Origin of the sequence: Streptomyces sp. MUM 203J, assembly GCF_022414595.1 — a bacterium.
GTDB lineage: Bacteria > Actinomycetota > Actinomycetes > Streptomycetales > Streptomycetaceae > Streptomyces.
Window position 1 is genome coordinate 57,672 of sequence record NZ_JADWYO010000007.1, and the last position, 107,397, is coordinate 165,068.

88 protein-coding genes, 3 pseudogenes and 1 riboswitch are annotated in these 107,397 nt (G+C 72.7%); of the genes and pseudogenes, 37 read left to right on the plus strand and 54 right to left on the minus strand.

Annotated elements, in window-relative coordinates:
- Positions 1-143: 143 nt before the first annotated feature.
- Positions 144-490, plus strand: a pseudogene (locus I3F58_RS06450) (DUF1326 domain-containing protein).
- Between the two features lie 70 nt (positions 491-560).
- Here I3F58_RS06450 and I3F58_RS06455 read toward each other — a convergent pair.
- Both I3F58_RS06455 and I3F58_RS06460 read right to left on the minus strand, forming a co-directional pair.
- Positions 561-1,352 carry an SGNH/GDSL hydrolase family protein gene (locus I3F58_RS06455; protein ID WP_240107258.1) on the minus strand — a complete coding sequence of 264 codons (792 nt, stop codon included), beginning with the start codon at positions 1,350-1,352 and terminating at the stop codon, positions 561-563.
- A complete protein-coding gene (locus I3F58_RS06460; protein WP_240107259.1) occupies positions 1,339-1,908 on the minus strand; it encodes a PadR family transcriptional regulator in 570 nt (189 codons plus the stop codon). Before I3F58_RS06460 ends, I3F58_RS06455 begins: the two co-directional genes overlap by 14 nt.
- 157 nt (positions 1,909-2,065) lie before the next feature.
- Here I3F58_RS06460 and I3F58_RS06465 point away from each other — a divergent pair, with 157 nt between their 5' ends.
- From I3F58_RS06465 to I3F58_RS06475, 3 genes are read left to right on the plus strand one after another with little or no spacing between them, the layout of a single operon-like run.
- Positions 2,066-2,488 (plus strand): nuclear transport factor 2 family protein, encoded by a 423-nt coding sequence (locus I3F58_RS06465; RefSeq protein ID WP_240107260.1) that lies wholly within the window; start codon positions 2,066-2,068, stop codon positions 2,486-2,488.
- 23 nt (positions 2,489-2,511) lie between these two features.
- On the plus strand, positions 2,512-2,982 hold the full coding sequence (locus tag I3F58_RS06470; RefSeq protein WP_308354953.1) for a low molecular weight protein-tyrosine-phosphatase: 471 nt from the start codon (positions 2,512-2,514) through the stop codon (positions 2,980-2,982).
- Positions 2,979-3,839 carry a fructosamine kinase family protein gene (locus tag I3F58_RS06475; RefSeq protein ID WP_240107262.1) on the plus strand — a complete coding sequence of 287 codons (861 nt, stop codon included), beginning with the start codon at positions 2,979-2,981 and terminating at the stop codon, positions 3,837-3,839. Before I3F58_RS06470 ends, I3F58_RS06475 begins: the two co-directional genes overlap by 4 nt.
- A gap of 55 nt (positions 3,840-3,894) precedes the next feature.
- Here the strand turns inward: I3F58_RS06475 and I3F58_RS29575 are convergent, their stop codons facing one another.
- Entirely contained in the window at positions 3,895-4,152 is a 258-nt protein-coding gene (locus tag I3F58_RS29575) for a hypothetical protein (RefSeq protein WP_308354954.1), read from the minus strand.
- Between the two features lie 16 nt (positions 4,153-4,168).
- Positions 4,169-4,987 carry a carbonic anhydrase gene (locus I3F58_RS06485; protein ID WP_240107263.1) on the minus strand — a complete coding sequence of 273 codons (819 nt, stop codon included), beginning with the start codon at positions 4,985-4,987 and terminating at the stop codon, positions 4,169-4,171.
- A 198-nt stretch (positions 4,988-5,185) separates the two neighbouring features.
- A riboswitch (cobalamin riboswitch) is annotated at positions 5,186-5,332 on the plus strand.
- Positions 5,333-5,374: 42 nt separating this feature from the next.
- On the opposite strand from I3F58_RS06485, the gene I3F58_RS06490 reads away from it, so the two are divergent.
- The 4 genes from I3F58_RS06490 to I3F58_RS06505 all read left to right on the plus strand — a co-directional run bounded on the left by I3F58_RS06490 (position 5,375) and on the right by I3F58_RS06505 (position 9,295).
- Complete coding sequence (locus I3F58_RS06490) at positions 5,375-6,388, plus strand: ABC transporter substrate-binding protein (protein WP_240107264.1); 1,014 nt, start codon at positions 5,375-5,377, stop codon at positions 6,386-6,388.
- 68 nt (positions 6,389-6,456) lie between these two features.
- The gene (locus I3F58_RS06495; RefSeq protein WP_240107265.1) at positions 6,457-7,455 is read left to right on the plus strand and encodes an iron ABC transporter permease; all 999 of its coding nucleotides are present in this window, start codon (positions 6,457-6,459) and stop codon (positions 7,453-7,455) included.
- 38 nt (positions 7,456-7,493) lie between these two features.
- Positions 7,494-8,354 (plus strand): ABC transporter ATP-binding protein, encoded by an 861-nt coding sequence (locus tag I3F58_RS06500; RefSeq protein ID WP_240107266.1) that lies wholly within the window; start codon positions 7,494-7,496, stop codon positions 8,352-8,354.
- 176 nt (positions 8,355-8,530) lie between these two features.
- Entirely contained in the window at positions 8,531-9,295 is a 765-nt protein-coding gene (locus I3F58_RS06505) for an SDR family oxidoreductase (RefSeq protein ID WP_240107267.1), read from the plus strand.
- A 122-nt stretch (positions 9,296-9,417) separates the two neighbouring features.
- Here I3F58_RS06505 and I3F58_RS06510 read toward each other — a convergent pair whose 3' ends face one another.
- Together I3F58_RS06510 and I3F58_RS06515 are read right to left on the minus strand one after the other, a co-directional pair.
- Positions 9,418-9,633 carry an acyl-CoA carboxylase subunit epsilon gene (locus I3F58_RS06510; protein ID WP_240107268.1) on the minus strand — a complete coding sequence of 72 codons (216 nt, stop codon included), beginning with the start codon at positions 9,631-9,633 and terminating at the stop codon, positions 9,418-9,420.
- 324 nt (positions 9,634-9,957) lie between these two features.
- Positions 9,958-10,401, minus strand: a complete 444-nt coding sequence (locus I3F58_RS06515; protein ID WP_240107269.1) for an SPW repeat protein — start codon at positions 10,399-10,401, stop codon at positions 9,958-9,960.
- Positions 10,402-10,623: 222 nt separating this feature from the next.
- Here I3F58_RS06515 and I3F58_RS06520 point away from each other — a divergent pair, with 222 nt between their 5' ends.
- Together I3F58_RS06520 and I3F58_RS06525 are read left to right on the plus strand one after the other, a co-directional pair.
- Entirely contained in the window at positions 10,624-10,812 is a 189-nt protein-coding gene (locus tag I3F58_RS06520; protein WP_240107270.1) for a hypothetical protein, read from the plus strand.
- 318 nt (positions 10,813-11,130) lie between these two features.
- Positions 11,131-11,562, plus strand: a complete 432-nt coding sequence (locus I3F58_RS06525) for a subtilase-type protease inhibitor (RefSeq protein WP_240107271.1) — start codon at positions 11,131-11,133, stop codon at positions 11,560-11,562.
- Between the two features lie 571 nt (positions 11,563-12,133).
- Here I3F58_RS06525 and I3F58_RS06530 read toward each other — a convergent pair.
- The 5 genes from I3F58_RS06530 to I3F58_RS06550 all read right to left on the minus strand — a co-directional run bounded on the left by I3F58_RS06530 (position 12,134) and on the right by I3F58_RS06550 (position 17,490).
- On the minus strand, positions 12,134-12,940 hold the full coding sequence (locus I3F58_RS06530) for a trans-aconitate 2-methyltransferase (protein WP_240107272.1): 807 nt from the start codon (positions 12,938-12,940) through the stop codon (positions 12,134-12,136).
- The gene (locus I3F58_RS06535; protein ID WP_240107273.1) at positions 12,937-14,139 is read right to left on the minus strand and encodes an alpha-hydroxy-acid oxidizing protein; all 1,203 of its coding nucleotides are present in this window, start codon (positions 14,137-14,139) and stop codon (positions 12,937-12,939) included. Before I3F58_RS06535 ends, I3F58_RS06530 begins: the two co-directional genes overlap by 4 nt.
- A gap of 934 nt (positions 14,140-15,073) precedes the next feature.
- Positions 15,074-16,042 carry an aldo/keto reductase gene (locus I3F58_RS06540; RefSeq protein ID WP_240107340.1) on the minus strand — a complete coding sequence of 323 codons (969 nt, stop codon included), beginning with the start codon at positions 16,040-16,042 and terminating at the stop codon, positions 15,074-15,076.
- A gap of 191 nt (positions 16,043-16,233) precedes the next feature.
- Positions 16,234-17,016, minus strand: coding sequence for a polysaccharide deacetylase family protein (locus tag I3F58_RS06545; RefSeq protein WP_240107274.1), 783 nt, complete (start codon positions 17,014-17,016; stop codon positions 16,234-16,236).
- 81 nt (positions 17,017-17,097) lie between these two features.
- Positions 17,098-17,490 (minus strand): hypothetical protein, encoded by a 393-nt coding sequence (locus I3F58_RS06550; protein ID WP_240107275.1) that lies wholly within the window; start codon positions 17,488-17,490, stop codon positions 17,098-17,100.
- Between the two features lie 326 nt (positions 17,491-17,816).
- Between I3F58_RS06550 and I3F58_RS06555 the strand changes: the two genes are divergently transcribed.
- Positions 17,817-18,287: a DUF6328 family protein gene (locus tag I3F58_RS06555; RefSeq protein WP_240107276.1), complete on the plus strand. Its 471-nt coding sequence runs from the start codon at positions 17,817-17,819 to the stop codon at positions 18,285-18,287.
- Here I3F58_RS06555 and I3F58_RS06560 read toward each other — a convergent pair whose 3' ends face one another.
- Positions 18,288-19,871, minus strand: a complete 1,584-nt coding sequence (locus tag I3F58_RS06560) for an ATP-dependent DNA ligase (RefSeq protein ID WP_240107277.1) — start codon at positions 19,869-19,871, stop codon at positions 18,288-18,290. It lies immediately after the preceding gene.
- Between the two features lie 205 nt (positions 19,872-20,076).
- Between I3F58_RS06560 and I3F58_RS06565 the strand changes: the two genes are divergently transcribed.
- The gene (locus I3F58_RS06565; RefSeq protein WP_240107278.1) at positions 20,077-21,111 is read left to right on the plus strand and encodes a phosphatidylinositol-specific phospholipase C domain-containing protein; all 1,035 of its coding nucleotides are present in this window, start codon (positions 20,077-20,079) and stop codon (positions 21,109-21,111) included.
- Between the two features lie 97 nt (positions 21,112-21,208).
- Here the strand turns inward: I3F58_RS06565 and I3F58_RS29745 are convergent.
- The 8 genes and pseudogenes from I3F58_RS29745 to I3F58_RS06600 all read right to left on the minus strand — a co-directional run.
- Positions 21,209-21,478 (minus strand): annotated as a pseudogene (locus I3F58_RS29745) (DUF6397 family protein); the annotation flags it as partial.
- Positions 21,479-21,503: 25 nt separating this feature from the next.
- A pseudogene (locus I3F58_RS29750) lies at positions 21,504-21,926 on the minus strand (DUF6397 family protein); the annotation flags it as partial.
- Positions 21,874-22,281: a roadblock/LC7 domain-containing protein gene (locus tag I3F58_RS06575; protein ID WP_240107279.1), complete on the minus strand. Its 408-nt coding sequence runs from the start codon at positions 22,279-22,281 to the stop codon at positions 21,874-21,876. The gene I3F58_RS06575 and the pseudogene I3F58_RS29750, both read right to left, overlap by 53 nt.
- 139 nt (positions 22,282-22,420) lie before the next feature.
- The gene (locus I3F58_RS06580; protein ID WP_240107280.1) at positions 22,421-23,011 is read right to left on the minus strand and encodes an ATP/GTP-binding protein; all 591 of its coding nucleotides are present in this window, start codon (positions 23,009-23,011) and stop codon (positions 22,421-22,423) included.
- On the minus strand, positions 22,992-23,414 hold the full coding sequence (locus tag I3F58_RS06585) for a DUF742 domain-containing protein (protein WP_240107281.1): 423 nt from the start codon (positions 23,412-23,414) through the stop codon (positions 22,992-22,994). Before I3F58_RS06585 ends, I3F58_RS06580 begins: the two co-directional genes overlap by 20 nt.
- Positions 23,411-23,890, minus strand: a complete 480-nt coding sequence (locus I3F58_RS06590; protein ID WP_240107282.1) for a roadblock/LC7 domain-containing protein — start codon at positions 23,888-23,890, stop codon at positions 23,411-23,413. Before I3F58_RS06590 ends, I3F58_RS06585 begins: the two co-directional genes overlap by 4 nt.
- Complete coding sequence (locus I3F58_RS06595) at positions 23,887-26,448, minus strand: nitrate- and nitrite sensing domain-containing protein (RefSeq protein WP_308354955.1); 2,562 nt, start codon at positions 26,446-26,448, stop codon at positions 23,887-23,889. Before I3F58_RS06595 ends, I3F58_RS06590 begins: the two co-directional genes overlap by 4 nt.
- A gap of 274 nt (positions 26,449-26,722) precedes the next feature.
- The gene (locus I3F58_RS06600; protein WP_240107284.1) at positions 26,723-27,661 is read right to left on the minus strand and encodes an MHYT domain-containing protein; all 939 of its coding nucleotides are present in this window, start codon (positions 27,659-27,661) and stop codon (positions 26,723-26,725) included.
- A 146-nt stretch (positions 27,662-27,807) separates the two neighbouring features.
- Between I3F58_RS06600 and I3F58_RS06605 the strand changes: the two genes are divergently transcribed.
- Together I3F58_RS06605 and I3F58_RS06610 are read left to right on the plus strand one after the other, a co-directional pair.
- Positions 27,808-28,443, plus strand: coding sequence for a class I SAM-dependent methyltransferase (locus tag I3F58_RS06605; RefSeq protein WP_240107285.1), 636 nt, complete (start codon positions 27,808-27,810; stop codon positions 28,441-28,443).
- Positions 28,444-28,673: 230 nt separating this feature from the next.
- Positions 28,674-29,519, plus strand: a complete 846-nt coding sequence (locus I3F58_RS06610) for a hypothetical protein (protein WP_240107341.1) — start codon at positions 28,674-28,676, stop codon at positions 29,517-29,519.
- A gap of 55 nt (positions 29,520-29,574) precedes the next feature.
- Here I3F58_RS06610 and I3F58_RS06615 read toward each other — a convergent pair whose 3' ends face one another.
- Positions 29,575-29,757: a hypothetical protein gene (locus I3F58_RS06615; RefSeq protein ID WP_240107286.1), complete on the minus strand. Its 183-nt coding sequence runs from the start codon at positions 29,755-29,757 to the stop codon at positions 29,575-29,577.
- A 210-nt stretch (positions 29,758-29,967) separates the two neighbouring features.
- Between I3F58_RS06615 and I3F58_RS06620 the strand changes: the two genes are divergently transcribed.
- The gene (locus tag I3F58_RS06620; protein ID WP_240107287.1) at positions 29,968-32,883 is read left to right on the plus strand and encodes a DEAD/DEAH box helicase; all 2,916 of its coding nucleotides are present in this window, start codon (positions 29,968-29,970) and stop codon (positions 32,881-32,883) included.
- A complete protein-coding gene (locus tag I3F58_RS06625; protein ID WP_240107288.1) occupies positions 32,880-34,247 on the plus strand; it encodes an SWF or SNF family helicase in 1,368 nt (455 codons plus the stop codon). Before I3F58_RS06620 ends, I3F58_RS06625 begins: the two co-directional genes overlap by 4 nt.
- On the opposite strand, the gene I3F58_RS06630 is transcribed toward I3F58_RS06625, so the two are convergent.
- From I3F58_RS06630 to I3F58_RS06640, 3 genes are all read right to left on the minus strand, one after another.
- Entirely contained in the window at positions 34,248-34,658 is a 411-nt protein-coding gene (locus tag I3F58_RS06630; RefSeq protein ID WP_240107289.1) for a VOC family protein, read from the minus strand.
- A 738-nt stretch (positions 34,659-35,396) separates the two neighbouring features.
- Positions 35,397-35,744 carry a VOC family protein gene (locus I3F58_RS06635; protein WP_240107290.1) on the minus strand — a complete coding sequence of 116 codons (348 nt, stop codon included), beginning with the start codon at positions 35,742-35,744 and terminating at the stop codon, positions 35,397-35,399.
- Positions 35,745-36,018: 274 nt separating this feature from the next.
- Positions 36,019-36,891, minus strand: a complete 873-nt coding sequence (locus tag I3F58_RS06640) for a bifunctional 5,10-methylenetetrahydrofolate dehydrogenase/5,10-methenyltetrahydrofolate cyclohydrolase (RefSeq protein WP_240107291.1) — start codon at positions 36,889-36,891, stop codon at positions 36,019-36,021.
- 361 nt (positions 36,892-37,252) lie between these two features.
- On the opposite strand from I3F58_RS06640, the gene I3F58_RS06645 reads away from it, so the two are divergent.
- The 4 genes from I3F58_RS06645 (at position 37,253) to I3F58_RS06660 (ending at position 41,301) form a co-directional block, all read left to right on the plus strand.
- Positions 37,253-38,536, plus strand: a complete 1,284-nt coding sequence (locus tag I3F58_RS06645; protein ID WP_240107292.1) for a GAF domain-containing protein — start codon at positions 37,253-37,255, stop codon at positions 38,534-38,536.
- A gap of 256 nt (positions 38,537-38,792) precedes the next feature.
- Positions 38,793-40,316 (plus strand): aldehyde dehydrogenase family protein, encoded by a 1,524-nt coding sequence (locus tag I3F58_RS06650; RefSeq protein WP_240107293.1) that lies wholly within the window; start codon positions 38,793-38,795, stop codon positions 40,314-40,316.
- A gap of 516 nt (positions 40,317-40,832) precedes the next feature.
- Complete coding sequence (locus I3F58_RS06655; protein ID WP_240107294.1) at positions 40,833-41,084, plus strand: DUF6400 family protein; 252 nt, start codon at positions 40,833-40,835, stop codon at positions 41,082-41,084.
- A complete protein-coding gene (locus I3F58_RS06660) occupies positions 41,068-41,301 on the plus strand; it encodes a hypothetical protein (protein ID WP_240107295.1) in 234 nt (77 codons plus the stop codon). The genes I3F58_RS06655 and I3F58_RS06660 overlap by 17 nt, the downstream gene beginning before the upstream one ends.
- Before the next feature lie 3 nt (positions 41,302-41,304).
- Here the strand turns inward: I3F58_RS06660 and hypE are convergent, their stop codons facing one another.
- The 15 genes from hypE to I3F58_RS06735 all read right to left on the minus strand — a co-directional run bounded on the left by hypE (position 41,305) and on the right by I3F58_RS06735 (position 56,139).
- The gene (gene hypE, locus I3F58_RS06665; protein ID WP_240107342.1) at positions 41,305-42,345 is read right to left on the minus strand and encodes a hydrogenase expression/formation protein HypE; all 1,041 of its coding nucleotides are present in this window, start codon (positions 42,343-42,345) and stop codon (positions 41,305-41,307) included.
- A gap of 37 nt (positions 42,346-42,382) precedes the next feature.
- Complete coding sequence (hypD, locus tag I3F58_RS06670; protein WP_240107296.1) at positions 42,383-43,537, minus strand: hydrogenase formation protein HypD; 1,155 nt, start codon at positions 43,535-43,537, stop codon at positions 42,383-42,385.
- Positions 43,534-43,854 carry a HypC/HybG/HupF family hydrogenase formation chaperone gene (locus tag I3F58_RS06675; protein WP_240107297.1) on the minus strand — a complete coding sequence of 107 codons (321 nt, stop codon included), beginning with the start codon at positions 43,852-43,854 and terminating at the stop codon, positions 43,534-43,536. The genes hypD and I3F58_RS06675 overlap by 4 nt, the downstream gene beginning before the upstream one ends.
- Positions 43,855-43,864: 10 nt before the next feature.
- Complete coding sequence (gene hypF / locus I3F58_RS06680; RefSeq protein WP_240107298.1) at positions 43,865-46,297, minus strand: carbamoyltransferase HypF; 2,433 nt, start codon at positions 46,295-46,297, stop codon at positions 43,865-43,867.
- On the minus strand, positions 46,294-46,989 hold the full coding sequence (hypB, locus tag I3F58_RS06685) for a hydrogenase nickel incorporation protein HypB (RefSeq protein WP_240107299.1): 696 nt from the start codon (positions 46,987-46,989) through the stop codon (positions 46,294-46,296). Before hypB ends, hypF begins: the two co-directional genes overlap by 4 nt.
- Before the next feature lie 2 nt (positions 46,990-46,991).
- Entirely contained in the window at positions 46,992-47,387 is a 396-nt protein-coding gene (locus tag I3F58_RS06690; RefSeq protein WP_240107300.1) for a hydrogenase maturation nickel metallochaperone HypA, read from the minus strand.
- Between the two features lie 159 nt (positions 47,388-47,546).
- Positions 47,547-47,684 (minus strand): hypothetical protein, encoded by a 138-nt coding sequence (locus I3F58_RS06695; protein ID WP_240107301.1) that lies wholly within the window; start codon positions 47,682-47,684, stop codon positions 47,547-47,549.
- Complete coding sequence (locus I3F58_RS06700) at positions 47,681-48,193, minus strand: hydrogenase maturation protease (protein ID WP_240107302.1); 513 nt, start codon at positions 48,191-48,193, stop codon at positions 47,681-47,683. The genes I3F58_RS06695 and I3F58_RS06700 overlap by 4 nt, the downstream gene beginning before the upstream one ends.
- On the minus strand, positions 48,190-49,587 hold the full coding sequence (locus tag I3F58_RS06705; RefSeq protein ID WP_240107303.1) for a hypothetical protein: 1,398 nt from the start codon (positions 49,585-49,587) through the stop codon (positions 48,190-48,192). Before I3F58_RS06705 ends, I3F58_RS06700 begins: the two co-directional genes overlap by 4 nt.
- Positions 49,584-50,222: a DUF6084 family protein gene (locus I3F58_RS06710; protein WP_240107304.1), complete on the minus strand. Its 639-nt coding sequence runs from the start codon at positions 50,220-50,222 to the stop codon at positions 49,584-49,586. The genes I3F58_RS06705 and I3F58_RS06710 overlap by 4 nt, the downstream gene beginning before the upstream one ends.
- Positions 50,219-50,854: a DUF5947 family protein gene (locus I3F58_RS06715; RefSeq protein ID WP_240107305.1), complete on the minus strand. Its 636-nt coding sequence runs from the start codon at positions 50,852-50,854 to the stop codon at positions 50,219-50,221. Before I3F58_RS06715 ends, I3F58_RS06710 begins: the two co-directional genes overlap by 4 nt.
- Positions 50,855-50,874: 20 nt before the next feature.
- The gene (locus I3F58_RS06720) at positions 50,875-51,432 is read right to left on the minus strand and encodes a hypothetical protein (protein WP_240107306.1); all 558 of its coding nucleotides are present in this window, start codon (positions 51,430-51,432) and stop codon (positions 50,875-50,877) included.
- Positions 51,429-53,213, minus strand: coding sequence for a nickel-dependent hydrogenase large subunit (locus I3F58_RS06725; RefSeq protein ID WP_240107307.1), 1,785 nt, complete (start codon positions 53,211-53,213; stop codon positions 51,429-51,431). The genes I3F58_RS06720 and I3F58_RS06725 overlap by 4 nt, the downstream gene beginning before the upstream one ends.
- 74 nt (positions 53,214-53,287) lie before the next feature.
- Positions 53,288-54,370 carry a hydrogenase expression protein HypE gene (locus tag I3F58_RS06730; RefSeq protein ID WP_240107308.1) on the minus strand — a complete coding sequence of 361 codons (1,083 nt, stop codon included), beginning with the start codon at positions 54,368-54,370 and terminating at the stop codon, positions 53,288-53,290.
- A 56-nt stretch (positions 54,371-54,426) separates the two neighbouring features.
- Complete coding sequence (locus tag I3F58_RS06735) at positions 54,427-56,139, minus strand: hydrogenase maturation protein (RefSeq protein ID WP_240107309.1); 1,713 nt, start codon at positions 56,137-56,139, stop codon at positions 54,427-54,429.
- Positions 56,140-57,590: 1,451 nt separating this feature from the next.
- Between I3F58_RS06735 and lanL (I3F58_RS06740) the strand changes: the two genes are divergently transcribed.
- The 5 genes from lanL (I3F58_RS06740) (at position 57,591) to I3F58_RS06760 (ending at position 63,870) form a co-directional block, all read left to right on the plus strand.
- A complete protein-coding gene (lanL, locus tag I3F58_RS06740) occupies positions 57,591-60,263 on the plus strand; it encodes a class IV lanthionine synthetase LanL (protein ID WP_240107310.1) in 2,673 nt (890 codons plus the stop codon).
- A 45-nt stretch (positions 60,264-60,308) separates the two neighbouring features.
- Complete coding sequence (locus tag I3F58_RS06745; RefSeq protein ID WP_240107311.1) at positions 60,309-60,464, plus strand: VenA family class IV lanthipeptide; 156 nt, start codon at positions 60,309-60,311, stop codon at positions 60,462-60,464.
- A 106-nt stretch (positions 60,465-60,570) separates the two neighbouring features.
- Positions 60,571-61,683, plus strand: a complete 1,113-nt coding sequence (locus I3F58_RS06750; protein WP_374207917.1) for an ATP-binding cassette domain-containing protein — start codon at positions 60,571-60,573, stop codon at positions 61,681-61,683.
- Positions 61,680-62,570, plus strand: coding sequence for an ABC transporter permease (locus I3F58_RS06755; RefSeq protein ID WP_240107313.1), 891 nt, complete (start codon positions 61,680-61,682; stop codon positions 62,568-62,570). Before I3F58_RS06750 ends, I3F58_RS06755 begins: the two co-directional genes overlap by 4 nt.
- Positions 62,571-63,246: 676 nt before the next feature.
- Positions 63,247-63,870 (plus strand): TetR/AcrR family transcriptional regulator, encoded by a 624-nt coding sequence (locus I3F58_RS06760; RefSeq protein ID WP_240107314.1) that lies wholly within the window; start codon positions 63,247-63,249, stop codon positions 63,868-63,870.
- 39 nt (positions 63,871-63,909) lie between these two features.
- Here I3F58_RS06760 and I3F58_RS06765 read toward each other — a convergent pair whose 3' ends face one another.
- The 3 genes from I3F58_RS06765 to I3F58_RS29580 form a co-directional block, all read right to left on the minus strand.
- On the minus strand, positions 63,910-67,119 hold the full coding sequence (locus tag I3F58_RS06765) for a bifunctional cytochrome P450/NADPH--P450 reductase (protein WP_240107315.1): 3,210 nt from the start codon (positions 67,117-67,119) through the stop codon (positions 63,910-63,912).
- An 800-nt stretch (positions 67,120-67,919) separates the two neighbouring features.
- The gene (locus I3F58_RS06770) at positions 67,920-68,597 is read right to left on the minus strand and encodes a response regulator transcription factor (protein WP_240107316.1); all 678 of its coding nucleotides are present in this window, start codon (positions 68,595-68,597) and stop codon (positions 67,920-67,922) included.
- Positions 68,594-69,844 (minus strand): sensor histidine kinase, encoded by a 1,251-nt coding sequence (locus I3F58_RS29580; protein ID WP_240107317.1) that lies wholly within the window; start codon positions 69,842-69,844, stop codon positions 68,594-68,596. Before I3F58_RS29580 ends, I3F58_RS06770 begins: the two co-directional genes overlap by 4 nt.
- A 303-nt stretch (positions 69,845-70,147) precedes the next feature.
- On the opposite strand from I3F58_RS29580, the gene I3F58_RS06780 reads away from it, so the two are divergent.
- On the plus strand, positions 70,148-72,280 hold the full coding sequence (locus I3F58_RS06780; RefSeq protein ID WP_240107318.1) for an MMPL family transporter: 2,133 nt from the start codon (positions 70,148-70,150) through the stop codon (positions 72,278-72,280).
- A 589-nt stretch (positions 72,281-72,869) separates the two neighbouring features.
- Here the strand turns inward: I3F58_RS06780 and I3F58_RS06785 are convergent.
- Together I3F58_RS06785 and ppk2 are read right to left on the minus strand one after the other, a co-directional pair.
- Positions 72,870-74,045: a PP2C family protein-serine/threonine phosphatase gene (locus tag I3F58_RS06785; protein ID WP_240107319.1), complete on the minus strand. Its 1,176-nt coding sequence runs from the start codon at positions 74,043-74,045 to the stop codon at positions 72,870-72,872.
- Positions 74,046-74,180: 135 nt separating this feature from the next.
- Positions 74,181-74,987, minus strand: a complete 807-nt coding sequence (gene ppk2, locus I3F58_RS06790) for a polyphosphate kinase 2 (protein ID WP_240107320.1) — start codon at positions 74,985-74,987, stop codon at positions 74,181-74,183.
- A gap of 1,038 nt (positions 74,988-76,025) precedes the next feature.
- Here ppk2 and I3F58_RS06795 point away from each other — a divergent pair.
- From I3F58_RS06795 to katG, 5 genes are all read left to right on the plus strand, one after another.
- Positions 76,026-76,202 (plus strand): hypothetical protein, encoded by a 177-nt coding sequence (locus I3F58_RS06795; RefSeq protein ID WP_240107321.1) that lies wholly within the window; start codon positions 76,026-76,028, stop codon positions 76,200-76,202.
- Between the two features lie 107 nt (positions 76,203-76,309).
- Positions 76,310-78,967 carry a class IV lanthionine synthetase LanL gene (gene lanL, locus I3F58_RS06800; RefSeq protein ID WP_240107322.1) on the plus strand — a complete coding sequence of 886 codons (2,658 nt, stop codon included), beginning with the start codon at positions 76,310-76,312 and terminating at the stop codon, positions 78,965-78,967.
- Between the two features lie 139 nt (positions 78,968-79,106).
- Positions 79,107-81,239: a DUF4139 domain-containing protein gene (locus I3F58_RS06805; protein WP_240107323.1), complete on the plus strand. Its 2,133-nt coding sequence runs from the start codon at positions 79,107-79,109 to the stop codon at positions 81,237-81,239.
- A gap of 8 nt (positions 81,240-81,247) precedes the next feature.
- The gene (locus I3F58_RS06810) at positions 81,248-82,846 is read left to right on the plus strand and encodes a mucoidy inhibitor MuiA family protein (protein ID WP_240107324.1); all 1,599 of its coding nucleotides are present in this window, start codon (positions 81,248-81,250) and stop codon (positions 82,844-82,846) included.
- 133 nt (positions 82,847-82,979) lie between these two features.
- Complete coding sequence (katG, locus tag I3F58_RS06815) at positions 82,980-85,169, plus strand: catalase/peroxidase HPI (protein WP_240107325.1); 2,190 nt, start codon at positions 82,980-82,982, stop codon at positions 85,167-85,169.
- Positions 85,170-85,219: 50 nt separating this feature from the next.
- Here katG and I3F58_RS06820 read toward each other — a convergent pair whose 3' ends face one another.
- On the minus strand, positions 85,220-85,819 hold the full coding sequence (locus tag I3F58_RS06820) for a DUF998 domain-containing protein (protein ID WP_240107326.1): 600 nt from the start codon (positions 85,817-85,819) through the stop codon (positions 85,220-85,222).
- 546 nt (positions 85,820-86,365) lie between these two features.
- Positions 86,366-88,282 carry an FHA domain-containing protein gene (locus I3F58_RS06825; RefSeq protein WP_240107327.1) on the minus strand — a complete coding sequence of 639 codons (1,917 nt, stop codon included), beginning with the start codon at positions 88,280-88,282 and terminating at the stop codon, positions 86,366-86,368.
- A 473-nt stretch (positions 88,283-88,755) separates the two neighbouring features.
- Between I3F58_RS06825 and I3F58_RS06830 the strand changes: the two genes are divergently transcribed.
- Positions 88,756-90,558, plus strand: coding sequence for a transglycosylase domain-containing protein (locus tag I3F58_RS06830; protein WP_240107328.1), 1,803 nt, complete (start codon positions 88,756-88,758; stop codon positions 90,556-90,558).
- A 32-nt stretch (positions 90,559-90,590) separates the two neighbouring features.
- Here I3F58_RS06830 and I3F58_RS06835 read toward each other — a convergent pair whose 3' ends face one another.
- The 7 genes from I3F58_RS06835 to I3F58_RS06865 form a co-directional block, all read right to left on the minus strand.
- Positions 90,591-92,678 (minus strand): discoidin domain-containing protein, encoded by a 2,088-nt coding sequence (locus I3F58_RS06835; RefSeq protein ID WP_240107329.1) that lies wholly within the window; start codon positions 92,676-92,678, stop codon positions 90,591-90,593.
- A 181-nt stretch (positions 92,679-92,859) separates the two neighbouring features.
- Complete coding sequence (locus tag I3F58_RS06840) at positions 92,860-94,605, minus strand: acyl-CoA dehydrogenase family protein (protein WP_240107343.1); 1,746 nt, start codon at positions 94,603-94,605, stop codon at positions 92,860-92,862.
- A 138-nt stretch (positions 94,606-94,743) separates the two neighbouring features.
- The gene (locus I3F58_RS06845) at positions 94,744-95,805 is read right to left on the minus strand and encodes a GNAT family N-acetyltransferase (RefSeq protein WP_240107330.1); all 1,062 of its coding nucleotides are present in this window, start codon (positions 95,803-95,805) and stop codon (positions 94,744-94,746) included.
- A gap of 41 nt (positions 95,806-95,846) precedes the next feature.
- A complete protein-coding gene (locus I3F58_RS06850; RefSeq protein ID WP_240107331.1) occupies positions 95,847-96,494 on the minus strand; it encodes an alpha-ketoglutarate-dependent dioxygenase AlkB in 648 nt (215 codons plus the stop codon).
- 368 nt (positions 96,495-96,862) lie between these two features.
- Complete coding sequence (locus I3F58_RS06855) at positions 96,863-97,324, minus strand: peptidoglycan-binding protein (RefSeq protein ID WP_240107332.1); 462 nt, start codon at positions 97,322-97,324, stop codon at positions 96,863-96,865.
- Between the two features lie 197 nt (positions 97,325-97,521).
- Entirely contained in the window at positions 97,522-97,872 is a 351-nt protein-coding gene (locus I3F58_RS06860; RefSeq protein WP_240107333.1) for a cupin domain-containing protein, read from the minus strand.
- A gap of 562 nt (positions 97,873-98,434) precedes the next feature.
- Complete coding sequence (locus I3F58_RS06865) at positions 98,435-100,219, minus strand: serine/threonine-protein kinase (RefSeq protein ID WP_240107334.1); 1,785 nt, start codon at positions 100,217-100,219, stop codon at positions 98,435-98,437.
- A 268-nt stretch (positions 100,220-100,487) separates the two neighbouring features.
- Between I3F58_RS06865 and I3F58_RS06870 the strand changes: the two genes are divergently transcribed.
- Positions 100,488-101,015: a potassium channel family protein gene (locus I3F58_RS06870; RefSeq protein ID WP_374207919.1), complete on the plus strand. Its 528-nt coding sequence runs from the start codon at positions 100,488-100,490 to the stop codon at positions 101,013-101,015.
- A gap of 23 nt (positions 101,016-101,038) precedes the next feature.
- Here I3F58_RS06870 and I3F58_RS06875 read toward each other — a convergent pair whose 3' ends face one another.
- Complete coding sequence (locus tag I3F58_RS06875; protein WP_240107335.1) at positions 101,039-102,862, minus strand: glycoside hydrolase family 71 protein; 1,824 nt, start codon at positions 102,860-102,862, stop codon at positions 101,039-101,041.
- A gap of 896 nt (positions 102,863-103,758) precedes the next feature.
- On the opposite strand from I3F58_RS06875, the gene I3F58_RS06880 reads away from it, so the two are divergent.
- The 4 genes from I3F58_RS06880 to I3F58_RS06895 all read left to right on the plus strand — a co-directional run bounded on the left by I3F58_RS06880 (position 103,759) and on the right by I3F58_RS06895 (position 106,548).
- Positions 103,759-104,403 (plus strand): DUF6230 family protein, encoded by a 645-nt coding sequence (locus I3F58_RS06880; protein WP_374207918.1) that lies wholly within the window; start codon positions 103,759-103,761, stop codon positions 104,401-104,403.
- Between the two features lies 1 nt (position 104,404).
- Positions 104,405-104,845: a DUF6114 domain-containing protein gene (locus I3F58_RS06885; RefSeq protein WP_240107336.1), complete on the plus strand. Its 441-nt coding sequence runs from the start codon at positions 104,405-104,407 to the stop codon at positions 104,843-104,845.
- A gap of 159 nt (positions 104,846-105,004) precedes the next feature.
- Positions 105,005-105,685, plus strand: coding sequence for a hypothetical protein (locus I3F58_RS06890; protein ID WP_240107337.1), 681 nt, complete (start codon positions 105,005-105,007; stop codon positions 105,683-105,685).
- A gap of 68 nt (positions 105,686-105,753) precedes the next feature.
- Positions 105,754-106,548, plus strand: a complete 795-nt coding sequence (locus I3F58_RS06895) for a LysR substrate-binding domain-containing protein (RefSeq protein ID WP_240107338.1) — start codon at positions 105,754-105,756, stop codon at positions 106,546-106,548.
- Positions 106,549-107,397: the final 849 nt, after the last annotated feature.

Sequence of the window (107,397 nt, forward strand, 5' to 3'; positions counted from 1 at the left end):
GTGGCCTGAGTACCGGTACTCAATTGCCGCTTCAGTCCGCTGTCCTGACTGTGGTGAAGGTTCTCCGGTGGTGGCCGTCGGCCGCGGGCGCGACGGGGAGGGGGGTGCCTGCGTCGGCAAGGGGATCCGGTGTGGAAGAAGGGGTGGTCAAGGTCGAGCAGGCCACGGCTCCTCGTTGGCGGGCTTCCGGTGACTGGTTCGACACCTGCAAGTGCGCGATCCCCTGCCCCTGCGCGTTCGCGCACCCCCCGTCCGAGGGGAATGCAACGGTGCGCTGGTGCGGCACATGCGGGAGGGGCCGTTTCGGGAACGTCCCCCGAGGGGTGCGCGGGTCCAGGTCCTGAACGCGCCCGGATCCGGGGTGGGGCCGGGACACGTCGCGACGTGGGGCCGTGCGGCCGCGGACCGTGCCGACGCGTTCGGCTTCTCGTGGGACCGCAGTGGCCGGTCCGGAAGGCGCTTCCCGTTCGAGTGGAGCGGGCCGGGCTGAGCGACCGGCCGGCTGAGCACGAGCGCCTCTCCCCCGCCGCCCACCGGGGGCGACCCGACGGGCTTGCGGTTCAGCGTGGCGGATGTGGGAACGGGAGCACGGGTCGGAGGCCGGGGCGCTTGGCGGAGCGGCCGTCGCCGGAGGAGCGGCCCCGGAGACGGCGGGTGAGCCAGGGGCCGAGGAAGGACGCGGCCCAGCGGAGTTCCGCGCGCAGGTTCGCCGGAGGCGGGGCCGTGGGCAGGGGCCGGGTCCAGGTGTCGTCGGCGCCGGGGAGGCCGAGGGCATGGGCCAGGGCGGCGGCGATGCGCTGGTGACCGAGGGGGCCGGCGTGGAGGCGGTCGGGGCTCCACAGGCGCGGGTCGGTGACCACCGCGTGGTGACCGGTCTCCGCGACGGTGACGCGATGGCGCCGGGCGGCTTCGCGGATGCGGTGGTTGAGGGCGGTGACGCGGGGCACGAGAGGGCGGGCCAGGGGAGTGATGCGGGAGAGGTCGGGGAAGGTCAGGGTGGCGACCCGGGCACCACGTGCGGTGAGCGCGGCGAACATGGCGTCGAGGTGGCTCGCGGTCTCGTCGGCGTCGAACCGGGGGCGGAGCATGTCGTTGACGCCTGCGACCACGGTTGCCAGGTCCGGGCCCAGGGCGAGGGCGGGCCCGAGTTGCTCGGCGTGGACCTGCGCGGCGAGCCGGCCCCGTACCGCCAGATTGGCGTACTGGACCTGCGGGGTGTGCCGGGCGAGTTGCTCCGCGAGACGGTCCGCGAAGCCGTGTGGGCCGGTGGAGTCGTCACCGTCCCCGAGGCCTTCGGTCTGGCTGTCGCCCAGGGCGACATAGCGGCGGTACGGGGTGTCAGGGGCGCGCATGGGACTGCTGCCTCGCCCGGAGGACCGCGATGGTGTGCTCGCACCAGTCGCGGTTGGCCTGTTCGAAGGCGAGGCCGCGGGTGCACGTCAGGTAGGGCCCGACCCGGTGGCCGTGACGGAGGAACTCCGCTTCCGTGCGGTCGCCTCGCATGGCGTGCAGCAGCTGCCTGAACAGGTCGGCCTTGGCCTGGGCGAACGCGGCACGTTCGGTGAGGCGGGCGATGAGAGCGCCGGTGTCGACATGGTCGGCGGCCTGGACCTGGACCAGCAGGTCGTCGCGGATGAAGGAGGGCTTGGCGGAGGTGGCCGTGAACCGCTCCAGTTCGGCCAGGCCGGCGTCGGTGACCTGGAAGAGGCGCTTGTTGGGCCGGGCCTCCTGGACGACCTCGCGGCCCGCGACCAGGCCGTCCTTCTCCAGTCTGCTCAGCTCGGCGTAGAGCTGCTGGGGCTGGGCGTGCCAGAAGTTCGCCACGCCGAGGTCGAAGGTCTTGGCCAGCTGGTAGCCGCTGAGTTCGCCGTCGAGCAGCGCGGCAAGCACGGCGTGCCGTAGTGCCATGGGGTGCGTCCTGTTCGTCTGTCGGGCCGTGCGGTCCGTCGGGCCTTCCGTCCGCCTGCGCCGGTGTCCGTCGCTCGCCCTCTGTCGTCGGCCGGCTGCTTCATGGTACTCATCAAGATGACTAATCCTGAAGATGAGTAACCCTGAGGGAGATGACATGACTGCCGCAGACCGGTTCCGTGCCGCCGTGGACAGCCGTGACCTGGCGGGTCTGGAGGACCTGTTCACCGAGGACGTGCGCTTCTACAGCCCGGTGAAGTTCACGCCCTTCGAGGGCAGGACGGCGGTGCTGGGGCTGTTCGGTGTGCTGCTCCGTACCTTCGAGGACTTCCGGTACGTCGGGGAGTACACCGGCAGTGCGCAGACCGGCACCGACGGGACGGTCGCACCGTCGGCCGTGCTGCTGTTCCGCGCGACGGCGGGCGGACGCCGGATCCACGGCATCGATCTGCTGCACTTCGACGAGGACGGGCAGATCAAGGAGTTCACCGTGATGGTGCGCCCGCAGTCCGCCGTTCACGCGCTCGGGGAGGCGGTGCTCGCCGGGCTGGTCGCGGACGGGCTCGTACCGGAGGCCTGAGCCGGTTCCGTACGCTGGTGGGCGTGCATATCTCTTTCGTCTGTACGGGGAACATCTGCCGGTCGCCGTCCGCCGCACTGGTGTTCGCGGAGCGGCTGCGCCGGGCTGGGCTGGCGGACGGGGTGCGGGTGACCAGCGCGGGAACCGGACCGTGGCATGCCGGGGAGCCCATCGACGAACGGGCCGCCGGGACGCTCGCACGGCACGGGTACCCGGTCGGGCACGTCGCGGCGCAGGTCGGTGACGTGCATCTGGGAGCCGACCTGCTGCTGGCGATGGACAGGGGGCACGAGAAGGCGTTGCGGCGACTGGCCGACGACCCGTCACGGGTGCGGCTGCTGCGGTCCTTCGATCCGGACGCGGCCGCCGCCGGCGACCTGGAGGTGCCCGATCCGTACTACGGGGGCCCGGAGGGCTTCGACACGATGCTGGTCATGATCGAGGCGGCGATGCCCGGGCTGCTGGCCTGGGTGCGTGAACGACTGCCCGCGTGACGACGGCCCGGAACGCGGCGGAGCGGTTCACCGGGCGGAGGGCGGCCGCTGAGCGGCCGTCGTCCGGCGGGGTCACCGAGGTCACCCTGGAGGGCGGACGGACGGTGGTGGTGAAACGCGGCGACGGACCCGGTTCCGTGCGTGCGGAGGCGGCGGGGCTGCGCTGGCTGGCCGAAGCGGCGGTGGTGCGGGTCCCGGTCGTGTTCGGGAACGACGAGGACTGGCTGGTGACCGAGCGGGTGCCTCAGGGGCCGCCGGGTCCCGGGGCGGCGGTACGGTTCGGGCGCGAGCTGGCGGCGCTGCACGCGGCCGGAGCGCCCGCTTTCGGCTCGGGTCCGCCCGGCGGGCCCCGGGAGGCGTACATCGGCCGTGCCCGGATGCGTAACGTACCGGACATCGGTGCCGGTTGGCCCGACTGGTACGCGGAGCACCGCGTGCTGCCCTATCTGCGGCGAGCGGTGGACGGCGGCGTGCTGACGGGTGCCGAAGGGCGGGCCGTGGAGCGGGCCTGTGAGCGGCTGCCGCAACTGGCCGGGCCCGCCGAGCCACCCGCCCGGCTGCACGGCGACCTGTGGAACGGCAATGTGCTGTGGGACGGCGACGGGAGGGTGTGGCTCATCGACCCGGCCGCGCACGGCGGGCACCGGGAGACGGATCTGGCGATGCTCCGGCTGTTCGGATGCCCGCATCTGGAGCGGGTGCTGGAGGGCTACCAGGAGGTGGCGCCGCTCGCGGAGGGGTGGGAGGAGCGGGTCGGAGCGCACCAGTTGTTCCCGCTGCTGGTCCATGTGGTGCTGTTCGGCCGCAGCTACGCCGAACGGGCCGTGGCGGCGGCGCGGGGGACGCCTGCGGGGTGATCCGCATCGGCTCGGGCCTCGTCCGGGGTGCCCACCGTTTACGTGTCCTTCACCCTCACCTCGGTGGCACCGCGTCCTCCGCGCAGACACGGCGCGAGTCGCCCGTCACGTGCAGTTCGCCGGTACCCGTGGCGCGGACGTCCAGCAGGCCCTCCCCGCTGGCGGTGGAGGTGCTCGCACCGAGTGTCCTGGCCATCTGCTGACGGGACGGGCCGAGGTCTTCGCGGAGCGCGCGGCGTTCCTCGGCGGGCGGGAGGGCGATCTCCCGGCGGGCACCGGCGAGGAAGGCGTCGATCGCTTCGAAGCCCGTCACCACACGGCGGAGGCCGTCAGGCGTGGCGTGAGGGGGGCCTGCGGTGCGCGGCGGGTGCGTGGAGGGTGTGGGGCGGCAGCCGGTGGACGCGCTGGGAGTGCAGGTCGTAGCGTGCGCCGACAACGGCGAGGCGGCCGGTGGTCACCCGCGCCGCGAGGTCGGGTTCGGCGGCCAGCCGGGCGCGGACGAGCCGTACGTTGGTGTCGATCGCCGCCGCGACCCGTCGCGGTCCTGTGAGGGTGCGGTCGATCGCCGGGCGGATCTGGTCCGCGATGTAGGTGATGTGCGCGGGCAGCGGCTCACGTGTCTCGTCCGCGTGGACCGCAGCGGTCACCGCGCCGCAGGTGGCATGACCGAGGACGAGCACCAGGGGGATGTCGAGTTCCAGCACTCCGTACGCGATGCTGCCGAGGACCGCCTCGTCGAGCACTCCGCCCGCGGAGCGGACCGTCATCAGGTCGCCCAGCCCCTGGTCGAAGATCAGCTCGGGTGGGACACGGGAGTCGACGCAGCCGAGGACCAGGGCGAAGGGGTGCTGGCCGGAGACTGCCAGGATCCGGTCCGCGGTGGCCTCGTGGGGGTGGCTCTGGTGGCGGGTCGACCAGCGGTGGTTGCCACGGGTGAGTTCCCGCAGGGCGAGGGTGGGAGTGGCGGGCCGCGCTCGGGTGTTCTCCGGGGCGTTCGTCCGGGGGGTCGCCGTGGTGGGGGTGGCGGCGAGGGTGAGGCCTGTGGCGAGGGCCGCTCCGCCGGCCAGGGCGGTGCGCAGGGCTGTGCGGCGGGGGCTGCGGGCGTCGGTCGGGCGGGGGGCGCGGGGGCGGGTCGGGTTCGGGGTCACGTCGGGGACGGTAGGGGGCGGTGGCGCGGGGGGCCTCGTGCTTGGGCGCTTGTTTGGGAGCTGATGGGGAGTCGACAGGCGCTCTTTGGGATGTCGTTGGAGTTCGTTTGGGGCTCGGTTGACGGTTGGTCGGGGCCTGGCCGGGCGGGACGGCCCTGGAGGGTGCGTGACGGCGGTCCCGGCTGGGGCGGGGCGGCGGGGGTCTGGCACACTGCTCGTGATCATGTAGGGCGGCGCGGCCCAGGAATCCGGTGCGAATCCGGTACGGTCCCGCCACTGTGACCGGCTTCCCCGCGGGTGCGGAGAGCCGGGAGTCAGACACTGACGCGCCGCCTTCTTCCATCCGTCAAGGGGACGAGGATCCCCCGGGAAGGTGCGGTTTCGGCCATGGCCCGTGCGCGCGTCGCTGTTCGTCTGTTGTTGTGTGGTGCCCTGCTGCTTCCGGTGGCGGGGTGCGGAGAGACCGGCGGTTCCGCCGGGGGGCCGGTGTCGGCCACGGCTGCCGCGGGGTTTCCCTACACCGTCTCCAACTGCGGTGTGAAGACGGCGTTCCCCGGCCCGCCCGAGCGGGCGGTCACCATGAACCAGCACGCCACGGAGCTGCTGCTGGCGCTCGGCCTGCAGGACAGGATGGCGGGGACGGCGTACCTGGACGACGCCGTACTGCCCGAGTACCGCAAGGCGTACGACGGTGTGAAGGTGCTGGCGCAGGAGTACCCGTCGAAGGAGGTGCTGCTCGGCGCCGCGCCGGACTTCGTGTACGGCGGGTACGGGACGGCCTTCGACCAGGGGGCCGGGCGGGACCGGGCCGGGCTGGAGAAGGCCGGGATCCGGACGCGGCTGAACGTCGAGTACTGCACGGACGGGCCGGTCGGTCTCGATCAGCTCCGGGCGGAGATCGGAGAGGTGGCGCGCACGTTCGGGGTTCGTGAACGGGGCGAGCGTCTGATCCGGGAGCAGGAGCGGCGGATCGGCGCCGTGAAGGAGCGGGTGGCCGGGCGCGACCGGCCGTCGGTGTTCGTGTACGACTCCGGCGACACCTCGGCGTTCACCGTCGGCGGTGCGGGGATCGGGCACGAGATCGTGTCGCTGGCCGGGGGCGCGAACGTCTTCGGTGACGTGCGGAAGCCGTTCGGGGACGTGTCGTGGGAGCAGGTGATCGCGCGGCGGCCCGAGGTGATCGTGATCGTCGACTACGGCGGCACGTCGGTGGAGGCGAAGAAGCGGCGGCTGCTGGAGGATCCGGCGCTGGCGGGGGTTCCGGCGGTGCGGGACAGGCGGTTCGCGGTGCTGCCGTTGTCGTCGGCGGTGCTGGGGGTGCGGGTGGCGGGTGCGGTGGAGGCGCTGGCCGGACAGCTGCACGGTGAGGGCGGCCGCGACGGCGGGGCGGGGGCGCGGTGAGGGCACGGGCGGGTGCCGTTCGTCCCGCGGCTGCGCCTGCGGAGGGTGGTGCGGGCCGGGCGGCGGTCGTGGTCGTGGGGCTCGCGGGGGCGCTCGTGGCGGTCTCGGTGGCGGGGCTCGCGCTGGGGGCGGTGTGGATTCCGCCCGGGCACGTGCTGGAGATCGTGCTGAACGGGGAGCGTACGGGGGCGTTCGCGTCGATCGTCTGGGACGTGCGGATGCCGAGGATCGTGCTGGGGGCTGCGGTGGGTGCCGGGCTGGCGGTGGCCGGTGTGGTGCTTCAGGCGCTGGTGCGGAACGCGTTGGCGGATCCGTTTCTGCTGGGGGCGTCCTCCGGGGCGTCGGCGGGTGCGGTCGTGGTGGTGGTGCTGGGCGTAGGTGCGGGGGTGGCGACGGCGGTGGCGCTGCCGGTCGCGGCGTTCCTGGGGTCGCTGGGGGCGCTGGTGGTGGTGTACGCGCTGGCGCGGCACGGTGGGGTGATGACGACGGGCCGGCTGGTGCTGGCCGGGGTCGCGGTGCAGTACGTGCTGTCGGCGTTCACGAGTCTGGTGCTGGTGGTGGCGGCGAAGGCGGAGCAGGTGCGGGCGGTGCTGTTCTGGACGCTGGGCGGTCTCGGGGCCGCGCGGTGGGAGGATCTGTGGGTTCCGGTGGGGGCACTGGTGGTGGGCGTCGGTGTCCTGCTGGGGCTCGCGCGACCGCTGGACCTGCTGCTGGCCGGTGAGGAGGGGGCGCGGACGCTCGGGCTGGACGCTGGGCGGTTCCGTGCGGGGGTGTTCGTACTGGTGTCGCTGGTGGTGGGGGTTCTGGTGGCGTTCAGCGGGGCGATCGGGTTCGTGGGGCTGATGGTTCCGCACGCGGCGCGGATGGTGGTGGGGGCGGGTCATCGCCGGGTGCTGCCGGTGGCGGCACTGGGTGGTGCGGTGTTTCTGACGGCGGCGGACCTGCTGGCCCGTACGGTGGCGGCGCCGGAGGAGATACCGGTGGGAGTGGTGACGGCGCTGGCGGGCGGTCCGTTCTTCCTGTGGCTGCTGCGGCGGTCGGGACGGGTGGAAGGAATGCGGTCCTGATGGCGGGAGGCAGGGTCGGGGAGGACGGGAGGAGCGGAATGAACGGCGTGCGCGGTGTGGCGGGTGCCGGGCGGGACGGGGCGGGTCTGGCTCCGCCCGGCGGGAGGGACGGCGCGGTGGCTCCGGCGGTGGGGCTGGAGGTGGCGGGCTTGCGGTACGCGGCGGGCGAGCGGGTGCTGCTGGACGGGGTGGACCTGCGGGTGTCGGCCGGTGAGACGGTGGGCCTCGTGGGACCGAACGGAAGCGGCAAGACGACGCTGCTGCGGTGTGTGTACGGGGCACTGCGGCCCGCGGGCGGGCGTGTGCTGCTGGGCGGGGAGGAGACTGCCGGGCTGTCGGTGCGGGAGCGGGCCCGGCGGGTGGCGGTGGTGCCGCAGGACGCCGGGGGTGAGGCCTTCGGGCTGACGGTGCGGGAGGTCGTGGCGATGGGGAGGTTCCCGCACCGGAGGTTCTGGGAGCAGGACCGTGCCGAGGACGTACGGCGGGTGGAGCGCGCCCTCCGTACGGTGGGCGCGGACGGGCTGGCGGGGCGCCGGTTCGGGGAGCTGTCGGGCGGGGAGCGACAGCGGGTGCTGGTGGCCCGGGCCTTGGTGCAGGAGCCGGGGCTGCTGGCTCTGGACGAGCCGACGAACCATCTGGATGTGCGGTTCCAGCTGGAGATCCTGGGCCTGGTGCGGGCGCTGGGGACGTCGAACCTGCTGGTGCTGCACGATCTGAACCTGGCCGCTGCGTTCTGTGACCGGCTGTATGTGCTGGATGCGGGGCGGGTGGTGGCGGACGGTGTGCCGGGGGCGGTGCTGACGGAGGAACTGCTCGCGGAGGTGTACCGGGTGCGGGCGCGGGTGGGGGTGCATCCGGTCACGGGGGTGCCGAACGTGATGTACGTGCCGTTCGGGTGATGCGGGGCGGGCACCGGGCCTGATCGGGTGGTTCGGTGGGCCGGGTGCCGGATGCCGGGAGGCGGCCGGGCCGGAATTCCGGAGGCTGGGTGTGGGGGATCCGGGACGGAGCGGGTGGGACGGACGGTCGTGGTCGGCTGCTGAGCCCGGCTTCGGCCGATGGGTGCGGAGGTGGCATGTCGGGATCGGAACGGCCGGTCGTCCTGATCACGGGGGCGTCGTCGGGAATCGGGGAGGCTGTGGCCGACCGGTTCGCCGCGGACGGGGTCGAGAGGTGGCGGCTGCTGTTGTCCGGGCGCAGCGAGGAGCGGCTGGACTCGGTGGCGCTGCGGACGGGTGGTGGGGCGATCGTGGCCGACCTGGGCGAGCCAGGGGGTGTGGAGCGGTTGGCGGCGGAGGCGCTGGGACGCACGGGCCGGGTGGATGTGCTGGTGGCGTCGGCCGGGGTGGGGTGGGCGGGGCCCCTGGTGGAGATGCCGGGGGCGACGGTGGACCGGCTGGTCGCGGTCAACCTGACCGGGGTGTTGCAGCTGGTCCGGCTGCTGCTGCCGGGCATGGTGGCGCGGGGTGCGGGGCGGGTGGTGCTGGTCGGTTCGGTGGCGGGGTGCGTGGGGGTGGCGGACGAGGCGGTGTACGCGGCGACGAAGGGCGGGCTGGTGGCGTTCGCGGACAGTCTGCGCTACGAGCTGGCCGGGACGCGGGTGCGGGTGTCGACGGTGCTGCCAGGGGCGGTGGACACGCGGTTCTTCTCGCGCCGGGGTGCCCCGTATCACCGCTCCTGGCCGCGGCCGGTTCCGGCGGACCGGGTGGCGGAGGCCGTGTGGCGGGGGGCGGTGAGGGGGCGCGAGGAGACGTTCGTGCCGGGCTGGCTGGCGGGTCCCGCACGGCTGCGGGGGGCGGCGCCCGGGCTCTTCCGGGCGATGGCGAAGCGGTTCGGCTGAGCGCCGCCCGACGGAGCCGCAGAGGCTTGCCGGCGCGGGCCTGTCGGAGCCGCGCGGCTGTCGGCATGGCGCCTCGGAGCCGTACAGGCGGGGGGCGCGGCCCGGGCGTGCGTGGAGTGTCGTCAGTGGCGGTGGAACGGTGCTGTGTTGCCGCCTTCGCACCAGGAGTGGGGCAGAGGGTGAGGGCGCCAGGAGCGGTCCCAGTGGGCGCGGGGCATCCCGGGGCGGCCGGCCGCGCACAGGGTGCCGCCGAGGGCGACAGCGCTCAGTACGGCGGTGACGGCGGCCAGTTCGGCAGCTGTGGGTGAACCCTGAACTATTCGCAGGTGGTGGCGCATTGCTCCATCGTGGGTCGCGGTGGACGGGTCCGCATCCGATGACGGCCCGGGTGTGCGGGGCGGTCGGCCGTAAGGGGCGGCGAGGGTGACCCGTGAGGGCGGCTGCGGCGGCAGCGCTCGTCGGGGTCACCCTCCGGGGGCTCGTCGGGGGATGCCCGAGGGGCCGTACGGGTGAGGCTCCGGTCATTGACGGTGCCGGTCGGGCGGCAGATGGTACGGGCGGGGCACGTCTCGGGCCCCGGGCGCGGTCGTGCTGCGTCCGGGGCCCGTTTCGGCCGGGTCTTTCAGGTCACGGCGTAGACGTTCAGCCCTTGGCCCTGGGCGTCATGCCCTGCGGCGGCGGGATGATCCGGCACGGCGTTCACCCGTGGCCGCCATGGCGGCACCGAACAGCAGGGCGACGGCGCCGACGACGACGTTGTTCCAGATGGTGCGGGTCGTGTCGACGTTACCGACGACAACCCACGGGGCGATGATCGTGAACGCACCGATGGCCACGGCGCACCAGGCCATGGCGTGGGTCCGCTCGTACGCGGTGCCGAAACCGCCCATGCACAGGGCGTAGGCGATGCCGAGGATCAGGTTCGTCACGGCGAGGGCCGTGAGTCCGCTGAATCCGACGATCCACGGCGATGCGGCCAGGAACACACCGGTGAGGAGGGCCAGGGCCTCGACGGCCTGACTCCGGGGTGTGGTGGTGGCTTCCTCGAACCGGGAGCGCAGCTCGGCCAGGTCGGGGTGTTGCTCGATGGTCGGGTGGGTGGTCATCGCGGGCCTGCCTCCTGTAGAAGCTTTTATCTGCCCTTTATGTCCTATATAACGCCCATTACTCCATTCGAGTCAACTCGATCTCCGGGACGGCAGGTCACCGACCGGCAGGGCGTCACCGGGACGCGGGCCCCTACGACACTTCCGCGGCGCGCCGTCGTTGTGCAGCCGCGTAAGGGGCCGCAGTCTCCGCGCGGGCCTCCACCCGACCGAGAGGGAGCCATGCATCTTCGTACGACCGCCCTGATCCGCACGACCACCCTGGCCGTCGGCGCGTGCGCACTGCTGGCGGGCGGGGCCGCCCCCGCCCAGGCCGACGACAGGAGTGTCGCGCTGGTGCAGAAGGACACGCTCACACCGTGGTCCGTCGTCGGCTTTCTCCTGGAGGACGAACAGGGCAGCGAGGATTGATACGTCCGTGTTGCCGCAACATTTCGGACGTGTTGCAGTTCACGCACCGGCCCGTTCCGGGCGTTCCGGATGATTGAATCCCGCACGGCAACCGAGCGTCCAGCAGCAGTGACGCGGTGTCACGCAGGGGGAACTGACCGGCGACGGCTGATTTCGCGTCACTGTTTGAATAACAGACCAAACTGAAAAGCGTCGCTGAATGTGCGTCAACACTCCGGGAGCGGCAGGCTGGCGCCGTACCCGTCCGGGTGGCTTCGGACGGAACACCGTGCAGTTCCATGCAACCGGACGCAGTTCGACGAAGGGAAGATGACGCACATGTGGAAGAAGCTGAGACGAGCCGCCGTATGCGGAGTGGCCGCCATCGCCGCTCTGGGCACGCTGACACCCGCGGCGCTCGCCTCCGCGGAGGCGGAGACGCGGCTGTACGCGCCGAGTGCGCTGGTCCTCACCGTGGCGAAGGGGGAGATCGCCACGGAGTCGACGCCACTGCGCGCGGTGACGCTGACCTGCATGCCGGCCCCTGGTGGCACGCACCCGGCGCCGGAGGAGGCCTGCGGTGCGCTGTACGACGTGCAGGGCGAGTTCAGCTCACTGCAGGGCGACAGCCAGCGCGCCTGCGTCAAGATCTACGACCCGGTCGTCGTCACCGCCCAGGGCGTCTGGGAGGGCCAGCGGGTGGACTTCGAGCGGACCTTCGGCAACGCGTGCGTGCTGGGTGCCGAAGGCACCAGCGTCTTCAACTTCTGAGCGTCGCCTGCCGAGGGCCCGTCCCGCCCTCCGCGACGCGGTCCCTGAGCGCCCGTACCGCGATGTGCGCCTTCGCAGCCTCCCCCTGCGTCGGCCCGCGGTGCGGGCGCTGTCATGCCGCCGGTCGCCCGCCACCTCGAAGTCGCGGGCCGGAGGAGCCTGCGACCGGCGACCGGGGCTCTGACGCCGGGCCCTGAGCGGGAGTCCGCCGGCACCGTGCGTCGGCGGCCCCCTCCGGAATTCGTCAGGACGAGCAGGCCGTACCGTGGCGCGCGACGGCACTGCCGTGGCCCCGGGCGGCGCAGAACGGCCGGGCGGCCGTTCGTCTCCGCGGGGGATGCGCAGGCGGCGGTGACGGTACCTGGCGGCGCGGCCCGTCGTGCGGCGGTCCGGTTCCTGTCCGGCCGCCGCACGGCGGTGTGGTCGGCCGTGTTCGCGGGCGGGCGGCCACGAGTGGGCGGGCCACGGTCGGGCCGTGGACGCGCCGGCTGAACCCGTTGCCGCCGTCCGTGGTGAGCCGGTGGCCCTGATGCCGCCGGTGGACTCACCGTGACCGATGCTGCACTTCCCGTCAGGAGACCCGGGCGGGTTTGGTCGCGGTGACGGTCACCGTCGCCATGCCCATCTCGACGAGACCGGGGCCCGAGAGCCGGTCGAGGACGGTCGGGACGTCGTCGGGGTGGATACCCGGAAGCCGGGCGATGCCCGGGCCGAGGTGGTCCACGGTCAGGCGCCAGAAGCGGCCCATCGGGGTGTCGTGTCCGACGGTCGGGACGGTGGTGCGGAGGGTGATGTCCGTCAGGCCGTGGGCGGCGGCGGTGCGCGGCAGGTCGAGACCCCAGTGCGTGCAGTCGGTGCCGAGGCGGTCGGCCAGGACCTGCAGGGCCCCCAGGGAGACCCGCCGGTAGGTCTCGTCCCGCGCGGCCTCCAGGGAGAACAGCGCCGGCTCCTCGATGACCAGCCGGCCGCCGGGGGCCAGCCACCGGACGATCCGGCCGAAGACCTCCTGGCGGGTGGGCAGGTGGTGAAGGAGGTAGCGGGCGTGGATCACGTCGAAGGCGCCGTCGGGAAAGTCGTCGGCCGTGACGTCGTGGCGGAGGACTTCCAGCCGGTCCTGGCGCATTCCGTCGAGGAAGCGGACGTCGAGTTCGGTAGCGGTGACCAGGGCGGACGGGAAGACGTCGAGCATCCGGCGGGCCACGCTGCCGGTTCCGGCTGCGAGCTCCAGGCAGCGGCGGACGGAACCGGATGCGAACGCGGCCAGGGCGTCGACGGACACCGCGTCGAGGACATCCCCCAGTGCGGTCAGGCGGCTTCTCTCGTCCGCCCCGGCGTGACTGAAGAGGTCGTCGCCGTAGCGTTCGGTGCGGGTGGTCATCGGGCTCTCCGGGGGCTGGGGGTGGCGACGGGAGTGAGGTCGGCGGGAGAGAGGGTGCCGGGGCTGTGGTGCCCGGTGAGGGCGAGCGCCCCGGTGAACTCGGCTTCCAGGCAGCGCAGGACGTGGGTGACACCGTCCTGCCCGCCGATGGCCAGGCCGTAGAGCCAGGGCCGTCCGATCATGACGGCGCTGGCCCCCAGAGCGAGGGCGATGAGGACGTCGGTCCCGGTGCGGATGCCCGAGTCGAACAGGACGGGGACACGGCCGCCGACGGCTTCTACCACGTGGGGCAGACAGTCGAGGGCCGCCACCCCGCTGTCCAGTTGACGGCCGCCGTGGTTGGAGACGATGAGCGCGTCGGCACCCGCGTCGGCCAGGAGCGCCGCCTCGTCCGGCCGGCAGACTCCCTTCACGATGACGGGCAGGCGGGTCCAGGAGCGCAGGAGTGCGAGATCCGCGGGTTGGAGGGCGGGGCGTGTGTAGAGGCGGTTCCAGGTGGCCGCGGCGGCCTGGACGTCGGCAGGACCGGCGGCCGTGCCGTGAGCGGGCCGGTCTCCTGCTCCGGCCAGTTCGCGGAAACGGGGGTCGGACAGGTAGTTCCCGATGCCGTGACCGTGCTGGAAGGGGAAGAACCCGGAACCGAGTTCGCGGGTGCGCCAGCCCGCGACGTGGCAGTCCCCCTGGAGGACGACGGCGGCATAACCGGCGTTCTCCGCCCGCTCGATGAGCGAGCGGGCGAGCTTCTCGTCGTCGGGCCAGGCGAACTGGAACCAGCGTCGGCCGTCGGGGGCGGCCTCGGCGACCTCCTCCAGGGAGGTCGAGGTCGCGGAGGACAGCACCTGGACGACACCCGTGGCGGCGGCGGCCCGAGCCGCCGCCCGCTCGGCTTCGGGGTGGGCGAGATCGGCCACCCCGGCAGGGGCCAGCATCACCGGCATGGCCATGGGCGTGCCCAGCACCGTGCACGAGGGGACCGTGGGCCTTCCGTCTCGCAGGATCCGGTAGTTCAGCCCCCAGCGTGTGAAGGCGTGCTCGTTGGCGGTCACGGTGCGCTCCCGTCCGGCGCCCCCCGCGATGTAGTCGAAGTGGGGCGCCGGGAGAGCCGCGCGGGCCGCGTCCTCCAGTCCCTGCACGGTGAACGGGAAGGGGATTCCGCCTGCGGCGAAGACCTGGCTCTGGTAGCCACCTGCGTAGGGCAATCGGGACTCCTGTTGTGAATGATCCTGCTGCTGCCCGGCGGCGGGCACGGCGTCCGGGCGTGGGCCTGTCGTGTCCTGCGGGACACTGACGGCGGTGGGCGGGTGTCTCCTTTGCTGCGTCGGGAGGGCGGGCGGCGGGCATGCGAGGTGCCTCGCCGGACGTGGGACACCGGCGGCCCTGCGGACTCCCGGGGTGAACCTGCTGAAGGCCAGGCGTTCGGGCTCGGCGTGGGAACGTCCTCGTCGGCCGGGCGCGCAACCTCACACCGCCGTGCTGCGGCACTGATCCCCTGTGCGGCTCCCCGCCGGGGCGGTGATGGGCTTCCGGCGGTCGGCGGCGGAAGGCCGGAACCGGAGTCCCCGTCAACTACCGACGGCTGTCCCGGGGCGGGCGGCCCGTGCCGTTCGTGGGCGCCGTATCAGCCGGCCAGGCGACGGATCAGCCGGGTGCGGGAGGACGGACGCTGTCGGCTCCGGGCCGCTTCGGGACCTGACGTCCGTGATGTTGTTCCGTGGCGTGTCGAGGCCGAGGCGAACGGGCCTCCCGAGCAGTTGTCAGCGATCGCGGTGGGCCCGTCGGCCTTCTGGTCGATCATGTGCCCGCCGCTGTCCGGCACGGCACGCCCCAGGTCCGAGCCGGCCGGCCCCGACCACTGGGGACGGACCGGTGGGTCGCCGCGCAGCTGCCCGGGCCGGGGCAGGTGCTGGCCGGACAGAGACCGGTGCGCTTGCTCTTCAGCCGGTACGAGCAACCCACTTCCGGGGTCACCACAGACCTCATCCGTTCCCCTCCGCGCATGACACAAGACAACACCGAGAAGCTACACATCGTGCGCGATCGGCAACAGGCGCAGGTTTCGGCCGCAGGCCGGAACGGTGACCTTGACAGGCCGCGGCATGGCGAACGAAACAGCCTCGGACTCGGCCGGCGGCGTCAGATTGGCGGAGCCTCCGTGAGCAGGCGGTCCACGGCGGCAAGCTCGGCGCCCTCCAGCGGCGGGACGTCCAGCAGGCCGAGGTTCTGGTCGAGCTGGGTCACGCTGCTGGCACCGACCAGCACGGAGGTGACACGGGGATCGCGCAGCACCCAGGTCAGGGCGAGCTGCGCGAGAGTCTGGCCGCGATCCCGGGCGAACGTGTTCAGCGACCGCAGCAGGGCGAGCCGGTCGGCGGTGAGCGAGTCGCGCTTCAGGAAGTGGCCGAGCGCCATACGGGAACCGGCCGGAACACCGTTCAGATAGCGGTCCGTGAGCTGCCCCTGCGCAAGAGGCGAGTAGGCGATGACTCCGGCACCTGCCTCGGCCGACGCGGTGATCAGGCCGTTGCGCTCGATGGTCCGGTCGAGCATGTTGTAGGCGTGCTGGTTGAGGAGCAGGGGTGTGCCCAGTTCCTTCAGCACTCGGGCCGCGCGGGCCATCTGCTCGGGAGCGTAGTTGGAGAGCCCGGCATAGCGGGCCTTGCCCTGGCGGACGGCTGTGGCGAGTGCGTCGGCCGTCTCCTCGACAGGGGTGTCCGCGTCCGGCCGGTGGGAGTAGAAGACGTCGACGTGATCCAGCCGCATCCGTGCCAGCGACCGGTCGAGGCCGGCGAGCAGGTGCTTGCGCGAGCACCCATGGCCGTACGGACCGGGCCACATGTCATTGCCCGCCTTGGTGGCGACGAACAGCTCATCACGGTAGGGGCGGAAGTCCTGGACGAACAGCGTGCCGAAGTTCGTCTCGGCGGCGCCGTGCGGCGGGCCGTAGTTGTCCGCGAGGTCGATGTGGGTGACACCCCGGTCGAAGGCCCGGCGGAGGATGGCGCGTTGGGTCTCCAGCGGGGTGGTGTGCCCGAAGTTGTGCCACAGGCCCAGGGACACCCTGGGCAACGGGACACCGCTGCGGCCGCACCGCTGGTACCGCATGGTGGTGTATCGGTCGTCTGCGGCGAGGTGGGGGTCCTGCGTCACGTCTTCCTGCTCCAAGCGGTACCGGGGCTGGTGAGGCCGACGGGACTTTCGGGGTGGGACGGGGTGGGCGGCCGGCGGGTGGAGCGTACCCACCGGGCCGTCACGTGACGCGGGGTCGCGGACGCAGCCGACGACGCCCGTGGCGCTCAAGGGCGGCAGACGGTGCCGGGTTCCGGCGCGGCCGGGGCCACGAGCTGCGGGACGGTGACGAAGGTGAAGCCGCGCCTCTTGAGTTCGTCGATGATGCCGGGGACGGCGGGGACGTTGCCGTCGTGGATGTCGTGCAGGAGGATGATGCCGTCCTTGTCGGCCCCGTCCAGCGTGCGCTGCCGTATGAGATCGGAGTCGGCGGTGGCGCAGTCCTCGGCGGTGACGCTCCACAGGTCCTGGGAGAGGCCGAGTTCGCGGCTGGCCTCGGACACCTTCTCGTCGGCACGCCCCTGGGGCGGGCGCATCAGCGTGGGCTTGCGGCCGGTCAGGCGCTCGGTCGCCTCCTGGGTGCGGCCCGGTTCGTCGCGTATCCCGTCCGGTTCGAGGTCGGTCATGATGCGGTGGGTCCAGGTGTGCTTCGCGACCTCGTGGCCCTCGGCGGCAATGCGGCGTACGGCCTCGGGGTGGCGGCCGACGTGCTTGCGGCCGAGAAGGAAGAACGTGGCGGGAACCTGTTTCTCTGTCAGGATGTCCAGGAGCCGGGGGGTGTCCTTGCCGGGACCCGCGTCGAAGGTGAGCGCGATGCACCTGGCCTTCCGGCAGTCGGCCTGTCCGGTCGGCTCACCCTTGGCATCGTCCCTGACGTCGGCGGGGGCGACGGTGCCGGAGCGTCGCGGTGAGGATGGCCGGGTTGAGGGCGCGGCGGAGTCGCGGGCGGGAACACGGATGCACGTGTGCTGTTCACTTCCGAGGTGCGCGGACAGCCCCGTTCGGGTCATGAGCCGCACACCCCGCATCGCATATACACGCCACGCATACCGGCCTGCGCGACCGGCCACGGCCGTCCCTCGTGCGGGCTCTCAGCGGGGTGCGAGCAGCAGGCGGGACTCCTTCTCGTGCTCGCCGGAGACGTACTCGGTGGAGCGGACCTCGAAGAGCTGCTCCAGGACCTTCTCCACCTCCGTCACGGCCTGGTGGTCGCCGGTCAGCAGGGCTTCCACGGGGGCGGTGAGGCGAGGGGCTCCGGCCGCCACACCCGGGCGGTGGGCGGAGCTGTCGAAGGTGGCCATCCAGACGGTGGGCTCCCGCCCCGCCGGGCGCCTGACCGGCACGACGGGTTCCTCGGAGGCCTCGAAGACATGGTCCAGGGCGTCGAAGACCACTTCCGCCTGTGCGCGACCGCAGTCGCTGAGCTGGACGGTGACGTCGTGGTCCGCGGGGTGGTCCGACGGGGCGCTGCGGTCACTGGTCATGGGGTTCTCCAGGTCTCTCCGGGCCGGGCTGCCGTACACCCCATCCCGCCACGGATGCCGCCGGACTGCCACTCCAGCGGGGCCCGGGGCACGCGGGCCGGGCCGGCTGGCCGCGTGGGGCGGAGCGGGGTACGAAGGACGTGCGGTGGAGCCGAGGCACTCGGGAGGCCGGTATGCCGGATCGGGACGACGGAGCCCCCGGTGCCGGAGAGGGGCCCGGGCCCGGGTCGGGACAGGGAGCGGGGAAGGAGCCCGGGAGGAGGGCCGGGGAGGAGGCTTCCGTTCCTGTCGGGCGGGAGAGGGAGTCCTGGCGGGAGGGCGGGCTGGTGCGGGGGCGGCACGAGACGCCCGAGGAGCGGGCGGACCGGCGCTGGACCGAACTGGTGCAGGAGATCCGGGTCGCCCAGACGGGCGTGCAGATCCTGTTCGGCTTTCTGCTGACCGTGGTGTTCACACCGCGCTTCGTCGAGCTGTCGGATGCCGACCGAAGCCTGTACGTCACGACGATCGTGCTGGCGGCGGCCGCGACGGGGGCGCTCATCGGGCCGGTGTCGTTCCACCGGATCGTGGCCGGTCGGAGGATCAAGCCGCAGACCGTCCAGTGGGCCTCGCGGCTGATCTTCCTGGGACTGGTGCTGCTGCTGGCGACGATGGTCTCGGCACTGCTCCTGGTCCTCCGGGTGGCTTCGGACGACGGGTTTGTGCCGTGGCTGGTGACGGGGGTGGCGGCGTGGTACCTGCTGGCGTGGTTCGTCCTGCCGCTGTGGGCGCGGCACCGCTATACGACGCGGGACTGACTACCCGTTGCCGGATTGCGGGACACCGGGTCCCGGGGGGCAGGTCCGAGGTGCGCCGCCGGTGAGGACGTGGGCGATGGTGTCGGCCTGGGCGGCGGCCTTGTCGGGGCGGTGGCGAACGACGCGGGCGAAGCGGAGGGTGACGCCGGCGGGATAGCGCGGGGAACGCTGGAGTCCGTCGTACGCGATCTCGACGACGAGTTCGGGGCGTACGCGGACGGTGGAGCCGTCGTCGGAGAGGGCGAGTTCGCTCAGACGGGCGGTCTGCCAGCCGAGCATGCTGTCGGTGAGTCCCTTGAAGGTCTTGCCCAGCATGACGAAGGTGCCGTCGGGAGCCCGGGCGCCCAGATGCAGGTTGGAGAGCAGACCGGTGCGGCGTCCGTGGCCCCATTCGGCGGCGAGGACGACCAGGTCCAGCGTGTGGACCGGTTTCACCTTGAGCCAGGAGCGGCCTCGGCGGCCCGCGGTGTAGGGGGCGTCGAGGGCCTTGGCCATGACGCCTTCGTGGCCGCGGCGGAGGGCGGCGGCGAAGAACGCCTCCGCCCGCTGCCGCTCCACGGGGTCTGCCGGGTCCGTGACGACGGTGCGGCGTACGCGCAGGCGTTCGGGGACGAGGCGGCCGAGGGCGTCGTGCCGCTCGTGGCCGGGACGGTCTAGGAGACTGTCACCGTCGGCGGCGAGCACGTCGAAGAAGACGGGGGCCACGGGCCGTGCGGCTGCGGCAGTGGGCACGTCGACACGGGAGCCCACGCGCGAGGCGATGTCCTGGAACGGCACCGGCCGGCCGCGCGGGTCCAGGGCGATCACTTCGCCGTCGAGGATGAAATTGTCGCCGGGCAGGTTCCGGGCGATCTCGCGGACCTCCGGGAGGCGGTCGGTGATCTCGTCGAGCGAGCGGGTGTAGACGTGGATGTCGTCGCCCTGGCGGTGGACCTGCACGCGGACGCCGTCGAGCTTCTCCTCGACGGCGCACGGTCCGAGGACGGCGAGGGCCTCGGGGACGCTCTTCGCGGTGTGGGCGAGCATGGGCTGTACGGGGGTGCCGACACGCAGCCGGAACGTTTCGAGGGCGGCGGGGCCCCGGGTGAGCACGGCCTGGCCCACACGGGGCAGGGAGCCGTCGAGCATGACGGCGCGCCGTACGTCGGCGGCGGAGGCGCCCGAGGCCTTCGCCACGGCTTCCAGGGCGATGGCGTCGAGGGCACCCTGGCGTACCTCTCCGGTGATCAGGCGGGCGAGGAAGCGCTGCTCGGGTGCGGTGGCGGCGGCCATGAGGTCCAGGAGGACACGCTGCCGCCCGGCCCGGGAGCCCGGCCCGGTGGCCTGGGCCAGTGCGTCGAGGGCATGGCCCGTGTCGGTCACGGTGAGCGTGGCGTGTCCGGCGGGCGGGATGTGTGCCCCGAGACTGCGCCAGCCGACGCCGATACGGCCCTGCGGGAGGCGGCCCGCCAGGTAGGCGATGACCAGCGGGGCCTCGGCGGGCGAGGTCGCGGCGAACAGCTCGGCCAGCACGGCGATCTTCCCGGAGCGCGCGGAGGCCGCGGCGACCTGCTCGGACACGTGGGCCAGTCGGGCGAGCAGCATGCGCCCATGGTGCCCGGCGCTCCCCCGCCCCGCACCCGGGGCGGGCCGGGCGGCGGTCAGGCCGGGCGGCGGGTCGCGAGCCGTCTCCGGAATGTTGTGACGAGGTAGGTCGCGGGTCTCCCTTCTTTTACTCAACTCCCCTATTTTTTGGGGGCTTCGGGATGCCGACGGATTGCAGGGGGAGCTTGTGCGCGCGATTTCACGGATGTCCGCAGGTGCCGTGACCCTCGTCGTCGCGGGGGCAACGGCGCTGGGGGTCCCTTCTCCGGTCACGGCCTCGGACACCGGCAGGCTGTCGTACGCGGCGTCCACGTGGGTGGGTGTCCACAACGCGTACGAGAAGGACAAGTACCGGTACTTCGCGGACGCCCTGGACTCGGGGGCAGGGATGCTGGAGCTGGACGTGTGGACCAACGTCTTCGGCCGGTCCTGGCGGGTCTCGCATGACAACCCCTTCGGCAACGACAACAACTGCGAGAACGCCCGGCACCCGGGCGAACTGCGCAGCGGGCCGCGCAACCAGGATCTCGGCGGGTGTCTCGCGGACATCCGGGCCTGGCACGACGCCCACCCGGGGCACCCGCCGGTGCTCCTGAAGCTCGAGCTCAAGGACGGCTTCATGAGCCGGTACGGGCGCGGTCCCGCCGAGCTGGACGCGCTGCTGTCGCAGCGCCTCGGAGACGCGCTGTTCCGGCCGGCCGACCTGCTGCGGGGGCACGCCGACCTGGACACCGCGGTGCGGGCGGACGGCTGGCCGGCCCGGTCCGCCATGGCCGGGAGGTTCGTGGTCGAACTCATTCCGGGAACACTGGAGGAGGGAAACCCGGCAGACTCCCTGTGGACCGACCGTGAGTACGCCGAGCACCTCCGGAGTCTGGCCGCCGGGGGCCGGCTCGGGGAGGCGGCCGCCTTCCCGGCGGTTCACGGCGCCGAAGCCGGTGACCCCCGGATACGGTACGGGGACGCGGGGCTGCGGCCCTGGTTCGTGGTCTTCGACGGGGGCGCCTCCACCTACGCGGGAGGCACGGTCGACACCGCGTGGTACGCGCGGCGGAACTACCTGGTGGTCATGACGGACGCGCATCGGGTGGCTCCGGTCATCGACGGCACCCGTCCGACCGAGCAGGAGGCCCTGGATCGCGTGGACCTGCTGGCGGGACGGCACGCCAGCGTCGTATCGGCCGACTGGTACCCGCTGCCTGACGTGCTGTCGGTGGTCGTGCCGCGGGGCGCCTTCTAGGGTTCCGCCTGTGTACCGCGCCGAGCGGGCGGGCGCGCGGTCCGACGGCGCCGCCCGGTCCGCAGCGGCGGAAGGGCCTCCCCGGCTGGGCCGGGCCGGGGAATGACGCGATGGCCGCGGCGCGTGCCCGGGGGCCGTCGGTCTGCCGCACGAAGGGGCCCGGGGCTGCAGGCCCGCCGGGGCTGCGACGTCCGTCACCTCCGGCGTCCGGCCGTGACCGCACGTCGTGGGGCGGCCTGCCCGCGAGCAGTGATCCGTGGCGGGTGGGGGCGGCGCGGATGCCGTCCGCGAGATACAGCGGGGCGACGGCCCGGCAGCGACTGAGGCCGTTGCCGAGGAGGGTGAGATGGCCGGTGCGGGCCGGTGGGACGAGACGGTCGCCGGTCGATGCCGACGAGTTCGGCGGTCCGGGCGGTGCCGATCATGCGGACACGGACGAGCAGGCCGTCGGGGAAGTCGGGTGCCGCGCGCAGCCGGTCGGCCTGGCCTTGCGGTACGGGTCGGCGGCTGCCCGCGGTGCCGGGGGCGGCGCGGACGGGGCCGGGGCACAGCGAGGGTGAAGCTGGCCCTCCGCAGGGCGAGTTGCTGCGCACGGTCCCGGACCAGGGTGTGTGGGGGTGTTGGACTGCCCCCGGCACCTCCGCCCTCCGCGTCGAGGCGATCACGTGCGTGATCACTCCATGCGACGACGGCGGTGCACACCGGACACGCCCGCTGAACCTGTGGACGACCGCCTCCGTGGACAACCGGTGCGCGGTGAGGTCACGGCGCACGGCGCGGGGAGGGCCGGCGCGCCGCGACCGCCAGGTGTTCACCGACCCGGTTGACCATCAGCGTCATCTCGTAGGCGACTTGGCCGACGTCCGCGTCGGAGGTGGCGAGAACCGCCAGACAGCTTCCCTCGCCCGCCGCGGTGACGAACAGCAGCGCGTCATCGAACTCGACCATGGTCTGGCGGGCCCGGCCGACCCTGAAGTGGCGGCCGGATCCGCGGGCGAGGCTGTGCAGTCCAGAGCAGACCGCCGCGAGGTGCTCGGCGTCCTCCCTCGGCAGATCGCTGTTGGTGCCCGTGACCAGCCCGTCGTTCGACAGCACCAGGACATGGCGTACGTGTGCCACACGCTTGGTCAAGTCGTCCAGCAGCCAGTCGAGTTCCTTGTCGAGCGCCATGCTCGCCCCTCCCCGTTCGCGTGTCCCCGTTCCCCCGTGTCGGCGTAAGCCTTACCCACGGAGATGGGCGGGGCAAGCACTCTCCAGGACACCGAGTCACCGTTCCGATACGTGGCGGATACAGCCGTCAGGCCGTCGGTCAGGACACCGATTCGAGGATGCGGGCGGTGTGTACGCGCCCGGCGTGTTCGACGAGACGGATGAGGACCTCCTTCCCGGAGGCCCGCTCACGGGCGTCGCACAGCACGACAGGCGTACCCGGGTCGAGGTCCAGGGCCTTCCCGACATCCTCCGGCCGGAAGTCGCGGGCTCCGGGAAAGCGGTTGACGGCGACCAGGAACGGAATGCGGCGGTGCTCGAAGTAGTCGACGGCGGGGAAGCAGTCCTGGAGGCGTCGGGTGTCGGCCAGGACGACGGCGCCGAGGGCGCCCTGGGCGAGTTCGTCCCAGAGGAACCAGAACCGTTCCTGCCCGGGGGTGCCGAACAGGTAGAGGGACAGGCCCGAACGGATGGTGATGCGCCCGAAGTCCATGGCCACGGTGGTCGTGGTCTTCCGGTCCACTCCCCCGGTGTCGTCGACGGTCTGTCCGGCCGCGCTCAGCCGCTCCTCGGTGCGCAGCGGGCGGATCTCGCTGACCGCTCCGACCAGCGTGGTCTTTCCGACTCCGAAGCCCCCGGCCACGAGGATCTTCAGGGCCATGAAGTCGGTGTCAGAGCGCTCGGAGGCCATTGATCACTTCTCTCAGGATCTGCTCGTCGGGGAGCTGGGTGGCGGGTGCGGGGCGGGTGACGCGGATGAGCCCGGATTCCAGGAGGTCTCCGAGGAGGACTCGGACGACGCCGACGGGCAGGTCGGCCTCAGCGGCGAGGTCGGCGACGGACTGGGGCTCGGCGCGGCACCGGGCGAGCAGGGTGTGCTGTTCGGGCCCGAGCACGGCCTCGTCGCCCCCTTCGGGCAGCGGCTCGACGGTCGCGGTGACGAGGGCGATCAGGTCGAAGCGGGCGGTGTGCGGGCCGGGCCGGGTACGGCCGCCGGTCATGGCGTACGGGCGGACGAGCGGCCCGGCCTCGGCGTCGTACCAGCGGCGTGCGGCCGGTGACGGACCGGCGGGCCCGGCATGGGGCAGGGTCATGGGCGGCCGGCTGCCTTCGGCCAGCCCGCGGTGGGCGGGGCTGCGGCGTGAGGGGCCTGGTCGCGGGGTGCGGTGCGCAGGTGTTCCCCGACCCGCTTGACGAGGCGGGCCATCTCGTACGCGATGAGGCCGATGTCCGCGGACGCGGAGCTGAGGACCGCCAGGCAGGAGCCCTCCCCCGCGGTGACGACGAAGAGGAACGCCTCGTCCATCTCGACCATGGTCTGGCGGACGTCTCCGGTGCCGAAGTGGCGGCCGGTGCCCTTGGCGAGGCTGTGGAAGCCGGAGGCGACGGCCGCCAGGTGCTCGGCGTCCGCGCGGGCCAGTGCGCTGGAGGTGCCCACGGGCAGGCCGTCGCTGGAGAGGACGACGGCGTGGTGGACCTCGTGCACGCGGGAGGCGAGGTCGTCCAGCAGCCAGTCGAGACCGCCGCCGCCCTGGGGCGGCCGCGTGGCGGAGCTCTCGTGCGCGATCATCCTTCTTCTCCTTCGCTTCCGCGGACGGTGGTCCGGGGCCGGGGGTGGGTGTGGGCTTCGAGGCCGGTATGGGGGTGGGGTGCCGACGGGGTGTGGGGGCGGGTTCCCGGAGCGGTTCCGCCGCCACGGGTCCAGCCCGCGCGGTAGGCCGCCATGCGGGCCCTGGCCTCTTCGGGGGTGCGTTCGCGTGGCCGGCCCGTCCCGGAGGCCGGGGTGGGGTCCGGGGCGTTGGAGGGTGCCTGGCGCAGCTGGGGCGCCAGGCTGGCCTGGCGGGTGCGGCGTGGCAGGCCGGGGACCGGATCGGCCGGTTGCCGCGGGCCGTGCGGCCCGACGGGAGAGGCGGGAGCGCCGGTCGGGGTCGGGGGCGCGGGGCGGGCGGGTGCGGTGGGCGTGTCTAGGGGTGAGGGGGCGGGCTCCGGGAGGTCCGCCCGGCATGCTGGGGCGGGTGCTGTGGCGGGTCCGGGGGTGTGAGGCTGGGCGGCGTGCCGGTGGGGCGTGCCGACGAGACTCGGGAGCGGCGCCGGGGGCGCGGCGGCGGTGGGCCCGGAATGCGGAACGGACGCTGCGGCTGTGCGCGCGGCCGGGGCCGGGAGGGGCGCCGGGAATCGGTCGGCACCGGAACATCCGGGGAGGCCGGGCGGGGGTACGGCGGCCCGGACGGCGGCCTCCTCGGGTGCTCCTGCGGCGAGAGCGCCCTGGAGCAGATCGGTGGGGAGCAGGACGACGGCGGTGATGCCTCCGTAGGGTGAGGGCCGCAGCTGGACCTTGATTTCGTGCCGGGTGGACAGCCTGCTGACGACGAACAGCCCGAGGCGGTCGCTGTCGAAGAGGTCGAGGTCCTCGGAGTGCGCGATGCGCTGGTTGGCGTCGGCCAGGGCCTGCTTGCCCATGCCGAGCCCCCGGTCCTCGATCTCCAGGGCGTAGCCGTTGCCGACGGGTTCGCCGCTGACGCGGACCTTGGTGTGCGGCGGGGAGAACTGGGCGGCGTTCTCGATGAGTTCCGCGAGGAGGTGGGTGAGGTCCGCGACCGCTCCGCCGACGACCGCCGTCTCGGGGAGAGGCCGTACGTCCACGCGCGCGTAGTCCTCGATCTCGGAGACGGCGGCTCGGACGACGTTGGTGAGAGGCACCGGGGTGCGCCACGCGCGGCCGGGGGCGGCGCCGGAGAGGATGATCAGGCTCTCGGCGTGCCGGCGCATCCGGGTGGTGAGGTGGTCGAGGCGGAAGAGGTCGCCGAGTTCGTTGGGGTCGTCGGCACGGCGTTCCATGCTGTCGAGCAGGGTGAGCTGCCGGTGGACGAGGACCTGGCTGCGGCGGGCGAGGTTGACGAAGACTCCGGAGATCCCCCCGGCGAGTTCGGCCCGTTCCGAGGCGGCGCCGAGCGCGGCCCGGTGGACGGTGGAGAGGGCTTGCCCGACCTGGCCGATCTCGTCGGTCGCGGGCCGTCGTGGCGGCGCCTCGCGGTCGATGTCGATCTCCTCTCCGGCGCGGAGGCGGCGCATCGCGCGCGGGAGGTCGCGGTGGGCGATCCCGAGGGCGGAGTTGCGCAGGCCGACGAGGTCGATGACGAGGCCGCGACCGATCCGTACGGAGATGACGAGGGAGGCGGCGACGGCGGCGAGGCCGAGGAGGACCGCGGAGCCCGCCGGGGTGAGGACGGCCTCGGCGAGGGGGTGGTCCTGGCCGATGGAGGCCTGGCGGGTCTCGGTTTCCAGCGCGGTCAGGGCCGTCCGGACGGCACTGTGGACGGGGTCCCAGGACGCGGCCGGGGTGGCGGTGGCCGCGCGGCGGCCGGCGGGGGCGGCGGTGATCCTGTCCTCGGCGGCCGTGAGTCGGCGGTACGTTTCTGCGGTGGTGAGAGCGTCCCCGGTGGCGCGGGCCGACGCCGGGAGGTCGGCCGTGGCGGACTGCAGCAGGGTGCGGCGGGCGTCAGCGGCAGAGGTGAAGGCCCGGTGGCGGTCCGCGGGGAACTCGCCGGTGAGGTGAGCGGTGGTGAGCAGGGCGTCTTCGCGGGACAGCAGTTCGCGGGCCTGGGCGATTTCCAGTGCGACGCGCGCATGGGCGCCGTGCTGTGTGTCGGGGAGTGCGGTGAGGGCGCCGGAGACCGCGAGCCCCTCGGTGATGGTGGTGGTGTAGCCGTCGTAGAGGCGTTTCATGGCGGTGGCTCGGGACTGCGCTGAGCCACCGGTGGTCCTGGCCTGCGTGCGCAGGGCCTCGAGTTCCCGGGTGGCGCCGGTGAAGCGGCGCACTCGGTCGGCCACTTCGGCCGGCAGACCGCCCGCGTCGGCCGTGGTGTGCCGGCCGCCCAGGCGGAGCCGTCCCAGCGCGGTGTCGGTGTCGCGGATGCTCTGGTCCAGTTCGGCGGTGCTTGTGGCGTCGGGGGCGGCCAGACCGCGCAGAGCGTCGCGGCGTTCCTCCTGAAGAGCCGTGACGGCGTCTGCGACCGGGGTTCCCACACGCTCGTCCGCCAGTTGGGCCTCCCGCAGGCGGGCCACGTCCTGGGCGGTGGTGACCGTGGCGAAGCCCCACAGGGCGAGCAGGGAGACGACGGGGACCATGAGCAGGGAGATGATCCGGGCGCGTACGGTTCGGGCGGGCCGGGGGTTTCCTCCTGTGCCGCGCCCGGATGCGGCCCGGGATCCCGGCCGGGCAGCCAGCCTGGGGGCGGGGCGCTCCCTGCTGTCGGTGGGGCCGGAGGACGCGGCGTGGGCGCGGCGGCCTCTTGGGGCCGCCTGGGTGGGTGCCGTGGGCGGTGGGGCGGCGGTGTGGGGCTCACGGGGTGTGGGCATGGTGTTGTCTCGTTCCGGTGCGGGCGGCGTGGGAGCGGGCGGATTACGGCTGGGGCTGCGGGTGCCGGTCCGGCTGGGGCCGTTGCCGCGGCTGCCGCCGTGGTTCGTACCGTGCCTCGTGGTCCCGGCCTTCGCCGTCGGCGTGGTGTGCCACCGACGCGTAGGCGGCGCGTTCGCCCGCAGTCGGGGAGAGGGCGACGAAGGCGGAGGTCAGGAAGAGGTACGAGCCGAGGCCGACGGCAAGCGGGAAGATGAACTGCATGGCGGTGGCGCCGGTGAGCGGCTCGGGTGAGGGTGCGACGTCCACGGTCACGGCGAGCATGCCCGTGTAGTGCATGCTGCTGACGGCGACGCCCATGACGAGGGAGGCCGCCGCGACGGCGACGGGGGTGCGGATGTTGAGCGCGGCCCACAGCGCGGCGGTGGCGGCGGCGACGGCGATCACGACGGAGAGGGCGACGAGCAGCGGGTCGTAGCGGACGCTGCCGTGGAGGCGGAGGGCGGCCATGCCGAGGTAGTGCATGCTGGCCACGCCGAGCCCGGTGGTCAGTCCGCCGACGAGCAGGGACATGCGGTGGTCGCCGTGGCCCGGTGCGGCGGGATCCGGATGGGCTTCGGGTCCGTCCGCGTGTTCGGAACGGGCCCTGTCGCGGACCCGGTTGTGTCCTCGGCTGTGGCCGACGGCGAAGACCCCGGCACCCACGACGAGGATCGCGACGAGCAGGCTGAGAAGGGTCAGCGGCACGTCGTAGCGGATCTCGGTGCCCGTGACGGTGAAGCCGAGCATGGCGATGAAGTGCATCGTCCAGATGCCCGTACCGATCGCGGAAGCCGCGGTGAGGAGCCAGTTGCGGCGGGAGGCGCCGGAGGTCTCCAGGGCGCGTACGGTGCAGCGCAGGCCCAGGGCGGCTCCCGCGCAGGCCATCGCGTACGACAGCAGGGGGGTCAGCCAGCCGAAGGCGGCGTGGTCCAGGTGTCCCATGGCCGGACCGTAGTCACGCTGGTGGCGCATGAGCGGCGCGCATTTCGAAAACTGACGGAATACGACAACGAGACGTCCACCAGCGATCACGACGGGCCGAACCTGCGCGCAGGCGATCGACCGGGGCGGTGAGGGATCATGGGCTCATGAGCGATGACCACACGGACGTGCAGACGGCTCGGCGGGATCAGGCGATTCACGAGGTCCAGGAGTTCTTCACGGAGCGCGCGGCCGACTGGGACAGCCGCTTCCCCGACGACGGCCCCGCCTACGCGGCGGCCGTGGCGGACATGGGGCTGCGGCCGGGCGGCGCCGTCCTCGACGCGGGCTGCGGGACCGGGCGGGCGCTGCCCGCGCTGCGGGAGGCGGTGGGACCGTCGGGCACGGTCGTCGGACTGGATGTGACGCCGGCGATGCTGGCGGCGGCCGTACGGGCGGGCCGGGACGGAAGCGGGCGGCTGCTGCTCGGGGACGTGGGGCGGCTGCCGCTGCGCGACGGGGCCCTTGACGGGGTGTTCGGCGCGGGGCTGGTCTCACATCTCGGCCAACCGGCCGAGGGGCTGCGGGAGCTGGCTCGGGTGGTGCGGCCGGGCGGGCGGCTGGCGCTGTTCCATCCGGTCGGGCGGGCGGCACTCGCGGCCCGGCACGGCCGGCCCGTCACTGACGACGATCTGCGGGCCGAGCCCCGGCTCCGTCCGCTGCTGGCCGCTTCGGGGTGGCGCATGATCTCGTACGAGGACGTGGACGCGCGCTTCCTGGTGCTGGCCGACCGCGAGGACTGAGCGGGCGCCCGCCCCGGCACCCGCCGGACACGGGTTCGGGGCGACCGGGCTCTGCGGGCGCTCCTCCCCTGTGAGCGCCCTCGTGCGCGCGGAGGTCTCGACGTAGGGGTTACCGGCTGGTTAGGGTGCGCCCCACCGGTCCTCGTGGGGCCGGTGTACCGGGACGACGGGAGGCCGCCGTGACCAGGACGGGCGAGGACACCGGCGCGGGCGGGGCCGGCAGCGCCGCCGTGGGTGGCGCGGACGCGGACGACGACTCGCTCTACGTGCTCACCGCCGTACTGCTGACGCCGGCACGGTTTCCCAGCGTGCTCGGTGACGACTATCCGCAGGCCTGCCGGGCGCTGGGGCTTGAGCCGTACGCCGAGGGCTACGGGCTGGTGCTGGGCCAGGACGGCGCGGGCGCCCGCTGGACGGTGGCCGTGGACGATGTGTCGCTGGTCGCCGTCGCGATCGCCGCGTGGGACTGCGGCATGGAGTACGACCTGTCGCCGGACGGGGACAGTGTGGTGTGCGCACTGCCGGGGTGGCCGCTGGACCTGTCGGTGGCCGCGCCCGGCGTGCCCCCGCCGCACGACCCGGCGCCGGAGCCCGACGGGCCCGCGCCGCTCGCGCCGCCGGACAGCGGGGCGTGGGGGGCCGCGCAGCGGCGACTGGGCGCCGACGAGATCGCGCTGCAGTGGGCCGGATGGCGGGAGCAGCTGGGCGACGGCGACTTCGCCCCGCCGAGGGACGAGCCGTCGGGGACGGCTGAGACCGCGGCCGCAGCGGCTCCCGGGACGGGCGGCACGACGGGAGGGGGCCCGGGGCGCGCCGCGGTACGGCGTGTTCTCGCCGAGGCGGGGCGCTATCTGGAGGATCCGCCGCCGCCCGGGCGCATACGTTCCACGTTCGCACCGGGCGGAGCGCGGCTGCTGCGGGTGGACGGGCCCGGCTGGTCCCTGGTGGCCAGGACCGACGACATCGCCTTCGTGCTGCTGGACGAGCGGCCCCGTGAGGTGCTTCCGGTCGGCAGGGGCACGTGGCTGCCCGCACTCCTCGCGGGCCTGGACGCCATGGCGGTGCGGCCGGGCTGAACCCATTTGAGGCCGGGGGCTCAGCCCGGTGGGTGCCGGGGCGGGCGGTCCGGGGTCAGCGGCCGAGTTCCTTGCGGGAGAGGTGGCGCAGCCTGCGCCGCTGGCCCGGGTCCAGGGCCAGGTAGGCGACCACCGGTATGCCGACGACGACCAGCAGCGACATCCAGAAGCCGATCAGCGGCATGAGCAGCAGCCCGACGGCCACTCCCCCGATTACGATCTTGGTCCTCGTCGTCATGGCGACGCCTCCTTCGCGGGTGCGGTGGCGCGACCGCGCCGCTCCCCGACCAGTGAACGCACGGCCGGGACGCACGGTTCCAGCCTGCCGTGCCACTCCTCACCGCCATCGTGACGCAGCTCACGCACGGAAGGCATCCTTCCGCTGGCACTCGGCTGTACTGTCGGCCGCTCCGACCTACTAGTCAAATTTGAGGAATGCGTCAGCACTGTGCCATGGGACTCCACTCTCACCGGACTTGCCCGCTGCTCCACCGTCTTCCTGCCCGGCGATCCCCCGCGCGCCGGCCGCCTCGCCTTCCTGCTGTCTGACCCCAACCCGCCCCGGGCCGATGGCCGGGTCGAAGAAGTGGTCGTCGTCGACGACGATGCCCGGCCCGGCCGTGGGGACGCGCTGACGGTGCCCGTCCGTGACGCTCTGCCGCTGCTGGTGCGGGCACGAACCGCGCCCGACGCGTCGCCGTCCGCGGCGTTCTGGGGCGCCGCGGTCCTGCTCGGCCTCCATCTGGTCGCCCGGGGCCGACTGCTGCCCGGGCTGAGCGCCGCCGGGTACGACGCCTGGCGGGCGGGTCCGCTCGGCCGCGAGGACCGGGAACAGCTCAGCCGGCTCGCCGCGTCGATGCCGCCGACGGCCCACGCGGTACCTGTGGGCTCGGCTCCCGACGGGATCCCCCTGCTGCCGGATCCCGAGGCGCATCTGCGGGCGTTCCTGGACTCCGTGGCGGATGTGCTGCCCCGTACCCCCGCCGCGCCGCTCGCGGTCGGCGGCCCGGCGTTCGCGGCCGACGAGCCCCGGCTGATGCCAGGGCTGCGTGCCTGGGCGGCGGAGGTGGCGGCCGGGCTGGGCACCGGCGTACGGCTGTCGCTGCGGATCGAGGCGACAGGCCTCGACGGCGGAGGCGGCGAGGGGGAACCGCCACCCGTCCTCCGGGCCGTACCGCAGCTCCACAGTGTGCGTGACCCCGGCCTCGTCGCGGACGCCGCGGACGTCTGGTCCGGGGCGGCGGGTGAGGCGTTCGGGACGTCCGCGCGCGTGGAGGCGCTGCTGGCCCTCCGACGCGCGGCGCGCGTGTGGGAGGGGCTGTCCCCGCTGCTGTCGGCGGCTGTCCCGGCCGGGCTGGAGCTGGCCGAGCACGAGGTGGCGGAGCTGCTGGGCCCGGCGGGGCGGGCGCTGGGCCGTTGCGGCGTCCAGGTCCACTGGCCGAGGCGGCTGGCCCGGACGCTCACCGCGCGCGCGGTGGTCGGCCCCGAGGAGGACGGGACGCCCCGGGGCACGGGCGGGGGCCTACGGGACTCCCGGCTGCCCTCGCTCCTCTCCCCCGGCACACTGCTGGCCTTCGACTGGCGTTTCGCCCTCGGTGACGAGCCGCTGAGCCGTGCGGACCTGGACGCCCTCGCGGAGGCGGCGCGGCCCGTCGTACGGCTGCGGGACCGATGGGTGCTGGTCGACCCCGAGGAGGTGCGGCGGGCACGGGAGCACCGGAACCGGCAGGCCACCCCGGCCGAGGTGCTCGGCGCCGTGCTGACCGGCAGCACCGAGGCGGACGGCCGACAGGTCGAGGTGCGGCCCTCGGGGTGGCTGCGGGAGCTGCGCGACCGGCTGCTCACCGACCCCGGGACCGCAGCGTCGGACGACGGTCGGGGGGAGGGCGTCCGGCCGGACGGGCTCGCGGCCACACTGCGCGGCTACCAGGTCCGTGGGGTGGACTGGCTGTACCGGCTGACCTCGCTCGGGCTCGGCGCCTGCCTCGCGGACGACATGGGCCTGGGGAAGACGATCACCCTGATCGCGCTGCACCTACGCCGCCAGAAGGACGAGGACGCGGCCGGACCCACCCTGGTGGTCTGCCCCGCCTCGCTCATGGGCAACTGGCAGCGGGAGATCGAGCGGTTCGCACCCGGCACGCCGGTACGCCGCTTCCACGGCCCCGGCCGGGAGCTCCGGGGGTTGGGCCACGGCGCCGAAGCCGGGTTCGTCCTCACCACGTACGGCACGATGCGGCTGGACGCGGCCCGCCTCGCGCACGTGGACTGGGGCATGGTCGTCGCGGACGAGGCGCAGCACGTCAAGAACCCGTACTCGGCGACCGCCCGGCAGTTGCGGAGCATCGGCGGGCGGGCGCGCGTGGCGCTCACCGGCACGCCGGTGGAGAACAGCCTCTCCGAGCTGTGGGCGGTCCTCGACTGGGCGACACCCGGACTGCTGGGCGGCCTCGGCGCGTTCCGCAGGCGGTACGGGCCGGCCGTGGAGGGCGGCACCGATCCGGCGGCGGCGGAACGGCTGGCCCGGCTGGTGCGGCCGTTCCTGCTGCGCCGCCACAAGTCGGATCCCGGGATCGCGCCGGAGCTGCCGCCGAAGACGGAGACGGACCGGTCGGTGGCACTGACGACGGAACAGACCGTCCTGTACGAAGCGGTGGTGCGGGAGACGCTCAGGGCGGTCGCGGGGGCGGACGGCATGGCACGGCGCGGCCTGGTCGTCTCGCTGCTGACCGCGCTCAAGCAGATCTGCAACCACCCGGCGCAGTACCTGAAGGAGGATCAGCCCAGGCTCGACGGCCGGTCGGGGAAGCTGGAGCTGCTGGACGAGCTGCTGGACACACTGCTCGCGGAGGGTGCGAGTGTGCTGGTGTTCACGCAGTACGTGAGGATGGCTCGGCTGCTGGAGGCGCATCTGGCGGCGCGGGGCGTGGCGGCGCAGCTTCTGCACGGTGGCACACCGATCGGGGAGCGAGAGGCGATGGTGGCACGATTCCAGGACGGCGGGGTGCCGGTGTTCCTCCTGTCGCTGAAGGCGGCGGGCACCGGGCTGAACCTGACGCGGGCCAGTCATGTCGTGCACTACGACCGCTGGTGGAACCCTGCGGTGGAGGCGCAGGCCACGGACCGGGCGTACCGGATCGGGCAGACGCAGCCGGTGCAGGTGCACCGGCTGATCGCAGAGGGCACGGTCGAGGACCGGATCGCGGACCTGCTGGCCCGGAAGCGGGGACTGGCGGAGTCGGTGCTCGGGGGCGCCGGGGAGGCGGCACTGACCGAGCTGAGCGACGCCGAGCTGGCGGAGCTTGTGGGGTTGCGGAGCGGCGTCGGCGGTGCGTGCGGCGGGACACGAGGGAGCGGTCGATGAGTGGTGTCACGGGCGGTTCGCACGCCTGCGAGGGGAAGGCCGGGGGGCTGGACGGTCCGTACGGTGACGAGGAGTCGACGTTCGCGGCGGAGCCGCCCGCCAGCGGGCGGGGGTTCGCGGACACCTGGTGGGGACATGCCTGGCTGAAGGCCCTGGAGGACAACGCGCTGGAGGGGGAGCCTCTGAGGAAGGGCCGGGCGCGGGCGCGGGCCGGGGCGGTCGGGGCCGTGTCGGTGCGCCCGGGGCGGATCACCGCGGTCGTGCGGGACCGGGACGGTGGGGCGCACCGGACCGATGTCCTGGTGCAGGAGCTGCCGGACGCGGAGTGGGAGCGGTTCCTGGAGGCGGCCGTGGCCCGGGCCGGGCACGTGGCGGCACTGCTCGACCGGGACCTGCCGCCGCACCTGGTGGAGGACGCGGCGGCAGCCGGGGCCGAACTGCTGCCGGGCATCGGGGACCTGGAACCGCGCTGCGGGTGTGGGGCGTGGGACCACTGCCCGCACTCGGCGGCGCTGTGCTACCAGGTGGCACGGATCCTGGACCGGGACCCGTTCGTGCTGCTCCTGCTGCGGGGCCGGGGCGAGCGCCGGGTGATGCGGGAGCTGAACGCGCGCGCGGCGGCGGCAGCCGGGGCCGGGAGTCCGGAGGCCGGCCCGGGCGAGGCGCTCGGAGCCGTGCGGGATGAACGGGCCGCCCTCGGGGCCGTTCGGGCCGATGAGGCGTTCGCGGCACGGGACATCCTGCCCGCGTTGCCGGATCCGCCGCCGCTGCCCACCGGGCCGGGTGAGTCACCACCGCTCGACACGGAGGCGGGCGCGGGTGCGGATGTGGATCCCGCCACGCTGGAGCTGTCGGCGGCCGCGGCGGCCTCGCTGGCGCACCGGATGCTCGCGGCGGCGCTGGCTCCGGATGCCGGATCGTCCTTGCTGGAGGAGTCGGAGTTGACGGTGCGCCAGGACGCGGTCCGGCTGGCGGCGGCGCCCGGGGCTTCGGGGCGGGCCCTGGTGCGGCTCGCGGCGGGCTCCGGGCGGACGGTCCTGGAACTGGAGGACGCGGTGCGGGCCTGGCGGCTGGGCGGGGCGGCCGCGCTGGAGGCGCTGGAGGAGGCCTGGGAGCCGGATCCGGTGGCGGACGCGCGAGCGAGGGCCGTGCTCGCGGCGGCGTGGGCCGACCGCGATGGACCCGCGCCGCGCGCGGAAGCCGGCGGCCGGTGGACGGTCATGGACGGCGGAACACAGCTACGGCTGGACCGGCGGGGCCGCTGGTGGCCGTTCCGGCGGGAGGCCGGGCGGTGGGTTCCGGCGGGGCCGTCCGACGAGGACCCGGCGGCCGCGCTCGCGGAGGTGCTGGAAGGCGGGGCCTGATTAGTCGCGCTTGGGCCAGATCGGGCCCTGGTCGGTCCAGACGACGCCCTTGTTGCGACACAGACAGAAGGGGTGGCCGATCGGGTCGGTGTAGACCTGCCAGCCGTAGCCGTTGGGGCCGATGAAGTTCTGCCTCAGCGTCGCGCCGAGATCGAGGACGCGACGCTGCTCGGACTCGATCTCGTCCACTTCGAAGTCGAGGTGAAACTGCTTGGGGTGCTCGCTGTCGGGCCACTGCGGAGCGCGGTAGTCATCCACCCGGATGAACGCCAGCTCGATCTCGCCGAACTGGATGCCGGCCCAGTCGTCGGAACTGCCTTCCTTGATCGGACGGCCCGTCACTTCGGAGTAGAAAGCAGCCAGCCTCATCGTGTCCGGGCAGTCAATGATGAAATCGGTGAGTCGCAGCATCTCGCGATCTTGTCACAGGCTCACAACCGACTTCGAGACAGGCCCCAAGCAGCTCCGCCGAGGTGCGGGAACAAGAAGTTCCTGCGGCCTTCGCCCCCGGACCCCGCTCACCAGGGGCGGCCAGTTCGTACCGCGAGTGCGGATCAGCAGCGGACTCCGGCGGAGCCGCCTGGACATATGAGCCTGGAAGAAAGCGCCGCCCGGCGGTTTCACGCCGAGCCGGACGACCAGCCTCGGAGGCTCGCGCGGCGGTCCGGCCACCAGCTTTCACCCGGCTGTCGCACAGAGGCTGAGGCCCATGTCCCTCATGGCTGCCGCCGGACAGCGCGGCGGCTCCTCGCAGTCCGAGCCCGTCCTGAAGAAGGCCCGCCTCGCCCGCCCGGGTTCGGTCCCGCCGCGCACCCGGCCCGATCGGGTCCGCGCCGACAGGGCGTACGCCTCCCGCAAGAGCCGCACCCGCCCGCGCCAGCGCGGCATCCGCCGCACCGTCCCGGACAGGGGCGACCAGGCCCGCCACCGAGAGAAGCCCGGCGCTCGCGGCGGTGGGCCATCCGAGTCCGACACCGAGGGCCACAAGGCCCGGCACGCAGTCGCATGCGGCAGTCCGTCGCCTCGGAAGGCACCGCGCCGCGGCCCCGCGCCACGACAGACTCGCGGTCCGCCACGAGGCAACCGTCCTGACAGCGGCAGTCGACGAGTGGCTGCGGCCGGCCCTTTCACCGGGGACACGGGAGGAAGTCAGCGGTGACCCAGCACGTTGACCACCCGTCCGCCGGGGTCACGGACGAAGAACCGCCGCACGCCCCACTCCTCGTCCTGCAAGGGGTGGATGATCTCCGCACCGCTCGCCCGCATGACCGCATAGGCCGCATCCACGTCGTCGACCTCAACACTCATGTCGGGGGCGACAGGCGCGGTCTTGTCGCTGGTCATGACGCTGATCTGAGCTGCCGGGCTGGACGGGGACGCGAGCGTCATGATCCAGCCGTGGTTCATGACCTCCTCGAAGCCCAGCAGGCCGTAGAACTCCCGGCTCTCCTGCGCGGCCTCTGACTGGATGTTGGGCACGACACGGCGAACGGCCATCGACGACTCCAGACGTGAACGAAGGTATCCCAGTCAGGGGTACTACGACACGCACGCTGCCGCACGCGCTTTCCATACACGCTTCAGGGAACTCCGGCGGGCATGCAGGCATGCGGATCACGCCGGAGCCCGCTCGGCCCCCGGCGTGATCCGCCGGACACGACCACGGGCCGGGTGAACGGACGGTCGGCTGTGGATCGCCGGGTGACGCCGTGGTCCGCCTGCCCTGTCTCTGGGTTCCCGAACGTCCTGGTGTCCGGCGGTGTCACCGCCGTCAGGCGGTCGGCGGGGCGAGCTGCCGTTCGGCCGCGTCGACCGTCTGGCTGAGGAGGGTGGCGATGGTCATCGGTCCGACGCCGCCCGGCACCGGGGTGATCAGGCCGGCCCGCTCCGCGGCGGCGTCGAAGTCGACGTCGCCGACATTGCCCTCGTTGTAGCCCGCGTCGATCACGACAGCGCCCGGCTTGATGTCCTCACCCTTGATGAAGCGGGGCCGTCCGACGGCGGCCACCACGATGTCGGCCTCGCGCAGGGCGGCCGACAGGTCGGCGGCCGGGGTGCGCGAGTGACAGTAGGTGACGGTGGCGTTCCTGGCGAGCAGCAGCATGCCGGCAGGCTTGCCGAGGATGGCGCTACGGCCGACGACGACGGCCCGCTTGCCCGTCGGGTCGACGTCGTACGCGTCGAGCAGCCGCATGATGCCGCCCGGCGTGCAGGAGACGAAGCCGGGCAGGCCGAAGCTCATGGACGCGAAGGAGCTGGTGGTGACACCGTCGACGTCCTTCTCCGGGGCGATGGCCTCGAACGCGGCACGCTCGTCGATGTGCGGGCCCGCGGGGTGCTGGAGGAGGATGCCGTGCACGTCCGGGTCGCGGGACAGTTCCTCGAGGGTGGCGACGAGTTCCCCGGTCGTGGTGGCGGCCGGGAGCTCGACGTGGCGGGATCGGATTCCGGCCTTCTCACAACGGGCCCGCTTCATCCGTACGTACGTGACGGAGGCGGGGTCCTCGCCGACCAGGACGGTCGCGAGGCGCGGCTGGGTCCCGGTGCGACGGGTGAGTTCGGCGGCGCGGGCGGCGGTCTCCTCGACGAGGCGGCGGGCGAGGGAGCCGCCGTCCATGAGACGGGCGGTGGCGGTGCTGGTCATCGGGGCCTCCCGGGCGACGGATGGAGAACGGTCGTGTTCCTCGCCCAGGCGCGCGGCAGCGGGCGGTCCGCCCGCCGGAGCGGGTTCCGCCCGGGCCGCTCCCCGGTGGTAGTCCACCCAAGCGCCAGTCACGGCCCGCCCCCACTGTACGTCAGGCGGGTGAGGCGGTACGTCGTCGGGTGTCCGGCGGGTGGCGTCGCACGGCGGGCGGAGGGCTCCGTACACCGGGCCGGCTCACCTGCCGGGACGGGCGGCTGCGGGCCGCGGAGGGGCGCGCATCGGGGCGCGGGGGCGCGGGCCCGGTTGATGGGGCGCAGCCGGGCCGCCACGATGGCACCCGACCACGGGTGAGGAGGGCGGGTTGAGCGACGCGTGGGTGGCTCTGGAGGGGGGTGCGGACCCGGTACGGCGCGCCGGGGAGCTGCGCCGGGCGTACGACGTGTTCGCGTCGGGCGGGCCGGGTGGGCAGATGCCCCGGCCGGTGCGGCCGGTGGTGGCCGAGTCGTGGCGGCGGTCGGCGCGGGCGCGGGTGTGTCCTGACGGGGTCGCGGCGGTGGAGCTGGCCGAGGACGAGCTGATGGCGTACCGGCAGGGGCATCCACTGGCGGCCGCGATGCCGGTGGTCCGGGAGCTGACGGGGCCGTACGCGACGGACGGCGAGCATCTCGTGGCGGTGTGCGACGCGTTCGGGCGGCTGCTGTGGGTGGAGGGGCATCCCCGGACGCTGCGCAGGGCACGGAGGATGAACTTCGTGGCGGGGGCGCGCTGGTCGGAGGCGGCGGTGGGGACGAACGCGCCGGGGACGGCACTGGCGGTGGACCAGCCGGTGCAGGTGTTCGCGGCCGAGCACTTCCAGCGGCCGGTGCAGGCGTGGACGTGCGCGGCGGCCCCGGTGCACGATCCGCTGACGGGGCGGGTGCTGGGTGCGGTGGACATCACCGGTGGGGACGGGCTGGCGCATCCGCACAGCCTGGCGTTCGTGCAGGCGGTGGCGCGGGCGGCGGAGTCGCATCTGGCGCTGCTGGCTCCCGCACAGCCGGACGCGGGGCGGCTGCGGCTTTCGGCTCTGGGCCGGGACGAGGCACTGCTGGTGGCGGGTGGCCGTACGGTGCGGCTGAGTCCGCGGCACAGCGAGATCGTGGTGGTGCTCGCCGCGCATCCGCAGGGGCTGTGCGGGGACGAGCTGCTGACGGCGCTGTACGAGGACGGGGCGGTGACCCCGGTGACGTTACGGGCGGAGTTGTCTCGGTTACGGGCGTTGCTGGGACCCGAGGTGCTGGGGTCGCGGCCGTACCGGCTGGTGGGCGCGGTGGACGCGGATTTCGAGGTGGTGGCGCGGCGGCTGGCGTCGGGGGCGGTCACGTCCGCCCTGGGCGGGTACACGGGGCCGCTGCTGCCGGCGTCGTGGGCGCCGGGGGTGGTGCGGCTGCGGCGGCGGCTCACGGACGAGCTGCGGACGGCCCTGATCGCGCGGGGGGACGCGCAGCTGCTGTCGGACTGGGTGCACAGTCCGTGGGGCGAGGACGACCTGGAGGTGTGGCGGGCTCTGGCGGCGGCGGTGCCGCCGGGGCGGCGGCCGGTGCTGGAGGCACGGCTGCGGTGCCTGGACGAGGAGTTGGGGGCGGCGGGAGGCGGGGACGGGTAGCGGTGGGGCGCAGGAGAGGAAGGTGACGGCTCGGCAGGGCTGGGGGCAGGGCCGGGTCGCGGGTGAGCCATGAGGACGCGGCGCAGGTGCGGGGCGGCATGGGTGCGGAGTGCAACAGGACCGCAACGTTCAGGGCCGTAGCCTCACCGGGCGAGCGCCGGCCGGACGGCGGCCGGCGCTCCTCGACGAGCCCGAAGGCCGGTGGACCGCCGTCACGGGGACGGCGGACCGGCCAGAGGCCGAGGAGGCCACGGAGATGACCCGGTACGCCGCGCCCGGCACCGACGGTGCGATCGTCTCGTACGAGTCCCGCTATGACCACTGGATCGGCGGCGCGTACGTACCGCCCGCCGAGGGACGGTACTTCGAGAACCCGAGCCCGGTCGACGGGCGGCCCTTCACGGAGATGGCTCGTGGCACGGAGCCGGACGTGGAGCGGGCGCTGGACGCCGCGCACGCGGCGGCCCCGGCGTGGGGCAGGACGTCTCCCGGTGAGCGGGCGGGGGTGCTGCTGCGGATCGCGGACCGGATGGAGGCGCACCTGGAGGAGCTGGCGGTCGCGGAGAGCTGGGAGAACGGCAAGCCGGTGCGGGAGACGCTGGCGGCGGACATCCCTCTCGCGATCGATCACTTCCGGTACTTCGCGGGGGCGCTCCGAGCGCAGGAGGGTTCGCTGAGCGAACTCGACGAGGACACCGTGGCGTACCACTTCCATGAGCCGCTGGGAGTCGTGGCGCAGATCATCCCGTGGAACTTCCCCCTGCTGATGGCGGCGTGGAAGCTGGCGCCCGCGCTGGCCGGGGGCAACGCGGTGGTGCTGAAACCGGCCGAGCAGACGCCGGCGTCGGTGCATGTGTGGATGAACCTCGTCGCGGACCTGCTGCCGCCGGGCGTCGTGAACATCGTCAACGGCTTCGGGCCGGAGGCGGGCAGGCCGCTGGCGTCGAGTCCGCGTGTGGCGAAGGTGTCGTTCACCGGTGAGACCGCGACGGGGCGGCTGATCATGCAGTACGCCTCGGAGAATCTGAAGCCGGTCACGCTGGAGCTGGGCGGCAAGTCCCCGAACATCTTCTTCGCCGATGTGTGGGCGGCGGACGACGACTTCCGGGACAAGGCCCTGGAGGGCTTCACGATGTTCGCTCTGAACCAGGGCGAGGTGTGCACGTGCCCGTCGCGGGCGCTGATCCAGCGGAGCGTGTACGGGGACTTCCTGGACGCGGCGGTGGCGCGCACGGAGCGGATCGTGCCGGGCCACCCACTGGACACCGACACGATGATCGGCGCCCAGGCGTCGGACGAGCAGCTGCGGAAGATCCTCTCGTACCTGGACATCGGCCAGCAGGAGGGCGCGAAGATCCTGACGGGTGGCGAGCGCATCGAGTACGGCGGGGACATGGCGGGCGGCTTCTACGTGCAGCCGACGGTCTTCGAGGGCGACAACCGGATGCGGATCTTCCAGGAGGAGATCTTCGGGCCGGTGGTGGCGGTGACGTCGTTCACCGGGTTCGACGACGCGATGGCGGTCGCCAACGACAGCGCGTACGGTCTCGGCGCTGGCGTCTGGACCCGCGACACCAACACGGCGTACCGCGCGGGGCGGGCCCTGCAGGCGGGCCGGGTGTGGACCAACTGTTACCACGCCTACCCGGCGCACGCGGCGTTCGGCGGGTACAAGCAGTCGGGGATCGGGCGGGAGACACATCGGATGATGCTGGAGCACTACCAGCAGACGAAGAATCTCCTGGTGTCGTACTCGCCGAAGAGGCTCGGGTTCTTCTAGGGGTACGACGGAGGCGCCTGGCCCGGGCTTCTACCCGTTCGTTCCGAAACGGTCGGCCGCCCGGAGCCACGCCGCATCGTTCGATGCGCGCGGCAAGCACGTGGGACGCACCGCGGCAGGACGGGAACGGTCCGCAGAACCGGAGCCGCACGTCGCCTGGCCGTCGTTCCCGCTGGTCAGGCGGATGGCTCCGCTGTACCGCCAGCAGACGAGGAGCCTCCTCGTGCCGGACACACCGGAGCCGCCCGGCTTCTTCCGGTCAGGTCCGGCCCGGCGGCCCATTGGCTCCGCAGGGGGCGCGAGGGTGAGATGCGCCACAGCCGCGCGGTGGTCTCTCACGCACCTGCTGCCGCGGCGCGTGCCGTCCCCGGGCCCCGCCCCACAGCGGTGCCGGTCCCCACCTCCCCTCGCGGGAGCCGCCCACCTCGCTCAGGAGGTGATTTCCGTCCTTCCGCGCCCGGTGCCCGCTCTGGTAGACGTGGCGGATCCCGTTCGAAAACCGTCGAAAGTACCCCCATGAACCAGGCCCGCGATCCCGACCACGTCGACTTCACCATCGACCTCACCCTTGAGGAGGCCCGCCGACGGGCCGAGGTCGTGGCGGCGCTGGGGCCCGACTGGGACCCCGTGGCCGTGCTGCGGGAGGAGCAGGCCGCGCACGACCTGCTCTATTCGGGCCTCGACGAGGAGCAGCTGCGGATGCACTCCATGCTGGTGGCGGCGGGTGTGCTGCCAGGACGGGAGCCGGGCCGTGCGGCTTCCCATTGACCCCCACGCCGACCGGGCCCGCCGGGCCTGGGTCGCCTGCCCGGGCTGCGAGGACAGCCGCGGCTGCGAACCCTGCGCGGAGCGCCGCAACTGCCCGGCACACTGGCGCTATCTGATAGCCAACAAGGGGCCCGAGGTCCATCTGCAGTGCCCGAACTGCACCCACACATGGACCCTCGACACCATCCGCGGCCGTCGCCGCGGCACGCGGGGCTGACACTCAGCAGATACGCGGCAGCTGCTCCCCGAGCGGCATGTCCACCACACGCGTTCCGCCGAGGCCGGTACGGGCGACCACCATCCCCGGATGCGCCTCGACGGCCTCGCCGATCACGGCCGCCCCCGCGCCCAGCGGATGCGCGCGCATCGCGGCGAGCACGGCGTCGGCCTGCGCACGCGGGACGAAGGCCACCAGCTTTCCCTCGTTCGCCACGTACATCGGGTCGAGACCGAGAACGGCGCAGGCGTTGGCCACGGAGGCGGGGACGGGCACGGCCCGTTCCTCGACGACGATGCCGGTGCCCGACACGGCCGCGATCTCGTTGAGCGAGGCCCCGAGGCCCCCGCGCGTGGGGTCACGCAGCACGTGCAGGTCCGGGGTGACCGCGAGCATCGCCTCGACGAGGCCGCCGAGCGGCGCGCAGTCGCTCTCGATCTCGACTCCGAACTCCAGCCCCTCGCGGACGCTCATGATCGCCACGCCGTGGACGCCGACGGGGCCGCTGACGATCACCACGTCGCCGGGTACGACGCGCTGGGGCCGCAGGTCGACGCCGGGCGGGATCAGACCGATGCCGGAGGTGTTGATGTAGACGCCGTCGCCGTGGCCGGCCTCCACCACCTTGGTGTCGCCGGTGGCCACGTGGACGCCCGCCGCACGGGCCGCCGCGCCGAGCGCGTTCGCCACCCGGGTCACGACGTCGGTCTCCACCCCCTCCTCGAGGATGAACCCGCACGAGAGATAGGCGGCGCGGGCCCCGCTCATGGCCAGGTCGTTCACCGTGCCGTTGACGGCCAGGTCGCCGATGCTCCCCCCGGGGAAGAACAGCGGGCGCACGACGAAGGAGTCGGTGGAGAAGGCCAGCCGGGCGCCGCCGAGTTCGACGGTCGCGGCGTCGGTGGCGACCGAGAGCGCGGGGCCGCCGAAGGCGGGTGCGAAGATCTGCTCCACCAGTTCGGCCGAGAGGGCACCGCCTCCGCCGTGGCCCATCACCACGCGTGGCTGGTCGCGCAGCGGGGCCGGACACGTCCAGCCGAGCATGTCGGGCGCCTGCGCCTCCGGGGTGTCGCGGGTGAGCTCAGACAACGGAACCGCCCTCCAGAACAGGGGAGCCGACTGCCGGGGACTTCGGCGACGGGGTACCGAGGCCGAGCCGTCGGTAGAGGTAGTACGCGGCGCACGCGCCTTCGCTGGAGACCATCGTGGCACCCAGCGGGGAGCGGGGCGTGCACGTCGTGCCGAAGGCCTCGCACGCGTGCGGTTTCAGCAGGCCCTGAAGCACCTCACCGCTGCGGCACGCGGCCGGTTCGCGGGTGTCGATGCCCTCGACGGAGAACCGGTGCTCGGCGTCGTGTTCGCGGTACCGCTCCGAGAGCCGCCAGCCGCTGTCCGGGATGACGCCGATCCCGCGCCAGGCGCGGTCGGTCACCTCGAAGACGTCGTCCAGCATCGCCCGGGCGGCGGGGTTGCCCTCGGGCAGGACCGCGCGCGGGTAGGCGTTGTCGACGGTGTGCTCCCCGTGCTCCAGCTGGAGCACGGTCCGCCGTACGCCTTCGAGGATGTCCAGCGGTTCGAAGCCGGTGACGACGATCGGAACGCGGTGGCGTTCGGCGAGTTCGGGATACTCCGCCGTGCCCATCACGCTGCACACGTGCCCCGCGGCCAGGAAGCCCTGGACCCGGCAGTCGGGGGAGCGCATGATCGCATCGATCGCCGGGGGGACCCGGACGTGGGAGACGAGCAGGCTGAAGTTGCGGATGCCGAGCTTGCGCGCCTGGTGGACCGTCATGGCGTTGGGCGGCGCGGTGGTCTCGAAGCCGATGCCGAAGAAGACCACTTCGCGATCCGGGTTCTGTTCGGCGATCCGCAGCGCGTCGAGCGGTGAGTAGACGACCCTGACGTCACCTCCCTGGCCGCGGACCTGGAACAGGTCGCGGCCCGTACCGGGAACCCGGAGCATGTCCCCGAACGAGCAGAAGATCACGCCGGGGCGGGAGGCGATCTCCAGCGCCTTGTCGATCACCTCCAGCGGCGTCACGCACACGGGACAGCCCGGTCCGTGGATCAACTCGATCTCAGGAGGAAGCAGTTGGTCGATCCCCTGCCGGATGATGGTGTGGGTCTGGCCGCCGCAGACCTCCATCAGCGCCCAGGGCCGGGTCACCGTCGCCCGGATCTCGTCGAGCAGCCGCCGGGCCAGCCCGGGGTCCTGGAACTCGTCGATGTACTTCACTGCCGCACCTCTCCGGCCAGGCCCTCATGCGCCGGCCGCTCGTTCCCCGCCGCTTCGGCGGCCGACGCCCACGGGTCGCCGAACTCCTCCTGGAGCATGCCGAGAGTCTCGAACAGCTCCAGCGTCTTCCTGGCCGACTCCTCGTCCAGACGCTGCAGGGCGAACCCGACATGGACGATGGCGTACTCACCGGGCTTCAGGTCCGGCAGGTACTCCAGGCACACCTCCTTGACCACACCGCCGAAGTCGACCGTGGCCATCCGGGTGCCGTCCCGGTCCTCGACGTCCAGCACTCTTCCGGGTACCGCCAGGCACATGCGTGTCTCCTCATCGTCGCTCTCGTCGTGGTGTGCCGGGGGCCGCCCCGTCCGTGACCCGGGCGGCCACGACGAGCTGGCCGAGAGCCAGACCGCCGTCGTTCGGCGGGGTCAAGCGATGGCGCAGCACGGTGAAGCCGTCCTCCCGCAGTCCTTCGGCGCAGGCCGAGGAGAGCACCGTGTTGGCGAACACTCCCCCGGTCAGCGCGACGGTCTCCACGCCGGTCTCGCCGCGGGCGGCGGCGCAGACCGTGCGGACCAGTCGGGCCACCGCGTGGTGGAACCGCGCCGCGACGACGGCCGCGGGGGTCCCGTCGAGCACGTCGGCGGACGCAGCCGCCAGCAGGGGCGCGGGGTCGGCGGTGAGCGGGGCACCGGCCCGCGGCGGGCCGATCCGGAAGGCGTAGCGTCCGTCCTCCGGGACGGCGGGTGCCTGCAGGGCCGCGGCCTCCAGCTCGATCGCGGCCTGCGCCTCGTATCCCGCGTGGTGGCAGATCCCCGCGAGGGACGAGACGGCATCGAACAGGCGGCCCATACTGGACGTGGGCAGACAGTTCAGATCGCGCGCCAGCTGCCGCTCCAGCACCGCGAGTTCCCCGGGAGCGCAGACCCCCGTACAGGGCAGTGCGGGGTCGGCAGCGAGACCCGCCGCCCGGAGGTGCGCCAGAGCCATGCGGTAGGGACGCCTTACGGCCGCGTCGCCGCCCGGCAGGGGTGCATAGGCCAGGTGCGCGAACCGCTGGAACCCGGCGTAGTCCGCGAGCAGGAACTCACCGCCCCACACGGCGCCGTCGAGACCGTAGCCGGTGCCGTCGAAGGCGACGCCGATCACCGGGCACGTCCCGTCGAGGCCGTTCTCGGCCATCGCCGCCGCGACGTGTGCGTGGTGGTGCTGCACGGTGACTACGGGCCGCCCGGCGGAACGGTCCCTGGCCCAGCGGGTGGACCGGTAGGCGGGGTGCCGGTCCGCAGCGAGCAGACCGGGCCGTACACCGGTGACGGACTCGAGCTGCCGCTCGGCGGAGCCCAGAGCGAGCTGGGTGGCGAGGTCGTCCATGTCGCCGATGTGAGCGGAGAGCCATGCCTGGCGTCCGGCGCCGAGGCAGAAGGTGTTCTTCAGGTCCCCTCCGACGGCGAGGGCGGGAGCGACCTCGACGGGCAGCGCGACCGGCAGCGGCGCGTAGCCCCGGGAGCGGCGCAGCATCAACGGCTCGCCGTCGCAGACGCGGACCACGGAGTCGTCGCAGGGCACGTGGATCGGCCGGTCGTGCAGCAGCCAGGCGTCCGCGAGACCGGCGAGCCTGGCCAGCGCCTCCGCGTCGTCCGTGACGATGGGTTCACCCGAGAGGTTGCCGCTGGTCATCACCAGCAGCCGGGGTCCTTCACGGTCCGCCGCGCCGAGGCCGAGGAGGAGATGGTGCACAGGGGTGTAAGGGAGCATGAAGCCGAGGTCGGGGCTACCGGGGGCCACCGCCGGGGCCGGGGCGGTCTCCTTGCGCGGCCGGGCGTCGTCGCGGCGGCGCAGCAGGACCACGGGCCGGACGCCGCCGGTGAGGAGTTCCCGCTCCACCGGGCCGAGGTGCGCGAGGGGCTCGATGTCCGCGAGGTCCGCGGCCATCATCGCGAACGGTTTGTCACCGCGCGCCTTGCGGCGGCGCAGTTCGGACACCGCATCGGGGTCGGTCGCGTCGCAGGCCAGGTGGTAGCCCCCCAGGCCCTTGACGGCGATGATCGCACCGGCTGCGAGCATCCTGCGTGCGGCGGCCACCGGGTCGTCGCCGGGGCCGGAGGCGTGGTGAGGGTCCGGGGCGGTGCCGGAGGACGCCGGGCCGTCCGGTGCGGTGACCCACCGCAGCCGGGGGCCGCAGCGGGGGCAGGCGACGGGCTGCGCGTGGAAGCGCCGGTCGGCGGGGTCCTCGTACTCGCGTGCGCAGTCCGGACACATCGGGAAACCGGCCATGGTGGTGTGGACCCGGTCGTACGGCAGACCCGTCACGATCGTGAACCGCGGACCACAGTGGGTGCACGTGATGAAGGGGTGCCGGTACCGTCGGTCGGCGGGGTCCGAGAGCTCCGTGAGGCACGCGGCGCAGGTCGCGGTGTCCGGCGGAACGAGGGTGCGGACGGCGCCGCCCCGGCGGGAGGGCACGATCGTGAATCCGCTTCCGCCTCCGGCGGTCACCTCGGCCGCCTCGACGGAATCCACGCGGGCCAGGGGAGGTGCGTCCGGCGCCAGGCGGGCGCAGAAGGCGGCGACGTCCGCGGGGTGTCCCTCGACCTCCGCGACGACGCCTTCGGCCGTGTTGGTCACGTGCCCGGACAGGCGCAGCCCGGTGGCGAGGGCGTGGACGAAGGGCCGGAAGCCCACCCCCTGCACGACGCCGCGGACGACCACGCGGCTGCGCCGCGGGGCCGTGGCGGGTCCGGGTCGCGCCGTGGTCACGCGCCGGCCTGGGCCATCACCGGGGTGTGGACACGGTTCCCCCCGGCCGCAGCGAGGGCCCGGTCGAGGAGTGCCCCGGCGCCGCGGCCGTCGCGTACCGAGCTGAGGACGATCTCGACACCGGGGTTCACCTGCTCCACGTGGGCGCGGAAGGCCGTCTCGTCGAACGCCGCCGCCTCGGCCATGTCGGTCTTGGTGACGATCACCAGCTGGGCGAGTCCGAACGCGGTGGGGTACTTGAGCGGCTTGTCCTCCCCCTCGGTGACCGAGGCGAGCACGACGCGGAGCGACTCGCCCAGGTCGTATCCGGCGGGGCAGACGAGGTTGCCGACGTTCTCGACGAACAGCAGCCGGGTGGACTCGGGCAGCCAGTCGTGCAGGTGCCGGGCGACCATGTCGGCCTCCAGGTGGCAGAGGCCGTCGGTGAGCACCTGTTTGACGGGAACGCCCGAACGGGCCAGACGGCGGGCGTCGTTCTCGGTCGCCAGATCGGCGGTGAGCGCGGCGGCCGCGACGCCCCGTTCTCCGGCGAGCCGCAGTTCACTTTCCAGCAGGGCGGTCTTGCCGCTTCCGGGGCTGGAGAGCAGGTTGACCACCGCGGTGCCGCGGGCGGTCAGTTCGGTACGCAGGATCTGTGCCGCGGCCTCGTTCTTGGCCAGGACGGCACGCTGGAGATCGACAGCTCGGCACATGCTCAGCTCTCCTCGGTGATCGGTTGGCGGTGTTCTTCGCGCGCCGCCCCGGGATCGGTCCAGCGGACCTCCCTGATCCGGAGTTCGCGGCCGGAGACGAGCTCGTCGGCTGCGGCGCCGCAGCCGGGACAGAGCAGTCGCGGCGGCATGCCGACCGCCCAGACCCCGGCGCACGGTCCGCAGCGCGCGGTGCCCGGGACCGAACGGGTGATCAGCTCGGCGCCCTCGACGACGGTCCCGGAGCAGGCGAGTCCGAAGCAGAAGGAGAGGGCGTCGGCGACGACACCGGCCAGCTCGCCCACGTCCAGCTCGACGCTGCTGACGCCGACGGCCCCGCGGGACCTCGCCGCGGTCTCGACCTGGTCGACGACCGCGACCGCGAGGGACATCTCGTGCATCGGTCTCCGTCCTGGCGCGGGGTGGATCTCGGGCGCCATTAGAGGACGGGCGGCGTCGAACTCCCGTCCGCCGCGCCGGGACCACGCGGCAGTGTCCTCCGTTCGGTGCAGCCGCTCCGTACCGGGGCGAGGCCCGTCGGACCGCTTCGCCGAGGGGCGTCACATCCTGCTGATGCGCAGATAGCGCCGGAGGTCGGGGAGGACCCCCACGACGACGGCCACGACGGCCAGGGCGGTGGCGGCGACCATGGCGCCGACGACGGTCCTGTGCATGGGGCTCTCCGTTCCGGTGTTCATACGACGGCTTCCTGGCGGACCAGTTCGGTCACCATGCGCACGGCCTCGGGCACGGCGGCGGCGACCCGCGGGCTGAGTCCGATGCCCTCGTCGAGGCAGGCCGGTTCGCAGCCGACGACGAGGATCCGCCGCGGCGGCACGGCCCCGGTTCCCGCGCACAGGGTGCCGAGCAGAGCGAGGACGGCGTCGGGCGTCATCCGGTGGCCGTCGAGCGGCGCGGGCTCCGTGCCGGAACCGGGCGCGGCCGCCGAGGCGTCGATCAGGTAGAGCGTCCCCGGTTCGCCGCCGCGCGCCGTGACGTCGACGAGGACGAGGGTGTCCCAGCCGTCGAGGAGTTCGTAGGCGAGGTGGACACCGCGGACCCCGACGTCGGCCAGTTCGACGGAGGCGGGGAGTGCCTCCCTGGTGAGGCGCCGCAGGGTCTCCACGCCGAAGCCGTCGTCGCCGAGGAAGACGTTGCCCACCCCGGCCACGAGGGTGCGGGCCGTGCCGGGCGTGGGGGTGTTCACACGTCCTCCGGCGTTTCGACCTCGTCGGGCTGGAAGTAGAGGAACCGGCCCTGTTCGCGGCGGATGTCGGCACCCGGGTCGTCCTCGACGGTCACCGCGAGGTGGACGCCGCCGTCGACGTCGTGGAGGACCGCCTCGACCAGCGCGCTGTGCCCGTCCAGGAACAGGTCCTGGGCGTCCGTGCGGCGCAGCCGGGGACGCAGGACGACCCTGCTGCCGGCGCGGACCGCGCGTCCGCCGACGATCACGTGATCGCTGCCCGGATCGACGCCGGTGTCGCCGCCCGGATCCCACCAGGGTGTCTCCGGTTCGAGGATGCCCCCGCCCGGCTTCGGGGGCCCGGTGACGCTCTGGAGGCCCCGTACCGCTCCGTGCAGACGCTCCAGGACCTCGGGGGGCATGGTGTCCGCCAGCTCGATCACGGCCGCAGCGCGTGCGTCGGTCCCCCTGGCCTCGCGCTTCTCCTCGTCGGTGAGGGCCGCCGTACGGAGGGCGAGGATCTCGTCGATCTCGGTCGCGTCGTAGAGGGCACCGGGGCTCTCGGGCGCGATGGCCGGGTGGTCCTCGAGGATGATCGGCGAGGAGAGCATCAGGTCGTCGCGGCCGGGTTCGCCGGCCAGGACGGGCCAGGTGTTCAGGTTGCGGCAGGCGGCGACGGCACCCCTGGCCCATTCCGGCGGGTCGGTCATCGACAGGAAGGAGCCGCCGTCGAGGCGGAGCAGGGTGTGCGTGGCGAGGAGGGAGTACGGCAGTGCCGCGTGGCGGTCCGCGTCCGGCTCGGCTGTCCAGGCGCTGGTGTTCTCCACGGTGACCGAGAGACGCTGCACACGGTACGGGCCGTCGAGTTCGGCCTCCGAGATCCGCAGGGCACCGCTGATCTCCTCGCGGCGGCGTACGAGCCGGCCGAGGGCGTGTCCGTCCGTGTCGGTGACCTCCTCCGCCTCCTCGGCGGCGGGCCGGGTGAAGGGCAGGACGATGCCGTCGCCCCGCAGGCCGCCGACGGGGACGACGAGGGTGACGCGTTCCTCGACACCCTCGTCCCAGGGCACCAGGACCCGGTCGGCCAGGCGGAGTTCACCGGTCGGCGCGAAGGTCCCGTCCTCACGTGGTTCCTCGACGGTACGCCGCTGGGCGCGCAGGAATCGGACCTCCACGGAGAGTTCGGCACCGGTCCTGGGCTCCATCAGGCATTCGGTGAGCTGGAAGCCGTTCTCCTCGGCGGCGGCTCCCCAGGACGGCGGCACCAGGACCCCGAACTGCCAGCGGAGCCGGTTCTTAGCGGCGGACGCACGGTACGGGTAGAGGACGTACCCCTCGAAGAGGACGGCGTCGGCGACGTGCCGGGCGGCGGCGAACCGCGCCTCGGTCCCGGGGGTGAAGGCGTCCTTGGTCATCGTGTCCTCTCCCCCGCCGCTTCGAGCAGGGACTCGACGGTGGCCTCCCAGGACGGGAGCGCCCGGCGCGAGCGGTAGGCGACCAGGGCGTCCATCGCGTCGCCCGGGAGCCGGATCCACCCGCACCCGGGGAAGTGCTGGTCGATCATCTCCCTCCACACCTTCACGGGCATGCGGTGGAAGACCTCCTTGTCCCAGGGAACGGGCTCGACGTGGAAGCCGCCGGCGCCGGTGAAGGCGGTGCCGGAGAAGAGCAGGAGCAGTGGCACGTCACCGTCGGAGAGCGCCCGGAAGTAGCGGGACGCGGCGATGTCGGTGTCGTAGGTGCACGGCACGACGAGGTCGGTCTCGATCTCGCCGCGGAAGCCGGGCACCATGACGGACGCCTGGGCGAACTGGACCGGGTGGAGACTGGTGCCCCACCGGGAGCGTTCGCCGAACAGGTCGCCGAGGGCAGCGGCCTCGTGGTCGTCGTAGCCGCGCCGGGCGGGTTCGATCCGGATCTGGCAGCGCAGGGCCATGGCGTGGACCCGGGAGCCGCCGGTGGCGGTGATCAGCAGCCGGAACACGAGCGTGGGTCCGGCCGCGTAGGCGTCGGCGCGGACGCCGGTGCACCTGAAGGAGAAGTCGGTCACTGCAGGCTCCCCTGCGGCTCGCGGGCCATGCCTCGGACACGGGTGAAGAGATCGTCGAGGTCCGCACGGGCCTCCGCGCCTCCGTCGAAGCCCTGCCAGCGCAGTCGCATGCGGCCCACCAGCTCGTAGCAGAGGTCGATCGGCACGAGGAAGCACTCGGTGCGGCCCTCGTGGCGGCGCAGCAGCAGGGCCTCCACGTCGGGGGTGAGGTGGGCGACCAGGCGAGTGGCGTCGCTGACGGTCCGCCAGGCCTCCTCGTCCGGTTCGCTCTCCGTGGCGCCGGCGGGGCTCGGATAGAGCACCACCGGCCGGTCGAGAGCGGAGTTGTGGAAGAAGAAGGCCACCGAGACCGGGATCCTCAGCGACTCCCACGACCGGTCGTCGATCCGGTGGCCCGGGTCGCTCAGGAAACGGGTGGGGACTGCCCGGAACCGCCCCGGGGAGGCACCGGAGCGGTCCATGAGCTGCGCACACGGGCCGCAGGCGCAGACCAGGGCCCGCTTGTCCGTGTCGACGAGATGCGGGTGCCGTTCCTCGGTCGCCAGCGGGGCGCCGCACAGTTCGCAGCGCTCCTCGCGGGGCGGGCGGGGGGTGGTGAACCGGCGCAGTCCGGTGGGTCCCTGGTGCCGCACGGCGCGGCGCTGTGGCCCGTTCACCGTGCGGCCGACGAGCGGCCGTCCGCGCCCGCGAGCGACGGACGGGTGCCGATCTGGAGCAGCGCCGGTTCGCGAGGGGCGCTGCTCTCCAGCTCCACGCCGGTCACCTCGGGAGCGAAGCAGGCCAGGGCGTCCACGGCCGCCTGCCGGAGGGGCTCCTGGGTACCGGAGCAGCCGCAGCCGGCCGAGGCGGTGACACGCAGCCGCAGCACGCCCGTCGCCGGGTCGAAACCGGCGTTCTCCACGGGCTGCGGCAGGGCGGACAGCGCACGGTCGATGCGGGTCGGAGCATCCTCCGGGTGCAGTCCGTGCAGGTTGAGGAGCCCGGCGACGAGTTGGTCCGCGAGCAGCGGGCCCAGCGGGTCGGCGGGTGGCGGGGCGGCAGGGCGGCCGAGCAGCTCGACCACGCGGGCGATGCCACTGCCGTAGAACTCCATGAGGACGCGGACGACTTCCTCCGCGGCCGCGCAGAGCTCGGCGTCGCCGTTCTCGGCCAGCCGGTCCAGGACCTCCTCGATCCGTCGGCCCGCCTGTTCGGCGGTGTTCGCGCTCATCCGGCCAGGCCGCTCAGGCCGGTGGGCACGTGCATCTGCTTCATGGTCCGGCCGTCGCCCGTGTACATGTGGACGCCGCACGGCAGGCAGGGGTCGAAGCTGCGCACGGCACGCATGATGTCGATGCCCTTGAAGTTCTCGGGCGGGTTCTCCTCGAAGATCGGAGTGTTCTGCACCGCGTCCTCGTACGGGCCGGGGGTCCCGAAGGTGTCCCGTGTGGAGGCGTTCCACGGCGTCGGCGGATAGGGGTGGTAGTTGGCGATCTTCCCGTCCCTGATCACCATGTGGTGCGAGAGGACACCCCGTACGGCCTCGGTGAAGCCGACACCGATCGACTCGTCCGGCACCTCGAACTTCTCCCAGGTCTGGGTGCGTCCGGCGCGGACCTCCTCCAGGCCCTTCTCGGCGCAGTGCAGAGCGACGGCGGCCGCGTACGCCTGGAAGTAGGTCCGGGCGCGGTTGCGCTCCAGGGCGTTGCTCCACTTCGGGATCTTCCACTCGAAGGTGGTCTCCGGCCTGGTCATCGTGCGGGGGAGGTTGATGACCACGCTGTGCCCGGTGGCCTTGACGTAGCCGATGTCGACGAGGCCGGAGAGCGCGGTGGACCACAGGCGCGCGAGGGGACCGCCGCCGGTGTCCAGTGCCAGGTGGTCCTTGCCGTCGAACCAGCGCGGGGACATGACCCAGCTGTACTTGTCGTCGAAGTCCCGCTTCTGCGGGGCCGGGATGGTGTGCTGGTTCCACGGGTGGCGCGGGTCGACCGGGTTGCCCAGCGGGTCGTGGGTGACGAACTGCTCCTGCCCCTGCCAGTCCTCGTAGTACGAGCTGCCGAGCAGGATGCGGATGCCGAGGTTGATCTCGGTGAGGTCGTTGGTCACCAGCTCGCCGTCGACGACGACGCCGGGGGTGACGAACATCCGCCGGCCCCAGTCGGTCATGTTGGCGTAGGTGAAGTCGCAGTGCTCGGGGTCGTTGAGCGCGCCCCAGCAGCCGAGCAGCACGCGGCGGCGGCCGACCTCCTCATAGCCGGGCAGGGCATCGTAGAAGAAGTCGAAGAGGTCGTCGTGGAGCGGGACGACGCGCTTCATGAACTCGACATAGCGCATGAGGCGGCTCATGTAGTCGGTGAAGAGCTGCACGGAGGCGACCGTGCCGACGCCGCCGGGATAGAGCGTGGAAGGGTGGACGTGGCGCCCCTCCATCAGGCAGAACATCTCCCGGGTGTAGCGGCTGACCTGCAGCGCCTCGCGGTAGAACTCGCCCTCGAGGGGGTTCAGGGAACGCATGATGTCGGCGATGGTGCGGTAGCCGTGCTCGGCGGCGTGCGGCGCCTCGGTGCGCTCGGCGAGCTCCAGGACCCCGGGGTTGGTCTCGCGGACCATCTTCTCGCAGTAGTCGACCCCGACCAGGTTCTCCTGGAAGATGTTGTGGTCGAACATGTACTCGGCGGACTCGCCGAGGTTGATGACCCACTCACCGAGGTGCGGGGGCTTCACGCCGTACGCCATGTTCTGCGCGTACACGGAACAGGTGGCGTGGTTGTCACCGCAGATGCCGCAGATGCGGCTGGTGATGAAGTGCGCGTCGCGGGGGTCCTTGCCTCGCATGAAGACGCTGTAGCCGCGGAAGACGGAGGACGTGCTGTAGCACTCCGCGACGCGCTTCTGCTTGAAATCGATCTTCGTGTGGATGCCGAGGCTGCCCACGATCCGGGTGATGGGGTCCCAGGCCATCTCCACCAGTCCGGAGCCGTCACCCGTCGTCTTCGCCGGAGATGCCATGGTCGTTGCGGTGCCCTTCGTGAGCTCTTCGACTTCGCGAACAGTGGGAGTCGTACGGGAGGGGGGCGTGACGTTCACCAGGGCGGCCGGTATCCGGTGGTGACCCGCTCACCGGTGTGCCGCCACCTCGGTTCCTTGTCCGCGGTCCTGGCGGTCATGCCCCGGAGCCGACGGATCACCGAGCCGTACACACCGCTGGCGGACACGGAGACCTTGGCACCGGGTGGTTCGTCCATGAACGGCATGAACTTGTCCGGGAACCCGGGCATGGTGCAGGCGATGCAGATGCCGCCGACGTTCGGGCAGCCGCCGACGCCGTTGATCCAGCCGCGCTTGGGGACGTTGCATTTGACGACCGGTCCCCAGCAGCCCAGCTTGACCAGGCAGGTGGGCGAGTCGTACGTCGAGGCGAACTGTCCCTGCTCGTAGTAGCCCGCGCGGTCGCAGCCCTCGTGCACGGTCGCCCCGAACAGCCAGGTCGGACGGAGCTTGTCGTCGAGCGGGATCATGGGCGCGGAGCCCGCCGCCTGGTAGAGCAGATAGGTCAGCGTCTCCGCGAAGTTGTCCGGCTGGATGGGGCAGCCGGGCACGCACACGACCGGGATGCCGGCGTGCGACTTCCAGTCCCAGCCCAGATAGTCCGGGAGACCCATCGCGCCGGTCGGGTTCCCCGCCATGGCGTGGATGCCGCCGTACGTGGCGCACGTGCCGATCGCAACCACCGCGAGCGCCTTGGGCGCCAGCCGGTCGACCCACTCGCTCGTGGTGATGGGCTGGCCGGACTCCGGGTCGGTGCCGAAGCCGCTCCAGTAGCCCTCCTGCTTGATGGCCTCGTTCGGGATCGATCCCTCGACGACCAGCACGAACGGGTCGATCTCACCCCGCTCCCCCTTGAAGAACCACTCGATGAACGTGTCGGCGCCGCCTACCGGCCCGCACTCGAAGTCGATCAGCGGCCAGTGGACCGCGATCCGGGGCAGCCCCGGCAGCCCCGCGAGGGCGATCTCCTCGATGCTGGGCTGCATCGCCGCGGTCAGGGCCACCGAGTCGCCGTCGCAGCTCAGCCCGGCGTTGATCCAGAGGATGTGGATCGGCTTCTCTTCGCTGCCGGGTGCGGCGTCCTGGTCCTCGACCGGAGCCGGCTTTACTGCGCTCATGAGTCGCCTCCTGAGGAGGAGTGGGGCAAAGGCCTCATTTCAGACCTGGGTCTTGCTCAACAGTCCGCCGATTCGCCCGCGCCCGCACCCGGGCCGTGGGGGGACACCGCCGGGGGAGCCTCCTTCCGGGCGAAGGACCGGCGCAGTGCGTGATAGCTCGCGGCGGGATCGTCGAAGACCCGCCGCATCCGGGAGAGCTCCTGCGCACGGTGGGCGGCAAGGGGAGCGACGGACTCGCGGCGCTCGTGCTCCGCCTTCTTCGCCGCGATGCGCGGCTGCAGACCGTGACGGGATGCCAGGCGGAGGGCCATCCGGGTGACCTCGGCGGCGAACTCCGCGGGTCCGCAGTCCACGACCCGGTCGATCAGCCCCATGCCGAGCGAGGCCGCCGCGGACACCGGCCGGGCCTCCTCGGTGAGCCGCTCGGCCAGGTCCCGGCCCACTCTCCCGGGCAGCGTACGGGTCCAGTACTCCGATCCGTACAGACCCATGTGCCGGTAGTGCGGATTGAGCACCGAACCGGACCGGCACCACACCTCGTCGGCGGCCAGGGCGAGCATCACCCCTCCGGCGGCGGCGTTGCCCCCGACCGCGCTGACCACGAGCCGGTCGGTCGTGGTGAGGACCGCCTCGACCAGGTCGTTCATGGCGTTGATGTTGGCCCAGGACTCGGCCGCCGGGTCGGCGGCGGCCTCGATGACGCCCAGATGGATGCCGTTGGAGAAGAAGTCGCGCTGTCCGCCGAGCACCAGGACGGATGTGGGGCGCGTACGAGCGGCCTCGTACGCGTCCAGCAGGCGGCGGCACTGGCCGGTGCTCATGGCCCCGCCTGGGAACGTGAACGACAGGATGCCGACCGGTCCCTGCTCGCGGTACCGGATGTCGGACCAGGTGCGCCGACCGGGATCCGCCCGCTGTCCGCTTTGTACGGGTGCCGGGAGCTCGGGGAGCTCCGGCAGCCGGCCAGCGAGGGCCAGGGTGGCCGGGAGCTTGCAGGCACGGGGCCGGCCGGGGCCGGTGCGGGCGCGGAGCTCGGGGATCCACACCGCGCCGTCCACCGTGGCGCGGCAGATCGCGCCCGCCCGGGTGGCGAGCAGTTCACCGGCCCTCCCGCGCAGCCCGTCCTCCGCGTGGCCGCCGTGCAGGAACCACTCGGCGCCGAGCAGCTGGTCGCGCACACCGGGCTGCGAGTCGGCGGCGCGCAGGGTGCGCAGCACGGTCTCGGTGCTGTCCTTGCGCCACATGATCCGGCGCGCCTCCTGACGGAGAGCGGGACGGGCGCGGATCTCGCCGGTCTGCGGAGCCGGTGTCGCCCCGGCGGCGACCCTCTCGACGGCGAGCAGCACAGCGGCGACGGCCGCGTCGGACAGCTCGTTGCGGTACAGATCGCTCTTGCCGACTTCCGGAACGCGGAAGCCGGCGGAGGCCCAGACGTCGCCCGCGTCCATCTCCTCGTCGGCCTGGAGGACGGTGACGCCCCACTCGTCGGCCCCCTCGTGGAGCGCGTGGTCCAGCGAGGTCGGCCCCCGGTCCCCCACGGGCCCCGGGTGCACGATGAGGCAGCGATGCGCCGTCCACACGTCCCGGGGTACGACAGCCTTCAGCATGGGGGCGACGACCAGGTCGGGCGCGTGGCGCGCCACGGCCTCACGCACGGCGGCCCCGTCCGGGGTGACCTCCACGGGAACGCCGTGCCCCAGGTCGCGCAGCTCGGCCAGGACGCGCTGGGTGAGGCTGTTGAAGCTGCTGGCGACGAGCAGGATGCGCACGGGCGGCCCCTTCCGGGTTGCGGCGGACGGTGCGGCTCCGGGCACCCCGGCCCACCGGCCGCCTGCGATCCTCGGGCACCACGGGCCGGGGAGTGGCACGACGGAGCCCGCACCTCACCCGTTCGAGGCGCGCCTCCGACCGATTGGCGGGTGGATCACGGTGCCGGGGGCCTTTGTGATTCGCCGAGCACCTTTGCGAGTACGCCGGTCTTGGACGTCGTCGCCATCGCGGATCCCGCATACGACGCACCCCACCCCGCCTCTCTGCTGAAGGGTCCGCCGGTGCGGCGTGCCCCGGCCCGCGGATGCGCTCGGACCGCGTCCCGCGCGGACCCGCACCCTCGCCGCGGCCCCATACCAGGAGGCGTCCGGCCCCGGCACGGAGACGAGTTCGCCCGCGGGCAGGCCGACGCCTGCCCCACCCCGGACACCCGCGCCGTCACCGGCACACGCCTCCGCGGCACCGCCCCCTCCCGGGCCCGGTACCGGCTCCGCCCGGGGGGCTCGCCCACGGCTCGTCCCGCGCCGCAGCGACGGCACCCTCCTGATAGCCGAGGGGACCGCGCTCCGCCTGGAGCATTCCGCCGGTGAACTGCACGAGCGAGGCGTCGCCGGCCGCGAGGCATCAACACGAGCCGCCGCTTCGACGATGCGGTGCAGCTCCCGCGCCGACCCGGTTCGAGCCCCACGGGCACCACGCCCTGAGCGGACCGCGCACCGGCCCCCGGAGCCCCGCACGGCGTCGAGGCGGACCCGGCACTCGTCGAGCAATGCGCCGAGCCGCATCCGGCGGACCGGCCAGCAGCTCATCCGCAGGCAGCCGGTTCGCTCCCTGGGACGGGACCAGCGCGCCCGGAATCAGCAGGCCGAACAGACGGTCCATTATTTCGAGTCAACATCAAATCCGGACGGAAGATCCACTAATTGCACGACCTGCCGGAATAGGGCAGCTCAGATAGCTGATCACGAATCCATCGACGAACGGCAGCCCATCCGTTCACTGATCAGAATTGCGGCGCGATCAGAATCTTTACCAAGGCTCGAAAAGGAGGAAGGATGTACATCACCAGCCGGGATCGGAATGAATCCACACCGGCTGCACAACCGCTCTACACGCGCAGTCCCACCGTTCGAACCGAGTAGAACAGAAATTCGCTTCTCGAAGCGACGGCCATCATTCCCGAATGCGGTAGGAATGATTCTGGCCGCGGGTGCGGCTCGCCACAGACGTCCATCCTGGACACCGCTTCGCCCATCCCCCCGGGAACCCGACGGATCCGCCTACGCCGGTTCGCGCCCACTGAGCGACCCTCTGCGCTGGTAGCCAACTTCGGGCACCTGAAACACTCGGTGCGCTCGCTGAACCGGGCGACCTCCACCGACCGAGCACTGTACGTTCAATGACCGGAGGAATATTCCGCTGCCGGTTCTCCCTGTCGAAAGGGGCTCCCGTGACGGGCCACGCAACCGAAGTCGATCTGGAAGACCTGCTCCACCGTTCACTGCAAGCCACGGGTACGGGCGCGCTGTGGACCGCCGGCGCAGACGACATGTGGTACCGCCTCACCCGGCGGAACGGAACGCGGCGCGAACAAGGATGGAAGCTACACGTGTCCGCGACAGCCGCCTCCGCCCCGGAGGTCCTCGCGAAATCCCTGGGCGTACTGCTGTGCGAGGACTCGGCGTTCAAATTCGTGCGATCCATCGAACAAGTGAGCGCTCTCAACTCCCGTGCCACTCCGCGGGGAAATTCGGGCAAGTTCATCACCGTGTACCCGTCCTCCGACGAGGCGGCTGCCCGAATAGCCCTGGAACTGCACAAGGAGACGTCCGGGCTGGCCGGACCCCGTATCCTCTCCGACCAGCCCTACGCCGCGCGCAGCCTGGTGCACTACCGTTACGGTGCCTTCGTCGGCCGGCGGCGCCTGTCGGACCAGGGGCTGCTGGTGTGGTTCATCGAGGACCCCGACGGCAATCCCGTGGAGGACAAGCGCACCGGTCAGTATTCCCCGCCCTCCTGGGCCGTCAGCCCCTTTCCCGCCTCGGTCCCGCTTCCGCCACAGCAGAAGAAGGCGGCGAGCGGCCCGGTGCTGCTCGGCGGCCGGTTCTCGGTACGGGAGGCCATCCGGCACACGAACAAAGGCGGCGTCTACCGGGGGACGGACACCGTCACAGGCGCACCCGTGGTGCTCAAGGAGGCCCGGCCGCACGTCGAGGCCGACGCTTCCGGCGCCGACGTCCGCGACTGGCTGCGCGCCGAGGCCAGAACCCTGGAGAGGCTCAAGGGCACCGGACTGGCTCCGGAGCCGGTCGCGATGTTCGAGACGGGCGGCCACCTGTTCCTCGTCCAGGAGGAGGTGCCGGGCGTGCCCCTGCGCACCTGGGTCGCCGAGCGCTTCCGGGACGTCGGCGGTGAGCGGTACCGCGTCGACGCGCTGGCCCAGGCAGGACGTCTGGTGGACCTGGTCGCGGCGGCCCACGCGCACGGCTGCGTACTGAGGGACTTCACCCCCGGCAACGTCATGGTCCGCCCGGACGGCGAACTGCGTCTCATCGACCTGGAACTCGCCGTCCTGGAGGGCGACATCGCACTGCCGACGCGCGTGGGGACCCCCGGCTTCAGCGCTCCCGAGCGCCTGGTGGACGCGCCTGTCTCCCGGACCGCCGACTACTACAGCCTCGGTGCCACGGTGTGCTTCGTCCTCGCGGGGAAGGTGCCCCACTTCCTGCCCGAGGAGCCGCCCACCCGGCCTGCGGAGGAGCGGCTCATGGAGTGGCTGGCCGCGTGCGCAGAACCGCTCCGTCTGCCGGACGGCCTGGCGAAGGTGATCCTCAGGCTGATGCGGGACGATCCCGACGAGCGCTGGGAACCCGCCAGGGCACGTGAGGCACTCCTCACGGAGGGCTCGGACAGGACCGCAGGCCCCGCTGCCCGGCCTGCCAGGACGGACGGACCGCGCCCCGGGACGGACACCGCCATGGCCGGAATGGTCAATCACCTGGTCGATTCGATGACCCCCTTGGACGACCGGCGGCTGTGGCCCGTGTCCACGATGGCGGGTGAGACCGACCCCTGCACGGTGCAGCAGGGCGCGGCCGGTGTTCTGGCGGTCCTGGCACGGTACTTCGAGCTGACCGGCGACGCCCGCCTCCCGGGCCTCATCTCCACCGCGGGTCACTGGATCGCCGACCGTACCGACACCCGCTCCATCCGTCCGGGGCTGCACTTCGGCGGCGGCGGCACCGCCTGGGCACTGTACGAAGCCGGACGCGCCATCGACGACCGCGCGCTCACCAGCCATGCGCTGGCCCTGGCGCTGGCTCCGCTGGAGCCGACGCCCAGCCACGACATCACCCACGGTTCCGCCGGCAGCGGACTCGCCGCCGCCCACCTGTGGCACCGAACCGGCGACCCGCGCCTGGCCGAACGGGTCATCGCGGCGGCCGACCGGCTGGCCGCCGCCGCGCAACCCGAGCCGGTCGGCGTGAGTTGGCCGGTTCCCGCCGAAGCCGTTGCCGAGGAGGCTGGCAAACGCTATCTGGGCTTCGCCCACGGAACATCGGGCATCGGCTGCTTCCTCCTCGCCGCCGCGGCCATCTCCAACCGCTCCGAACACGCGGAGCTGGCCAAGGCAGCCGGCGAGCACCTGGTGGCCCACGCCGTGACAGTCGGCCGAGCGGCCCAGTGGCCGGCCCAGGCCACGGACGTGCCGACGGCCCCGTACTGGTGCCACGGTTCGGCGGGCATCGGCTCCTTCCTCGTCCGCCTCTGGCAGAAGACGGGGGACAAGCGGTACGGCGAACTCGCCCGCGGCGCCACACACGCCGTCGTGGAACGCGCGTCCCGGGCCGGCCTCGCCCAGTGTCACGGGCTGGCGGGAAACGGTGACTTCCTCCTCGACATGGCCGACGCCACCGGGGACCCCGCGTACCGCGCGATGGCCGAGGACCTGGCCCGCCTCGTCGTCTCCGAACGAACCCACCGCGCCGGCCACGTCGTCTTCCCCAACGAGTACGGGGACGTCTCGACGAGCTGGAGCGACGGGGCCGCAGGAATCCTGGCGTTCCTCCTGCGGACCCGCCACGAAGACTCCCGGCTCTGGATGATCCACGAGCCGGGCTGAGCGACGGGAACCCCCGTCGCAAACCTCGCAGAGAAGGAGAAAGTCATGGAGAACCGCGACCTCGAACTGCTGGCTCACCTGCACGCCCTTCCGGAGACCGACCCGGTCGGCGTCGACGGAGCCCCGTTCGCCGCGACCTGTGAGTGCATCGGCCTGCTGACGCTGCTCAACACCGTCTGCGTCGGCATCAGCTGCGCCTGACCGAGACCCTCCTGCCGGTGGCCGCCACCTGGCGGCCACCGGCAGGAGCCAGATCGCCACGGCCGACAGGACTGCACAGGACACCCGCGGAGACGAGGACCCGACCATGCACCCGCACGCAGGGGATGAGACTCGCCCCCAAGCAGCCACCTTGACGCCCGCTCTGACGAGTCCGCAGGCCGCACGGGCCGCCCAGCCGCCGCGATACGCCATCAGGACCCGCGGTCTGGTCAAGAGCTACGCGGGCCCGGACGGCAGCACCACCCATGCCGTTCGCGGCCTGGACCTGGACGTGCTCCAAGGCGAGAGCTTCGCCTTCCTGGGCCCGAACGGAGCGGGGAAGTCCACCACCCTCGCGCTGCTGTGCGCCCTGGCCCGCCCCACCGCCGGACAGGCCACGGTGGCGGGCGCCGATGTGCTCACCGAGGCGGCTCAGGTACGAAGACTGGTCGGGATGCTCTTCCAGCACAGCGCTCTGGACCCGGACCTGACGGCCGAACAGAATCTGCACATCCACGCTCGCCTCTACGGACTGCGTCGCCGCCACGCCCGCCTCCGCACCACAGAGACACTCGAGATGGTCGGACTGACCGATCGGCGACGCTCCCCGGTACGCGCGCTGTCCGGAGGTATGCGACGCCGCCTGGAACTCGCCCGAGGCCTGCTGCACGCACCCCGGATCCTGTTCCTCGACGAACCGACCACCGGACTCGACCCGCACGCCCGCGCCCAGGTCTGGGACCACCTGCGCACACTGCGCGACCGGCACGGCAACACGCTCTTCGTCACCACCCACTACCTGGAGGAGGCGGAGAACTGCGACCGCCTCGGCATCATCGACCACGGCCGGCTCGTCACACAGGGCACGCCCCTCGCGCTGAAGGCCGCCATCGGAGACGACCGTGTGGCCCTGCGCACCAGCGACGACGCCGCGGCGCTGGTGGCCGTGCGGAGGATCGCGCCGCCGGACGTCCCGGTCGTCCTGGACGCCGAGGGAATCAGCCTGCGGCTGCCGAACGGCAGCACCTGGATCCCCCGCCTGTGCGCGGCCCTGGAAGCCCACGGGATCGCGGTCGACGCCGCGTCCTCGACCGCGCCGACCCTCGACGACGTCTTCTTCCACCACACCGGCCGCAGCATCCACGTCCCCCAGCCCGCTCAGCCACCGTCCACCCCGGTTCCCGGCGGAACCGCCGCGATGTCCCCGGAGGGCGCATGACCACATCAGCTCTCCGGGCCTCGGACACCCCGACGGGCCCTGATGCCGTCGGCGCCCTGGGCGGCTCCGGCCGAGGGCCGAGGCTCCGGCTGCGCCGTGAACTGCGGGCGGTCAACGGCCTGGTCCACCGCGACCTGCTGCGACTGTCCGCCCATCCCACCCACACGGCACTGATGCTGCTCCAGCCGGTGCTCTACCTCTTCGTCCTGGGCGGCGGTCTGGCGGCCCTCATCCCGAACTCCTCGCTGGGTGTCGGGTACCAGACCTACCTTTACCCCGGCATGCTGATGATGACGGTCCAGACACCGGCCGTCATGGTCGGCATCCGCCTGATCACCGACCGTCAGAGCGGCTATCTGCGCGAACTCCTGATGGCTCCGGTCCGCCGGTCCACCCTGCTCCTCGGCAACTGTGCCGGCGGCACCCTCGTCTCCACGGTCCAGGGCGCCGTCCTGCTCTGCCTGGCCGGCGCTGTCGGCCTGCCGTACGACCCGCTCCTCCTGGTGCTCCTACTCACCGGTATGATCCTGGCCTCCTTCACCATCACGGCACTCTCCCTCGCCCTCGCCGTCACCCTCAACCGGCCCGAGATCTTCCACATGTTGCTCGGCCTCGTGATGATGCCGCTGCTCTTCCTCTCCGGCGGCTTCTTCCCGATCCAGAACCTGCCGGGCTGGGCCCACACGTTGGCCGCCGCCAACCCGCTCGCCTACGGAGTGGACCTGCTCCGCCGCTGCATCGGGCTGCGGGTACCGGACCAGGCAGCCACGGCGGGCATCGAGTGGGCCGGCCGGCAGCCTCCCCTGCTCCTGGAAGGGGGCCTTCTCCTGGCCTGCGGCACCATGGCCCTGCTCTGGGCCACCCACCGCTTCAGCCGCCCCGAATGACACCCGGACGGAGAGAGGTGCGGGCAGCAGGCCGAGAGACCGGCCGCGGGGGAACGGAGGGCAGGTCTGCCGTCCGGAAGGGAGCGAAGCAGCCCGGCCGGGGTGTCTGACACCGTGTGAGGTGCCCGGCGGTCGCCGCGCGGGCCCGTGGCCGGTCCCGGTCACGTCCGCTGGCATCTCCTGCGATCCGGGACATCGCTCCCGCGTCGGTGCGGGGGCGGCCGGCCCGGCCCGCTTCCGGCCCGCCCGCCTGCGATCCGCGTATCGCACCCCGGCGATCAGGCGCCGTTCCTGTGCTGCTGGGTCTCGGGGCTCCGGCCCCCGGCCCCCGCCGGTCAGCGCACTCGGCTCGCCCCGTCCGTATCGATCCGTCCCGCGGCGCGGCGAGCACCGAGGTCCGGGGTTCCCGGACCGGCCGCACCCTCGACGAGCCGTACGCGCGGCCATGTGTGCCGGGCAGCCGGAGGGTGCGGCGGAGTCGCCGAGTGGCCGGCTTCCCGGTTCGGGAGGCCGTGATGCCCGCGGGAGCGGGCCTGCGCCTCGGGAACGGGCCTCCCCCATGGACGGCGCCGGTCGGCTGCGGGCGCGGGGCCGGCCGGAGCAGGGGGCAGGCGCACCGTCCCGCCGGGATCCGCTCACCGACTTGGTCCAACGACTCAGTCGGTATAGTCGCCGCATGGCTCACGTTTCCGCGGCCGAGCGCCGTCCCCAGCTGATCAAAGCGGCCATCGCCCTGATGACGCGGGAGGGTGTCGCCGCGGGCAGTACGCGTGCCATCGCCGCGGAGCTGGGTGTCGCCCAGGCGACGGTGCACTACACCTTCGGCACCAAGGAAGGCCTGTACCGGGCGGTCATGGAGCAGCTCACCGGGGACCTGATCGCGCGGGTCGAGCGGGCGGCTCCACAGGACGCGGGCTTCGAGGAGACGATCACCGCGCTGGCCGGAGCCCTCTGGCGCACCGTCGAGGAGGAGACGAGCGGCTACCAGCTCCTCACCGAGCTGGCCATGCTCGCCCTGCGCACCCCCGGTCTGAGCGAGGCGCGTACGGCGCACTACCGACAGGTCAACGAGGTCACGGAACGCATCCTGACCGAGACCGCGTCCCGCACCGGGTACACGCTCGCCCAGCCCGCGGACCTGGTCGCCCGGTTCTTCCTCTCCGGCTTCGACGGCCTGACGATGCAGCGCCTCTACGCTCCGCAGGAGCCCGCCGAGAGCACGGGCCTGCGGGCCCTGACGGCCGCGACCGTCGCACTGGCCGGCGGCAGGCTGGACCTCGCGGACGCCACGGACCACTGACGGCCACGGGCGGCCGGGCGCCCGTGGCCGAATCCGGGTTCAGCCGGACCAGACGTCCTCGGCGTACCGGCCGGACTCGACGAGGCCGGACATCCATTCGGCCGCCCGCCTCTCGTCCGCGCCGGTCCGTTCGCGGTAGACCGCCGTGAACGCCTCGCGCACCGCGGGCGCCATCCGGCGCCCGTCCCCGCAGACATAGACCTTGCCGCCGGCCTCCAGCGCGGCCCACACCTCGTCGCCTTCCCGGGCGATGCGATCCTGGACGAAGCGGGCCCCGTCCTCGGGTGCGTGCATGAATGCGGGGCGCATGCTGACGGCCCCGGCGGACTCGGCCGCCTCCAGCTCATCGCGGTGGAGGTAGTCGACGTCCGGGTGGTCGCAGCCGAAGTAGCACAGCACAGTGCCCGTCGCGCCGGTGTGGTGCCGCTCGAGAACAGCTCCGCGGAAGGGCGCCAGGCCCGTGCCCGCGCTCACCAGGATCAGCGGTACGGACGGGTCCTCGGGGAGGCGGAAGGACTCGCTGCACGGCAGCACCCGGGCCCGGACGGTGTCCCCGGCCTTCACACGCTGGACGTAGTCCGAGGCGATGCCGCGGAAGGTGCCCTCGCCGGCCCGGTGGGGCGCGACGAGCAGCGACACCATCAGATCCACCTCGCCCGGCGACGCCTCGGCAGAGGACGAGATCGAGTAGTGGCGGGGGCGCAGAACCGGCAGCAGCTCCAGGAAGGACTCGAAGGGCAGCTCGCAGGCGCGGTGCTTCTCCAGCAGGTCCAGGAGGCTGTGGCCCCGTGAGGTCACGCGCTCGCGGAATTCCCCGGGCCCGGCGGCGGCGAGGGCGGCCAGGGGCTGCTTCTCCGGCGGGCAGGCGGTGTGCTCGGCGAGCAAGGCGACCTGCTCGGGGGTGGCGGGGTCCTGGAGCTCCACGAAGTCGGTGAGCAGGCGGCGCAGGGTCAGCGGCCGGTCGACGGGCAGGGCACCGCGGCTGCGGCGGCGCGCGCGCAGCCGGACCGTGCGGTCCAGGTCGAGTCCGAATCGGCCGGCGACCCGCCGGACGAGGGCCTCCGGGTTGCTGGGCAGGACCGCCAGGTGGTCGGCCGTGCGGTATGTGACGCCCTCGGGCAGCCGGAGGCGCAGGAAGCGCTTGGAACGGCCGAGTTCGTGGTCCGTGTCGACCAGCTCGTACGCGTCGAGCACCTCCATAGGCCGGACACCGTGCCGGGCTGCGAGGCCGTCGACGACCGACTCGGTGGCGTCCTCCAACTCGTAGAGGCCCGGGCTCTCGTCGGGTTCCGGGGCCGGGGCCCCAGCCCCGGCGTCGCCGTAGCGCTCCAGCAGGACGGTCCACAGGTCGGCGGTCCAGCGGTCCACCATGCCGGCGAAGTCGCCGGACGCGTCGGCGGCACCCCGGGCGAGCAGGGGGACGGCACCGGCCGCCGCGAGGCGCTCGTCGATGAGGCTGGGGACGCGCTGGTAGGTGGCGGCCCAGTTGCGGTCCCCGACACCGAGGACCGCGTACGGCAGGCCTGCGAGCGCGCCGGGCTCCAGTGTCTCCAGCCAGGCGACGAACTGCGCGGCGTCGTCGGTGGGGCGTCCGTTGTAGGAGGCGGCCACGACAACCAGAGGCCCACCGGTGGAGGCCAGCCTGCCGGTGAGGTCGTCGAGGGGGGCCACGGACGGAGCGAATCCGTACTCGTCGCCCTCGGCGGCCAGGTCGCGGGCGATACCGGCGCAGGTGCCGAGGCTGGAACCGTACAGCAGGGTCAGTGTGGTGCCGGAGGCCCGCCGGGCCGTGCCCACGCCACACCCCGCGCCCGTCCCGCTCACCGCCACCACGGGCCCACGGCGCTCCTCGGTGGTGCGCCGGGCGAGCTTGAGCGTGAAGGCGTCGGGCTTGAGGGTGAGCGTCTGCTTGACCCTCAGCCGGTAGTCGCCGTGGTCGATCAGCCGGTAGCGGTGGACCAGGAGCCCGAGCAGCAGCGTGGCCTCGTGGAGGGCGAACTGACGGCCGATGCAAGCGCGCTCGCCGTTGCCGAACGGCTTGAAGAGGTGGACGGAGCGCTTCGCCTCCTGTTCCCGGGCGAAGCGCTCCGGGTCGAACAGCTCGACGTTCTCGCCCCAGGCGGGGTCGCGGTGCAGGGCGGGGGTGAGAACCATCAGCGTCTCGCCCTTGCGGACGGCGTATCTGCCGCCGATCACCGTGTCCTGGAGGGGCTCCACGGCGTAGCCGGGCGCGGTCGGCCACAGCCGAAGACTCTCGTTGAGCACCTGGCGGATGTAGGTGAGCTTGCCGATGTCGCCGTAGTCGGGGCCGGGTGACTCCTCGTCCCCCCACAGGGCGTCGACCTCGGCCTGCGCCCGCGCGAGCACTTCCGGGTGCTTGGTCAGGTGGTACAGGGCGAAGGAGAGGGCGCCGCCCGTCGTCTCGTGTCCCGCGATGAGGAACGTGATGACCTGGTTGCGGATGTTGACGTCGTCCAGCGGCCGGCCCGTCCGTGTGTCCGTGGTGTGCAGCATCCGGCCGAGCAGATCGCGGGTGCTGGTGTCGCCGGACCGCCTGCGCTGCCGGATGACCTCGTCGACGAGGTCGTTCATCACCTGGACGTCCTGGCGGAACTGCTCGGACCGCTTGGACCTGAACCGCTCAGAGCCGGGGATGGACTCGGCCTTGGCCTGGGTGAACGCCAGGGCCCGTGTCATGGCCTCCACGAACGGGTGCAGTTCGTCCCGGCGGAACGACTCGAAGTCGTGGCCGAAGCCGCACAGCCCGATGGTGTCGAAGGTCAGGCGCGTCATGTCCTCGGGGACGTCCACCTCATGGCGGCCTGCTGCCCGGTCCCACTTGCCGATCAGGGAGCGGGCGGCCCGCAGCATCGTCGCGTGGTAGTCGCGCATCGCGCCCAGGGAGAACGCCGGCATGAGGATGTCGTGCGCCTTCTGCCAGTTCGTCTCGTGGTTGAAGGCGGTGAACAGGCCGTCCCCGGCGAATCGGCGGAGCTCCACCAGGTCGGGGTGCACGTTCTTGCGGAAGCGGGTCTCGTCCGACAGCTCCGCCACCAGGTCCAGGCCGCCCACGACCACGACCTCGTTCCCGAAGACCCGGATCCGGTAGAGCGGCCCGAGTTCCTTGACCTCCTTCATCATGTGGACGGTCGCGCCGAAGCCCTTGGGGAGCATGAGGGCGTGACCGATCAGGGGCAGGGCCGGGCGCTCGGGTACCGGCTGGGCCGTGATGACGGGCGGCTGGGTCATGGACGTGCCTTTCGTTCCGCGTCGGTCGGTACCCGTCAACGTACAAGCGACATTGTCACTCGACAATGTCCATCGATTGTGTTGAACGACACGATCACTTGACTCAACTCGACGCGCCCCTTGGACGTCCCCGTCCCGATCCGCTGTACGAGGGCCGCACCGAGCGGCGCGGCGGGGCCGCATGGTCACCCGGCAGACCGCGTGCCCTCGGCGGACCTCCACGCCTGAGGGAGGTTCACGCCGTGAGCGCGTGCACGACGCCCGCCGGACAGTCCCGCCCGTACACCCTCAGCCGACCGACGGCGGCAACAGCCCGTTCATCACCCGTGGACGCCCTGCGCAAGAGCGGCTGCGTGCCCCTCGGCCACGAGGCCGCCTGTGTCGTCCGCACTCCCGGCCCGGACGTGCGGGGATCCCGGGCGGCCGGTCGGCGGACCACCCTCCAGGCCTGGCATCCGTGCGCGGACTGTCCCGGGACCGCTCGGCCTTCGACCGGGCCGCGGTCATCCCCGACGCCGTCTCCCCCTGCCGCGCCCCCGCACCCGGCGGCGGGCAGCCACCTGGCAGCCGTACCCGGCGCCCCTGAGCGGCCCCACCTCGCGAAGGCTCGGTCGTTCGGGTCGAGAAGGCGGCACCGAACAGCGCCGGCGGGTGGGCAGGTGCGCCGCACATGACAGGACGTCGGCCGACCGGGTCACGGCCCCGGGGAACCGCCGGGCCGAAGCGGGCGCCCGGTGTGACGGCCTCGGAGGTGGCGCTCAGGCCGGCGTGCCCGCCGGGCCGCGCGGTTCGGGGCGGTCTCAGTGTCCGACGTCGTGGTCGCCCACCGCGACGAGTCCGCTCTCGTACGCGAAGATCACGACTTGTGTCCGGTCGCGGAGACCGAGCTTGGCGAGGATGCTCGACACATGTGACTTGACGGTGGCGGGCCCGATGAAGAACTGCTCCGCGATCTCAGCGTTGTTGGCGCCGCGAGCGACCGCCACCACGATCTCGCGCTCCCGCTCGGTGAGCCGTTCCAGGCGGCCCGCGACCGCGTGGTTGACGGTGCGGCCGTCGGCGAACCGGCCGATGAGGCGCCGGGTGATGGACGGCGCGAGCAGTGCCCCGCCCTCGGCCACGGTCCTCACCGCGGTGGCGAGTTGCTCGGGAGGTGTGTCCTTGAGGATGAAGGCGGCGGCGCCGGCACGGAGAGCCCGGTAGACGTACTCGTCCGGGTCGAAGGTGGTGAGGATCAGGACCCGTACCTCCCAGTCGGCCTTCTCCAGGATCCTGGACGTCGCCTCCAGGCCGTCCATCGCGGGCATCCGGATGTCCATCAAGACGACGTCCGGGCGGTGCAGATGTGCCGCCTCGATCGCCTCGAGGCCCGTCCCGGCCTCGGCCACCACCTCGATGTCGGGGGATACCCGCAGGATCATCGAGAAACCCCTGCGTACCAGCGCCTGATCGTCCGCCACGACGACGCGGATGCTCACTCCGGCTCCCCTCCGAGAGGAAGCCGGGCGACCACGCGGAAGCCGCCGTCGGGCCGCGGCCCGGCATCGAGGCTTCCGCCCAGCAGCAGTGCCCGCTCCCGCATGCCGACGATCCCGTGGCCGGCCGTCGCCGGGCGGCCGGATGCCGCGGCGGACCGGACGGCACCCGCCCCGCGGCCGTCGTCGAGGACTTCGACGGTGATCCTGCCGCCGGACGGTTCGCGGCGGACGTGCACGTCCGTACACGTCCCCGGTCCGCTGTGTTTCAGCACGTTGGTCAGCGCCTCCTGGACTATGCGGTACACCGAGAGCTCCACGCGGGCCGGAAGGGGATCCCCGAGGCCGCCCGTGACCGAGACGTCCAGACCGGCCTCACGGACCTGCGCGACGAGCCTTCCGAGGTCGGCCAGCCCGGGCTGGGGGCCGAGCCCGTCGCGGTCGGCGCTCGGACGCAGCACCCCCAGCAGGTGACGCAGCTCGTCCAGTGCCTGGCGCCCGGCCTCCTCCACCGCGACCATCGCTTCGAGGGCCCCCTGGGGATCGTCTGCGGCCACCATCCGGGCCGCACCGGCCTGCACCGTCATCATGCTCACCCGGTGTGCGACCACGTCGTGGAGCTCGCGGGCGATGTGGGTGCGCTCCTCGGCGACGATGCGGCGTGCCTCGGCGACCTGCTCCCGGCGGATCCGGGCGGCGCGCTCCGCACGCATCCGCACACGTCGGCCGATGTACCAGGCCGCGGCCATGACCACGATCCCGACGCCGATGTCCCCCCACGGGGTCGACTGCAACAGGCCGTCGATCACGACCGCGGCGATGGCCGCGGCCACGCCCACCGCCGTGCCGGCGCGGCCGCGCCGGGTGTCGGCCGCATACCGCCCGGTGCTGTAGAGCGCCACGATCACGCACCCGCCGGCCGTGGCGTAGGTGCCCCCCAGAGTCGGACTCCACGCGGCGATCACCAGGGACAGGGTCACGAGCGGTGCGCGGCGGCGCAGGTACAGCGCCCCGCCGGCGACGGCGAACAGCACCAGCACCGGCGCGGGCACCGCGGCGACCGGGCGGAGGACGAGCGCCTCGCCGGGACTCTCCTCCACCAACACCGTGAGCAGGAGCATGACGGCCGCGAGGACGGCGTCCGCGCCCCGCGGCCAGCGGGTGAAGGGCCCGCGAAACCTCTTCGGCACGTCACGGGTCGGCGCCCGTGATGCCACGCTCTCACCGCCGTGCGGGTCCGTGCCGTTCATCCTCGCTCCGTCAAAGGGTTCGAGCGCCGGGCCATCGGGTCGTCAGCCGTCGGCGGCGCCGGGCAGGCCATCGTAGGTCCCGGCCGCAGGCGTGGTCACCCGCCTGTGGGCGGACGGCGCCTCCCTCCTCCAGGGGGAGGCGCCGCCCTCGTCGCCCCGTCCCGCGTGGGGGTCACGAACCCGTCCGGCGCCGGGGGACGGGGCGGGCTCCCGGAACGACGATGGATCCACCCACCCCTCCCCGCCTCCGACGCTTCGCGGACCGGCGGCGGATCACGCCCTCTCACGGGAGCCCACACAGCCATGAACCGGTTCACGCGCCGCATCGGCGACGCGAGCACTCGCCGCCCCTGGGTCACGATCGCCTCCTGGGCGGTCTCTCTTCTGCTGGTGTTGTCGTCCGCCGGCACGGTCGGAGGCGCTCTGGTCGACGACCTGGTCGCGCCCGGCAGCCAGAGCGAGAAGGCGATGGAACTCCTCGAAGAGCGCTTCCCCGAAGCGTCCGGCGGCAGCGCCATGGCGGTCTTCGCCGCGCCGGAAGGACAGCGGCTGGAGCGGTACCGGTCCTCGGTGGAGGCCGCGGTCGCCCGGATCTCCGCCGTGGAGCACGTGACCGCGGCGACCGACCCCTTCACCGCCGGCACGGTCTCGTCCGACGGCCGTATCGGCTACGCCCGGATCACCTTCGCCGTGACGTCGACGGACGTGGGGCCGGCGGACATCGGGGCCCTCACCGAGGCGATAGAACCCGCACGCGGGGACGGCGTCACCGCCGAGCTGGGCGGGGACGCCGTGTTCATCAACGCGGACACGCAGACGTCGGGAGCGGAGGCGGCGGGCCTGCTGGCCGCTCTGGTCATCCTGGTGGCCGCGTTCGGCACGATCGTGACCGCACTGGTGCCGATCGCGCTGGCCCTGGTGGCCGTGGCCGCGGGCCTGGGCGGCATCATGCTGCTGGCGAACGCGATGAACGTGTCCACCGCCGCTCCCACGATCGGCGCGATGATCGGCTTGGGCATCGGGATCGACTACGCCCTGTTCGTCGTGGCCCGGCACCGTGAGAACCGTGCCTCCGGCCAGGACAACGCCACCGCGCTTTCGAACGCCATGGGGGCCTCGGGTGCGGCCGTCCTGTTCGCCGGTGGCACCGTCGTCGTGGCGATGGGAGCTCTCGCGCTCACCGGCCTGGGATTCCTGACCTCGATCGGGCTGAGTACCGCCCTGGTGGTTCTCTTCGCCGTGGCCACCGCGCTCACACTGCTGCCGGCCCTGCTGTCGCTGCTGGGCGACCGTGTCCACCGGAACATCCGCTGGGGACGCCCGCGCGGCCGCAGCCCCCGCCCGGCGAGGAGTCACGAGGACACGGTGTGGTCCCGCTTCGCCCACCGTGTGTCCGGGCGGCCGTGGCGCTACCTGCTCGCCTCGTCGGCGGTGCTGCTCGCCCTCGCCGCCCCCGCGCTCCGGATGGAGACCGGGTTTCCCGACGCCGGCACCGACTCCACGCAAACGACGCACCGCCGTGCCTACGACCTGCTCGCCGAGGGCTTCGGCCCCGGGTTCAACGCCCCGCTGCTGATGGTCGCCGACCTGAGGCGACCCGGTGCCGAGGCCGCGGACATCCCGGCGCTGGCCGAGCGCATCGCCTCGGATCCCGGCATCGCCGCGGTCGGTGCGCCACAGACCTCCGCGGCCGGTGACACCGTCGTCCTGCCCACGCTGCCCACCACCGCCCCCGCCGACGCCGAGACCTCCCGGACACTCGCGCGGGTCCGTGACCTGCTGCCCGAGAACGTCGCCGTATCCGGTCTGACCGCCATGACCGACGACCTCACCCGGCAACTCGCCGATACTCTGCCGGTGTTCATCGCGGCCATCCTGACGGCGTCGTTCCTGCTGCTGATGGTGGTGTTCCGTTCCGTCACACTGCCGCTGAAGGCCGTCGCGGTGAACCTGCTGTCCATCGCGGGGGCGTACGGCGTGGTGGTGGCCGTCTTCCAGTGGGGGTGGCTCGGCGCCGTGTTCAGTCTGGAGGAGACGCTCCCGATCGCCTCGCCGCTGCCGACCATCTTCTTCGCCGTCCTGTTCGGCCTGTCCATGGACTACGAGGTGTTCCTGCTCTCGCGCGTCCGTGAGGAGTACGACGCCACGGGCGACACCAGAGAGTCGGTGGCGCGCGGCATGGCGGCCACCGGCCGTGTGATCACCTCAGCGGCACTGATCATGACGGTGGTCTTCCTCGGCTTCGTCGCCAACCCGTCGCCCCTGGTCAAGATGATGGGCCTGGGTCTGGCGACCGCGATCGTGCTGGACGCGACAATCGTCCGCATGGTCCTCGTACCCGCGACGATGGCGCTGTTGGGGCGCATGGCCTGGTGGCTGCCGCGTCCGCTCGACCGCAGGCTGCCCCGTCTCGCGCCCGAGTCCGGCAAGGGCTGACCCGGCGGTGGGCCCCGGCGGGCGGGCCCGGTGGCCGGCGGCGAGCCCGCACGGCGCTCCAGCGGCGGGGCACGACCGCATGATGCGGTCCCTCGACGGCCTCGTGCCGGAAGGGGAGCCGGCCGGGCCGATGAGATCCTTCTCCTTCTCCGCTCGGCCCTCACGAAGCCGGACCGCTCCGTGAGGGCCGAGCGGACCCCGGCGCTCCGCGGCCGTCCGGACTCGGCCCGCGTGCCCCCTGCGTCGCGTGGGTGCGACCACCGGACATCCGCCCGTCACGTCGGGGGATCCGCCCGTTGACGGGTGTCCGCACGGGTACGGGCCGGGGGCTGGAACGCTACGAGGTGATTCGGCGGCGTTCGTCGCGGATGTGCCCGCCTCGTCGCCGCGCCGGGATCACCGGGTGGGGTGCGTGCGGCACTGCCTCGGCCGGGGCCGCCCGACGGTCGCTGCGGCGCCCCGGGTCAGCGGACGCACTGCCGGGACGTGGGCGGTGCACCACCCGCACGACGCGCCGGCCCGGCGAGCCGCCGTCCGGCCCCGGAACGGCGGTACCCGCCTCCGGGTACCGGAGCGCGGCCGGGGGCGGTCATTCCGCCCCGCCGTCACCGGCGGCGTCTCCTCGTCCGTCCAGGTCACGCTCCGGGCGGTCGACGACGAGCATCGCCACGTCGTCCGCCAGGCGACCCGCAGTGTGGCGGATCAGTCTCAGGTGCACCTCTTCCAGGAATTCCTGAGGCGTGCAGGCGTCCCGTACCGATGCGGCCGCCTCGGACAGGGGGAAGAACCTGTCGTCGGCGTCGCGGGCCTCGATCACGCCGTCCGTGTGCAGCAACAGCCGGTCACCGGGCTCGAACGGGTAGCTCTCGACGACGGCGGTGGGTCCGGTGATGAGGTCCTCGAGCCCCAGGGGCGGCAGAGGGTCGGCGGGCAGCAGTTCCCGGGCCTGGCCCTTGCGCAGCAGCAGCGGAGGCGAGTGTCCGCGGTTGACGACCCGGATCAGGTGATCGTCCGAGACCTGGGCCAGCAACGCGGTGACGAAGTTCTCCTCGTCGTCGGCCGGGGTGGTCGCCCGCGCCACGGCGTCCTCCCGGCGGAACGCCGCCGCGCAGTGGTCCATGACCTCGGCCAGTTCGTCCTCGTAGTGCACGGCCTCCCTGAACGCCCCCAGTACGGCGGCGGCGGCACGCACCGCGGGAAGCCCCTTGCCCCGGACGTCCCCGACGATCATCCGGACGCCGTAGGGGGTCCACAGGGCCTCGTAGAGGTCCCCGCCGATCTGTGCGCCCTTCTCGGCCGCGAGGTACATGCTGGCCGTGCGGACCTGGCCGAGCCGCCCCGACACGGGCCGCAGGATGGACTCCTGTGCCGCCACCGCGATGCGGCGGACCTGGTCGAGTTCGCTCTGCCGACGGCTGTGCACGGCGTTACTGGTGACGACACTCGCGACGGTCACCACGAGGAGGCCCAGGATGTTGCTGGATGCCTGCCCCTCACCCCAGGAGTGGTGCAGGGTGGCGCTGATCGCGGTGACAGACAGCGCCCCCACGGCCGCCGACAGGATCCCTCCGGCCCCCATCGTGAGCGAGGCCAGGGCCGGCATCGCGGTGAGCAGCGGGCCTGTGTACACGGCGTGCACGGGTGACAGCTCGATCCCGAGCCCGAGCAGTATGACCAGGAACGGCACGGACTGGGCCAGCCTGAACAGGACCCTGCTGTGACCGCCCGCTCCCTGTGGCTGAGCGGAGCGGAAAAGCGACCGCATGCGTACAGCGTGCCTCGCGGGCACCGGGGATTCCACCCGCAGCGGTCCCGGGCTCGGGCTCCGGGGCCACGTCCGCCGGGTGCCGCGGCCGCGGAGCCCGGCGTCACCGGCCCTGCCGGGCGGGCGGGCGGCCGTTCAGAGGCTCGCCGCATGATCGGGAACATATGTCTGCAGATCACGCGGCGGACGCTGGTAGCCGGTCGAAGGCGGGCGCGACGGGAGTTCGAGGACCGGCGGGGACACCTCGTGGTACGGCACGGAGGCCAGCAGGTGGGCGATCATGTTCAGCCGGGCCCGCCGCTTGTCGTCGCTCTCCACGACGAGCCACGGGGCCTCGGCGATGTCGGTGTGGACCAGCATCGCGTCCTTGGCCCGGGAGTACGCCTCCCAGCGGGTGATCGACTCCAGGTCCATGGGCGACAGTTTCCAGCGGCGCCGCGGATCGTCCAGACGGCGCCGGAACCGCTCCTGCTGCTCGTGGTCGCTCACCGAGAACCAGTACTTGCGCAGCAGGATCCCGTCCTCCACCAGCATGCGCTCGAAGATCGGGCATTGCCGCAGGAAGAGCTGGTGCTCCTCCTTGGTGCAGAAGCCCATCACGTACTCCACGCCGGCCCGGTTGTACCAGGAGCGGTCGAACAGAACGATCTCCCCGGCGGCCGGCAGGTGCTCGGCGTAGCGCTGGAAGTACCACTGTGTGCGCTCACGCTCGGTCGGCTTGGGCAGCGCCACGATCCGTGCCACCCGAGGGTTGAGGTACTCCGTGACCCGCTTGATGGTGCTGCCCTTGCCCGCCGCGTCCCGCCCTTCGAACACGACGACCAGCCGGGTGCCCTCGGCCCGTACCCACTCCTGGAGCTTCACCAGCTCCGTCTGCAGGCGCAGCAGTTCCCTCTCGTACACCTGGCGAGGCAGCTTCGCCGCCTTCTTGTCGCCCGCCATGTCGCCTCCACGTCCCGACCGCTCACCGTGCACCGCACCCCCAGAGTCGGACAGCGGAGCGCCGCGCGCGAACCGTGCTCCACCACCCGGTCCTCGACGGGCTCGGCGCCCGTGGCGAGTTGGACCGGCCCCGCTGCGCGGTCGGCTCGGTGAACGAGCGGGCCCTGAGGGGACCTGACAGGACCGCATCCTGTCGGCTCGGGTACGTACGGTACAAGGACCCACGTGGCCGGTGAGCGGACGAGGCTGCCGCCGTCCGCCGGATTCCGGGGGGGCGAACCCGCACCTCAGCCGGGGACTCGTTCCTCTGGTGAAGGGCACGCCTCCGACCTGCTCCCTCCGGCCCGACGGCGACGCCTGTCCGGACAGCTCCACGCAGACAACGGCGACGGGCATGCCCACCTGAGACGATGACGGCGGGCTCCGCGACGCACACAGGGACGTCGAGACCTCCCCGCGGCCGGGCCGCCTTCGCCGGACCATCGAGCGCGTCCCGGCGCGCCGGCTGCCGCCGCCTACACCACCGCCCCGAACCCGAGGCCGAGCACCTCAGCCGCGGAATCCGGCCGCCCGCCCCGACGCACACGGTCAACGGCCGCGCGCGCCGCAGGACGCCGTCGCCCTCGGCATCGATCGCGGGCGTCCGCGGCGTCCGGCTTCCGACAGCCTCACCCGGACCGGGCCGTCGGCCGACGACCGGGCCAGGGGCAGGGCCGGGGCCTCCGCCTTCCTCCTTACGCCGGGCCCTCCACTGCCCGCCCGGCCTCCTCCTCCGCTCTCGCACCAACTGCCCGTCAGCGAAGGGCTTCCTCACCCGTGAGGGCCCCGTTCAATCCGGAAACGCCTCCCCGGGGACAGCTCTGCGTAGCTTTCCCAAGACCACCTTGAACAACGGTGGTTGCTGCTTCCCCCAATCCCAGGAGATACCTTTCTTCGCCGTCTTCCGTCGCCTAGGCTGACGCCGACTCGCCGCCGCCGGGCGGCGCACAGCAAACGACAAGAATGGGGATTCTCATGCCTGCCGTTCTGCAACCGCGCATGGTCAGTGAAATCGACGAGAACGCGATCGATCTGCTCGACGACGCCCTGTTCGCCGATGCCCCTTACGATCACGCGGACATGGGAGGCCGCACCACCTGCCACGCCCTGTCGTGGGACTGCGGACCGTCCCCGCGGACCTGCGTGCACCAGCACACGACGTTCTGCAGTTCGTGATGGATCTCCGCGCGAACGGTCCGCGTCGGCCCGTCGAGGGACACCACGCGGCGGGTCCGGCCGCCCCGGCGCTCCTGCCGGGGTCGGCCGACCCTTTGGAGTCCCGCTTGGCCACAGCGCTCTCCGGACACCCGTACCAGGTCTCCAGCACTGCGATCTGGGTCCACGCACGTCACGAGAACCCTATTCGGATCTCCCAGGGATGGAAACTCCACCTGTCCGCCCGGCCCGCCACTCTGGTGACGACCCTGGAGCACGCCTTACCTGTCCTGGTGGCGTTCCGCTGCCATTTCAAAGCGGTGCGCAGCATTGACGTCCTGCGGGACATCAATTCCGTCAGGTCCGCTCCGGGTTCCGTCGGCAAGGCCGTCACCGTCTACCCACCGCAGGACTCGATACGGGAGACAGCCGAAGAGCTGGCCCGTGTCCTTGCGGGATTCGAGGGACCGCGGATCAGGAGCGACCGACTGCTGCGCCGCGGCAGCCCCGTGTTCTACCGATACGGCCCGTTCGCACCCCGGTTCCGCGCCCTGGAGAACGGGGACGTCGAACCCGCTCTGGTCGCCCCCGACGGTACGCTGGTCAGCGGAGTCGCCGGCCCCCGCTACACCGCACCCGACTGGGTCCGCGACCCTTTCCGGGAGACACCGGCCCCCGGTCCCCCAGCCGTCCTGATGGCCGGAGGGGAGTGTGCCGAGCCGCTGCTGGGCGGCCGCTACCGTGTGACGGCAGGCCTGGCGCGTACCGCGCGGGGCATCGTGTGCCGGGCCCGGGAGACACGCACCGGACGGCGCGTCGTCATCAAGCAGGCGTACACCTACGTCAGCGAGGGCGACGACGGAGCGGACGCCACGGACCGGCTGCGCCATGAGCGGCGGATCCTCGAGGCCCTCGCCGGAGTCGCCGGTGTCCCGCAGTACGTCGACCACTTCGCCCACTCCGACAGCGAGTTCCTGGTGACGACCGACGTGGGCGGGACCAACCTCGCCCTGGATGTCGACGCTTCGGGGACGTACGACCCGGCTCCGACGCCGGGCGGGCGCTCGCTCCCCATGCTCGCGTCCGGCATCCTCACACTGCTCGACGCCGTCCACGGACGGGGAGTCGTCGTCCGCGACCTGGCCCCGAAGAACATCGTCCTCGGGGAGTCCGGCGCCCTCAGTCTGGTCGACTTCGAGATCAGCCGCTTCCGCGACCGGCAGTACCACGGCTGGACGCCCGGCTATGCGGCTCCCGGACAGTCCGGGGGCGCCGAGGCAGTTCCCGAGGACGACTACTTCTCCCTGGGCGCCACGCTGTTCCACGCCGCTGTGGGCATCGACCCCGTCTGCATCCACGAGGACGTCGACGGCAACATCTCCAGGACCCGGCGGCTGCTGGCCGACGCACTCGGCCCGGCGGCGGGTCCCATGGCCGGCATCGTCTCCGCGCTTCTGGACACCGACCCCGGGACGCGCAGGGAAGCGGCCGCGGCGCTCCGCGGCGGCCCGGGTTCCTGGACGGTCCCGCCCACGCGGCGCACCGGCCCGTCCCGCATCGCACCGCACGCGTCGGCCTCGCCGGGCCGGCCTCCGCCCCACGCGCACGGCCCGCTCGTCGCGGCGGACGTGCTCGACGACGCCGCACTGCACTGCGTACGGGAACTGGTGGACACCACCCGGGCGCTCCTGCGGAGCGAGGACCACGCGCCGCGCTGCACCAACGTGTACCAGGGCAGCGCCGGGATCGGCACGGAACTGCTCCACCATCTCGGCGTGCCCGGGGTGCCCGAGGCGGTCACCGGTATCGCGTGGTGGACAGCCCGGCACGACCCGGCCGTGGACCGTCCGCGCGGCCTGTACTTCGGCAGCATGGGCACCGCGGTCTTCCTCGCCGCCGCGGGCCGCGCGCTGGACGACGGCGGCCTCCTGACGGCCGGGCTCGAACTCGCCGACCGCACGGTGGCCGGCCCCCGGGACGACGACCTGGAGGACCACATCCACGGGCTCGCCGGTATCGGTACGGGCCATCTGATCCTGTACCGGCTCACCGGGGAAAGGCGGTTCGCGACGGCCGCGGAGCGCTGTGGCGAGCGGATCGCGACCGGCCGCTACCGTCCGGCGGACCCCGGCCCGTTCCCCGACCGCCGTGACGCCGGCATCGACACCCGCTTCGGTTTCGGGCACGGGAAGGCCGGAACCGCGGCGTTCCTGGCCTCGTGCGCGGCGGTGACCGGCAACGCCCGCCTCGCGTCCGTGGGGCGCGCGCACCGCGCACAGGTCCTGGCGGCTCTCCCGCCCCTGGTCGCCGCCGCCCGTACGCCGCGCGCACGGCCCATGTGCGTCTCGTGGTGTCAGGGCTTCGCCGGCATCGGCGGTTCGCTGGCCCGGGTGGAGGGCCCGGAGGAGCCGGACTGCGTGGAGGCGGCCCGGCTTCTGGCACAGGTGTCGGTGGAGATCGCTCCCCGTGTGCCGCTGCCCACCCAGTGCTGTGGTCTGGCGGGTGCCGGGGAGTTCCTGCTGGACATGGCCGGGTCGGTGCCGGACCCGCGGCGGACATACCTCCATCAGGCCCACCGGATCGCACGTCACATCCTGACGCGCTGCGGGGGGTCCGACCGAAGGCCGGTGGTCCCGGGACCCTCTCTGGTGGAGGGCGGCACCGCGTGGGCGACCGGATCGGCGGGGGTGCTCTCCTTCCTGAGGCGGCTGCGCGGCGGCGGGTCCCGGCTCTGGACCTCCGGGTGGTGTCCCCCTGAGCGAGGGATCGGGGATCAGCAGCAGTAGCCGTGCACGACACACGTCTCCTGCGGACGGCGCGGCCGTGTGCGGCGCCGGCCGGCTGCCGTGCACACGGACGCGCGACCTGACGGCGTATCCGGGCGTAGGCTTCGCTCGGTACGGACGCGGTTGGGGGGCGGGACATATGTCGGCTGCGGCGGCTCAGCGGTGGGAGTCGGTCCTCGATTCGGTCGTGGTGTACGCACAGGGCGCGGTATGTCGCCGACTGGCCCGCGGCGGCGTGCCTCAGCACGGCCGGGTGCGGGTGACGGGGCTGCCCCGTGTGCTGGACCCGGCCTCCGTGCGGGCCCGGGTCCTGGGCGCCCCCGGCGTGCGGGTCACCGAGGCCCGGGTGGAGGTGGAGGCCGAGCCGGTCGGCGCCGGTACGCCTGACGCGCTGCGGCGCGAGGTCGAGCGGCTGCGCGACGCCTGCGCGGCGGCGGAGGGCCGCCGGGACCGGCAGCTGAGCCTGGTCGAGGAGGTCGGCGCGCTGCGCCCGGTCCCGCCCGCGCGCAGGCGCGGGGAACCGTACCGCCGCACCCCGGCCGACGCGTGGCTGGAGCTGGCCGACTTCGTCGACGCCCGGCTGACGGCGCTGCACGCCCGCCTCGTCGAGCTGGAGGAGGCGCTGCAGTGTGCCGAGCACGAGCTGGCCGTCGCGGCGGACCGGCTCGACCGCGCGTCCACCGACGCGCCGTCGGCGCATGTGGACGCCACGGTGTGCGCGGTCCTGACCCTCGACGGTGCCGGTGACGCCGAGGTGGAGGTGGAGGTGGAGTACGGGGTGCCTGGCGCGGTCTGGGCGCCGGCCTACCGCCTGATCCACCGTCAGGGCGACGGCACCGGCCGCCTGGTGCTGCGCGCGTCGGTGGCGCAGCGTACCGGCGAGGACTGGGCCGGTGTACGCATCGCCCTGGCCACCGCCGACCTGCGGCGCCGTACGGACCTGCCGAGGCTCCGCTCGGCACGGATCGGGCGCCGCCAGCCGACGGCCGCGCCCTCCGGCTGGCGTGAGCCTCCGGCGGGGCTCGCCGACCTGTTCGCCGGGTACGACGGGGCGGGGCCCCGCCCGGCCACGGGCGCCGCACCCGGGGCGGGCGGCTTCGCATCCAGGGGTGGAGGGGGGTCCAGGGCTGTGACGGGCGGCTTCGCGCCGGATCCCGTTCCGCCGCCGGCGCCGCAGGGCTACGGGGGGCCGCCCGCCGTGCCCGCGGAGCCCGGAGGCGGTCCCGCCCCGGAGGGCTTCGCCGGCCGGGCGTCCGGCCCCGGGCAGCCGGGGGCGCCACGGTCCAAGGGCAGGCCCGGTACCGGTGGCGGGCCGGGCGCGGCTCGCCCCTCCATGGCACCCGGGGCTCCCGGCCGGGCAGGGTCACCGCCGCCCTCTGGACCCGCGTACGCACGGGCCGCGTCTTCGGCGCCAGCTCCGCCCGTCCCGGCCGGTCCGCCGCGGCCGAGCGGTGCCGAGCTGGACTACGCCGCCCTCACCCTCCGTGGGCCGGACGAGCAGGCCGGTCGCAGGGGCCGCCTGTTCCCCGGCTCACCGTCCGATCCGGTCGCGGCCGAGTACCGTCGCCGCGCCGAGGCGGTGGTCGCGCTGCCGCTGCCCGGGCATGCCGTGCGGCCCCGTGAGTCGGCGGGTTCCTTCGACCACCGCTTCGACGCCTCCGCGCGCGCCGACATCCCGTCGGACGGCATCTGGCACACCGTCACCGTGGCCGAGATCCCGGTCGGTCTGCGCACCGAGTACCTCTGTGTGCCGTCCGTGGAGCAGACGGTGTACGCGGCCCTGGTGCTCTCCAACGCCACCGACCAGGCGCTGCTCGCCGGCCCGGTGGAGGTCACGGTCGACGACGACTTCCTGGTGACCGCCGCGCTGCCCACGCTCGCCCCCGGCGGCGTCCGCCGGGTCGGGCTCGGGCCTGCCGAGGCCGTCCGGGTCACCCGCCGTACGACGGTGCACGAGTCGACGTCGGGGCTGCGCAACAGCACCACCGTGCTCGACCACCGCGTCCATGTCGAGCTGGTGAACCGGCTCGCGAGCCCCGTCACCGTCGAGGTCCGCGAGCGGGTTCCGGTCAGCTCGGAGACGGATGTCCGGATCGAGGAGCGAGCCGACTGGACGGCGCCCGAGGGCGGCACGGGGCCGGAGCACCACGCCCCCGGCACGCGCGTCTGGCGGGTGGAGCTGTCCCCCGGCGGCACCGCAGCCCTCGACGGCGGCTACGAGATCCGCATCCCGGCCGGAAAGACCCTGGTCGGCGGCAACCGCAGGAGCTGACACCCACCATGTCCCCCGACGCCTCGGTCTCCACGGACTCCACCGCCTCCCTGGTCCCGGAGCCGATCGCCCTGCCCGTCACCGCGGTCACCTGCCTGGAGGACCGTGCTCTCGTCGAGCGGGCCGCCGTGCTCGACCTGGAGGCCGGGGTCCGGCGGCTGCGGCTCGGTCCGGTCAGCGCGCTGGCCGTCGACCGTACGCTGGACGCCGAGCTGACCGCCGATCACCCGGCGACCGTGCTGGATGTGCGGATCGTCCGCAGCTGGACCCCCCGAGGGCCCCTGCCGGACGCCGACGGCGACTCCGCGCTGCGCCGCCGCGTCCACAGGCTCGAAGCGGAGCGGAACGCCGTGGAGCAGCGGCGTGACCGGCTGCGCTCACGCCTCGGCCTGCTGGCCCGCCTCGCCGTCGATCTGCTGCGGGAGATCGGTGAGGGCGCCGGATCCGGGGAGGCGGACGGCCGCCGCTGGACCCGCGAGCTGGACCGCGTGGACCAGGAACGCGACACGTACGCCGAACAGCTCCGTACAGTGGAGTCCCGTCTGGCCGCCCTCGCCGTCGAACTCGGAGAGGCGAAGCGGGCGCTCGCCCTCGCCGAGGAGGAGCCCGCCGAGCTGACCGGCATCGTCGAGCTGACCGTGGAGACCGCGGTCGCCGGGCCGGTCCGGCTGCGTCTGAGCCACCTCACCCCGTGCGCGCTGTGGCGGCCCGCGTACCGTGCCGTGCTCGACCGGGACTCTCTCAGGCTGGAGACCGACGCGGTGGTCTGGCAGCGAACCGGCGAGGACTGGTCGGATGTACGGCTGACCCTGTCCACGGCCCGGTCGGCGTCGGCCGCCGAGCCGCCCCGGCTGGGCGAGGACCGGCTGACGCTCCGGAACCGCTCCGCCGTGGAGCGCCGTACGACCGACGTGGAAGTGCGCGAGGAGGAGATCGGGGTCCTCGGTCCGGTCCCGGTGCCCGGTCTGCCGGGGGTGGACGACGGCGGTGAGGTACGGGTGCTGCACTCCCCCACGTCTGTCTCCGTGCCCGCGGACGGCCGCGCCCACCGTGTGCCGCTCTCCGCCTTCACCGCGGCGGCGAGCAGCGAGTACAGCTGTTCGCCCGAACTGTCACCACTGGTCACCAGGGTGGTGCGGTTCGACAACCGGTCGGGCCACGCGCTGCTCGCCGGGCCGGTGGACCTCGTCCGCGACAGCGGGTTCAGCGGTCGCGGCACGCTGGACTTCACCCCGCCCGGCGCCCCGGTCGACCTCGCCTTCGGCAGCTGCGACGACCACCGGGTGGTCCGGGAGACCGAGGAGACCCGCGAGTCGGCGGGGCTCACCCAGCGGACGGTCGTCACCCGCACCGTGCGGCTGCACCTGTCACGGTTCTCCGGCCCCGGGGAGGACGGCGGACGGGCGGTCGTGCTGCGGGAACGGATCCCGGTCTCCGAGGTCTCGGCGGTGGAGGTGCGCCTGCGCAAGGAGGCGTGCTCCCCGCCGCCCGCCGTGGTCGACGCCGAGGGCATCGCTCGCTGGGAGGTGGTCCTCGCACCGGGTGGGCACCGTACGGTCACCCTGGTGTACGAACTTTCGGCGAAATCAGGGGTCGTCGGGCTCTGACCTTCCCGCACGCGATTTCGCTCCGCGTGTTCTCTCCGCCTTGCTCTGCGTGTTCAGGCCGCAGCGCGGTCCGCGGTGCGCGACCATACGGCAGTCAGCAGAGGGAAACACCGCGACAGGAAGAAGGACGGACGTGTCCCGCAGCGAAAGTGAGAACCCGGCGATCTCTTCCCCGACTCCCACGCAGACTCGTCCCAGGACCAACCGGGACTGGTGGCCGAATCAGCTGGACCTCCAGGTTCTCCACCAGCATTCGCCCCGCTCCAATCCGATGGACGAGGACTTCGACTACGCGGCGGAGTTCTCGACGATCGACCTCGACGCCCTGAAGCAGGATCTGTTCGAGGTGATGACGGCGTCCCAGGACTGGTGGCCCGCGGACTACGGCCATTACGGGCCGCTCTTCATCCGGATGAGCTGGCACGCGGCGGGAACGTACCGCATCGCGGACGGCAGGGGTGGCGGCGGCAGGGGAGCCCAGCGTTTCGCCCCTCTCAACAGCTGGCCGGACAACGCCAGCCTCGACAAGGCACGCCGACTACTCTGGCCCGTCAAACAGAAGTACGGCCGGAAGATCTCCTGGGCCGACCTGCTGGTCTTCGCGGGCAACTGCGCGATCGAATCGATGGGCCTCAGGACATTCGGGTTCGGATTCGGGCGAGAGGACATCTGGGAACCCGAGGAGATCTTCTGGGGCCCCGAGGACACCTGGCTCGGGGACGAGCGCTACAGCGGCGACAGAGAACTCGCCACTCCTTTCGGCGCCGTGCAGATGGGACTGATCTACGTCAATCCCGAAGGTCCCAACGGCAACCCGGACCCGGTCGCCGCCGCCCGGGACATTCGCGAGACATTCGGGCGTATGGCGATGGACGACGAGGAGACCGTCGCGCTCATCGTCGGCGGCCACACGTTCGGCAAGTGCCACGGTGCGGTCGACCCGAGCTACATCGGCCCGGAACCCGAGGCCGCCCCCGTCGAGCAACAGGGGCTCGGCTGGCGGAACACGCACGGAAGCGGCAAGGGCGCCGATACGCTCACCAGCGGCCTGGAGGGCGCGTGGACCCCCGAGCCGACGAAGTGGAACAACCAGTACCTGGAGACACTGTTCCGGTACGACTGGGAGCTGACGACCAGCCCGGCCGGAGCGCAGCAGTGGACTCCGACGGATCCGTCGGCCCAGGGGACGGTGCCCGACGCGCACGACCCGTCGAAGCGGCATGCGCCCATGATGCTGACGACGGACCTCGCCCTGAAGGCGGACCCGGTGTACGGGCCGATCGCGAAGCGCTTCCACGAGAACCCGGACCAGCTCGCGTCGGCGTTCGCCAAGGCGTGGTACAAGCTCCTTCACCGCGACATGGGGCCGGTCTCCCGCTACCTCGGCCCGTGGGTTCCCGAGCCGCAGCTGTGGCAGGACCCGGTACCCGACGTCGATCACGAACTGGTCGCGGACGCCGACATCGACACGCTCAAGGCCAGGATCCTCGCCTCCGGAGCATCCGTCCCCGAGCTGGTGACCACCGCCTGGGCGTCGGCGGCGAGCTTCCGGGGCACGGACAAGCGGGGCGGGGCCAACGGGGCACGGATCCGGCTCGCGCCGCAGAAGGACTGGGAGGTCAACGACCTGCCCGAGGTGGCCGAGACGGTACGGACCCTCGAACAGATCCAGCAGGACTTCAACAGCTCGCAGACCGGCGGGAAGAAGGTCTCCCTCGCGGACCTGATCGTCCTGGGCGGATGCGCGGCCGTCGAGCAGGCCGCGAGGAACGCCGGACACGACATCACCGTCCCGTTCGCGCCGGGACGCACGGACGCCTCACAGGAGCAGACCGACGCGGACTCGTTCGCCGTGCTGGAACCCAGGGCGGACGCGTTCCGCAACTATCTCCGCGCGGGAGAGAAGCTCTCGCCTGAGACCCTCCTCCTGGACCGCGCCAACCTGCTGACCCTGACCGCCCCCGAGATGACGGTCCTCGTCGGTGGCATGAGGGCGCTGAACACCGGCTTCGGACACGTCCCGCACGGCGTTCTCACCCACCGCCCCGAGTCCCTGACCAACGACTTCTTCGTCAACCTGCTCGACATGGGCACGGAGTGGAAGCCGTCGGCCTCGGACGAGAACGTGTACGAGGGCCGGAACCGCTCCACGGGCGAGGTCAGGTGGACCGCCACCGCCGTCGACCTCATCTTCGGCTCCCACTCCCAGCTCCGCGCCGTGTCGGAGGTCTACGCGTCCCGGGACGCGGCGGCGAAGTTCGTCCGCGACTTCGTGTCGGCCTGGGACAAGGTGATGACCCTCGACCGCTTCGACCTGCGCTGAGTGCCGTGCCCCGGCCGGTCGGCCGTCGGCCCGCCGGGGCACGGGAGGCCTCAGCCGGCAGTCCCGTCCTTCACGCGGCCGCGGCGGCAGGAGGCGGCGACGACGAAGGGCCAGAGGGACTGGAGGCAGGTGACAAGGCGTTCCGCGACGCCCGCGGCGCCCCGCTGGTGGGTTTCGTACAGGAACCAGGCCGCGGCGGCGCACATCGCGGTGGTCGCGGCGAGGGCGGGGACGGGGCGGAGGCCCCAGGGGATGCCCCTGCCTCGGACAGCGGCCAGGAGGGGCCACACCGCGAGGAGGGTGAAGCCCACTGCGGCGACCGAGCCGTGACGCAGCGAACCACCGCTGCTCGGAGTGGGGAGGAAGGCCACGACCAGTGCCGAAGCGCCGCCGGCGGCCAGGGCCATCCGCCCGGCCGGGGCCGCCGGACGCAGGCCCCAGGCGGTCAGCAGGTGGCAGACGCCCAAGGCGAACAGCGCTGTGGACATCACCCAGAAACCCGCCGCCCCGTGGGCCGCCAGGACGCTGATGGTCTGCGTGACGGGGTCGTAGGCGGGCCCTTCGAGGAGCGCGGCGACCGTCCAGCCTCCGGACAGCAGGACCGGCGCGGCTCCCGACGAGAGCAGAGCCCACCTGGGAACAGGTTCCATCGGCTCACGATAGGTGCACGAGGGGCATCCCCAAGTGTCTCCGAGGGGTTGCGACGGGGCGTGTTGGCTCCCTCTCCCGCCCCGGGGCGAACGCCGCCTCCGGGCGGGGGCGCCGCCGGGACGTCCCGGCGGTCACCGACGGCCGGTCCGGCAGTCCGCAGCCGATCTGGCGCGGGGCGCCGCTGCTGCCCTCGGGCACGGCCGCTTCTCTGGCGGCGCGGGGGGCGGTCCGACGGGGCTCCTCCTCGTGAGAGTGGCCGAGCAGGTCGTGGCCGGACCGGGTCCGTCGTCCGTGGCGGACCACGTCGAACCGGGGACGAACGGTTCGCGCCCTCCGGGTTCAGCGCCCCGCACGCAGAACCTCCGGCCCGGGGGCCCGGGGCCGGGGGCTCCGGGCGTCCCGCCTGAGCGGCCCCGCGCCTACGGGTCGACCGGTTTGGCACGCCTCCTTCATGATGCACGGCACGCGGAAGGAGGCGGACCGCCTCGTGGTCTCGCCGCACGCCGTGCGGCGAGACCGTCACCGTCGCCTGTGCGCCGTCGCGGTCACGAGGCGGCGCGGGTGGTCTCGGCCGGGCCGGAGGCGGAAGGGGAGTCCGGTCGGTAGAAGATGTCGATGTCGACCTCCTCGCCCCCGACGATCAGTGTGTCCCATGGCCCGCTGTCCAGCAGGGTGCGGAGGGTGTCGGACCGGAGGGTCTCCAGGTGGTCCCGGAGCGTCTGGTCGTCGGGCATGCCGGGGACACGGGGCGCCAGGCGGTCACGGACCCCGCGCAGCCGTTCCATGAAGGCGTCCAGGTCGGCGTTCCGGTCCGGTTCCCTCCCCTCCGACGCCCTCGCCTCCGACTCCTCTATGCTCTGGGCGATCTTCTCCTTGATGGGGCGGCTGACGCCGCCCTCGTCGGTGGTGATCATCGCGTTCCAGGCACGGCTCTTGTGCCGGTACTGGAGCATGGACATGGCCGCTTCGTGGCGGGCGAAGTCCGCGTCGCGGAACGGGCGGCCCTTCCAGGCGCCGTTGAGGGAGCGGGCCAGGGAGATGGCGGAGCCCAGCCCGCTGTTGAGTCCGCGGCCCGGCCAGAAGTGGATGGCGTTGGCGGCGTCACCGAGCAGGAAGCCGTACGTTCCCGGGGTGTCCGGGGTGGCCGAGTGGAGCCGGGTGGTGAACCTGGGCCGCTGCACCATGTCGAGCCGGAACGCGGTGACCGCGCTCAGTTCCTGTTCCGGGACGCCGAACAGCGTGAGCCCTTCCAGCACCCGCTTCCACAGGGCCGACCCCCTGACCATGGCGGGCAGGAAGAGGGTGCTGTGTGTCGCGCACTGGAAGTCGCCGTGGCCGTCCCGCCCCATGACGCAGGGGCGGGAAGCGATGCACTCCTCGAATACGTGCCGGACCGGATCGATACCGATGACCTCCGTGGCCTCTTCGTCGGTGAGCCGCATGTTCAGGAATCCCCGGCCGCGCAGGGAATTGAGGAGGAATCGGTTCTGGGCCACGGTCAGCAGGACGGTCATGGGATCAGTGAGGGAGGATTTGACGCGCAGTCCCAGGACGACGTCCTGAACATGCCGGCCATGCAGCGAATAGATGGACTTGTCGGCGCTTCCGAACTTGTCGGCGAAGTGTTCACGCGTGCGGGAACGGCCGCCCTCGCAGATGGCCAGCACATGTTCCTTCGCCACGTTCTCCTGCTGCTCCTCCGGTTCGAACGCGGCGGGAACCAGCCGGATTCGGCCGGGCTTCTCGTTGGCCAGTTCCAGGAGGGTGTCCTCGATGTAGGCGATCCGGAGGTTCCGCGGGTTGCATCCGCGGATCGAGTCGGGTCCGACCGGCCACATCTCGGAGTACGCGTCGCCGCGGAACAGTCGTTCCTGCACCTCCTGGGGGAGGTGCAGGTACTGGCGGCTCTGCACGGTGACGACCTGCTGCCGGCGGACGTTTCCCTGCCCTTCGCTCTTCCAGACGACCCGGGCCCCGTCCTGGGTCCACCGGCCGTCGTACACGGTGATGGCCACGCGGTCGCCCATGAGGTCTTCGAGGAGCAGCGCCAGGCTCAGGCCGACGGGGCCGCCGCCCGAAACGGTGACGCTCAGCACCGGGCCTGCCGCCGGGGCCGTCCCGGAGGTGCCGAGCGGTCGCAGGACGGAGAAGTCGAGAATGGTCTCCATCGCGTCGGCCGCCTCGAAGCGGAACGTCTCGGAACCGATCGCGATGAGGTCGCCGGGCTGCAGTTCATGCGAGGTGACCCGGGTTCCGTTGACTCGTGTCCCATTGCTGCTTCCACGGTCGTACAGAACGAATCCGTGACCCTCGCGGCGCACTTCGGCGTGAAAGCGCGAGACGTTTCCGCCGGATATCACCACACTGTTCTCGCCGTTGCGGCCCAGAGTTGTCGGCGTCGTACCGATCGGGAACTGCTGTCCAGCCAGAGATCCTTGATGGCCGACGAGCCGAGGAGGCATTGGGTCACCCATTTCCCTCAATGACGGACGCGATGACGGAATGCGAAACCGGACGTCGAACACCAGCACCCTGCGTCACAAGCCGCAAGCCGACCGGCACGCGGAGCAATCTTAATCCGGCCGCCGGGCCGATGAGAAGGCACTCGCTCCGACCGAGTACCACACGGGAACCATTCCGTGAGAATGTCACAGCGGGGTCCTGGACCAGGGCGCTGGGGAACGTGGGATTGCCGGTTCGGCCGCCGCCTCATGGGGCGGTGAACGGCCGGGCGTCCCCTCCCGTACGAGAGGTGGACCTGCTGTCGCCGGAAGAAGGAGAGCCCTCCCTCGTGATCGGTCTGCTGCGCGTCCGCGTCGACTACCCGCGCCGGGGGCGTCGCGGACCGGCCCGTTTCCTGCCGTCGTGGCGGCAGTTACTCGCTCTTGTGTTTCTCGGGTTCTGCGGAGTGGCCGGGCTCGTCGGGTGGATCTACATGACGACACCGATCCCGGACCCGAACGCCGACGCACGGGCGGAGGCCACGGTCTACTACTGGGCCGACGGCACCCAGATGGTGAGCGTGGGTCAGGTCAACCGTCAGAGCGTCCCGCTGTCGGAGGTACCGGTCTCCCTCCAGAACGCGGCGATCGCGGCGGAGAACGCCACCTTCCGCAGCGATCCGGGGTTCTCCGTCCGCGGGCTGGCGCGGTCGGTGGTCGCGATGGCTCGGGGCGGGGAACTCCAGGGGGGTTCCACGATCACGCAGCAGTATGTGAAGAACACCTTCCTCACGCAGGACCAGACCGTCGAACGCAAGCTCCGTGAGCTGTGCCTGGCGGTCAAGCTCTCCCGGACGCAGTCCAAGGAGCAGATCCTGCAGGGGTATCTGAACACCAGCTGGTTCGGCCGGAACGCCTACGGCGTCCAGGCGGCGGCCGTGGCGTACTACGGCACGGACGCCCGGCGGCTCGACCCGTCCCAGAGCGCGCTGCTGGTCGCCCTGCTCAAGAACGGCGATCTGCACGACCCGGCGCTCGGTGAGGCGCACCACCGCAGGGCGGAGGCCCGGTGGCGGTACGTCCTGGACCGGCAGGTGGAGCTGGGGCTCATGACGCGCGAGGAGCGGGCGAGGTACTCCGCCTTCCCCGAACCCCGGCCCCGGAAGGTGGCCAACGGGCTGGCCGGGCAGGTCGGTTATCTGGTCGACGCGGCCAACAAGGACCTTCAGAACCGTACGGAGCTGACACCCGAGGCCCTGGGGCGGGGCGGCTACCACGTCCGTACGACCTTCGACCGGGCCGCGGTGGAGCGGCTGCGGCGGGCGGTGGAGGGGGTCGCTGCCGGGTCGCCGGACGCGTCCCGCGGTCCGGCGGACGGGGGCGTCCAGTTCGGGGCGGCGTCCGTCAGGACGGGGGACGGCGCGGTGCTGGCGCTGTACGGCGGGCCCGATGCGACCCGGCACTTCGCCAGCAACGCCGACACGGCGGGGGTGCCGGTGGGGTCGGCGTTCAAGCCCTTCGTCCTGGCGGCCGCGCTCAAGAACGGCACCGCACTGGACGAGGGACGGCCACCGGTCGGGGCCGGGGCGCTCGGCGGCCCTGCGGCCGGGCTGCGGGACGGAGCCGCGGCCGGATTCCCGGACGGGGGCGCGGAGACGTCCCGCGCCGGTGTGCTCGCGCTGCGGCGGGCGCTGGTCCGGGGCGACCAGGACGTCTTCCGGCGCCTTGGCGAGGACGTCGGGCCGCAGCGGGTGCGCGATGTCGCGGTCGCCGCCGGGCTGCTGCCGCGGAGCCTGGCCGCGCTGGACCCGTCGTTCGCGCTCGGCACGTCCACGCCGAGCGCCATCCGGATGGCCGGGGCGTACGGCACGTTCGCCGCCGACGGCCGCCGCACGGCTCCGTACTCGGTGGCCTCGGTGACGTACCGGGGTGAGGAGGTTCCGGGCCTGGAGCGCCCGGCCGCCCGGCAGGTGCTGGACCCGGAGGTGGCCCGGGAGCTCACCGGGGCGCTCCGGGATGTGGCCGTGGACGCCGTCGACGCCGGCACTCTGCGCAGGCTGGGCCCGGTCGCGGCCGGACGCACGGACGGCGGGGACCGTATCCCGGCGGCGTGGTTCGTCGGCTACGGCGGGGAACTGTCGACGGCGGTCACCGCGTTCCGCAGCGACCCCGAAAGCGGCGGGCTGCTGCCGCTGGACGCGGACGCCGCGGCAGCGCCGGGCGAGGGCGAGGCGCTGCCGCTGCGGGTGTGGTCGGCGTACATGGAGGCCGCCCAGTCGGCCGCCGGGGACGGCTGACGGTCCCACCGGTGACGACGGCCCCGGCCCGGTCACCTCCCGAAGACCGCGACCTCGTACAGCGAGTAGCCGTAGCCCGTGGCCCGCTTGACGCCGTGCACCCGTACGTGGCGTGCGCCGGTGGCCGGGAAGCGTGCCGTGTCGATGCCGCCGTCACCGGAGACGGTGGACCAGACGGTGCGCCAGTCGGCTCCGTCCTCCGACACCTCGATGCGGTACTCCCTGGCGTACGCGCGCTCCCAGTCCAGGGTGACGCGGCCGACGGTACGGACCGCGCCGAGGTCGATCCGGATCCACTGGCTGTCGCTCCACCGGCTCGCCCAGCGGGTGCGCGGGTCGCGGTCGACGGCCTTGGCGGGGCGGTGGCTGACGAACGGGTTGAACTCGGTCGAGCTGGCCGTGGCCGGCGCCCCGGCGGCCAGGTCCCGGGAGGCCTCGTGGTGTTCGCTCGCCTTCCACGTGTCGAGGTAGGACTGGGCGCCCCGGGCCAGGTCGTCGAGGACGTCCTGTCCGCCGCTCAGCCGCATCTGCTCGATCCAGTCCGGGACGAGGCCGTGGTGGGCGAGTCCGTCGGTGTTGAGGTCCCAGGTCCGCTCCCCGGTGACCTGGCGGTCGAGCACCGCGCCGCCGTCCGCGCTGACGAACGGGTAGCGGACCGCGTTCGGCGCGTCCTCGCCCACCGGGCCGGGCCATCCGCCCACACCGTTCATGTCGGTACCGTAACCGTAGCCGACCCGGTAGGTGTCGCGCGGCCCGTCGGTGCGCCGCGCCTCCGCGACGAAGCCCTCCGCGGAGTGGGCGTACTGGGTGATGAACCCGCCGAGGCGGTACAGCCGTTCGGTCCACAGCGGGTCCATCCAGCTGTGGCTGGAGAGTACGCCCGGGTAGGCTTCGGACTCCAGGATGTCGAGGGCGCGGCCCGCCGCCTTGACGCTCATGTGGTCGATCTCCAGCATCATGTGACGTTCCATCATGCCGCGCAGGGCGTACTCGCCCAGGCGGCTGAGGCCGCGGGTGTTGCAGCGCGCCTCCTCGGCGTACGACGGGAGCCGCACGCCCTCGGGCAGGAGCGCGGCCGCCTCGGAGGCCGCCGTCATGCCGATGGGGTTGTCGGACTGCGGACCGGTGCACCGCTCCGTGGTCCAGAACGTGCCGGTGGACAGGAACTGGCCCGCGTTGACCGCGGTGCCGATGGCGCCCCCGTCGAACCGGACCCCGCACAGGGCGTTGTCGAACTTGTGGCACAGGAACATGCTGCGCACGCCCAGCGCGTGGAGTTCGTCCAGTCCGCGGTCGATGTCGCCCTCGTCGCACTGGGGGACGCCGAGGATCTGCTTGCAGCCGAAGGGTTCGGAGGTCTCCACCCCGAGGACGACGGCGAGCTTTCCCTGGGTGATGACCTCGCGGGCCTGGCGGCTGTCGGTGACGATCCGGAACCAGCCCTTGCCGGGCCCGCCGTACATCCTGTCGACGTAGTCCTGGAGTTCGTAGGTCTTGCGCGCCTGGAGCCGGATGGACTCCATCTCGTCGCAGCCGCGGTCCTTGAACGGGTAGACCGAGCACAGCAGGCCGTTGGTCACCAGGTCGTTGACGAGGATCCGCTGCCCCCCGCGCCAGGCGCGCTCCAGCCAGGCGTAGTAGTTCTGCTGGTGGCTGAGCGAGTCGTGGGCCGGCCAGTCCCGGAAGGTGGGCCAGCCGACGGGGTCGTGGTGGCCGTCGGCTCCGCCGGTGACGTTCTCGAACAGCGCCAGGGACCCGTCCGGGTGGTGTTCGGGGCAGTCCTTGAGCGCCTCGGCGGCACCGCCCCGGGCGGAGAACACGGCGCCGCAGATCAGACGTCCGCCGAAGCCCTCGTGGGACATGAGGTGGTTGTGGGCGTCGACGAATCCGCGGACGTCGCCGTTCTCGTCGGTGCCCTTGAAGGGCTCGCCGGTGACGTTGATCCGGGAGTCCGGCACCGGCCGGTCCACGGGGCTCCACCAGCCGCCGCCGGCGACCGCGGCGGAGGAGCCGGGTCCCACGCCGAGGGCGGTGACGGTGACGGCGAGGAGCAGCGTGAGGACGGCTGTGGGGAGCCGTCCGCCGGGTGCGCGTCGGGCACCGGGTGCGCGTCTGGTCATGATCACACCTTCGGTCGGGCTCGGACACGAGGTGGAACCGGCCGCTACTGATGGGTCGTCAGATGGGCCGTGCCGGGATCCCGAGGATCGCGATCCCGGCTGTCGGCGTCAAGACTCCTGTGCGCACCACTTGTTCACGACCGTGACGCGCGCGTCCTCCACGGCCGTGACGGTACGGGGATCAGGGCGCCATCTCGTACGCACCGGAGAGCGCCTCGACCCGGGACCAGACCCGCGCGGAGCGTGCCTCGTCGACGGCGGGACGGCGGACCGCGCCCAGGGCCCATTCCTGCTGCCGCTCGGTGGCGGAGTCCTTGCCGTACAGTTCGACGGCGTGCGCGGAGAAGTCCCGCACGAGGACGGCGAACAGCTCGTCCAGGACGTCCTCGTCGAGGCCGGTCAGCCGCGCCTGTTCCAGGATCAGCTGGCCGTGCACCACGAGCGCGAACAGCTGCCCGACGGAGAGCAGCAGGTCGAGGTCGCGGCTCTGCTCCTCGTCGGGGGCGGCGGTGGCGACGAACTCGCAGAGCGCGTCCGCCTGTTCGCGGAAGCGGGCGACGTTCGGAAGACGGGTGTACGCGTCGAAGGCGTCGCGCCAGTCGTGGAAGCGTACGGAACCCAGGCCGCGCGCCGGGCCCTGCTGGAAGAGGAACGTGTCGTCGGCCGCGTCCAGGCGGGTCGGGACGGGCTCGTACGGGGCCGGGTTCAGCAGGTGGTTGCGCATGAACTTGAGAATCAGCGCGAGGTTGACGTGGACCGTGCCCTCCAGCTTCGGCAGGCCGCGGATCTCGACGGCCGCCTGTGCGAAGTAGTTGTCCTTCTCGAAGCCCTTGGCGGCGATGACGTCCCACATCAGGTCGACGACCTTCTCGCCCTCCGTGGTGACCTTCATCTTGGTCATCGGATTGAAGAGGAGATAGCGGCGGTCGTCGGGCCCGGCCGAGCGGAAGTAGTCGACGGCGCGGTCGCTGAACAGCTTCATGCCGACGAGACGGACGTACGCGTCGGTCAGCTCGCGCCGCACATGCGGGAAGGCGGTCACGGGGCGGCCGTAGAGAACGCGGTTCTGCGCGTGGGTGACGGCCTCGTACATGGCGTGCTCGCAGATGCCGATCGAGGCGGTGCACAGGTTGAACTTGCCGACGTTCACGGTGTTCAGCGCGGCGTCGAAGGCGGCACGGCCGGTGTGCAGGACGTCCTCGGAGGCTACCGGGTAGTCCTCCAGGCGGAACTCGCTGACGTACTTGGAGGAGTCGACGACGTTCTTGACCAGGCGGTATGCCGGGTGGCGGCTGTCGGCGGCGAAGAAGACATAACCGTCGGGGCCCTCCACGTCGGTGCGGCGGCCGAAGACGGAGACGAGTCCGGCGGCGTTGCCGTTGCCGATGTAGTACTTGGAGCCCGTGGCCCGGAAGCCGCCGTCGCCGTCGGGCGTCAGCAGCATGTCGGTCGAGTAGATGTCGGCGCCGTGGGTCTTCTCGGACAGGCCGAAGGCGAAGACCTCACCCTCGGAGAGGAGCCGGGCGGCCCGGGCGCGGGCCTCGGCGTTGTCGCTCTGCCAGACGGGGCCGAGGCCGAGGATGGTGACCTGCCAGGCGTACCAGTAGTCGAGCCCGTAGAAGCCGAGGATCTCGTTGAGGGCCGCGATCCGGGCGGTGTCCCACCGCTTGTCCCGCTGGCCCTCCCGCTGCCCGCCGGGGCTGCCCACGGCGTCGGCGGCCGGCGTGAGGAAGGTCTCGAACAGCCCCTCCTCGGCGGCGAAGGCGAGGAAGTCCGCCAGCCAGGCCCGGGACCGGTAGTCCTCGATCAGCCGGCGCTTGCCGCGCTCCTCGAACCAGTCGACGGTGGCGCGCAGCAGTCTGCGGGTCTCGGGGTCGAAGTGCGCCGGGTCGTAGGTGCGCGGGTTGAACAGCAGCGGGTCGGCCATGGAGGTCCGCCTTTCCGGCTCGTGTACGTCGGCCATGACACCGCCGATCCTCATATGCAACTAGTTGCACAAACAAGCGCCTCCGCCGGGTTGAGACACGGCTCACCCGCCTGCGCCGGCCCTCCCCTCCCGGCGCGGTCAGGAGCGGGCGAGTTCGTAGCGGATGCCGTCGTCCGAGCCTCCGACCGGGGTGAAGCCCGCGCGGCGGACGACGGCGTGGGAGGGGGCGTTGCCACGGTCGACGGTGGCGCGCAGCCGCTTGAACCCCGGGCGGGCGAAAGCCCAGTCGGCCAGAGCTCGCAGGGCCTCGGTGGCGTAGCCGTGGCCGCGCTCGGTCCGCACGATGTCGTAGCCGGTCTCGGCGCAGCCGTCGGCGTCCGGGGCGGCGTGGAAGCCGATGGCCCCCAGGGCGCGCCCATCTGCGGCGCGGACGATGGCGTACGTGCCCCAGCCGGGCCGGTACGTGCCCGACTCGCCCGCCTCCACGGCCGTGCCCGCGGCGAACCGAGCCCCCTCCGGCGGACCCTCCGCCGCCCAGGCGAAGCCGCCGCTGCCGCCGCCGTACAGGTCCGCCGCGACAGCGGGCGAGACCTCGCACAGGACGAGCCGTTCGGAGCGGATCGGGTCGGCGTACCAGCGCCATGCGCCGAGCCGGGGCAGGCCGTCGCGTTCGCCCCGTCCGGTCGCCCACAGCAGCCTCCGCCACGGGTCGTCGCCGCGCGGGGTGTGCGGGAAGAGCCGCTCCAGCACGCGCGTGCACAGGTGCCCGGAGGGCTGCCAGTCCGGTTCGCCGAGGGCGGTGAGGATGTCATGGGTGTGGACGAGCACCTCCACGACGCCCATCGCCGCGAAGCCGTCGGCGCCCGCGTCGCCGTAAGGGTGCCAGGCGCGTACGGCGGGGGGTGTCGTGAGGACGGCCGCGGAGAACAGCCTGCCGGTGGCCTCGATGACGCGGACCAGGCCGTCCGGGGAGGTGCCCGGCTCGGCGGAGATGCCGAAGGGGACGTATCCGTCGGCGGAGCGCCCGGTCAGCTGCGTGGCGTAGCCGAGGAAGTCGTCAGCGATGTGGACGGCCGTGTTGTGGCAGCTCCATTCCAGGCCGGCCGCCGGGACGGACCAGTCCCGGTCCGTCACGCCGCGCAGCGCGGCGGAGGTGTCGCGGATCGCCAGGTCGATGTCAGCCGCATCCATGATCGTCATGGCGGGACCCTACGGGGCCCGCCATGCCCGCACCATCGGTTTCAGCCCACGCCCCGGGGCCGGAACTGGATACTGATGCGGGGCCCGACCGCTCGGCTGGTCTTCGGGACGGCGTGCTCCCAGGTGCGCTGGCAGGAACCGCCCATCACCACGAGGTCGCCGTGCCCCAGCGGGAGCCGCAGGGCCACGGCCCCGCCGCCGCGCGGGCGGAGGTCCAGGTCGCGCGGGTCGCCCACCGAGAGGATCGCGATCATCGTGTCGTGCGTGGCCGAGCGGCCGATCCGGTCTCCGTGCCAGGACACGCTGTCCCGGCCGTCGCGATAGAGGCAGAGCCCGGCGGTGACGAAGGGTTCGCCCAGTTCGGGCGCGTAGTGGGCGCTGAGCACGTCACGGGCCTCGGTGAGTGCGGGGTGCGGCAGGGGGACGCCCTCGCGGTAGTACGCGAGGAGGCGCGGGACGGCGACCACGTTCTCGTACATGACGCGCTTCTCGGCGCGCCAGGGGACCCGCGCGGCCAGGTCTTCGAACAGCGCGTCGGCGCCGCGGAGCCAGCCGGACAGGTGGTCGACCCACGCTCCGCCCGCCAGTTCGGTCCGCCGGATGCCGCCCAGCGGGCCGGGGCGGATCTCGTCTCCCTGGTCGAACAGGGAGCCCTGGAGGCCGGGGATGTCCGGTCGCGGTGCGGTCATGGATCCAGAATAGAAGACGATACGAACACGTGAACGAATCGGTGAGGGGTGACCGCTCACTGATCCCTTCCCCGGGCCGGTTTCCGCAGGTCGAGGTGGTCCTGGCCCGTGCGGCACCCACCGGAGCCGACCGCCCGCCGTGGCCATGTGGGGGGGGGCGTACCGCTCCCGCGAGGCACCGCGGAGGCGGGCGGTCGGCGGCGGCATCGTGCCGCCCGGCTCCGAGCGCTGACGGCCGCCCGGCCCTCCCCGTTCGCGGACACCACCGCAGTTCTCACGACGTCCGGCCATGGCGGGCACCGCGCCGAACGGACGCCGTGCGAGGTCAGGCCCTGCCGAACAGGCCTATGTGTTCGTAGCGGTTTTCCTCAGCACCAGCCGCGACTGGCGTCGGCGAACCGTTTGAACGCGGCCTGGGTTCCCGATCCGGCGATTCCGTCGATCGCACCGGTGTAGCCCCAGCTGTGCTTGAGCAGCCGTTGCAGGGCCTTGACCGTGCCGCTGCCGACGATGCCGTCGACGGCCCCCGTGTAGCCCCAGTGCGCCTTGAGGTTGCGCTGGAACGCCTTCCAGCTGTTGGTGCCCAACAGGCCGTCGAGCGGGCCCGTGTAGCGCCAGTTCGCCTTCAGCCAGCACTGGACGTAGGTCGCCTGCTGGCCGCTCAGGCCGAGGTTCACCACCGCGAGGGCGGCGGTTTCGGAATGGGTGTCCGCCTGCGGCGTCGGCGCGGGAACCGCGAAAGCGGTGCTGGCCCCGGCCAGGCTTCCGGCGGCCAGCACCGCCGCCGCGGTGACACTGACGAGCGTCCTGGTCAACGTACTCGGTCGCATACGCTTTCCCTTCGGTCACAGGGCGGAACAGGACGCCGCAAAAAGCGTTCGTCAGCGTCCCGTTGATGCGTCCTCTCCTGATGTACAGGGTGAAACTACTTCGTCTGCGACGGCTGTTCGGGAACGCTCCGGGAAATGACCGGTAAGGGATACCAATCGGCCGATGCGAAGCGGTCGTCCGGGGCGGATGCGGGAGGCTAGCGGGGCAGGGTGATGGCGTAGGCCTTGCGCAGGGTCTCGTGGACCGTCCACGTCGTACGGTCCCCCTCACGCAGCACGGCGAGGTCACCGGGCCCGACCCGGAGGGTGGGGCCGTTCTCGACCTCGACGGTGGCGCGGCCGCTGATCACCACGAACAGTTCGTCCGCCTCGACGTCGGTGACCACGCCCGGGGTGATCTGCCAGATCCCGCGCAGCTGCCGTCCGTCGTCCGAGACCGAGAGCAGCTTCCCGGTCACGACGGGCGTGCCGGAGAGGATCTGGGCGTCGTCGAGCGGCTCGGGTTCCAGCTCGGCGTCCGGGATGTGCAGGGCGAAGCTCGCGTCCACGTGCGTGGTCCTTCCTGAGGGTGGGCGCCATCAGACCGTCCCGGCCCGAGCACCGTCAAGGACGGTTCCGTCGGCGTCCCCGGAGCTCACAGGCTGTCGAGGCGCCCCGGCCCCCGCTCGGCGGAGTGTCGAGAGTGCGGGGTCCCTCGGGCGGTACGTCGTCGACGCGAAGGGGGAGCGCTTCACGCTCAAGCCCGCGAACCGGCAGGGAGCCCAGGGCACCCGGAGCGGCTCGGGGGACATCGAGGACCCGGCCGCCCGTACGCCGGTGAGAAGGCGGACCAGATGCCGATCGGTCCGTACCGGGCGCCGGTCTCCCGGACCCTCGCCTCGTTCCACGAGCTGGAGATCAGCAGCATCGGGCCGCCCTGCCCGGACAGGATGCTGCCCGACGCACGGCCGCCGACCACCCGGCGGTCCCGGCGCGGAGTTCGCGCACGGGCAGCACAAGGAACAGTGCGGCAAAGGGGCGTACGCCGCGGGGGCGCCTTCGCGCACCCGCGGCTCAAGGGCGACACCTTGGACGGGCTTCTCTGCCGCCGGAGCCACCGTTCTGGGCCGCTTAGGTGGCCGGGTAGGTGGCGACGACCTTGCCCTTGCCGTCAGCCGCGAGGTAGCCGGTGGCGTGGTACTCGTTGCTGAGGTAGAAGCGGAGGGTCGGCTGATCGGAGTTGAACGTCCAGCGGCCGACGATCAGATAGCGGGTCGACGGATTCTCCACGTCCAGTTCGCGTTCGCCGCGCTTCATCAGGTCCGGGAGCGCGTCCCAGTCCAGCGCGGCGGCGTCGAAAGGCTGCTCGTCGGCATCGTCGCGCCGGATGGTGCCGCCCACGCCCGTGCGGCGGGCGGTGCCGTCACGGAACTCGAAGCGGTCGTAGGTGCGGGCGCCCGGCTCGGTGGGGATGGAGGCCAGCGCGTACTCCTCGTACACCGTCAGCTCCTTGAACCGGGTGGTGCCGCTCACCTCTCGGAACGCGTCGATGACGGTCCAGACGTTCGCGGTGGTGAGCAGGCTGCCGCGGGGTTTCTCCGGGGCGGCCGCCTGGGGTGACTGCCCGGGTCCCGGAGAGGTCTCGGAGGGCGTGGCGGGCGGTCCGGAGGCAGGGGTGTCCTGGCCGCCCCCGGCCGGGGCGCCGAGACCGGGGCTCTCAGTGGCCCTGTCCGCGCCTCCCGTGCCTCCGTCAGGCAGCCATCGCACCAGTGCGAAGGTGCCCGCGGTCAGGACTGCCGCGAGGGCGAGGAGAATCGGAAGGCCACGGCGGCGGCGCGTGGTCGGCGGCACCGGAGGCCCGAAGGTCCCGTTCGGCGGGGCGGGAGAGCTGTCGGGGACCGTGGCGGCCGAGCCGCCGGGCAACGGCCGGACCTGCGGCTCCGGGACGGGCGCGGGCGACGGGACGGCGGCGCTGTCCGGGACCGTGGCCGCCGAGCCGCCGGGCAGCGGCCAGACCTGCGGCCCCGGGACGGGCGCGGGCGGTGCCGCCGGTGCCGGCTGCGCCTCCGGTGCCTCTTCCGCCGCCTTCAGGAGTCCTCGCAGCTCCGAGCCGTCGGGGCGCAGCGCCGGGTCCCGTACGAGCAGGCGGGTCAGGACGGGGGCCAGCGCGCCGGACCGTACGGGCTCGGGGATCGGCTCGTCCAGGACCGCCACGAGGGTGGCCAGGTTGGTGGCGCGGCGCAGCGGGTGATGCCCCTCGGCCGCGACGTACAGAAGCATCCCGAGTGACCACAGGTCGGACGCCGGGTTGCCCTCCTGGCCCCGTATCCGCTCGGGTGCGATGAACTCGGGCGAGCCGATCAGGTCGCCGGTAGCGGTGAGCCGGGTGGTCTGGTCGTGCAGCGCGGCGATGCCGAAGTCGGTGAGGACGGCGTCGCCGTCCGGGCGGAGCAGGACGTTCGCGGGCTTGACGTCCCGGTGGTGGATGCCGACGGCATGGGCGGCGCGGAGCGCGGAGAGCACCCCGCGGCCGAGCCGCAGGACCTCGGACACGGGCATGGGGCCCTGTGCCAGCCGGTCCTGCACGGAGCATCCTTCGACGAGCTCCATGACGATCCACGGGTGCGAACCGTCCTGCGGCTCGACGATGTGGTGGATCGTCACCACGTGCGGGTTGGAGAGCCGCGCCAGCGCCCTGGCCTCCCGGACGGCGCGTTCGCGCAGCTGCGCGGTGAGCCCGGGGGCGGCCTCCTCGTGAGCGGGGTCGGGCGGACGGACCTCCTTGAGGGCGACCTCGCGATCGAGTGCGATGTCGCGGGCCCGCCACACGGTGCCCATGCCGCCGCTCCCCAGCCGGGAGACCAGTTCGAAGCGCCCGTCGACCAGGGGTCGTCTCGCGGACTCGCTCATGCTCATGGCCGGTCATCGTAGGCCGTGGGAGTGACAGCGTGCGCGGAGGGCGACGCTTCGCGGGGATCCCCCGTCGTGACGACGGCGGCTGAGCCGTTCGGCGGGGGGCGCGGCCGGGCTGCTTGGCGGACAGGTGAGGGTGACGGACGCTGGGCGCGCTTGTGCCGGACGCGTTGTGGGATCTGACGGAGGCCGCCGTGGAGAACCTGCCGAGAGACCGGTCCCGGGCGTGGGGCACCGACCGGTGAGGCGGCGGCGACACCCGGACGGGGACCTGCCGGGAAAGACGCGGGACGTACGCCCGGCCTGGCTGTGGGCCGGCTGGCTAACGGCCGTCACGGTCCTGGTGACGGGCTACTTCCGCCTCCCGCTGGACCGTCTGGGCCCGGACCGTCCCACACTCAGCTGGACCGTGTTCATCACGCTCCTGGCGGGCCTCGCCCTGCTGCTGCTCCGGCAGATCCGCGCGGTGCTGCTAGACCGGCGGGACGCCAGGCCGGGTCTGGTGATCCCGTTCCTGATGAGCCTGTCGGTCCTGGTCTTCTCGGGCGGCTACCACGCTCTGGCCCGGGCGCCGGGCGAGTTCGTCGGTCTGGAGACCCGGCTGGACGCCCTGTACTTCACCGTGGTGACTCTGGCGACCGTCGGCTACGGCGACATCACGCCGCAGGGGCAGACCGCCCGGCTGGTGACGATCGTCCAGATCCTGTACAGCTTCGTCTTCCTGACGGCGGGCGCCACTGCCTTCAGCCGCCGCGTCCGGGGGGTACTGGCGCACCACCTCGGACGCGACGGCCTGTGAGCTGAGCCGCGAGCGGGCCGGGCTCAGCGTCCGCTGGTGGCGGCGTAGTACTGGAGGTCCTGGACCTCCACGCTGCCCTGCACCCGGTACGGCAGCCGCACAACGGTGGCGGCGCTGCCGCCGCGCACGGCCTGCGCGGACACGGAGCCGGTACGGAGCGGCGCGAGGGCGGTGTGCACCCCGGCCGCCATGTCGGTGCTCGTGGTGGCGGAGCCGACCGTGGTGCGGACCGTGGCCGGGCGGGTCAGGAAGGCCACGACCTCCACCTGGTCGCGGGGTGAGGCACTGCTCTGGCGGAGCGACATCACCTTGGTCTGGCTCCCGGTCGGATCGGCGCCGGCGAACTGGGTGCGGGAGGACACATACAGCGTGTCCCGCACGATCTTCGGCCACGAGCCGGTCTTGAAACGGGTGAGGTAGTACGAGCTCAGGTCCAGGTAGCTGTGGCCGTTGTGGAGCGACGGGGCGAAGTGGGTGCCTTCGGAGAAGTCGTTCCAGGTGGTCAGCTGCACCCAGTCGGCCCCGCTCTCGATGGCGCTGTTCCAGGTGTTGCGGAGGTTGGCGGTGTTGCCGGCCTCGTCGTAGATGCCCTGGTTGGGCCGGGCGTCCTGGATGGATACGGGCTGCATCCAGATCTTGCCCGCGCTGTGCGCGCGCTGCGCGTCGCGCGAGCCGCCATCCGAGGTGGTGTAGCTGCGGGTGCCCCAGTCGGAGAGGCCGTAGCTGATCTTCATGAACTCGTCACCGTGGGCGCCGAAGTCGATGAACAGCGGCACGAAGGCGACCCGGACGCCGTGGCGGTCGCGCAGGTCGTCGAGGACACCGGTCCACCAGCTGACACTCTTGGCCTCGGCCTTGAACGGGGACACGACGAGACGGCCGTCGCCGAGCCGGTGGGCGGCGGGGCTCTTGCCCAGCTCCGCGACGGCGTCGGCGAGATCCTTCGGGTCGACACCGCTCAGCGACGACATGTCCGGCATCAGCATGATCTTGAAGCTGGAGTCGACCGAGCCCGCCGCGGCCAGCAGGTCCTTGCTGCGCTCCCAGTTCTTGCCGGACAGCGACAGCATGTCCAGGGTGAACCCGTCGAGTCCGGCGTCGCGCGCGGTGCGGACCTCCTGCTTGAGGTTGGCCAGCTCCCAGTCGCCCGGCTTCGGGGACGTCGGCATCGGACGGTCGCGCAGCAGTCCGCCGTACGCACTGTGCTTGCCGCTCTCGCCCTGCGGGTTCAGATAGTTGCGCGCGTAGTAGTCGCTGCCCGGGCTCGCGTTGTCCAGGGACAGCGGGTACGGCGTGAAGTAGTGGGCGAAGACCAGCTTGCCCTTGGCCCGGAGCGCGGCCCGGTCCGGCATGTCGAACGGCAGTGGGCCACCGGTCCTGCGCTGCTGCGCGGCGGAGCCGGGGGCCGGACTGCCGTCGCCCTTCGCCGCGGCACCGCGGTCCTTCCCGTCCTTGCCGCTCTTGTCTCCCTTGCCCGACGCGGACGGTGACGCCGCGGAGGTACTGGACACGGTCGGTTCACCCGCCCGGGGCGAGGCCGGCGCCTCCGGCAGGAGACCGGAGCCGTCCTTGGCCTCGGGCACGTCCTCCTGGGCGACGACCTTCGGCCCGGCGTCCCTGTCCGTGTGCCAGGACCAGGCGGTGGCCGCCGTCGCGCAGACGCCCGCCAGCAGTAAACCGACGGTCACCAGGGTGACGGACTTTCTGCGGCGCCCGGCCTCCTCTCGGCGGCGCCGACGGGACGACGACGCCGAGGTTCCGCGGCGCGCCCCGCGAGCCGTGCGGTCGTCGCGGCCACGTCGACCGCCTCCGCGCTCTTCGTGGGCCTTGCGGTGCCCCGTGGTCATCCGAGCCTCCCTGTCAGCCGCGCACCTGTGTACGCGGTTCGTACAGCAGTAGAGCGGATGTTTAAGTATCGGACAACCAATCTCCACAAGTGGAAGGCAGGGTGGAGGTCGCCTTTCAGCCGGTCACAGGTCGTACGGCCTGAGCCGGGCCCGATGAGTGTCGGCACAGGACAAGCCCTGTTCCCGGGCCCCGTGGTGAGGTCTCGGCCCATGGCGTCCAGAAGTCCTGTCAGCGCTGCCGTACGGGGACGCCCACGCCGCTCTTCGGCCGGTGGACGGCCGTGTCCGGCAGCAGGTCCCATCAGGCCTCCGCGCGGATCGACGGTGTGTCGACCGGACAGCGGTACTCGCCCCTCGGCGCCCTGTGCCACCGTCAACCGAGCGGCGTTCGTGCGGATATGGGCGGGCGCCCTCGACGAGCGGGCCGCCATGGGAAAGGAACTGCCGCCTTCGGTACGGGCTCCGCTCCCCCGGCGGAAAGTACGGCTCGACGCAGGCCGGGACGGGACCGCAGCGCCTCAGGGGCCTGGGGGCGGGAGGGGGCCCGGGTGCGGTACACGCGGTCAACGAAGCCGACAGCGGCCGGGGTCGGTCACATGGCACCGTCTCCCGTGAGCGTGCCGGGCGGAGCGACGCGCGTGCCCCATCCACCCGGCGACGGCCGGGAGAAGAGAGGCACGGGAGGGGCGAGTGGCGGCACCACGCGGAGTGGGCCGAAAAGGGTGGACGGCCGACCTTGCCAATGCCTACTGGCACTCTTACATTCAACCCGTCGGTAACACCCGCGAGTACACCTGTGCGGGACACCGCTTCGGCGCCTCGCCGCTCACTTCTCGGTTCTCAGTGCGCTCCCTGATCAGCAGTCACGTGATCTCGTTATGACAAGGGGATTTATCATGAGAAAGAGATCCGATGTCGACACGCACGACAAGGGTACGGACGGCGAGATCGTCGGCCGTATCAGCTGGATGCGCTTCGCCGCCCTGTCCGTTCCGGCCGTCGGCCTCACCGCCGCCCTCGGCATAGCGCTGTCGAGCGGGGCACTGGCCGCCTCATTCGCCGTGTCCGGACAGCAGTTCAAGGTTTCGGCGGACGGCCTCACCGGTGAGGGCTTCGCCCAGTACGGCAGCATCGACGGCAACGCACGCGGCGAGCTGCTGCCGGTCGCGGTCACCGCCATCAAGCAGGCCGAACTCCGCAACCTGTGCCAGTCGGTGGTCACGACGCTGCCGGTGATCGGGGACATCTCACTCAACCTCACCGCGGGGAAGTCCTCCCCGGTCGAGGCCTCCGGCCTCTTCGTGGACGCCACCCAGCTGTCCGGCGACGCCGAGTTCACGAACATCGAGATCGGCCGCGACGCGTCGACTCTGGACAAGGGCCCCGACGGCGCGCAGGGCATGCAGGACCTGTTCGGCCAGCAGGCGGACACCGTGAAGATCAGCGAGCTGCGGCAGGTGGCCTGGGCGACGAACGCCGGGACGTTCAAGCTGTCCGGGCTGGACATGAAGGTCGCCAAGGGCAAGAAGGAATGCTTCTGACATGACGTCACCGGTCACGGAGGACGACGGCGCGGCCATGGCCGTGCCACCGGCGGTCCGCCCCACGGGGAAGACCGCGCGAGCGCGCCTGGCCTGGCGTCGCTGGCGCAGGAGCCGCCCGTTCTGGGGTGGACTGGTGACCGTCCTGGCAGGGGCGGAGATCTGCGCCATTCCGCTCGCGCCGCTCAAGGTGATGCTCCATCAGGGCATCGCGGGCGTCCCGTCCGTCCTGCTCGGGATTGTCATGATCATGCTAGGCATCTCGGCATGGGTGGCGCCCCAGTACCGGTCGATGGCCGGTCTGGTGACGACCCTGCTCGCGGCCGCCGCCCTGGTCATGTCCAATCTGGGCGGGTTCCTCATCGGCACGCTGCTCGGCGTCGTGGGCGGCGCGTCGATGTTCGCCTGGCGGCCGGTGACCACCACGGCCGAGGACTCCTGACCGGGCTCGCCCGGCCACACGCGCCCGCACCCCTCACCTCCCCCTCCTTCTCCGTCGCCGGGCACCTGCGCGCCCGGACCCCGGAGCCACCGCCCTCGGGCCCCCCACACCCGGCATCCCGTGGCGACCCGCCACACCGTCCCCGAAGGAGAGCACGACATGGCAACCCGCATCACGTCCCCCCGCAGAACCGTGGCCTCAGTGTCCGCTCTGGCCGCGACCGGAGCGCTGGCCCTCACGGGCACCGCGTCCGCCGCCGCACCCACGCCGTCCGCCCCGGCCGCCGCCGGCCCCACCACCGTCACGCCCGCCGGGCACGGCTTCACCGCCGCGCTCAGCGGCAAGGCCACCTTCAAGGCCGGAAGCGTCACTGTCACCTGCTCCGTCTCCAGCGCGGGCGGTTCGGTCCCGGCCGCGCCCGGCAACCACAACCCGTCCGGTCCGGTCACCAGCTCCATCACCGCGCCGACCTTCAGCTCCTGCTCCACCAGCATGTGGGGGGTCAGCGCCACGGTCACCACCAGCGGCGCATGGACGGTGTCCATGCAGCACGGCTCCCCCGTCGTCGCGTCGTTCACCGTGCCGGCCGGAGGGCTGGTCGTCCAGACGTCCGGGCTGGCGAGCTGCACCGTCACCGCCGCGCCGAACGGCCCCGCCGTGGCCGCGGGGACCTGGAACAACGGCGCGCCGTCGTCGCTGGCCTTCTCCGGCGCCACGGTCCCGATCAAGGTCGTCGGCGGCTTCGGCTGCCCGACCAGCGCGACCGGTTCGGCCTTCACGGCCACGTACACCGTGACCGACACCACCGACCCGGCCCAGCAGATCACCGTCTCCGGCTGACACACGGACCGGCACGACGCCGAGCGGCCCCGCGGCCACCGCGGGGCCGCTCCGGGTAACCTGGCCGGGTGACAGGCACGGAAGCTCCCCTCTCCTTCAGGCTCGCGTACGTCCCGGGCGTGGTGCCCGCGAAGTGGGTGCGGGTCTGGCAGGAGCGGTACCCGGACGTGTCGTTGGAGCTGGTGCCGGTGTCCGCCGCCGAGGCTCCCGGCCTGCTGCGGGAGCACGCGTGCGACGCCGGTCTCGTGCGGCTGCCCTTCGACCGTACGGACCTCAGCGCCATTCCCCTGTACACCGAGACGACGGTCGTCGTGATCCCCAAGGACCATGTGATGACCGCGGTGGACCAGGTGTCCCCCGAGGATCTGGCCGACGAGATCGTGTTCCATCCCCTCGACGACACCCTCGACTGGGAGCGCCCGCCGGGGCGTCCCGCGATCGAGCGCCCTGCCACCACCGGCGACGCGATCGAGCTGGTCGCGGCCGGGGTGGGGGTGCTCGTGGTCCCCATGTCGCTGGCCCGGCTGCACCACCGCCGGGACCTCGTCTACCGGCCGGTCACCGATGTGCCGCAGTCGCGGGTCGCCCTGTCCTGGCCGGAGGCGCGGACCACGGACCTGGTGGAGGACTTCATCGGGATCGTGCGCGGCCGGACGGTCAACAGCACGCGGGGCCGCCGCGCACCCGAGGCCGAGACGGAGGCCCGGCAGCCGAAGGCCGGGAAGAAGACGCAGGGCTCCGGTGCCTCACACAAGTCCGGCTCCGGTTCGGCCACCGGTCGCAGCCCGCGCAAGGCCTCCGGCGGCTCCGCCCGCAAGCCGTCCGGCTCGGGCCGCCACGGCCGCCCCCGCCGCCGCTCCTGAATCCGCGCGACACACAGCGCCCGGTGCGCCGGGTGATGCGAAGGCGTTCCCACACCGGGGCGTGTCGCCTCGGTCGTCGGGCGCCCAGAAGATGACAGCGGAGCCCGGGCCGTCGTGACTGCCCCCGTCCCGCCCCGACAGGGGCGGGACGGCGTGTTGCCGCTCGTCGGCGGCAGCGGTTTCCACGGGACGGACGACGGCCCCGGACCGGACGGCTTTGCGGACCTGCGGCGAAGACGTCCCGGTCGCCACCGCAGACCGGACGCGGGACCGGGCAGCCGGGAGCGTGCCCAGGAGCCCCCAGGACCGGGTGGGCGTCGAGACGCTGCGTCCTCTCCCCCGGCACGGTGTACCGGAGGGGGAATGGACGGACATGTCCCGTGCCGGCCGGATCCGGTGGCGCCGCGGACCGGCCCGGCGGCGGTCGTCCGGGAAGTCCCGTGCCACACGGCCCGTCGGTTCGGTGCGCCGGTGGGGCGACGGCATGCCCGGCCGGTGACAGCCGAGACCGATCGCCCCGGAACGGTGGGCCCGCCGGTCGGCCACGGCGGCAGTACGCGCTCTCCCGCTCCTTCGTCCGGCTGCCCGGCACGTACCGCCGCCGGTCGGCCGTTGAGGGGTGAAAAGCGGGTGCGGGTGCGCCCGCGGGGTTCGTACACTCACCGTGCTCCGGCCACCGGGCCGGACGCGCATCCACGGCCTACGGCCTACGACTTCGAGGGGAGACGAGCATGTGCCACACCGGCGCCGCCGTCGTTCCCCCGTCGCGGTACGACGTGATCGGGCCTTGACCCCGAATCCTGGACACGGGTTATGCGGCTGGTGTCAGCGTAGTTGATGTTGTTCTGG

Bases quoted from the DNA above. Each gene is read 5' to 3' on its own strand.
- I3F58_RS06455 (WP_240107258.1), bottom strand. From the start codon at position 1,352: ATGCGCGCCCCTGACACCCCGTACCGCCGCTATGTCGCCCTGGGCGAC.
- I3F58_RS06460 (WP_240107259.1), bottom strand. From the start codon at position 1,908: ATGGCACTACGGCACGCCGTGCTTGCCGCGCTGCTCGACGGCGAACTC.
- I3F58_RS06465 (WP_240107260.1), top strand. From the start codon at position 2,066: ATGACTGCCGCAGACCGGTTCCGTGCCGCCGTGGACAGCCGTGACCTG.
- I3F58_RS06490 (WP_240107264.1), top strand. From the start codon at position 5,375: ATGGCCCGTGCGCGCGTCGCTGTTCGTCTGTTGTTGTGTGGTGCCCTG.
- I3F58_RS06500 (WP_240107266.1), top strand. From the start codon at position 7,494: ATGAACGGCGTGCGCGGTGTGGCGGGTGCCGGGCGGGACGGGGCGGGT.
- I3F58_RS06505 (WP_240107267.1), top strand. From the start codon at position 8,531: ATGTCGGGATCGGAACGGCCGGTCGTCCTGATCACGGGGGCGTCGTCG.
- I3F58_RS06510 (WP_240107268.1), bottom strand. From the start codon at position 9,633: ATGCGCCACCACCTGCGAATAGTTCAGGGTTCACCCACAGCTGCCGAA.
- I3F58_RS06515 (WP_240107269.1), bottom strand. From the start codon at position 10,401: ATGACCACCCACCCGACCATCGAGCAACACCCCGACCTGGCCGAGCTG.
- I3F58_RS06520 (WP_240107270.1), top strand. From the start codon at position 10,624: ATGCATCTTCGTACGACCGCCCTGATCCGCACGACCACCCTGGCCGTC.
- I3F58_RS06525 (WP_240107271.1), top strand. From the start codon at position 11,131: ATGTGGAAGAAGCTGAGACGAGCCGCCGTATGCGGAGTGGCCGCCATC.
- I3F58_RS06530 (WP_240107272.1), bottom strand. From the start codon at position 12,940: ATGACCACCCGCACCGAACGCTACGGCGACGACCTCTTCAGTCACGCC.
- I3F58_RS06540 (WP_240107340.1), bottom strand. From the start codon at position 16,042: ATGCGGTACCAGCGGTGCGGCCGCAGCGGTGTCCCGTTGCCCAGGGTG.
- I3F58_RS06545 (WP_240107274.1), bottom strand. From the start codon at position 17,016: ATGACCCGAACGGGGCTGTCCGCGCACCTCGGAAGTGAACAGCACACG.
- I3F58_RS06550 (WP_240107275.1), bottom strand. From the start codon at position 17,490: ATGACCAGTGACCGCAGCGCCCCGTCGGACCACCCCGCGGACCACGAC.
- I3F58_RS06560 (WP_240107277.1), bottom strand. From the start codon at position 19,871: ATGCTGCTCGCCCGACTGGCCCACGTGTCCGAGCAGGTCGCCGCGGCC.
- I3F58_RS06565 (WP_240107278.1), top strand. From the start codon at position 20,077: ATGTCCGCAGGTGCCGTGACCCTCGTCGTCGCGGGGGCAACGGCGCTG.
- I3F58_RS06575 (WP_240107279.1), bottom strand. From the start codon at position 22,281: ATGGCGCTCGACAAGGAACTCGACTGGCTGCTGGACGACTTGACCAAG.
- I3F58_RS06580 (WP_240107280.1), bottom strand. From the start codon at position 23,011: ATGGCCTCCGAGCGCTCTGACACCGACTTCATGGCCCTGAAGATCCTC.
- I3F58_RS06585 (WP_240107281.1), bottom strand. From the start codon at position 23,414: ATGACCCTGCCCCATGCCGGGCCCGCCGGTCCGTCACCGGCCGCACGC.
- I3F58_RS06590 (WP_240107282.1), bottom strand. From the start codon at position 23,890: ATGATCGCGCACGAGAGCTCCGCCACGCGGCCGCCCCAGGGCGGCGGC.
- I3F58_RS06595 (WP_308354955.1), bottom strand. From the start codon at position 26,448: ATGGTCCCCGTCGTCTCCCTGCTCGCCCTGTGGGGCTTCGCCACGGTC.
- I3F58_RS06600 (WP_240107284.1), bottom strand. From the start codon at position 27,661: ATGGGACACCTGGACCACGCCGCCTTCGGCTGGCTGACCCCCCTGCTG.
- I3F58_RS06605 (WP_240107285.1), top strand. From the start codon at position 27,808: ATGAGCGATGACCACACGGACGTGCAGACGGCTCGGCGGGATCAGGCG.
- I3F58_RS06615 (WP_240107286.1), bottom strand. From the start codon at position 29,757: ATGACGACGAGGACCAAGATCGTAATCGGGGGAGTGGCCGTCGGGCTG.
- I3F58_RS06625 (WP_240107288.1), top strand. From the start codon at position 32,880: ATGAGTGGTGTCACGGGCGGTTCGCACGCCTGCGAGGGGAAGGCCGGG.
- I3F58_RS06630 (WP_240107289.1), bottom strand. From the start codon at position 34,658: ATGCTGCGACTCACCGATTTCATCATTGACTGCCCGGACACGATGAGG.
- I3F58_RS06635 (WP_240107290.1), bottom strand. From the start codon at position 35,744: ATGGCCGTTCGCCGTGTCGTGCCCAACATCCAGTCAGAGGCCGCGCAG.
- I3F58_RS06640 (WP_240107291.1), bottom strand. From the start codon at position 36,891: ATGACCAGCACCGCCACCGCCCGTCTCATGGACGGCGGCTCCCTCGCC.
- I3F58_RS06650 (WP_240107293.1), top strand. From the start codon at position 38,793: ATGACCCGGTACGCCGCGCCCGGCACCGACGGTGCGATCGTCTCGTAC.
- I3F58_RS06655 (WP_240107294.1), top strand. From the start codon at position 40,833: ATGAACCAGGCCCGCGATCCCGACCACGTCGACTTCACCATCGACCTC.
- hypE (WP_240107342.1), bottom strand. From the start codon at position 42,345: ATGCTCGGCTGGACGTGTCCGGCCCCGCTGCGCGACCAGCCACGCGTG.
- I3F58_RS06675 (WP_240107297.1), bottom strand. From the start codon at position 43,854: ATGTGCCTGGCGGTACCCGGAAGAGTGCTGGACGTCGAGGACCGGGAC.
- hypB (WP_240107299.1), bottom strand. From the start codon at position 46,989: ATGTGCCGAGCTGTCGATCTCCAGCGTGCCGTCCTGGCCAAGAACGAG.
- I3F58_RS06690 (WP_240107300.1), bottom strand. From the start codon at position 47,387: ATGCACGAGATGTCCCTCGCGGTCGCGGTCGTCGACCAGGTCGAGACC.
- I3F58_RS06695 (WP_240107301.1), bottom strand. From the start codon at position 47,684: ATGAACACCGGAACGGAGAGCCCCATGCACAGGACCGTCGTCGGCGCC.
- I3F58_RS06705 (WP_240107303.1), bottom strand. From the start codon at position 49,587: ATGACCAAGGACGCCTTCACCCCCGGGACCGAGGCGCGGTTCGCCGCC.
- I3F58_RS06720 (WP_240107306.1), bottom strand. From the start codon at position 51,432: ATGAGCGCGAACACCGCCGAACAGGCGGGCCGACGGATCGAGGAGGTC.
- I3F58_RS06725 (WP_240107307.1), bottom strand. From the start codon at position 53,213: ATGGCATCTCCGGCGAAGACGACGGGTGACGGCTCCGGACTGGTGGAG.
- I3F58_RS06730 (WP_240107308.1), bottom strand. From the start codon at position 54,370: ATGAGCGCAGTAAAGCCGGCTCCGGTCGAGGACCAGGACGCCGCACCC.
- I3F58_RS06745 (WP_240107311.1), top strand. From the start codon at position 60,309: ATGGAGAACCGCGACCTCGAACTGCTGGCTCACCTGCACGCCCTTCCG.
- I3F58_RS06750 (WP_374207917.1), top strand. From the start codon at position 60,571: ATGCACCCGCACGCAGGGGATGAGACTCGCCCCCAAGCAGCCACCTTG.
- I3F58_RS06755 (WP_240107313.1), top strand. From the start codon at position 61,680: ATGACCACATCAGCTCTCCGGGCCTCGGACACCCCGACGGGCCCTGAT.
- I3F58_RS06760 (WP_240107314.1), top strand. From the start codon at position 63,247: ATGGCTCACGTTTCCGCGGCCGAGCGCCGTCCCCAGCTGATCAAAGCG.
- I3F58_RS06765 (WP_240107315.1), bottom strand. From the start codon at position 67,119: ATGACCCAGCCGCCCGTCATCACGGCCCAGCCGGTACCCGAGCGCCCG.
- I3F58_RS29580 (WP_240107317.1), bottom strand. From the start codon at position 69,844: ATGAACGGCACGGACCCGCACGGCGGTGAGAGCGTGGCATCACGGGCG.
- I3F58_RS06780 (WP_240107318.1), top strand. From the start codon at position 70,148: ATGAACCGGTTCACGCGCCGCATCGGCGACGCGAGCACTCGCCGCCCC.
- I3F58_RS06785 (WP_240107319.1), bottom strand. From the start codon at position 74,045: ATGCGGTCGCTTTTCCGCTCCGCTCAGCCACAGGGAGCGGGCGGTCAC.
- ppk2 (WP_240107320.1), bottom strand. From the start codon at position 74,987: ATGGCGGGCGACAAGAAGGCGGCGAAGCTGCCTCGCCAGGTGTACGAG.
- I3F58_RS06795 (WP_240107321.1), top strand. From the start codon at position 76,026: ATGGTCAGTGAAATCGACGAGAACGCGATCGATCTGCTCGACGACGCC.
- I3F58_RS06805 (WP_240107323.1), top strand. From the start codon at position 79,107: ATGTCGGCTGCGGCGGCTCAGCGGTGGGAGTCGGTCCTCGATTCGGTC.
- I3F58_RS06810 (WP_240107324.1), top strand. From the start codon at position 81,248: ATGTCCCCCGACGCCTCGGTCTCCACGGACTCCACCGCCTCCCTGGTC.
- I3F58_RS06820 (WP_240107326.1), bottom strand. From the start codon at position 85,819: ATGGAACCTGTTCCCAGGTGGGCTCTGCTCTCGTCGGGAGCCGCGCCG.
- I3F58_RS06825 (WP_240107327.1), bottom strand. From the start codon at position 88,282: ATGCCTCCTCGGCTCGTCGGCCATCAAGGATCTCTGGCTGGACAGCAG.
- I3F58_RS06830 (WP_240107328.1), top strand. From the start codon at position 88,756: ATGACGACACCGATCCCGGACCCGAACGCCGACGCACGGGCGGAGGCC.
- I3F58_RS06835 (WP_240107329.1), bottom strand. From the start codon at position 92,678: ATGACCAGACGCGCACCCGGTGCCCGACGCGCACCCGGCGGACGGCTC.
- I3F58_RS06840 (WP_240107343.1), bottom strand. From the start codon at position 94,605: ATGGCCGACCCGCTGCTGTTCAACCCGCGCACCTACGACCCGGCGCAC.
- I3F58_RS06845 (WP_240107330.1), bottom strand. From the start codon at position 95,805: ATGACGATCATGGATGCGGCTGACATCGACCTGGCGATCCGCGACACC.
- I3F58_RS06850 (WP_240107331.1), bottom strand. From the start codon at position 96,494: ATGACCGCACCGCGACCGGACATCCCCGGCCTCCAGGGCTCCCTGTTC.
- I3F58_RS06855 (WP_240107332.1), bottom strand. From the start codon at position 97,324: ATGCGACCGAGTACGTTGACCAGGACGCTCGTCAGTGTCACCGCGGCG.
- I3F58_RS06865 (WP_240107334.1), bottom strand. From the start codon at position 100,219: ATGAGCATGAGCGAGTCCGCGAGACGACCCCTGGTCGACGGGCGCTTC.
- I3F58_RS06875 (WP_240107335.1), bottom strand. From the start codon at position 102,862: ATGACCACGGGGCACCGCAAGGCCCACGAAGAGCGCGGAGGCGGTCGA.
- I3F58_RS06880 (WP_374207918.1), top strand. From the start codon at position 103,759: ATGAGAAAGAGATCCGATGTCGACACGCACGACAAGGGTACGGACGGC.
- I3F58_RS06885 (WP_240107336.1), top strand. From the start codon at position 104,405: ATGACGTCACCGGTCACGGAGGACGACGGCGCGGCCATGGCCGTGCCA.
- I3F58_RS06890 (WP_240107337.1), top strand. From the start codon at position 105,005: ATGGCAACCCGCATCACGTCCCCCCGCAGAACCGTGGCCTCAGTGTCC.